97 protein-coding genes and 3 tRNA genes are annotated in these 113,529 nt (G+C 33.9%); 58 read left to right on the top strand and 42 right to left on the bottom strand.

Features of this window, described 5'->3' with window-relative positions; genetic code table 11:
* From QZ659_RS02925 to QZ659_RS02915, 3 genes are all read right to left on the bottom strand, one after another.
* The coding region (locus tag QZ659_RS02925) for a hypothetical protein (protein ID WP_291721605.1) at window positions 1-241 on the bottom strand (241 nt) is incomplete at its 3' end.
* Between the two features lie 61 nt (window positions 242-302).
* Window positions 303-1,796, bottom strand: a complete 1,494-nt coding sequence (locus tag QZ659_RS02920; protein WP_291721600.1) for a DASH family cryptochrome — start codon at window positions 1,794-1,796, stop codon at window positions 303-305.
* 81 nt (window positions 1,797-1,877) lie between these two features.
* The gene (locus QZ659_RS02915; RefSeq protein WP_291721597.1) at window positions 1,878-2,543 is read right to left on the bottom strand and encodes a hypothetical protein; all 666 of its coding nucleotides are present in this window, start codon (window positions 2,541-2,543) and stop codon (window positions 1,878-1,880) included.
* A 249-nt stretch (window positions 2,544-2,792) separates the two neighbouring features.
* Here QZ659_RS02915 and QZ659_RS02910 point away from each other — a divergent pair, with 249 nt between their 5' ends.
* Window positions 2,793-3,068 (top strand): YiaA/YiaB family inner membrane protein, encoded by a 276-nt coding sequence (locus QZ659_RS02910; protein WP_291721594.1) that lies wholly within the window; start codon window positions 2,793-2,795, stop codon window positions 3,066-3,068.
* 113 nt (window positions 3,069-3,181) lie between these two features.
* A complete protein-coding gene (locus QZ659_RS02905; RefSeq protein ID WP_291721591.1) occupies window positions 3,182-3,961 on the top strand; it encodes a hypothetical protein in 780 nt (259 codons plus the stop codon).
* A 153-nt stretch (window positions 3,962-4,114) separates the two neighbouring features.
* On the opposite strand, the gene QZ659_RS02900 is transcribed toward QZ659_RS02905, so the two are convergent.
* A complete protein-coding gene (locus QZ659_RS02900; RefSeq protein WP_291721589.1) occupies window positions 4,115-5,938 on the bottom strand; it encodes an acyl-CoA dehydrogenase family protein in 1,824 nt (607 codons plus the stop codon).
* 739 nt (window positions 5,939-6,677) lie between these two features.
* On the opposite strand from QZ659_RS02900, the gene QZ659_RS02895 reads away from it, so the two are divergent.
* Window positions 6,678-8,132 carry an NADP-dependent isocitrate dehydrogenase gene (locus QZ659_RS02895; RefSeq protein WP_291721586.1) on the top strand — a complete coding sequence of 485 codons (1,455 nt, stop codon included), beginning with the start codon at window positions 6,678-6,680 and terminating at the stop codon, window positions 8,130-8,132.
* An 85-nt stretch (window positions 8,133-8,217) separates the two neighbouring features.
* On the opposite strand, the gene QZ659_RS02890 is transcribed toward QZ659_RS02895, so the two are convergent.
* The 3 genes from QZ659_RS02890 to purL form a co-directional block, all read right to left on the bottom strand.
* Window positions 8,218-8,868: a hypothetical protein gene (locus tag QZ659_RS02890; protein ID WP_291721582.1), complete on the bottom strand. Its 651-nt coding sequence runs from the start codon at window positions 8,866-8,868 to the stop codon at window positions 8,218-8,220.
* Window positions 8,861-9,466 carry a DUF6940 family protein gene (locus tag QZ659_RS02885; RefSeq protein WP_291721579.1) on the bottom strand — a complete coding sequence of 202 codons (606 nt, stop codon included), beginning with the start codon at window positions 9,464-9,466 and terminating at the stop codon, window positions 8,861-8,863. The genes QZ659_RS02890 and QZ659_RS02885 overlap by 8 nt, the downstream gene beginning before the upstream one ends.
* Before the next feature lie 101 nt (window positions 9,467-9,567).
* Window positions 9,568-11,796 (bottom strand): phosphoribosylformylglycinamidine synthase subunit PurL, encoded by a 2,229-nt coding sequence (purL, locus tag QZ659_RS02880; RefSeq protein WP_291721576.1) that lies wholly within the window; start codon window positions 11,794-11,796, stop codon window positions 9,568-9,570.
* Between the two features lie 373 nt (window positions 11,797-12,169).
* Between purL and QZ659_RS02875 the strand changes: the two genes are divergently transcribed.
* From QZ659_RS02875 to QZ659_RS02865, 3 genes are all read left to right on the top strand, one after another.
* Window positions 12,170-14,011, top strand: a complete 1,842-nt coding sequence (locus QZ659_RS02875; protein ID WP_291721573.1) for an ATP-binding protein — start codon at window positions 12,170-12,172, stop codon at window positions 14,009-14,011.
* A gap of 151 nt (window positions 14,012-14,162) precedes the next feature.
* Window positions 14,163-14,675: an Lrp/AsnC family transcriptional regulator gene (locus QZ659_RS02870; protein ID WP_291721571.1), complete on the top strand. Its 513-nt coding sequence runs from the start codon at window positions 14,163-14,165 to the stop codon at window positions 14,673-14,675.
* 192 nt (window positions 14,676-14,867) lie between these two features.
* The gene (locus QZ659_RS02865) at window positions 14,868-15,422 is read left to right on the top strand and encodes a hypothetical protein (protein WP_291721568.1); all 555 of its coding nucleotides are present in this window, start codon (window positions 14,868-14,870) and stop codon (window positions 15,420-15,422) included.
* 25 nt (window positions 15,423-15,447) lie between these two features.
* Here the strand turns inward: QZ659_RS02865 and QZ659_RS02860 are convergent, their stop codons facing one another.
* Complete coding sequence (locus tag QZ659_RS02860) at window positions 15,448-15,966, bottom strand: GNAT family N-acetyltransferase (protein ID WP_291721565.1); 519 nt, start codon at window positions 15,964-15,966, stop codon at window positions 15,448-15,450.
* Window positions 15,967-16,057: 91 nt separating this feature from the next.
* On the opposite strand from QZ659_RS02860, the gene QZ659_RS02855 reads away from it, so the two are divergent.
* Window positions 16,058-17,011, top strand: coding sequence for a glycosyltransferase family 2 protein (locus tag QZ659_RS02855; protein ID WP_291721561.1), 954 nt, complete (start codon window positions 16,058-16,060; stop codon window positions 17,009-17,011).
* Here QZ659_RS02855 and QZ659_RS02850 read toward each other — a convergent pair.
* Both QZ659_RS02850 and QZ659_RS02845 read right to left on the bottom strand, forming a co-directional pair.
* Window positions 17,006-17,476 (bottom strand): hypothetical protein, encoded by a 471-nt coding sequence (locus QZ659_RS02850; RefSeq protein ID WP_291721557.1) that lies wholly within the window; start codon window positions 17,474-17,476, stop codon window positions 17,006-17,008. The genes QZ659_RS02855 and QZ659_RS02850 overlap by 6 nt on opposite strands.
* A gap of 56 nt (window positions 17,477-17,532) precedes the next feature.
* Window positions 17,533-18,114 (bottom strand): phage holin family protein, encoded by a 582-nt coding sequence (locus QZ659_RS02845; protein WP_291721554.1) that lies wholly within the window; start codon window positions 18,112-18,114, stop codon window positions 17,533-17,535.
* Window positions 18,115-18,365: 251 nt separating this feature from the next.
* Between QZ659_RS02845 and QZ659_RS02840 the strand changes: the two genes are divergently transcribed.
* The 9 genes from QZ659_RS02840 to QZ659_RS02800 all read left to right on the top strand — a co-directional run bounded on the left by QZ659_RS02840 (window position 18,366) and on the right by QZ659_RS02800 (window position 26,755).
* Window positions 18,366-19,565, top strand: coding sequence for a DUF1343 domain-containing protein (locus QZ659_RS02840; RefSeq protein WP_291721552.1), 1,200 nt, complete (start codon window positions 18,366-18,368; stop codon window positions 19,563-19,565).
* Window positions 19,566-19,800: 235 nt separating this feature from the next.
* On the top strand, window positions 19,801-20,172 hold the full coding sequence (secG, locus tag QZ659_RS02835) for a preprotein translocase subunit SecG (RefSeq protein WP_291721549.1): 372 nt from the start codon (window positions 19,801-19,803) through the stop codon (window positions 20,170-20,172).
* Between the two features lie 258 nt (window positions 20,173-20,430).
* Window positions 20,431-20,513 (top strand) — tRNA-Tyr (locus tag QZ659_RS02830).
* Window positions 20,514-20,621: 108 nt separating this feature from the next.
* Window positions 20,622-20,694 (top strand) — tRNA-Gly (locus tag QZ659_RS02825).
* 152 nt (window positions 20,695-20,846) lie between these two features.
* Window positions 20,847-20,918, top strand: a tRNA-Thr gene (locus tag QZ659_RS02820).
* An 89-nt stretch (window positions 20,919-21,007) separates the two neighbouring features.
* The gene (gene tuf / locus QZ659_RS02815) at window positions 21,008-22,192 is read left to right on the top strand and encodes an elongation factor Tu (RefSeq protein WP_291721545.1); all 1,185 of its coding nucleotides are present in this window, start codon (window positions 21,008-21,010) and stop codon (window positions 22,190-22,192) included.
* A gap of 161 nt (window positions 22,193-22,353) precedes the next feature.
* Window positions 22,354-23,775 (top strand): M28 family metallopeptidase, encoded by a 1,422-nt coding sequence (locus QZ659_RS02810; protein ID WP_291721543.1) that lies wholly within the window; start codon window positions 22,354-22,356, stop codon window positions 23,773-23,775.
* Between the two features lie 49 nt (window positions 23,776-23,824).
* Window positions 23,825-24,211: a hypothetical protein gene (locus tag QZ659_RS02805; RefSeq protein ID WP_291721540.1), complete on the top strand. Its 387-nt coding sequence runs from the start codon at window positions 23,825-23,827 to the stop codon at window positions 24,209-24,211.
* A gap of 132 nt (window positions 24,212-24,343) precedes the next feature.
* The gene (locus QZ659_RS02800; protein ID WP_291721537.1) at window positions 24,344-26,755 is read left to right on the top strand and encodes a BamA/TamA family outer membrane protein; all 2,412 of its coding nucleotides are present in this window, start codon (window positions 24,344-24,346) and stop codon (window positions 26,753-26,755) included.
* Window positions 26,756-26,852: 97 nt separating this feature from the next.
* Here QZ659_RS02800 and recA read toward each other — a convergent pair whose 3' ends face one another.
* Window positions 26,853-28,004 carry a recombinase RecA gene (recA, locus tag QZ659_RS02795; protein WP_291721534.1) on the bottom strand — a complete coding sequence of 384 codons (1,152 nt, stop codon included), beginning with the start codon at window positions 28,002-28,004 and terminating at the stop codon, window positions 26,853-26,855.
* Window positions 28,005-28,395: 391 nt separating this feature from the next.
* On the opposite strand from recA, the gene QZ659_RS02790 reads away from it, so the two are divergent.
* From QZ659_RS02790 to QZ659_RS02760, 7 genes are all read left to right on the top strand, one after another.
* Window positions 28,396-29,103, top strand: coding sequence for a hypothetical protein (locus tag QZ659_RS02790; RefSeq protein ID WP_291721531.1), 708 nt, complete (start codon window positions 28,396-28,398; stop codon window positions 29,101-29,103).
* Between the two features lie 343 nt (window positions 29,104-29,446).
* Window positions 29,447-30,079, top strand: coding sequence for a TetR/AcrR family transcriptional regulator (locus tag QZ659_RS02785; RefSeq protein ID WP_291721528.1), 633 nt, complete (start codon window positions 29,447-29,449; stop codon window positions 30,077-30,079).
* A gap of 137 nt (window positions 30,080-30,216) precedes the next feature.
* Window positions 30,217-31,113 carry an SDR family NAD(P)-dependent oxidoreductase gene (locus QZ659_RS02780; RefSeq protein WP_291721525.1) on the top strand — a complete coding sequence of 299 codons (897 nt, stop codon included), beginning with the start codon at window positions 30,217-30,219 and terminating at the stop codon, window positions 31,111-31,113.
* A 232-nt stretch (window positions 31,114-31,345) separates the two neighbouring features.
* On the top strand, window positions 31,346-33,154 hold the full coding sequence (locus tag QZ659_RS02775) for a PP2C family protein-serine/threonine phosphatase (protein ID WP_291721522.1): 1,809 nt from the start codon (window positions 31,346-31,348) through the stop codon (window positions 33,152-33,154).
* A 38-nt stretch (window positions 33,155-33,192) separates the two neighbouring features.
* Window positions 33,193-34,314 (top strand): endonuclease/exonuclease/phosphatase family protein, encoded by a 1,122-nt coding sequence (locus QZ659_RS02770; RefSeq protein WP_291721519.1) that lies wholly within the window; start codon window positions 33,193-33,195, stop codon window positions 34,312-34,314.
* Between the two features lie 284 nt (window positions 34,315-34,598).
* Entirely contained in the window at window positions 34,599-35,528 is a 930-nt protein-coding gene (locus QZ659_RS02765) for a class I SAM-dependent methyltransferase (RefSeq protein WP_291721517.1), read from the top strand.
* Between the two features lie 73 nt (window positions 35,529-35,601).
* Entirely contained in the window at window positions 35,602-36,111 is a 510-nt protein-coding gene (locus QZ659_RS02760; RefSeq protein ID WP_291721514.1) for a hypothetical protein, read from the top strand.
* Here the strand turns inward: QZ659_RS02760 and uvrC are convergent.
* From uvrC to QZ659_RS02720, 8 genes are all read right to left on the bottom strand, one after another.
* Window positions 36,083-37,927, bottom strand: a complete 1,845-nt coding sequence (gene uvrC / locus QZ659_RS02755) for an excinuclease ABC subunit UvrC (RefSeq protein WP_291721511.1) — start codon at window positions 37,925-37,927, stop codon at window positions 36,083-36,085. The two genes, QZ659_RS02760 and uvrC, sit on opposite strands and share 29 nt — an antisense overlap.
* 140 nt (window positions 37,928-38,067) lie before the next feature.
* Entirely contained in the window at window positions 38,068-39,303 is a 1,236-nt protein-coding gene (hflX, locus tag QZ659_RS02750; RefSeq protein ID WP_291721509.1) for a GTPase HflX, read from the bottom strand.
* A gap of 114 nt (window positions 39,304-39,417) precedes the next feature.
* Window positions 39,418-39,783, bottom strand: a complete 366-nt coding sequence (locus QZ659_RS02745) for a hypothetical protein (RefSeq protein WP_291721506.1) — start codon at window positions 39,781-39,783, stop codon at window positions 39,418-39,420.
* Entirely contained in the window at window positions 39,758-40,033 is a 276-nt protein-coding gene (locus tag QZ659_RS02740) for a hypothetical protein (protein WP_291721502.1), read from the bottom strand. The genes QZ659_RS02745 and QZ659_RS02740 overlap by 26 nt, the downstream gene beginning before the upstream one ends.
* 43 nt (window positions 40,034-40,076) lie before the next feature.
* On the bottom strand, window positions 40,077-41,351 hold the full coding sequence (locus tag QZ659_RS02735; protein WP_291721499.1) for a DUF1015 domain-containing protein: 1,275 nt from the start codon (window positions 41,349-41,351) through the stop codon (window positions 40,077-40,079).
* Window positions 41,352-41,519: 168 nt separating this feature from the next.
* Complete coding sequence (locus QZ659_RS02730) at window positions 41,520-41,825, bottom strand: DUF4286 family protein (RefSeq protein ID WP_291721496.1); 306 nt, start codon at window positions 41,823-41,825, stop codon at window positions 41,520-41,522.
* A gap of 145 nt (window positions 41,826-41,970) precedes the next feature.
* Window positions 41,971-42,762 (bottom strand): hypothetical protein, encoded by a 792-nt coding sequence (locus QZ659_RS02725; protein WP_291721493.1) that lies wholly within the window; start codon window positions 42,760-42,762, stop codon window positions 41,971-41,973.
* A gap of 195 nt (window positions 42,763-42,957) precedes the next feature.
* On the bottom strand, window positions 42,958-43,383 hold the full coding sequence (locus tag QZ659_RS02720; RefSeq protein WP_291721490.1) for a Fur family transcriptional regulator: 426 nt from the start codon (window positions 43,381-43,383) through the stop codon (window positions 42,958-42,960).
* Window positions 43,384-43,591: 208 nt separating this feature from the next.
* On the opposite strand from QZ659_RS02720, the gene fsa reads away from it, so the two are divergent.
* Both fsa and QZ659_RS02710 read left to right on the top strand, forming a co-directional pair.
* Window positions 43,592-44,248: a fructose-6-phosphate aldolase gene (fsa, locus tag QZ659_RS02715; protein WP_291721487.1), complete on the top strand. Its 657-nt coding sequence runs from the start codon at window positions 43,592-43,594 to the stop codon at window positions 44,246-44,248.
* An 82-nt stretch (window positions 44,249-44,330) separates the two neighbouring features.
* Complete coding sequence (locus tag QZ659_RS02710) at window positions 44,331-45,110, top strand: shikimate dehydrogenase family protein (RefSeq protein ID WP_291721484.1); 780 nt, start codon at window positions 44,331-44,333, stop codon at window positions 45,108-45,110.
* On the opposite strand, the gene murQ is transcribed toward QZ659_RS02710, so the two are convergent.
* The gene (gene murQ, locus QZ659_RS02705; RefSeq protein ID WP_291721481.1) at window positions 45,101-45,898 is read right to left on the bottom strand and encodes an N-acetylmuramic acid 6-phosphate etherase; all 798 of its coding nucleotides are present in this window, start codon (window positions 45,896-45,898) and stop codon (window positions 45,101-45,103) included. The genes QZ659_RS02710 and murQ overlap by 10 nt on opposite strands.
* A 498-nt stretch (window positions 45,899-46,396) precedes the next feature.
* Here murQ and QZ659_RS02700 point away from each other — a divergent pair, with 498 nt between their 5' ends.
* Window positions 46,397-49,708, top strand: a complete 3,312-nt coding sequence (locus QZ659_RS02700; protein ID WP_291721477.1) for a T9SS type A sorting domain-containing protein — start codon at window positions 46,397-46,399, stop codon at window positions 49,706-49,708.
* Between the two features lie 696 nt (window positions 49,709-50,404).
* Window positions 50,405-54,100, top strand: a complete 3,696-nt coding sequence (locus QZ659_RS02695) for a proprotein convertase P-domain-containing protein (protein WP_291721473.1) — start codon at window positions 50,405-50,407, stop codon at window positions 54,098-54,100.
* A 38-nt stretch (window positions 54,101-54,138) separates the two neighbouring features.
* On the opposite strand, the gene QZ659_RS02690 is transcribed toward QZ659_RS02695, so the two are convergent.
* Entirely contained in the window at window positions 54,139-55,746 is a 1,608-nt protein-coding gene (locus QZ659_RS02690) for an ABC transporter permease (RefSeq protein WP_291721471.1), read from the bottom strand.
* Window positions 55,747-56,023: 277 nt separating this feature from the next.
* On the opposite strand from QZ659_RS02690, the gene recN reads away from it, so the two are divergent.
* Together recN and QZ659_RS02680 are read left to right on the top strand one after the other, a co-directional pair.
* Window positions 56,024-57,679, top strand: a complete 1,656-nt coding sequence (gene recN / locus QZ659_RS02685; RefSeq protein ID WP_291721468.1) for a DNA repair protein RecN — start codon at window positions 56,024-56,026, stop codon at window positions 57,677-57,679.
* A gap of 22 nt (window positions 57,680-57,701) precedes the next feature.
* Window positions 57,702-58,565, top strand: coding sequence for a restriction endonuclease (locus QZ659_RS02680; protein ID WP_291721465.1), 864 nt, complete (start codon window positions 57,702-57,704; stop codon window positions 58,563-58,565).
* 26 nt (window positions 58,566-58,591) lie between these two features.
* Here the strand turns inward: QZ659_RS02680 and QZ659_RS02675 are convergent, their stop codons facing one another.
* Both QZ659_RS02675 and QZ659_RS02670 read right to left on the bottom strand, forming a co-directional pair.
* Window positions 58,592-59,170, bottom strand: coding sequence for a TetR/AcrR family transcriptional regulator (locus QZ659_RS02675; protein WP_291721463.1), 579 nt, complete (start codon window positions 59,168-59,170; stop codon window positions 58,592-58,594).
* Window positions 59,171-59,268: 98 nt separating this feature from the next.
* Entirely contained in the window at window positions 59,269-60,033 is a 765-nt protein-coding gene (locus QZ659_RS02670; protein WP_291721462.1) for a glucose 1-dehydrogenase, read from the bottom strand.
* Window positions 60,034-60,252: 219 nt separating this feature from the next.
* On the opposite strand from QZ659_RS02670, the gene nspC reads away from it, so the two are divergent.
* Window positions 60,253-61,422, top strand: a complete 1,170-nt coding sequence (nspC, locus tag QZ659_RS02665) for a carboxynorspermidine decarboxylase (protein WP_291721460.1) — start codon at window positions 60,253-60,255, stop codon at window positions 61,420-61,422.
* A gap of 64 nt (window positions 61,423-61,486) precedes the next feature.
* Here the strand turns inward: nspC and QZ659_RS02660 are convergent, their stop codons facing one another.
* Entirely contained in the window at window positions 61,487-61,762 is a 276-nt protein-coding gene (locus QZ659_RS02660) for a hypothetical protein (protein WP_291721458.1), read from the bottom strand.
* A 408-nt stretch (window positions 61,763-62,170) separates the two neighbouring features.
* Between QZ659_RS02660 and QZ659_RS02655 the strand changes: the two genes are divergently transcribed.
* From QZ659_RS02655 to QZ659_RS02625, 7 genes are all read left to right on the top strand, one after another.
* A complete protein-coding gene (locus QZ659_RS02655) occupies window positions 62,171-64,855 on the top strand; it encodes a M1 family metallopeptidase (RefSeq protein WP_291721456.1) in 2,685 nt (894 codons plus the stop codon).
* A 57-nt stretch (window positions 64,856-64,912) separates the two neighbouring features.
* A complete protein-coding gene (locus QZ659_RS02650; protein WP_291721453.1) occupies window positions 64,913-65,404 on the top strand; it encodes a COG3650 family protein in 492 nt (163 codons plus the stop codon).
* A 120-nt stretch (window positions 65,405-65,524) separates the two neighbouring features.
* Window positions 65,525-65,905, top strand: a complete 381-nt coding sequence (locus QZ659_RS02645; protein WP_291721451.1) for an FtsL-like putative cell division protein — start codon at window positions 65,525-65,527, stop codon at window positions 65,903-65,905.
* A 95-nt stretch (window positions 65,906-66,000) separates the two neighbouring features.
* Entirely contained in the window at window positions 66,001-68,127 is a 2,127-nt protein-coding gene (locus QZ659_RS02640; RefSeq protein WP_291721449.1) for a penicillin-binding protein, read from the top strand.
* Window positions 68,128-69,408 (top strand): hypothetical protein, encoded by a 1,281-nt coding sequence (locus QZ659_RS02635; RefSeq protein ID WP_291721447.1) that lies wholly within the window; start codon window positions 68,128-68,130, stop codon window positions 69,406-69,408.
* A 122-nt stretch (window positions 69,409-69,530) separates the two neighbouring features.
* The gene (locus QZ659_RS02630) at window positions 69,531-69,743 is read left to right on the top strand and encodes a hypothetical protein (protein WP_291721445.1); all 213 of its coding nucleotides are present in this window, start codon (window positions 69,531-69,533) and stop codon (window positions 69,741-69,743) included.
* A 3-nt stretch (window positions 69,744-69,746) separates the two neighbouring features.
* The gene (locus QZ659_RS02625) at window positions 69,747-70,097 is read left to right on the top strand and encodes a hypothetical protein (protein WP_291721443.1); all 351 of its coding nucleotides are present in this window, start codon (window positions 69,747-69,749) and stop codon (window positions 70,095-70,097) included.
* 62 nt (window positions 70,098-70,159) lie between these two features.
* On the opposite strand, the gene QZ659_RS02620 is transcribed toward QZ659_RS02625, so the two are convergent.
* Window positions 70,160-71,746 (bottom strand): S8 family peptidase, encoded by a 1,587-nt coding sequence (locus QZ659_RS02620; protein WP_291721441.1) that lies wholly within the window; start codon window positions 71,744-71,746, stop codon window positions 70,160-70,162.
* Between the two features lie 322 nt (window positions 71,747-72,068).
* On the opposite strand from QZ659_RS02620, the gene QZ659_RS02615 reads away from it, so the two are divergent.
* Complete coding sequence (locus tag QZ659_RS02615) at window positions 72,069-73,220, top strand: DNA topoisomerase IB (RefSeq protein WP_291721439.1); 1,152 nt, start codon at window positions 72,069-72,071, stop codon at window positions 73,218-73,220.
* Between the two features lie 118 nt (window positions 73,221-73,338).
* Here the strand turns inward: QZ659_RS02615 and QZ659_RS02610 are convergent, their stop codons facing one another.
* Entirely contained in the window at window positions 73,339-74,451 is a 1,113-nt protein-coding gene (locus QZ659_RS02610; protein ID WP_291721437.1) for an acyl transferase, read from the bottom strand.
* A gap of 259 nt (window positions 74,452-74,710) precedes the next feature.
* On the opposite strand from QZ659_RS02610, the gene hslU reads away from it, so the two are divergent.
* From hslU to QZ659_RS02595, 3 genes are all read left to right on the top strand, one after another.
* Window positions 74,711-76,108, top strand: coding sequence for an ATP-dependent protease ATPase subunit HslU (gene hslU / locus QZ659_RS02605; RefSeq protein WP_291721435.1), 1,398 nt, complete (start codon window positions 74,711-74,713; stop codon window positions 76,106-76,108).
* Window positions 76,109-76,202: 94 nt separating this feature from the next.
* Entirely contained in the window at window positions 76,203-77,216 is a 1,014-nt protein-coding gene (gene floA / locus QZ659_RS02600; protein ID WP_291721434.1) for a flotillin-like protein FloA, read from the top strand.
* Between the two features lie 76 nt (window positions 77,217-77,292).
* Window positions 77,293-77,859 carry a hypothetical protein gene (locus QZ659_RS02595; RefSeq protein ID WP_291721432.1) on the top strand — a complete coding sequence of 189 codons (567 nt, stop codon included), beginning with the start codon at window positions 77,293-77,295 and terminating at the stop codon, window positions 77,857-77,859.
* A gap of 98 nt (window positions 77,860-77,957) precedes the next feature.
* Here the strand turns inward: QZ659_RS02595 and QZ659_RS02590 are convergent, their stop codons facing one another.
* Together QZ659_RS02590 and QZ659_RS02585 are read right to left on the bottom strand one after the other, a co-directional pair.
* The gene (locus tag QZ659_RS02590; protein WP_291721430.1) at window positions 77,958-78,482 is read right to left on the bottom strand and encodes a transposase; all 525 of its coding nucleotides are present in this window, start codon (window positions 78,480-78,482) and stop codon (window positions 77,958-77,960) included.
* A 105-nt stretch (window positions 78,483-78,587) separates the two neighbouring features.
* On the bottom strand, window positions 78,588-79,646 hold the full coding sequence (locus QZ659_RS02585; protein ID WP_291721428.1) for a glycosyl hydrolase 53 family protein: 1,059 nt from the start codon (window positions 79,644-79,646) through the stop codon (window positions 78,588-78,590).
* 130 nt (window positions 79,647-79,776) lie between these two features.
* Between QZ659_RS02585 and QZ659_RS02580 the strand changes: the two genes are divergently transcribed.
* A complete protein-coding gene (locus QZ659_RS02580) occupies window positions 79,777-80,910 on the top strand; it encodes a serine hydrolase domain-containing protein (RefSeq protein ID WP_291721426.1) in 1,134 nt (377 codons plus the stop codon).
* Window positions 80,911-80,912: 2 nt separating this feature from the next.
* Here QZ659_RS02580 and QZ659_RS02575 read toward each other — a convergent pair whose 3' ends face one another.
* Both QZ659_RS02575 and QZ659_RS02570 read right to left on the bottom strand, forming a co-directional pair.
* On the bottom strand, window positions 80,913-82,169 hold the full coding sequence (locus QZ659_RS02575) for an S-adenosylmethionine:tRNA ribosyltransferase-isomerase (RefSeq protein WP_291721424.1): 1,257 nt from the start codon (window positions 82,167-82,169) through the stop codon (window positions 80,913-80,915).
* Window positions 82,170-82,286: 117 nt separating this feature from the next.
* Window positions 82,287-82,706, bottom strand: coding sequence for an ATP-binding protein (locus tag QZ659_RS02570; protein WP_291721421.1), 420 nt, complete (start codon window positions 82,704-82,706; stop codon window positions 82,287-82,289).
* Between the two features lie 312 nt (window positions 82,707-83,018).
* Here QZ659_RS02570 and yidD point away from each other — a divergent pair, with 312 nt between their 5' ends.
* The gene (gene yidD, locus QZ659_RS02565) at window positions 83,019-83,240 is read left to right on the top strand and encodes a membrane protein insertion efficiency factor YidD (RefSeq protein ID WP_412728037.1); all 222 of its coding nucleotides are present in this window, start codon (window positions 83,019-83,021) and stop codon (window positions 83,238-83,240) included.
* 283 nt (window positions 83,241-83,523) lie between these two features.
* Window positions 83,524-86,007, top strand: a complete 2,484-nt coding sequence (locus tag QZ659_RS02560) for a hypothetical protein (protein WP_291721417.1) — start codon at window positions 83,524-83,526, stop codon at window positions 86,005-86,007.
* A 356-nt stretch (window positions 86,008-86,363) separates the two neighbouring features.
* Here the strand turns inward: QZ659_RS02560 and QZ659_RS02555 are convergent, their stop codons facing one another.
* Complete coding sequence (locus QZ659_RS02555; RefSeq protein WP_291721414.1) at window positions 86,364-86,933, bottom strand: pentapeptide repeat-containing protein; 570 nt, start codon at window positions 86,931-86,933, stop codon at window positions 86,364-86,366.
* A gap of 517 nt (window positions 86,934-87,450) precedes the next feature.
* Here QZ659_RS02555 and QZ659_RS02550 point away from each other — a divergent pair.
* Window positions 87,451-88,449: a helix-turn-helix domain-containing protein gene (locus tag QZ659_RS02550; protein ID WP_291721412.1), complete on the top strand. Its 999-nt coding sequence runs from the start codon at window positions 87,451-87,453 to the stop codon at window positions 88,447-88,449.
* A gap of 44 nt (window positions 88,450-88,493) precedes the next feature.
* Here the strand turns inward: QZ659_RS02550 and QZ659_RS02545 are convergent, their stop codons facing one another.
* Complete coding sequence (locus QZ659_RS02545) at window positions 88,494-89,264, bottom strand: class I SAM-dependent methyltransferase (RefSeq protein WP_291721411.1); 771 nt, start codon at window positions 89,262-89,264, stop codon at window positions 88,494-88,496.
* A gap of 258 nt (window positions 89,265-89,522) precedes the next feature.
* Between QZ659_RS02545 and QZ659_RS02540 the strand changes: the two genes are divergently transcribed.
* On the top strand, window positions 89,523-90,398 hold the full coding sequence (locus QZ659_RS02540; protein ID WP_291721409.1) for a DUF4349 domain-containing protein: 876 nt from the start codon (window positions 89,523-89,525) through the stop codon (window positions 90,396-90,398).
* Between the two features lie 63 nt (window positions 90,399-90,461).
* Here QZ659_RS02540 and QZ659_RS02535 read toward each other — a convergent pair whose 3' ends face one another.
* The gene (locus QZ659_RS02535) at window positions 90,462-91,715 is read right to left on the bottom strand and encodes a nucleotide sugar dehydrogenase (RefSeq protein WP_291721408.1); all 1,254 of its coding nucleotides are present in this window, start codon (window positions 91,713-91,715) and stop codon (window positions 90,462-90,464) included.
* 135 nt (window positions 91,716-91,850) lie between these two features.
* Window positions 91,851-92,033, bottom strand: a complete 183-nt coding sequence (locus tag QZ659_RS02530) for a Lacal_2735 family protein (RefSeq protein WP_291721406.1) — start codon at window positions 92,031-92,033, stop codon at window positions 91,851-91,853.
* A gap of 101 nt (window positions 92,034-92,134) precedes the next feature.
* Between QZ659_RS02530 and QZ659_RS02525 the strand changes: the two genes are divergently transcribed.
* Complete coding sequence (locus QZ659_RS02525) at window positions 92,135-92,722, top strand: YceI family protein (protein WP_291721404.1); 588 nt, start codon at window positions 92,135-92,137, stop codon at window positions 92,720-92,722.
* 66 nt (window positions 92,723-92,788) lie between these two features.
* On the opposite strand, the gene QZ659_RS02520 is transcribed toward QZ659_RS02525, so the two are convergent.
* Window positions 92,789-94,108 carry a hypothetical protein gene (locus tag QZ659_RS02520; RefSeq protein WP_291721402.1) on the bottom strand — a complete coding sequence of 440 codons (1,320 nt, stop codon included), beginning with the start codon at window positions 94,106-94,108 and terminating at the stop codon, window positions 92,789-92,791.
* Window positions 94,109-94,416: 308 nt separating this feature from the next.
* On the opposite strand from QZ659_RS02520, the gene QZ659_RS02515 reads away from it, so the two are divergent.
* Window positions 94,417-94,758 (top strand): 2Fe-2S iron-sulfur cluster-binding protein, encoded by a 342-nt coding sequence (locus QZ659_RS02515; protein WP_291721400.1) that lies wholly within the window; start codon window positions 94,417-94,419, stop codon window positions 94,756-94,758.
* On the opposite strand, the gene QZ659_RS02510 is transcribed toward QZ659_RS02515, so the two are convergent.
* From QZ659_RS02510 to rplU, 3 genes are all read right to left on the bottom strand, one after another.
* On the bottom strand, window positions 94,755-95,531 hold the full coding sequence (locus QZ659_RS02510) for a M15 family metallopeptidase (protein ID WP_291721398.1): 777 nt from the start codon (window positions 95,529-95,531) through the stop codon (window positions 94,755-94,757). The genes QZ659_RS02515 and QZ659_RS02510 overlap by 4 nt on opposite strands.
* A gap of 156 nt (window positions 95,532-95,687) precedes the next feature.
* Window positions 95,688-95,954 (bottom strand): 50S ribosomal protein L27, encoded by a 267-nt coding sequence (gene rpmA / locus QZ659_RS02505; RefSeq protein ID WP_291721396.1) that lies wholly within the window; start codon window positions 95,952-95,954, stop codon window positions 95,688-95,690.
* Window positions 95,955-96,046: 92 nt separating this feature from the next.
* Window positions 96,047-96,358 (bottom strand): 50S ribosomal protein L21, encoded by a 312-nt coding sequence (gene rplU / locus QZ659_RS02500; protein WP_291721394.1) that lies wholly within the window; start codon window positions 96,356-96,358, stop codon window positions 96,047-96,049.
* Window positions 96,359-97,165: 807 nt separating this feature from the next.
* Between rplU and QZ659_RS02495 the strand changes: the two genes are divergently transcribed.
* The 9 genes from QZ659_RS02495 (at window position 97,166) to QZ659_RS02455 (ending at window position 108,880) form a co-directional block, all read left to right on the top strand.
* Window positions 97,166-98,497 carry a citrate synthase gene (locus QZ659_RS02495; RefSeq protein WP_291721392.1) on the top strand — a complete coding sequence of 444 codons (1,332 nt, stop codon included), beginning with the start codon at window positions 97,166-97,168 and terminating at the stop codon, window positions 98,495-98,497.
* Between the two features lie 462 nt (window positions 98,498-98,959).
* Window positions 98,960-100,561, top strand: a complete 1,602-nt coding sequence (ftsZ, locus tag QZ659_RS02490) for a cell division protein FtsZ (protein ID WP_291721609.1) — start codon at window positions 98,960-98,962, stop codon at window positions 100,559-100,561.
* 112 nt (window positions 100,562-100,673) lie between these two features.
* A complete protein-coding gene (gene cysC / locus QZ659_RS02485; RefSeq protein WP_291721390.1) occupies window positions 100,674-101,225 on the top strand; it encodes an adenylyl-sulfate kinase in 552 nt (183 codons plus the stop codon).
* 121 nt (window positions 101,226-101,346) lie between these two features.
* The gene (locus QZ659_RS02480) at window positions 101,347-101,988 is read left to right on the top strand and encodes a hypothetical protein (protein WP_291721388.1); all 642 of its coding nucleotides are present in this window, start codon (window positions 101,347-101,349) and stop codon (window positions 101,986-101,988) included.
* A gap of 116 nt (window positions 101,989-102,104) precedes the next feature.
* Window positions 102,105-103,616: an ATP-binding protein gene (locus tag QZ659_RS02475; protein ID WP_291721386.1), complete on the top strand. Its 1,512-nt coding sequence runs from the start codon at window positions 102,105-102,107 to the stop codon at window positions 103,614-103,616.
* A 173-nt stretch (window positions 103,617-103,789) separates the two neighbouring features.
* Window positions 103,790-104,203: a response regulator gene (locus tag QZ659_RS02470; RefSeq protein ID WP_291721384.1), complete on the top strand. Its 414-nt coding sequence runs from the start codon at window positions 103,790-103,792 to the stop codon at window positions 104,201-104,203.
* Between the two features lie 208 nt (window positions 104,204-104,411).
* Window positions 104,412-106,904, top strand: a complete 2,493-nt coding sequence (thrA, locus tag QZ659_RS02465) for a bifunctional aspartate kinase/homoserine dehydrogenase I (RefSeq protein ID WP_291721382.1) — start codon at window positions 104,412-104,414, stop codon at window positions 106,902-106,904.
* 100 nt (window positions 106,905-107,004) lie between these two features.
* Window positions 107,005-107,931, top strand: coding sequence for a homoserine kinase (locus QZ659_RS02460; protein ID WP_291721379.1), 927 nt, complete (start codon window positions 107,005-107,007; stop codon window positions 107,929-107,931).
* 94 nt (window positions 107,932-108,025) lie between these two features.
* The gene (locus QZ659_RS02455) at window positions 108,026-108,880 is read left to right on the top strand and encodes a hypothetical protein (RefSeq protein WP_291721377.1); all 855 of its coding nucleotides are present in this window, start codon (window positions 108,026-108,028) and stop codon (window positions 108,878-108,880) included.
* Here QZ659_RS02455 and QZ659_RS02450 read toward each other — a convergent pair.
* The gene (locus QZ659_RS02450; protein ID WP_291721375.1) at window positions 108,870-110,132 is read right to left on the bottom strand and encodes a serine hydrolase; all 1,263 of its coding nucleotides are present in this window, start codon (window positions 110,130-110,132) and stop codon (window positions 108,870-108,872) included. The two genes, QZ659_RS02455 and QZ659_RS02450, sit on opposite strands and share 11 nt — an antisense overlap.
* Window positions 110,133-110,341: 209 nt before the next feature.
* On the opposite strand from QZ659_RS02450, the gene mgtE reads away from it, so the two are divergent.
* Window positions 110,342-111,694, top strand: coding sequence for a magnesium transporter (gene mgtE / locus QZ659_RS02445; protein ID WP_291721373.1), 1,353 nt, complete (start codon window positions 110,342-110,344; stop codon window positions 111,692-111,694).
* A gap of 74 nt (window positions 111,695-111,768) precedes the next feature.
* On the opposite strand, the gene QZ659_RS20515 is transcribed toward mgtE, so the two are convergent.
* The 3 genes from QZ659_RS20515 to QZ659_RS02435 all read right to left on the bottom strand — a co-directional run.
* The gene (locus tag QZ659_RS20515; RefSeq protein WP_366935839.1) at window positions 111,769-111,948 is read right to left on the bottom strand and encodes a T9SS type A sorting domain-containing protein; all 180 of its coding nucleotides are present in this window, start codon (window positions 111,946-111,948) and stop codon (window positions 111,769-111,771) included.
* Window positions 111,949-112,004: 56 nt separating this feature from the next.
* Entirely contained in the window at window positions 112,005-112,991 is a 987-nt protein-coding gene (locus tag QZ659_RS02440; protein WP_291721372.1) for a tetratricopeptide repeat protein, read from the bottom strand.
* A gap of 324 nt (window positions 112,992-113,315) precedes the next feature.
* On the bottom strand, window positions 113,316-113,529 hold a 214-nt coding region (locus QZ659_RS02435; RefSeq protein ID WP_291721370.1), incomplete at its 5' end, for a T9SS type A sorting domain-containing protein.

Raw genomic sequence — 113,529 nt, 5'->3', positions numbered from 1 at the left:
TTGTGCTGCCTCCTTCTTTATCTACTTGTAATAATTTTCCTTCTTCAAAAATTAAATATAAACCTTTCTGTTGTAAATAAAGCGTGTCGCTTCCACTTTCTAAAAGCAAAGAATAAGGATAATACCCTCCATACATCACCATTTTAGATTTCTCACTAGCTGTTATTTTGGTGTAGTCTTGAGAGAAAGTATTTTGGGATGAGAAGATTAGCAAGAAAAGTAGTAGGTAGATATTTTTCATAGTTGTTTTACTTGTGTATAACTGTCTGACACTTTAGAAGTGCCTTGACAGTTTTTGGTAATTAAAGTTTCACAATCGGATAAGGGTAATTTCCACCTAACGAAACCTCGTACTTTTCCAGTTCTTTGGGCGTAAGTCGGTAGAGTGTATGCACTAAATTAATTGGAACATCTGAAAGCTGTGGCAACCAATGTTTGACAAAATCAGCATTTTCGTCATAGTCTTTTGCCTGTTTGATGATATTAAAATAACGGTTTTCTCTTGGGTCGTTGCCTACGCCAGCCACATACGCCCAGTTTGCCCAGTTACTCGTAACGTCGTAGTCTATCAGCTTAGTTTCAAAATACGAAGCTCCCCATCGCCAGTCTAGTTTTAGGTCTTTTACCAAAAAAGAAGCTACATTTTGCCTTCCTCTGTTCGACATAAAACCTGTTTCGTTTAGCTCTTTCATATTGGCATCTATGAACGGGATGCCTGTTTTGGCAGTTTTCCATTTTTCAAATAGCTTCTTGTTTTGGTCGTTTTGAAAGTGTTTTTTCAGATTTTCTCTGTCTTTTCCATAGATTTTCTCTAAGTTTTCATCATCTTTCATTCCTTCCAACAAGAAAATTTTATTGCCATATTTTTTGGCTATCCACTTAAAATATTCTCTCCAAAGCAGTTCAAACTTCAGCCAGTAGGTAGATTTATTGCTCTTTACTTCGTTTTCATAACGCTCTACTTCGTTCCAAATCGTTTTGGCAGAAATACAGCCATTTGCCAACCACGCTGAAAATTTAGACGAATAATCACCTCCTAAAAGTCCGTTGCGTGTTTCTTTATAGGTTTGAAGCAAATCTGATTTAAAAAGATAATAGTTCAGACGCTCTAATGCTGCCGTTTCTCCTCCTTCGTATTTCAAAACAGCTTTTGGATTGTGTAATGAATTAATTTCTGATGCTGAAAAGTCAAAATCTTTGAGAGTAGGAACTTCAGTTGTTTCTAATTGATTTAAAAAGTCATTTTCTTCCGTTTCCTTTAATTTCTCTAATTCTTTTGGAATAGGAATCAGTTTTGAAACTGCCAATTCTTTCTCTACTTTCTTTCTAAAATTTGTAAACACGTTTGGCAAATCGCTAAGAGTAAATGGCAATTCTTCTTCCTCAAAAAGAGTTTGTTGAAACGTTACATCTAGCTTTACATCTACTTTTTCTAAAACACCTTTAACTTTGTTTTTCAAATTTATTTCTTCAAAAGTTATTTCCTTTGAGCTAAAGACGGTTTCTACTTCCAGTTTTTTTGCCAGTTTGGGTAAAATTTCCTCTGTTTTTCCTTTGTAAATAAAAAGGTCAGAATTATATTCTTGTAGTCTTTTTTTGAGGTCTTGTATAGACTCTAATAAAAAATTGGCTCTAAAAATGCCTGTTTTGGGTAAATTGAGTTCAGTTTTTTGAAAATAATGGTCGTCAAAAATATAGACAACAAAAACGTTATTTCCAGTCTGAAATGCTTTCTTTAAAGCAGGATTATCATTGAGACGTAAATCGTTGCGAAGCCAAATGAGCGTATTTTTCATAGGATTTGGGTTTAGTAACCGTCATTGAGGATATGTTTTTACACAAACCAAAAGCATCGAAAAACTGTTTGAGAAAATCATTTAAAAAACTACTCCCAATGCAAAACCAGCTCTTGGTAAAACTCCTTTATAACCTCTATCAAAAATTCCGTTATGCCAACGCATAATTTCTTGATGTTGTGCTTGTTCTGTATTCTGAAATTCTGTTTGTGTTTCTATATTTGTGCCTCTGTATCCTCCACCGACGTACAAGTCAAAGAAGAAATATTTTGCAAATGTCTGCTGAAAACCAAACTGAATACCTCCACTCAATGCCTCTATATCTTGTGTGCCTGTATAGCTGACAAAGCGTTCTCTTCCTGCATGGTCGAAATAAGAAATATTTTCGTAGTCATATTTTTGCTCAAACTGCTCTCCTCTTGCCCAAACTCCCACATAAATTCCTTGTTGATATGACTTTTCATTCAGATTTGTACGCACTTTAAAACGCTTGACATAAAATCGATATTGTGCCTCTGCTGCATATCCTGTTTCCTCCAAAAAATCATTATTTAATCCTGTAATTGCACCATACAAATTAAAACTTCGGTCTTGATATTTATTAAAACGCTGCACTCCAACTTGTAAAGTAGAGCGAAAAATATAATTTGGAGTAAATGAAATAGCTGTTTTTTTGGGTGGCAAGGCTTGATTTTGACTATTTTGCTGTTCTGTTTGTTGTGCCTTAGCTACTCCAAATATGAACATAAAGCTCATAGACAAAAAAGTCAGCAGTATTATTTTTAGAAAAAAAATCAATTTCATAACATCGGTTTTTACATTTAAAATCTGAATAATTTTATTTTAATAACAATTTATATCCATTATCAAAAGTCAGTTTTTTAATTTTATAGTTCAACAGACTACTTAATTACTCGTTAAGCATAATAAAACTATTATACTTCATTTTATCATTTACTCAATAAAGTGTGTGCTACACAAAAATAAACTTTTATTATGGACAACACAGAATTACATCAAAAAAATACAGCAGCTTGGAGAATCCAAACGTGGATTTCATTTTTATTTGCTTTCGTAGGAACAGGCGCAGGAATAGCCTATCTTCCAGCGGATTGGTGGATAAAAGGCTTTTTGCTTATGGGAATGGTCTTTACAGTAGGTTCAGCCTTCACACTTGCCAAAACCATCAGAGACGACCACGAAAGCGACAAAGTTATTAATCGCATCAAAAATGCTAAGACCGAAAGAGTTTTGAAAGATTACGAAAGTTAATTGTAAAATATTTATTCAGCGAAGCTAATTGTAAGTGGTAAATGAATGAAAATATGATTTACTTGTTCACTACTTACAAATAATTTATCACTAACCATTTATCACTAATTTTTATGAAAAAATCATCCTCAGACATTAGCGCATCTTTAGTGGGCATTACCTTTTTAGTTTTGATTGTTTTTGCTGTTTTGAAATGGCTTAATATTCCAACAGGTGATTTTATGGATTGGGCAATCGGAGTAGGTTGTTTTTGGTGGCTACTGCTCATCACCACAGTTCCTTGGAATATGCACTTTAAGGCAAAAGAAATTTTATCAGATGTAAAAGAATCTCAAAATACAGGAATTAGTGTCGAAAATATTGATGTTGAGTACGCTAATAAAATATCCAAAACGTATCTTTTTGTTGCTATTTTTCTACATATTTTGTCAGCTATTGGCTTGTACTTTTTAGCCAAAACAGGTGTTAGTGTAGTAGGTTATGTGGGAGCAGCTTTTGCACTTGCCCTCACAGCTCTTCGCCCTTCAGTAAGAATGTATGAATACATTTCGTATCGCCTTTCAAACATGAGCCAACGTATAAAATATCCTAGAGAAGACATCAATAAAGTTACGATGGATTTGGAAGATTTGAAATATAAGGTAGATATGATTGCTGAAAAACTAAACCACGAAAATCCAACTTCTTGGATAAGTAAAAAAGATAATGAAATACAAGAACTTAGAGAATCGATGCGACAAATTCGTCAGAATTTTGAAACTTTGAATGTTCAGATGAACACTAATCATCAAGCACTTGTCAAACAAACTGAAAATAAAATAGCCTCTCTTTCAGAAGATGCTCAATTTCTCAACCAAGCAAGACAACTTGTTAGGTTTATTAAAGAGGCGTAATTCAGTTATCAAAGAATTACATTTTGAATTATATTGTTTTGATTAATTGTATAAAAAAGCCTTACAAAAATTCCAAAAAGGAAAATCTGTAAGGCTTTTGTATTGTATATGAACTATCAATTCGTAATTTATAATTGATAATTCGTAATTAAATTACGCCCAAAGTTTATACGCATAATCATTTTTCTCAATCATGTGGTCTGCAATTTCGTGGCGAAGTTCACGCTGATTGATTGGCTCGTGCTTAGTAAAACGCTTCAAGCCCATCAAAAGAACACGCATCTCATCGCCTTTAGAGAAACAAGAAATCGCTTCACGTCCTTTTTGCTCTAACTTGTTTACAGCTAATTGAAGATAAAGTTTCGCCAATTTAGCTTTGATTCCATCTACACTTTCTCCATGCTGACGAACTAATTTTTCAGCACGCATAATAGACGTTTCTGCTGCATATACTTCAATAATCATATCAGCAACAGCCATCAAAAGAATTTGCTCATCATTAAGTTTTGGACCAAATGTTTGAGCAGCTTTTCCTGCTACCATCAAAACAGCTTTCTTCATACGAGAAATAAGTTCTTTTTCTGCTGCAAATGGTTGTGTACGGTCAATATTTGCTGGTGCAGGCATTTGAAGAAGTTCTTTTCCTACTGCTTTTGCATGTGAAAGAACATCCAAATCGCCTTTCATAGCACGACGTAAAATCATTCCTACCAAAAGCATACGGTTAATTTCGTTCGTACCTTCATAAATACGTGCAATACGTGCATCACGATACGCACGAGCCATAGGAGCATCTTCAGAGAATCCCATACCACCATAAATCTGTACGCCTTCATCTACACAGTAATCTAATGTTTCAGAACCGTGTACTTTAGCAATCGCACACTCAATGGCAAATTCTTCTACACCTTTGAGCTTAGATTCTGCTGCATCCATACCTGACTTACGCAAATATGTAATACGGTCGTCAATATCTTGACCTGCTGCATAACACAACGATTCTGTCGCATAGTTACGAGCAGTCATTTCAGCTAATTTATACTTGATTGCTCCAAAAGAAGAAATTGGAGTATTAAACTGCTTACGCTCATTTCCATAACGAACAGAATAACGAATCACTTGGCGACAACCATTCAATACGCCAGCACCCAATTTGATACGACCGATGTTAAGAATATTTACAGCGATTTTGAAACCATTACCACGCTCTGAAAGCATATTCTCAACAGGAACTTTTGTATCGTTGAAGAATATCTGACGAGTAGAAGAACCTTTGATGCCTAGTTTTTGCTCTTCTTCGTTCATTGTAATTCCGTTATAATTACGCTCTACGATGAATGCTGTAAGGTTTTTATCGTCTTCAATACGAGCAAATACAATAAATACATCAGCAAAACCACCGTTTGTTATCCACATTTTCTGTCCAGTGATAGAATAATATTTTCCATCTTCTGACAAAACTGCCTTAGTTTTTCCAGAGTTTGCATCCGAGCCTGCATCTGGCTCTGTCAAACAGTAACACGCTTTCCACTCACCAGTAGCTAGTTTAGGAATATATTTTTTCTTTTGCTCTTCGTTGCCATAATACAAAATTGGAAGTGTTCCGATTCCTGTGTGCGCTCCGTAAGCTGTTGAGAAAGAGCCTGCTGAACCTACAACATCTGCAATAAGCATAGTTGTGTTGAAGCTCATTCCAAGTCCGTCTAAATCTTCTGGTACACCAATCCCCAAAAGACCAAGTTCGCCAGCCTTAGTAAGAAGTGAAGGCATAAGCTCTGGGTCTTGCATTTTATCAATTTTCTCTGCAATAGGAGTAATTTCCATATTTACAAAGTCATCAGTGGCTTTTGCCATCATCTGCTGCTCTTCAGAAAATTCTTCAGGGATAAAAATATCATCTGCTGAAGATTCTTTAATTAAAAATTCGCCTCCTCTTAGGGCTTCTTTCAACGCTTCTTGTTCTGCTACGTTTGACATATATTTTTTATTTAGATGTTTTGATTTGATTTTCTTACCACAACTAACTGTATTTCAAATAGTTAGTTATTATTGGAAATATTTTTTTGTATGCTTGCATACCATTCTGACAAATTTAGTAAAATAAACGTATGCACGACGAATAATGTTGGAAAAAAATCGATATTTTTTTAAAAAATTATGAATTAATTTTGTCAGCCTTCTTTCTAAGCAAATAAAAACTAGGTAGAAATTATTTTTTTGATAGAATCAAATGATATTTTTAAAAATCATTGCAATGACTTTAGGTCAGTTGAAAGTGGGATGGTTTTGAAGCAGTAAGAAATTGGGGGTGTACGACAAAAATCTCTTTTTGTTGTATAGCAAAAAAATATCCTTTACATTTCGTTGCGCTGCAACTCCCAAAGAAATTATGATAATCCATTCTACAAATATGAGGTTGCGCTGCAACTTTTTCTATGCTTTTTTTTACAAAAAACACTTTTTTATTAGCTTTCTGCTTAAAGTAGCTGGCGTTTCTACCCTTACTACAACACAAGTTGCAGAGCAACGTTCTGTTGGTAGAATAAAACAAAGTACAGAAAAAAGTAGAGTTGCAGAGCAACGAAATATTGAATGTTTTATAAACAGGAAAATTTGTCATACACCCAGAAATCGGAATAAATATCAAAAAATACTATCTTTACGATTGCATAAAAAAATATCATTTTTTTTACTAACCAATAAACCCTAACTACACATGAGCGTAAAAACTCCAATTACCGTAGCACACGGCGATGGCATCGGTCCTGAAATTATGGACGCAACTATCAAAATTATTGAAGCTGCTGGCGCACAACTTGACATTGAAGAAATTGAAATCGGAGAGAAAGTATATATGAAAGGAAACTCAGCTGGTATTGCACCAGAAGCGTGGGATTCTCTTCGTCGTACGAAAGTTTTCTTAAAAGCACCTATCACTACTCCTCAAGGTGGAGGTTTTAAGAGTTTGAACGTAACTACTCGCAAAACTTTAGGTTTATACGCAAATGTGCGTCCTTGTATCTCTTACCACCCTTATGTTTCTACAAAACATCCTAAAATGGACGTGGTAATTATTCGTGAGAACGAGGAAGATTTGTATGCAGGAATCGAACACCGTCAGACAGACGAAGTAACACAATGTTTGAAACTTATCTCTCGCCCTGGTTGTGAGAAAATTGTTCGTTATGCTTTCGAATATGCAGTAGCATATGGTCGTAAGAAAGTAACTTGTTTTACAAAAGACAACATCATGAAACTTACTGATGGCTTGTTCCACAAAGTTTTTGATGAAATTGCAGCAGAATATCCTCAAATTGAAAACGAACATTGGATTATTGATATAGGAGCAGCAAAAATGGCTGATACTCCAGAAAACTTCGACGTTATCGTAATGCCTAACCTTTATGGTGATGTTCTTTCTGATGTAGCTGCACAAATCACAGGTTCTGTTGGTTTGGCTGGCTCGGCAAATATCGGAGACGGAATTGCTATGTTTGAGGCAATTCACGGTTCTGCGCCACGTCGTGCAGGTCAGAATATGGCTAACCCTTCTGGATTATTATTAGGAGCAATCCAAATGCTTGTTTATATCGGTCAGCCAGAAGCAGCAGAGAAAGCACACAATGCTTGGCTCAAAACAATGGAAGACGGCGTTCATACGTATGATATTTTCAAAGAAGGAACAAGTACTAAAAAAGTAGGTACAAAAGAATTTGCAGATGCAGTAGTGGAGAGAATGGGACAAAAGCCTACTCAACTTAATGCTGTAACGTATGACACAGGAAAGCAAATTGCTACCAAACCAGTTTCTACGAAGAAAGCTAAGAAAGAAGTAGTGGGGGTAGATGTTTTCTTACAATGGACAGAAGCAAATGGCAATAAAAATGCAAATGTTTTAGGTGATGCGCTTGTAAAATGTGAGTATGAAGGTTTGAAACTCAAAATGGTTACTAATCGTGGTTTGAAAGTGTATCCTAATGGTTTTGAAGAAACATTCTGTACAGACCACTGGCGTTGTCGTTTCCAAAAAGATGGCGAAGCTCCTGTCAAAAATTCAGATATTATTTCTCTGATGAATGTAGTAGATAAAGCAGGTTTTGACATCATCAAAACAGAAAATCTTTGTACTTTCGACGGAGAACGTGGTTACTCTCTAGGGCAAGGACAATAAAAATATTAGTCTTTTCATTTTGTAAGTATAAAAAAAGCTATCCAGTTTGGATGGCTTTTTTTGTTTTTTAGAAGATTAATACGTTTTATCTCAATATATCATTTAGTTTTTCTAATAAATTTCCTTCAAACAATTGCCATTGCTCTTCATTTGTGTTAAATAAACGTTTTACCTGTGACTTAGCTTGTTGCAAGTTCTTAAAACGTTCCCTCCAATCATAGCCCATTAGTCTGTTTTGATGAGTAACAAAGATAGAATAACCAAAGTCATGAGAATGCTCTATTATTAATATCTCATCAGCCTCTTCATATACTGGCAGATGAATTTTTGAGCTAAAATTATATCTTTTTGTTTTACACAAGTCTGAATAATGAAATTTCAGATTTCTTTCATTTAACTCTACATACTCACAAGAAATAGGACGAAGTTTTTTAAAGTCGTCTATCATTTCAAAAAATACAGTTAAAGCCTTTGCTTCATCGTATTCATTTCCTTGTAGTATTATATTTTTCCAACCTGCAACCGAACTTGTCCAGCCATATTTTTCCATAGCCCACTCATGAAAATACCAAAAAAGAGGATAAGTTTCTTGTTGTGTTATGTCATTAGAATAACAAGCAAAATTATATCCCGTCAAGAAAACATCCATTAGCGTAATGCTATTTTTTCCAAGATACATTGCAGGTCTTAATTCAATTAGGTCAAATATAGTATTGACTTTAGGTGTATTATTCAATTGTATTCAAAAAATTAGGGTCTTTATATTTTCTTGTTTTATAATACTTAGGCTTTGTATCTAGTCTAATGTGCAGCCAAATTACTCCTAGACCTGCCGTATTGAGCCAAATTTTTCCATTTTCTTTAATTTCTTTTGTTACTAGCTTTCCAGTTCTTTTGAACACTTCCATAATTTGTTCTTTTGGAGCTGCCCTAATGAATTTTCCTAAGTGATTATACACTTCTTTATCAGTTTTTTTAGAGGGAATAATAAGTCTTGCATTCTTGCCCAAATTCATAAAATCAATGACACATTCGTTTGTATAAATGTGTTCTTTGAATGCTTCTTCATTGACAGAAGCTGCTTCTAGTCTTTTACTTTTTGTTATTGTACATTCATATTTTTTATCCAAAAAAGGTTCTTCCAAACAGGGATGCTCCCAATGAAAAGCCTTGTAATCAAAGTTTATTAGAGTATTTATATAGAAAGTAATAAAATTGTCATCTGCTTGCCATAATTCAAACACTTCATTAAAAGTTAGATAACTTTCATTCTTTAAAAGATAAAACCTTTTTATTTGTTCGCTCTGCTCTACCATTTCCACTTTGTAATTCATAGTCAGTAAATTTGTTTTAGCAAAAAAGGACACAGAATTCTAAAAAACTGTATCCTTTTCAGTAAGTTATTAAATCAGCAGGCTAAAGCCTATTCTATATTTTAATTCAAATACTTTGGCAAAGTAGCCTCAAACTCTTCTCTTGCGTCTTCTACTGAGAGCCAAATCGTTCCATCTACTTGACAAACTTTTTCAGAAACTACACTTCCAAGCTCTGAAAAATCTACATTTTTTACTCTTAGCATCGCTTCAAATTCTTCTTTTTTGTCTTTAGCAACCGAAACGACTACTCTACTTTGGCTTTCTCCGAACCAAAAAGCATCTTTACGAACTTTATGAGAGGTAGTTTTGACAGAGAAACCTAAATCTTTACTTGCAGCCATTGCAGATTCAGTTAGTGTTACGAAAAGTCCACCATCCGAAACATCGTGAGCAGACACAATAAGTTTGTTTTTGATAAGCTCTAAAACAGTTTGTTGTAGATTAGACTCTTCTTCCAAATCGATATATGGAGCAGGAGAAGCCTTGTATTTATGGTACGAATAAAGATATTCTGATGAAGAAATATCGTTTCTTGAAGTTCCTAGTTGATAAATAATATCGCCTTCGGTTTTAAAATCAAGTGTCATTTTAAGGTCAATGTTATCTAAAAGTCCTAACATTCCGATAGTTGGAGTTGGAAAAACAGGACCTTCATCAGAAGACTGATTATAAAAACTCACGTTTCCTCCTGTTACTGGCGTACCTAGTTTTTCACACGCTGCTTTCATTCCTTTTATCGCTCCCACAAAATGCCAATATACTTCTGGAATATACGGATTTCCAAAATTCAAACAGTTGGTAATTGCGACAGGCTCGCCACCACTACAAACAATGTTCCTTGCAGCCTCTGAAACGGCAATCATTGTACCTTGTTCTGGGTCAGCATTGACATAACGAGAATTACAATCTACCGAAATAACAATATTTTTATCTGTTCCTTTTACATTTACAATCGCTGCATCAGACGGCTGATTGGTAGAAGTATTTGCTGTTCCGACCATAGAATCATACTGTTCTGCAATCCAACGACGAGAGGCAATATTTGGATGTCCGATGAGGAATTTAGCAATTTCTGGTAATTTATCTTCGTCTGGTTCTTCTATTTCATCTATATGAAACTGCTGAAATTCTTGATAATAGGCTGGTTCTGTATATTCTCTGTGATAAACTGGCGCACCACCTCCCAATACTAAGTCATTGGCTGGAACGTCTGCTACAAGCTCATCGCCTACATAAAATTCTAATCGTTTCGTATCTGTAACCACTCCAATTTTCTCACAGTTCAAATCCCATTTTTTGAAGATGGCTTCTAATTCAGCTTCTTTTCCTTTCTTAATAACAATGAGCATACGTTCTTGTGATTCAGAAAGCAAAATTTCAAAAGGCTGCATATTTTTTTGGCGTGTCGGAACTTTATCCAAATAGATTTTCATTCCATGTTCGCCTTTTGCGCTCATTTCAGAAGTTGAGCAGGTAATTCCTGCTGCTCCCATATCTTGAATACCTATTAAATGTCCTGTGGCGATGGCTTCTAAAGTGGCTTCTAAAAGTAGCTTTTCTTGGAAAGGGTCACCTACCTGTACGGCAGGAAGGTCTTTGATAGAATCATCAGAAATATCTTTTGAAGCAAATGAAGCTCCATGAATACCATCTTTTCCAGTAGCCGAACCAACGATATAGACTGGGTTTCCTACGCCATGAGAAGTAGCCGAAGCAATTTTGTCTGTTTCTACGATTCCAGCCGAAAAAGCATTTACGAGTGGATTTACATTATAACACTCATCAAAAAACACTTCTCCACCTACTGTCGGAATACCAAACGCATTTCCATAATCTCCGATTCCTTTTACTACACCACGAACGAGCCACTGTGTTTTGGGAGAGCTAATTTTTCCAAAACGAAGAGAGTTTAGCTGTGCAATCGGTCTTGCACCCATTGTAAAAATATCACGGTTTATTCCTCCTACGCCTGTTGCAGCACCTTGATAAGGCTCTAGTGCTGAAGGGTGATTATGAGATTCTATTTTGAAGCTACATGCCAAACCATCTCCAATATCTACCAAGCCAGCATTTTCTTCTCCTGCCTCTACGAGCATTCTGTCCGATTTTTTGGGAAGTGTTTTGAGCCAAACAATAGAGTTTTTATAAGAACAGTGTTCTGACCACATCACAGAAAAAATACTTAGTTCAGTAAAATTTGGATTTCTGCCCAATATTTCTTCAATTTTTGTAAATTCTTCTGCTGTAAGACCTAATTTTTGTGCTGTTTCGGTTGTCGTGATTTCCATAGTTTAGATAATGCGAATTGAAAAACGATTTAGAATTTGATTACACAAAAGTAGCAATTTTTAGAGAGTTTGAATAAACTAATTTCAACTGTGAGCAAGTCAGATAAAAATGTTTAATTCAAATGGACATAGAAAAAATCAATAACTTTCAGTCAAAATTATTTTTAAAAACAAAAACATCATTATAGTACTTCAAGTTAGTATTACTAGCATATTGTAAAATTGATAATAGGAGAGTTTTGAAAATCTCCATTAAACTAAATCTATTTTTTTATTGTATATTTGATGGTATTTAAAGCTATCAGTCATTTTTATAAAACTAAAATAGCAAAAACTAACATCAGATACATTTTTTGTTTATCTGTTCTTCAACATGGGATTTAAGTCATCTTTACGTACACGCATAACAACAGGGTTACTATTTCTATTAGGAATTATTATTCTTATTAGTGGTGTGTCTGTTTTTTATTTGACTAGTCTTTCTACTTCATCTAATAAGATTCTGAAAGAAAATTACCAAACACTATTTTTTATTCGTCATCTCACAGAATCATTTCAAGGAGTATCTTCATCTCAACTTCGATATGTGGCGCAACAAGGTTTTAATTACGGAGATTATAAAAAATCTGATATTCTAACAGTTGCTTATATTGATTCTTTATATCTAACAGTGCAGAGTGAGGAAGAAAAAATATATTTAGATTCTTTATCAAGAGGATATGATAAGTTGGTAAAAGACTTCGATGAGACAAGACAAGATGCCACAGTCACACTACCCAATATGAGTCTTTATTATTCCAAACTAAGACTTAATTTTTTACCTGTAAGAGAGTATTTAGATAAACTTAGAGAAATTAATCAGAATAAAGTCATAGAAAAAAACGATTCTATCCAAAAAGACACAGAAGAAGCATTGCTTTATATGGCTATCATAGGAGGTTTTTGTGTACTAATTACGGTTGGTTTTATTTTTTATTTTCCTGTATATCTAACCAAACCTTTAAATGACCTTCGTTTAGCAATAGAGCAGATGAGTAAGAAAGATTATTCTGCTCGCTTACACGTAGGCTCTACAAATGAATTTGCCAAACTTGCTACCTCCTTCAATAAAATGTCTAAAAAAATAGCTGAATTTGAAAGCATAAATTTGGGTAATCTCTTAATTGAAAAAAGACGGACTGAAGCTATTATAGAACATCTTCAAGATGGAATCATCGGAATAAGCGCACAAAATAAAATTATTTTTATGAATCAAGTAGCTGAAATTTTACTTGATATGTCGGAAGAGGAGGCAGTTGATGTATATATTCCAGACCTATTGGTAAATAATGATATTTTGTATCATATTATGGTAGATTTAATGGAAGTGAGCAAAGGAAAACTATTTGCAGAAAAGACTGTAAAAATTCCTTCTTCTGATAGAGATTTATTTTTTTCTAGGCAAGTGATTAGCCTTCCCGAAACCGAAGACCTCTCTGGGTTTATCATCATTCTAAAAAATGTTACGAAATTCACAGAAATGGATGCAGCCAAAACTCATTTTATAGCGACCATTTCTCACGAGCTAAAAACTCCTTTAGCTGCCACACGATTAAGTATAGACCTACTAAGAGACAAGAGAATAGGTGAGCTAAATGAAGACCAAGACGACTTAGTCGGAGATATAGAACAAGCTACTGAACGACTTTTTGCCCTTACAGGCGAGATACTCCAACTATCTCAAATAGAAGCAGGAAAAATAAAAATAAATCTGCAACCTGTCGAACTGGAAAGCGTATTGAGTTATGTGATGCAAGCTGTAAAAGTAGCAGCAGAACAAAAACGAGTAACAATAGAAGCGGATATTGCAACCAATTTATCTATATTTTTTGCAGATATTGACAAATTGAAATGGGTTATTATCAATTTCTTGACAAATGCAATTCGTTATGCTCCAACAAAGTCAAAGGTAAAATTAAGTATATTTTCAGATGAAGGAGGAATTACTTTTTCTGTAAGCGACAAAGGAAAAGGAATTGCTGAAATGTATCACCTAAAAGTATTTGAAAAATATTTTCAAGTTCCTGAACCAGAGTTAGAAGGCGATAAAAAAGGTTCTGGGCTAGGACTTGCTATTTGTAGAGAGTTTATAGAAGCTCATAAAGGAGAAATTTGGGTAGAAAGTCAGCCAGAACAGGGAGCTACTTTCTCCTTTTGGTTGCCCTCAGACACATAATTTCCAAAGATTATAATGCTATATAGTCCAAAAACTTCATTTATTTGGTTAGTATCTAATTAAAGTTTTATATAATTTTGTGTCTTAATTAAAACGTTTACTGGTTGGTATGCGTTATTTACATATAAAAACTAACTTGAAATTTTGACTTATGGCATTGCACTATAGAATAGACCACATAGATAAACAGATTTTGGAAATCCTACAAGAAAACGCCAAAATTACAAATGCTCAACTTTCTAAAGACATCAACCTTTCTCCAGCTCCTACACTTGAGCGAGTAAAGAAATTAGAAAATGCTGGCTATATACAAAGTTATCATGCTCGTTTGGATGCTCAAAAACTAGGCTTGGGAGTAGCCACTTTTGTAAGTGTGAAACTAAACAAGCACAACAAAGCAAGTAATGAGAGTTTTGTGAAGCAAGTACAGGAAATTGACGAAATTGTAGAATGTCATTATGTTACAGGTTCTAGCGATTATGTTTTGAAAGTAGTTTCTAAAGATATTGACTCTTACCAAAGCCTTATTATGAATAAGATTAGCGAAATTGCTGAAGTGGATAATATGCAAACTCTTGTTATTCTCAATACAATTAAAGATAGCGATTCGCTTCCTATTCCAGAAGTAACACCAGCACTAGTAAAGAATGCTGATAACAGCTAGACTTATATGTCTTGAAAAATAACTGACAGAATAGAAATAAAAATGACTATGTCATGATTTATTCTGATATAACTTATGAGGTTCTAAACGCTTTATTAGTAGGTATTTGCTCACATCTACTACTTATTTTAGTCGCAATTTTGTACTTTTGTAATTGAAAAACATCCTCACTAAAATTATTCCTATTCTGTCATGCATATAGACCTTACCAATTCCGATAAAAAAGTAAAACTCTGCCGTCAGGGCTTCTTATTTCTACGAAAAAAAGGAATCCACGAAGGTTGGCGTTTACATTCTGCTGGCTATGCTGTACTTCAACAAATGAAGTTTGGCAAAATTCAGACGCTTTATATGCACAAAATATTGGCTGATAACTTTGTAAAGAAACAAGATACAGACAAGAGGCTATTTGTTCGTATGTTGGATTCTAACAAACTAAACTGCCAAATAGATAACCTAGAGTGGGCTACTATGTCTGAGCTTCGTCGCCACCAAACCAACCATACTCCTAATAATTATAGAGGTGTTTCGAAAGATGGAAAAAAATACAGAGCCATCATCTACGACCAAGGCGAACGCATTTATTTAGGTGTTTATGATACGCCCGAACTGGCAGCTGTTGCTTACAATAAAGAATCGATGAAGCGATTTGGCGTTACAGAAAGTCTCAATGATATTCCTAGTCCTTTGGATATGAGTCCTCCTCCTACACGAAATGAAACACCCAATGCAAGAGGAAGAAAATAATTTTTTTCTAAATCAGAAAAGCAATTTAATCTAAAAAAACCTTGCTTTTATCCAATTTATCTAAAAATCTTACTTTGTAGTTATCCAAGTAGTCTTGGTAGAATTTACAGTTTATCCATTCTCCGTCAAGAGTAGCATCCCAACGTTCATAAAACTTAATGGCTGGTGTATTCCAATCCAATACTTGCCACGTCATCATGTTAGTCTTCTGTTTTTTGGCTTCTAAAATAGTAGCTTCAAAAAGTAGCTTTCCTATGCCCTCTCCTCTATATTCTTCATTTACCAAAAAATCTTCTAAATATAAGCAGCGTCCTTTCCATGTCGAATAACGAATATAAAACAATGAGAAACCTATAATTTTCCCTTCTTGCTCTGCCACGATTGCTCCGTAGGAGGGAGTCGAACTAAAGCCATCAAGAAGCATCTGCTCTGGTGTTGTAGTTACCTCATGTTCAGCTTTTTCATAAATTGCCAACTCTACAATCAGTTCAAAAATTTGAGGAACATCTTTTTCTGTGGCTCTACGAATGGTTGTTTTTTTCATAATTTAGAATAAAAATCAGCGTTTATCTATTTTAGTATGTAAATTTGTCTTGACAAAAATACACGAATTATTTTATCTTTTCTCTCAAAGTATGTCTGACCTTACTCCTTTACAAATTTCTATTGTTATACCTCTCTTCAATGAAGACGAATCGCTTCCTCCTCTGCACGAATGGATTGTAAAAGTAATGGAGAAAAATAATTTTTCGTATGAAATTATTTTTATAAACGATGGAAGTACAGATAAATCTTGGAAAGTTATTGAAGAAATTTCATCTCAAAATGCTAATGTTAGAGGAATCTGTTTTTCAAGAAATTATGGAAAATCGGCAGCCTTAGATGCAGGTTTTAGAGTAGCAAAAGGCGAAGTCGTAATTACAATGGATGCAGACTTACAAGACAGTCCAGATGAAATTCCAGAACTCTACGACCTAATTAAAAATCAAAACTATGATTTAATTTCGGGTTGGAAGAAAAAACGCCACGACCCACTTTCCAAAACGCTTCCTACCAAACTTTTCAATGCAGCCACTCGTGCCTTTTCTGGAATAAAGCTCAATGATTTTAACTGTGGACTAAAAGCCTACAAAATTGATGTTGTTCGAACATTAAATGTCTATGGCGAAATGCATCGTTATATTCCTGTGTTGGCAAAATGGAATGGCTTTACAAAAATAGGTGAAAAAGTAGTCGAACACCGTGCAAGACAGTTTGGAAGTACAAAATTTGGATTAGAACGCTTCACAAACGGACTTTTAGACCTTCTTTCTGTTACCTTTATCACACGTTTCAAGAAAAAACCAATGCACTTTTTTGGTACATTGGGTTTGCTTTCTTTCTTTATCGGATTTGGAATTGCTTTTTGGCTCTTGCTAGAAAAATTCTTGGGAATACACGTTCGTGAGCCTGTCGATATGCCTATTTTTTATATTTCTCTCTTAGCTATTGGTGTCGGAACACAGCTTTTCCTAGCAGGTTTTATTGCAGAAATGATTGTTATTCATTCTACTGAAAGAAATGATTACATTATTTCAAAAGAATTATGATTTGAAAAACTTATCCAAACCTAGTTTTTCTAGTTTTTCCATAGGAATTTGGTTTTTATATTTTTCTAATAACTTTTGAAGCTGTTTTTCTGCTACCTTAGATCCTTCTTTTTTTGCATACGCAGTCGCTAAAGGCAATAAAGTTGCCCAAGCAGAGGCTGCAATACCTTTCCAAAAGGATTTTTTTGCTTTTTCCTTCTTATAACTTTTATTTGAGGAAGTACTTTCTGGTGCTTGTAGATAAATGACTTGTGGTTCATTGTTTTTCTTTTTTCCAAATACTTTCCCCAAAACAAACCCAGTTAGTTTAATACCTACATAAGCCGAAGCTCCACCTATTAAAGCTAGTTTGGCAACATTGACTGTTACATTTTTTGTATCTCCTAATTGCTCTTTTAGTTCGTTTGTGTGAGCAGCTTGCAAGTTTTGTAATTCTTGTTTATGTGCTTCTAATGATTTGTTCATCGTTAAAAAAATAGTGTAAGGTAAAAAATATAAAAAAGGTTATATAATTGTAGCTATTATTCGCCTTTTATATCCTTCTTTATTTGTTCATTTAGCATTTCAGTTTCTTCGTTTACTTGTTCTATAAGAGCTTTTTTTGCTTCTTCCTCAGTCAGAGAAGGAGATACTTTTTCATGACGCACATCCTCCTTCATTATTCCTTTCTCTATATTTTTACGAGTTTCAGAGTTAGGATATAATATTTGAGGAATGGTCTTGAGTTCTAAAGGAGTTCCTTTTATGCCCTTTTCTATACCATCTTCCACTTTTCTTTTAATCATAGATTGCAAGGCTGCAAAAATAATAGCCAGCAAAACATAAAAACCCGTCAGAATAGAAAAACCTGTCCAATATTTCCCTCTAAAAAACCATTCACTAATACCAAAGCCCAACATTAAGTTTAAAAACAGAAAAATACAAAGTCCTAGAAACAAAAAACCAATTCCCTTAATTGCTCCATGAATAGCCTTTGCAGAACCATCAACTACCGATGTTTTGACAATTTCTCTTTTTAAATCAATATAAATCTGTACTTCTTTTGTTAGAGCATTTATTCCAAAATAGCTCTTAATTTGTTCTATAATTTTTTGTTTGTTCACGAGGGATAAAAGTTTCAGTTGAAAAAATGGAATATTGAAAATTATTTTCTGTTAGACGATAAAAATAGTAATTTTAAATAGTAGTAACTACTTCCCAACCATTTTTTTTTTAAAATGTTTGTTGAAGCAAAATTTAGTTCTAACATTTTTTTCAAAATATTTCCTTACCTAGACTATACAAAATGAAACTGCCCTTTATCTATATATTTCCAATACTATTGTTATTTTTTTCTTGTAGCTCTAATAATAAAATGGCGATATCAAAAGAAAATGACACTACTCAAATTCAGAAAAAAGAAGTTATTGATAAAGATATTGAACCAAAATTAGTAGTCATAGGTGCAGAACAAACAGAAAAATATTTCGATAAAATAAAAAATAAACGTGTCGGAATGATTGTCAATCATACTTCTGTGATTGATAATAAGCAAGACTCAATACATTTAGTAGATTTCCTAATAGAAAATCAAATTAATATTCAAACTATTTTTGCTCCAGAACATGGTTTTCGTGGAACTGCTAGTGCAGGGGAAACTATAAAAAATGGAAAAGACACCAAAACAGGAATTGATATAATTTCACTTTATGGGAAAAATAAAAAACCAACAAAAGAGCAACTAGAAAATATTGATGTTCTAGTCTTCGATATTCAAGATGTAGGCGCAAGATTTTATACTTATATCAGTACGATGGACTATTGTATGGAAGCTGCTGCTGAAAATGATAAGCAAATAATTATCTTAGACCGTCCAAATCCTAATGGTTTTTATATAGATGGCTGCATCAGAGAAGAAAAATTCAAATCTTTTGTTGGAATGCACCCAATTCCCATCGTTCATGGACTAACAGTAGGCGAACTTGCCAAAATGATTGAAGGAGAAAAATGGCTCAAAAATCAAAACCAATTAGGAGAAAATTTAATCGTCATTCCTTGCCAAAACTATTCTCATAAAGACAGATATACATTGAAAATTGCTCCGTCGCCCAACCTCCCAACTCAAAGTTCAATATTGCTTTATCCTTCTTTGTGTTTATTTGAAGGAACAACTATGAGTGTAGGACGTGGAACAGATTTTCCTTTTGAAGTAACAGGACATCCAAAATTCCCAAAGGAAAATTCTAACATCTCATTTACCCCCATCCCCAATGAAGGTGCAAAATATCCACCTTTTCAAGATAAGTTGTGTTATGGAATAAAATACACTCCAAATGAATTAGAAGGTAATTTCTCCTTGAAGCCTATTCTAAATTTCTATGAAATAATGAAAAAAAATGAATTAGAAAGTAATTTCTTCAACTCTTACTTCAATACGTTAGCAGGAAATGAAAAATTGCAAGCTCAAATAAAAGAAGGAAAATCAGAGCAAGAAATTAAAGCTACTTGGCAAGAAAATTTGGAAAACTATAAAAAAATGAGAAAAAAATATTTGCTCTATCAAGATTTTGAATAAATAAAAAAATACCTCAAAATGACTTGCCTTTAATTAAATTTTGACTAAATAAGGACACAAAAAACTATTGTTAATCAACAATTTAAGAATTCGTAATTCGTAATTCGTAATTTTTCTTTGATTTTACATAAAAAAGTAGTTCCTTTGCAACCTCAAATAATTTCTAAAAGCAGAAACATATACGTTTGAGAAAATCAAAATTTGAAATCCGAGATATAAAGTAAAAGCAAAATATATGTTATACGTTTTAATAAGCATAGTACTTTTTGTTGCTATTCTTCTGATGGTAGTCGTACTAGCTCAAGAACCAAAAGGTAGTGGAATCTCTAAAGAATTTGGAGGTGCAGGAGCAAACCAAATTATGGGAGCAAAAAACACTACTAACATAATGGAAAAAATTACTTGGACACTTATAGCTATTGTTTTTGTTGGAAGTATTGGAGCAACTCTCCTTACAGATGCAAAAGCACCAACTTATATCAGTCCAAACATTGAGAAAGCCAAAGAACAAGTTGTTCCAAATCAACTTGATGGAGGAACTCAATTAGAACAAAATGAAGTAACTAATCCTTCTGATCCAAATGAAGACGGAAAAGCAGGAAACTAAAAAGACTCTAACAAAAGGTTAGGTGTTGTAAAATATTTTAATTTTTCGTTCTGTTTTTAAAAAAAATGGAACGAAAAATTATCAAAACGAATTATACAAACAAAGACTACAAAATGTGCTTTGCAGCTTCTTTAAACGAGGTAACAAAAAAATAATTCATTTTTTTTACTCAAAAATTTGGATTGTAAAAATAAAGTCTATACTTTTGCACTCGCTTTAACACACAAACTAAGTGTTAAAAACAAAGCAAATTCAGTTGGGGGGATACCAAAGCGGCCAACTGGGACGGACTGTAAATCCGTTGATTAATTTCTTCGCAGGTTCGAATCCTGCTCCCCCCACAAATAGTTTTCATTAAACTATCATTTATTCATTAGGAATAAATATTTGATTCATATCAAACAAAACCAAATTTTGAAATTAATTTTAATTTCAATCTAAATTAATAAGCGAGAGTAGCTCAGTTGGTAGAGCGACAGCCTTCCAAGCTGTAGGTCGCGGGTTCGAGCCTCGTCTCTCGCTCAAATATAATCTGATACGTAACTATTGGTATTTTTTATAGCAGCATTAGATAACACTAATTGAATACAAACTTTTCACTATGTTCTGATTTTAAAATTTTCAAAATTTTAAATAAAGATAATAGAGTATGGAAAGTTTGTATAGTGCTATAAGCCGATGTAGCTCAGGGGTAGAGCGCTTCCTTGGTAAGGAAGAGGTCGTGGGTTCAATTCCCATCGTTGGCTCTATGAAAGCTCTAGTGTATCAAGACTATATTTTATTTTAAGAATTATCTTTTCATACTATTCTCATACTATTTTAAATCTTTGTTAAGATGGCTAAGGAAACCTTCAACCGAGCGAAACCTCACGTAAACATCGGAACTATTGGTCACGTTGACCACGGTAAAACTACTTTAACTGCAGCAATTACAAAAGTATTAGCAGACGCAGGTCACTCTGCTGCTCGTAGTTTTGATTCAATTGACAACGCTCCTGAAGAAAAAGAGCGTGGTATCACTATCAACACTTCTCACGTAGAGTACGAAACTGAAAATCGTCACTACGCTCACGTAGACTGTCCAGGTCACGCCGATTATGTTAAAAACATGGTTACAGGTGCTGCTCAAATGGACGGTGCTATCCTAGTAGTAGCTGCTACTGATGGTCCTATGCCTCAAACTCGTGAACACATCCTTTTAGCTCGCCAAGTTGGTGTACCTGCTATCGTTGTTTTCATGAACAAAGTAGATATGGTAGATGACGAAGAACTTTTAGAGCTTGTAGAAATGGAAATTCGTGAGCTTTTGAGCTTCTACGAATTTGACGGTGACAACATCCCTGTTGTTCAAGGTTCTGCACTTGGTGCATTGAACGGCGAAGGCAAGTGGGTTGATACTGTTCTTTCTCTTATGTCTTCTGTTGATGAAGGTATTCCATTGCCTCCTCGTATTACTGACAAGCCTTTCTTGATGCCAGTTGAGGACGTATTCTCTATCACAGGTCGTGGTACTGTTGCTACTGGTCGTGTAGAGCGTGGTGCTATCAAAGTAGGTGAGCCAGTTGAAATCTTAGGATTAGGCGAAGCTCCTATCAAATCTACTGTTACTGGTGTAGAGATGTTCCGTAAATTATTAGATGCTGCAGAAGCTGGTGATAACGCTGGTATCCTTTTACGTGGTGTTGATAAAGAGCAAATCAAGCGTGGAATGGTAATCGCTAAACCAGGTACAGTAACTACTCACACTAAATTCAAAGCTGAGGTTTACGTATTGAAGAAAGAAGAAGGTGGTCGTCACACTCCATTCTTTAAAGGATATAACCCACAGTTCTACTTCCGTACAACTGACGTAACTGGTGCTATTGAACTTCCAGAAAACGTAGAAATGGTAATGCCAGGTGATAACATCACTATCACAGTTGAGCTTATCAAGCCTATCGCAATGGAAAAAGGTCTTCGTTTCGCTATCCGTGAAGGTGGACGTACAGTAGGTGCTGGTCAGGTAACTGAAATTCTTTAATCTAACTTCTTACTTTAGGTAAGAAATACGATTAATACATCATATATAAAATGACATTATTTTCTTTTGAAAGTAATGTCATTTTTTTTATTATATTTCTACTATGAAACGACTATTTTATCTCCGTTTGGCTCTTTATGCTTAAAAAATACTAACCCAAAATGAAACTCTACCAATTCCCTTTATTATCTATACTATTTTTTTGTACATTCATTTCTACTTCATTATTTGCTCAAAATACCACTTCAAGCCCAGAATATGACTCAAAAGTCTATGATATCATAGAAAATATCTCTACTGAAAATGTAGAAAGCCACGTCAGAAAATTAGCCGATTTTGGCACTCGTCATACGCTTTCAGATACGATTTCTGAAACTCGTGGAATTGGAGCAGCTAGAAGATGGATAAAAGCAGAGTTTGATAAAATATCAAAAGACTGTGATGGCTGTTTAGAAGTCTATTATCAAAGAAATTTATTAGAAAAAGGAGCAAACCAACGCATTATAAAAGATGTTTGGGTAGTCAATGTAATTGCTGTATTGAAGGGAACTCAAAATCCAAATAGTTATGCTATTATGTCTGGAGATATAGATTCTCGTGCTTCAGATGTTACTAATTTTACGATTGATGCCCCTGGAGCGAATGATAATGCCACAGGTGTAGCAGGAATTTTAGAGGCTGCAAGAGTTCTTTCAAAATCTCATTCTAAAAATAAATTTAAAAACAGCATTGCCTTTGCTGCACTTTCAGGCGAAGAACAAGGACTTTTTGGAGGAAAGTTTATGGCAGAACAAGCAAAAAAAGATGGTTGGGATATTATTGGAGTGATAAATAATGATATGATTGGAAACATTGAAGGAATTGATGGCGTGATTGATAACAGAAGTTTCCGTATTTTCTCAGAGCCTACGCCTGTTACAGAAACCGAAAAAGAAAGAAATAGAAGACGCTATTACGGAGGCGAAATTGATGGTATTTCTCGCCAGCTCGCCCGTTATATTCACTCTACTACAAAAAAATATATGCCAGAGATGAATCCAACAATGATTTATCGTTTGGATAGATTTGGACGTGGAGGACACCACCGACCTTTTAACGATGCAGGTTTTGCTGGTGTCAGAATTATGGAAAGCCACGAAAATTATAACCGTCAGCACCAAGATATTAGAGAAGAAAATGGAATAAAATATGGCGATGTAGTAGAAGGAGTCAATTTTGAGTATCTCAATAAACTTACGGCTGTCAATGCAATTGTGTTGGCAAACTTAGGCTGGTCGCCACTTTCTCCTCAAAATGTAAAAATTGGTGGTGCTGTGCAGCCTTCCACAACACTTTCTTGGGATAAACTAAAAGACGAAGATTCTACTATCGTTGGCTATAAAATCTACTGGAGAGAAACAACTGCTCCACAGTGGCAATATGCTCGTTTTGTTCCTAAAGAATTTTATGAGGAAAAGACAGAAGAACAAATTACCTTTGTACTTGAAAATATTGTTATTGATAATTATCTCTTTGGAGTAGCTGCCGTAGATGAAAACGGACACGAAAGTATTGTGAGCTTTCCAAGAGAAGTTATTCGCTAAAAAAATATAAACTGGTTACTGATTACTGGTAACTGCTAACTGATTAGAAATGGAAATAGAAGACTACAACGACGCAGAACTAGATTTTAAATATTTAGGAAAACTAACTACCAACTTTGTCAAGATTGCAGATAACTTAAAAGAAGCTGCCTATCAAATCAAGAAAAGAGGTTTTTCAGATTATCCAGTATTTCCTATCTGTAAAGCCCCACAGCCCATCGGACAAATTTTATTTTCTAAAGCAGATATGCCACAGCTTGAATGGGATTATTATGCTTCGTTTTTAGAAGAGTTTGAACAGAGAAATATCTTAGATGAAGAAGGAAGCCAACGTTTTAAGGCTGCTTACAAAAACCCAGAGGAGTTTTGCTGTCTTTTTGTGATAGATGAGCAGTTTACTCGTTTTGTTTTTGTGCCTTATCCAAATGAAGAATAGAATTAATAAAAGAGAGTTTAGATATTCTGAACTCTCTTTTTTTATTCGCCAAACAAAATCATTTCATAGATGTTGAAACAAGAGCAACGTTATTTTTTGCTTTTCTATTTTTCATCATTCTCAAACTTACTAATGCGAAACATTTTTAACTCTTTCGTAAATCATTTTTCTGTCTCAATTTTCACTACTTTATGCTTGCTTATTTTTTTTAGTGGTTGTACAGGTCTTAGCAAAATCACAAAGGAGAATCCTCTTTACACTGGAGGTGAAATCAAATGGGATAAAAAGGAAGGAGATATTCCAGAAGAAAAAAGAGTAAAAACTGAAGCAGAAGAAGTTTTAGCTCCAGAACCCAATAGCAAATTTTTGTGGATGCGTCCCCAACTTGCCTTTTATAACACTTTCTATACAGAAAAAGAAAAAGGTTTTAAACATTGGGTTATGACAAAAATTGGGAAACCTCCTGTTTTGTTGGCTGATATCAATGAAGAACGTGTCAGCAAACTTGTTCTGAATAGACTTTATGTAAACGGACATTTTCAAGCAGAAACTTCTAGCGAAGTAAAACAAAAGGGAAAAAAAGCAGAGATAGTTTATACAGCTACCGTTTATCAACCTTATAGATTAGATTCTATTAATTTTCCAAAAGAACCAGACCCTTTAGGCAATGTGCTGAATAATGCACAGAAAGAAACACTGTTGAAAACAAATCAGCCTTATAATTTCTCTCTCTTAGAACAAGAAAGAGAAAGAATGAACGACTATGCAAAAGAAAGAGGTTATTTTTATTTTAGCAATAAATTTTTGATTTATAAAGTAGATTCAACCGTAGGAGACAGGCAAATGAATGTGTATATGCAAGTAAAAGATAAAATGCCTGACATTGCACGCAAACCGTATCGAATTAGAAATGTATTTTTATTTCCTAATTATGAAATGGGAATGGAATCACTTGCCAACCCTCAAAAATTAACTAGAGTAGGCAAACTAGAAGGAGATTCTACTTTTTATTGTATGATGGATGGTTGTCAGTTTCGTCCAGAAATACTAGCTCGTTCCATTTTCCTAGAACCAGATTCGCTCTATTCAGCACAAAGACATGAGCAAACTCTCAAACAACTGATGGGATTAGGAGCTTTAAAATTTGCTGATATTCGTTACAAACCTGTGGATTCTGTGGGTAATGAAGGTTACTTAGATGCCTATATACAAATGGTGCCTGCAAAAAGAAAATCATTTAGAGCAGAATTAGATGTAGTGTCTAAATCCAATAACTTTGTAGGACCGGGATTAAATCTAAGTTACAGAAACAAAAATGCTTTTCGTGGTGCAGAGCTTTTAGTAGTCAGATTGGATGGACGTTTTGAAACACAAATTAGTGGACGGACAGCAAATGAAAACATTGAACAACCCAACCAACAAAACGGATTATATTCCTATGAAATTGGGGCAGGATTAGAAGTTTATGTTCCTCGTTTTATCACTCCTATCAAAATTCCTCGCTTGGCACAAGAGTATGTTCCCAAAACAGTCTATCAAGGAGATATACGACTGCTCAATAGGGTAAATTATTTTCGTTTGCTTTCTTCAACAGCTCAATTTGGCTATCAATGGCAAGAAACAGCAACCAAAACACATCGTTTCAATCCTATTTCTATCAACTATGTTCGTTTAATGGATACGACAAGTCTTTTTAATGAAGCTATTGGAGACAACCCATTATTACAAAGAAGTTTTCAAAATCAGTTTATTTTAGGAGGAAATTACTCATTTACTTATCAAAGTGCAGCAGGAGTAGATGAAAATACTAGAAAAAATAAAAACCATATTTTCTTTAATGGAAACATTGACATAGGAGGAAATATAGCGTATGGAATCCAAAGTTTGTTAAGTTCAAGAAAAGCAACTGGCGAAAATCCATACACTATTTTAAGCGAACCTTATGCTCAATATGCTCGTGCAGATATAGATTTTAGATATTATTTCAATTTCAATGAAGAAACACATCACAAAATAGCTACTCGTTTTATTGCTGGTGTAGGACTTCCTTATGCAAATGCAAGTGTTTTGCCCTATACAAAGCAGTTTTTTGCAGGAGGAGCAAACAGTATTCGTGCCTTTCAAGCTCGTTCTATCGGACCAGGTTCGTACATTACCAAAGACAGTACGAGTGGGCTTTTCTACGACCAAACAGGAGATATGCGTTTGGAAGCAAATATAGAATATCGTTTTCCGATTTATAGTGTTTTCAAAGGTGCTGTTTTTGCTGATGCTGGTAATGTTTGGCTCGTTAAAGAAGACCCTAACCGTGAAGGAGGTTTATTTAAGCCTAACGACTTGTTGGATGATATTGCTGTGGGTGTGGGTGCTGGACTTCGTCTTGATGTTACTTTTTTTGTACTTCGTTTTGATGTTGCTTTTCCTCTTAGTAAGCCGTGGCTTCCAGAAAACGAACGTTGGGTAAGAAAGCAAATCAATGTTAGAGATAGGAATTGGCGTAGAGATAATTTAGTATTGAATATTGCGATTGGCTATCCTTTCTAAGAAAAAGCCTTCCCACAGTGCAGGAAGGCTTTTGATATATCAAACAAATAGATGAAGTAAATCCATAATTAAAATTGAGCGAATTAGAGATAGATGATTATTTTCCATCTTCTAATTCTTCGTCTTCAAAGACAAAATCTTCGTCGCTGTCTTCGTCTTCATTCTGAACTTCAGCAGTAGCTTTGATAGCTTTTTCTGCTTTATTATCTTTTTTAGAAGACTTTGAGTCTTTTCCAGCCGTATTGTTGGCTTTATCTAGCTCACGAAGTTGTTCTTCAAGTTCTGCCATTAATGCCTCATCTTCTTCGATAAGAGCTTTTACAGAATCACGTCCTTGTCCGAGTTTGTTGTCTCCGTAAGAGTACCAAGAACCCGATTTTTTCACTACGTCAAGTTCTACTGCCAAATCTAAGACTTCACCTGCCTTAGAGATACCTTTTCCGTACATAATATCAAACTCAACTTGTTTGAATGGAGGAGCAAGTTTGTTTTTCTTCACACTCACACGAGTACGGTTACCAGTAATTTTGTCGCCATCTTTGATTGCACCAATACGACGAATATCCAAACGTACAGAAGAGTAAAATTTGAGAGCATTACCACCTGTTGTAGTCTCTGGGCTTCCAAACATTACCCCAATCTTATCACGAAGTTGGTTAATGAAGATACAAGTACACTGTGTTTTGCTGATTACACCAGTCAGTTTACGAAGTGCTTGTGACATTAGACGTGCTTGCAGACCCATTTTAGAATCTCCCATATCGCCTTCTAATTCTGCTTTTGGAACAAGTGCAGCTACCGAGTCAATAACTACAATATCAATCGCTGTTGAACGAATAAGCTGCTCTGCAATTTCTAAGGCTTGTTCACCACTATCAGGCTGTGAGATAAGAAGATTATCCAAATCTACGCCTAAGTTTTGAGCATACACTCTATCAAAAGCATGTTCTGCATCGATAAATGCAGCTAATCCTCCTTGGCGTTGTGCTTCTGCAATGGCGTGTAGTGTAAGTGTTGTTTTACCAGAAGATTCAGGTCCATAAATTTCTACTACTCTACCACGAGGAAGTCCTCCAATGCCGAGTGCAATATCAAGTCCTAATGAACCTGTTGAGATACTTGGAACATCTACTACATTGTCGTCAGTTAGTTTCATAACTGTTCCTTTGCCGTAGGTTTTGTCTAGTTTTGCTAGAGTTACTTTCAAAGCCTCTAGTTTTTTCTTGTTGTCGTCAGCTCCTTTTGCCATAATTGAAATGTATATATATAAGTATGATAAATAATTTACAAAATTGAATTTTCCTTTTGTCTTCTAAGGATACTACAAAATAAATAGAGCAGAACGTAAGTGATGTACGTTGTAAAATATTTTTTCTAAAAAAACATTAATTTTTTGTTTTCTCTCAAAAACTGTTTCAACTGCTATACTTGTCATTTGATTACCTCTTCTTATAAGGATACTACAAAATAAATAGAGCAGAACGTAAATGATGTACGTTGTAAAAAATAATTTGAAATTTATTTTGAGCGACTCTCTTTTGCTTTCATTGAAGCTGTATCGCTATTATTTTTCGTATTTTTGCAAGCCTATTAGGTTTTGACAATTTTTATTAAAAACAAATTTTTATAGATATAGAACTATGGAAGACTACACGCTAAGTTATTACAAGACATTTGGACAAGATATGACGAAAAGCCTTCAAGCTGTTTTTGATGCTTATAATGGATATTTTATACAAGAAGCTGTGCCAGCATTTGGTAGTGTTTTAGGAAATGATAATGCTACAAAAATACAATTTGCTACCAACGAGCATCAAAAATGTTTTATAGATTATGTTCTTTTAGAACAACAAGTAAATAAATACAAGTCGTATGAAATTTTCTTAGAAGAACAAAAAGAAGCAGAAGAGATTTCTTTACTTAACAAGTTTGTGCCTTCATTTGAAAAATCGTACACCTCTCTTTTCAGAATTGTTGATATAGATGTAGAGGAAGGCATTATTTATTTTGATGATATTTTGGGAGTAAATAAAGGACAAGAAATTGCTATTGTAGATAAAACATTAGCTCAAACGATAGACAAAAACCCTGTCAATATGAACTTCTTGATGTTTTTCCGTTTTATTCCTTTTTTAGGAGATTTTATTGACCTCAATGACGAAGAAGATACGATGAAGGGAATGACAGCGGGTTATATTTACTTCTTTGAACCACAAGAAGAGAAAAATCTTATTAAAGAATACAAAAAAATGGCTGATAAAGTAAGAGTTTCGAAGACTTCTTCTAAAAGACAAATTGCTTTTACAGAATTAGATAAAAAATACGGAAAAAAATTGCTTTTACAGTAAATGGGAATTTCTAACCTATAAATCTACTGAAATTGGCTATATGATTTGATATGGAGTACAAACGCAATAATTACCTCTAAAAAAACTCTTAGTCATTTTCAGTTGATCATTACTTTATTTCCAATAAAATCTAATAGTTTATAGCTTCACAACACCAAAACGCCTAATTTACTGATAAAAAGAGAGTTACAAACTTTATTTTTAAAAAATAATTCAGTTTTTTTCACAAAAAGTTATTGTAATTCAAAACCTTTATATTATATTTGTGTTCATATAATGACCGTCAGTCATTTTCAAAATCATTACAATAAACACACAAATTAGCTAGAATTTAAAATTTTCAATGGGAATAGCAGAACGAAAGGCACGAGAAAGGGTGCATAGAAGAAATGCGATCGTTGATGCAGCCGAAGACGTAATTTTCAAACACGGTTTTTCAGTGGCTACTATGGCACAAGTCGCCAAAGCAGCAGAGTTGAGTAAAGGAACATTATACCTTTATTTCAAAAGTAAAGAAGAATTGTATAGAGCCATTATTTTAAGAGGTTTCATTATCCTTAAAAAAATGCTGCGTGAAGCTATCAAAGAAGGAAATTCTGGCTATGAGAAAGTGATTATTGTAGGAAAGACGTATGTTGAGTTTTCAGAAAAATATCCGAATTACTTTACAACTATTTTAGATTATGAAAACGATACATTTAATCTAGCTTCTGCTGAAACCGAGTCGTTGCAAGCTTTAGAAGAAGGAAATGCTGTGATTTCTATTTTGGTAAGAGCCATCAAAGAAGGTATAAAAGATGGCAGTATTACTGAACAAGGCAATCCATTTGAGACAGCTTTTGTACTTTGGAGTCAGTTTACGGGTGTTTTGCAGGTCATGAAGCGAAAAATAAATATTATAGAACATTATTTTTCACTTACAAAAGAGGATTTACTCATAACGCATTGGAAAATGATTGAGAGAATGCTTAAATAAAAGGTGTAAAAATTCAAATTAGAAAAAATTTTTTATTTTTTATAACTTATTCTTACGAAAATCGTTTAATATAAATTCTTTGCACACTGAGTATTTTACTTAACAAAGAAATTCTAAATCAAAACTATTATATCATCATGTCAAGAATATCAAATAAAATTGTACTCATTACAGGAGGAGCAAGTGGAATTGGGAAGATTATGGGACGCAAGTGCATGGAAGAAGGTGCTTCTGAATTAGTAATTTGGGACATCAATCAAAAAGGACTTGATGAGGTAGCTTTAGAATTTGGAAACAAAGGATATAAGGTTCATACTTACAAAGTAGATGTTTCTAGCTTAGAAAGCATTCAAGCTGCTGCTGCAAAAGTAGCCTTAGAAGTAGGAACAATAGATATTTTATTTAATAATGCTGGTATTGTAGTAGGTAAACATTTTGAAGACCATTCTTACGATGATATTGAAAAAACTGTTCGTATCAATGTTTTGGGAGTGATGCACATTGCTAGAGCATTTGTAGCTGGAATGATAAAAAAAGGAGCAGGTCATATCGTAAATATTTCTTCTGCTTCTGCATTTACGCCTAACCCACGTATGTCTGTCTATGCAGGTAGTAAATGGGCAGTTTTGGGTTGGTCTGAATCGTTGCGTTTAGAATTAGAACAGATTAATGAGCGTCAGAAAACTGATTTACACGTAACGACGGTAATGCCAGGTTATATTGATACAGGTATGTTTAGTGGAGCATCTGCCCCACTTCTTACACCTCTTTTGCAGCCAGAAGAAATCTCATCTGAGATAATTAAAGCTGTAAAAACAAATGAAATTTTAGTTCAAGAGCCATTTATGGTAAAATTAGTACCATTCTTGCGTGGTGTATTACCAGCACGAGTATATGATTTCTTAGCAGGAAATATTTTTAACGTATATAGCTCAATGAGTAAATTTACTGGGAGAAATGAAATTGCTCAAAAAGGAAATTCAAAAGACTTGGGAAGCGCAACCCAAGAGCAGGAGATTCCTGCTATCAAATAGCGTAACACATAGAGAATCTAATTCTCTATTGTTTGTGTTTGTGTGTTAGGTCGAAAACTCTTTCTTTCTGAGAAAGAGTTTTTTTTGTTTTTTAGATTCAATAAATTATAGTAAATTTCTGATTAACTTGAATATAAAACTATTTATATTCTATAAAACAACTTACAACTACTACTATATTTTGAATAGAAATTCTTATTTTTCTAATCAGAGCATACTGAAACTGAATTAAATGAGTTTTATTAGAAAATATTGGCAAAAAATATCTGCTTTTGGGATAGACTCTTCCATTGAAAGAGTAGAGCGTCAGCGTATTCGTCTGCTAAACCAAATCAATTTTTTGGTGCTATTTTTTGTCCCTCCTTTTCTTATTATTCATTTTTTTACAGATTGGAGAGTAACACTGCTTATTTTTCTAATTGGGTGTGGTTTTGTAGTGAGCCTTTATCTCAATAAAAAAAAGCTATATTCTGTTGCTCGCACATTTACTTTTATGCTTTTTTGGGGAACTTCATTTTCTTTTAGTATTCTTTTAGGCAAAGAATCTACAGTAAATGATTTATTTTATGGAGTAGCTGTATCTCCATTTATTCTATATCCTGTTAAAAATAGAATTCGGATTACTCTTTTATTAATTTTCTCTCTTATTTCGGCTATTGCTTTGTTTTGGTTACAAGAAACCGAATTACTCCCTCCACTTTTATCTCTGCCTACAACTATACATTACCTTCTCTCTACGCTGATTATCATCATGGTGATTCTCGTAATTGCATTACTTGTTGGCTCGCTTTCTAAACATCACCAAGAATCAGAAAAAGAGCTTTTAGAAAAGCTGCAAGAAACAGAAAGTCTCAATGCTATTACCCAAAAACAAAATGCAAAATTAGCTCTTACAGAAAAATCGCTGCAAGATGCTCTTAGGCAAGTAGAGAGCGATAAAAAAGAAATTATAGCTAAGAATAATGAGTTACAAGCACAAGAGGAAAAATTACGCAAACAAGTAGATGAAAATAAAATCCAACTTCGCCAAATAGAAGAGCAAGAAGAAGTAATGAGAATGTCTTTTGAAGAATTACAGGAAAAAACTGAGCAGATGGCTGTACAAGAAGAAATTATGCAACAAGCAATGGAAGAACTTTATCATATCAATAAAAAACTACAAGATTCTGAACAACGATTAGAAAAAGAAGTAAGACGCCGAACCGAACAAATTGCCTCCCAAAACAAGGCTTTAGAACATTCGTATCTTGCCTTAGAAAGTAAAACAAGAACCTTGCATGAGAGTATCAACTACGCAAAGCATATTCAGAATGCTATTCTTCCTCCAAAAACAGTTGTAAAAGCTCTATTTTCAGATTCATTTATTTTTTATAAACCTAGAGATGTAGTTTCAGGGGATTTTTATTGGCTAGATAGAAAAGTTGATATAGATGGAAATATGAGAATTGCGATTGCTGCTGTGGATTGTACTGGACATGGTGTACCAGGGGCAATTATGTCTATGATTGGATACAATCTGCTCAATCAATTTTCTAACAAGGCAACACTTGCTGAGCCTCATTTATTAACTCAAAAACTACATGAGGGGGTTATTAATTCATTACAACAAAAAGTTACAGCAAATCGTGATGGAATGGATTTATCATTATGTGTTTATGATACAGAAAATCAGACCATTGACTTTGTGGGAGCAAAAAATCCACTTATTTATATTCAAAACAATCAGTTACACGAAATAAAAGGAACAAATGCTAGTATAGGAGGAGCTTTCTACGAAAACAGAAAAGTATGTTTTAAAAAACACACTATAGATGTAAGTCAGCCTACCACCATTTATCTTTATTCTGATGGCTATCAAGACCAGTTTGGTGGAAAAAAAGGGAGAAAGTTTATGAAATCTAAGTTCAAAAAAATGCTCTTCGAAAATCATCACAAACCTATGGAAGAGCAATACAAAATATTTCGCACTACATTCAATAAATGGAGAGCAAATGAAGACCAAGTAGATGATGTCTTACTTATTGGTCTGAAGGTCAATTAATTTATCTCAATTCATTTTTCAATCATTTAAAATATACTATGAAAAAGTTTTTTTTACTTTCTCTAATTAGCTGTTTTTGTTTATTTTCTTGTTCGCCGTCTAAAAATGTAGCAGAAAACGAAAATAATGATGGAGCAAACACAGCTATGCCCAAAACAGAAGCTGATTTAGCTAAGGAAGCAATAGAAAATACGTCTCCTTACAACGATAACCCCTCTGTTCATACCGTTGCATTCTATAATGTAGAAAATTTATTTGACACAGAAGACGACCCAAACACTTTTGATGACGATTTTACACCAAGTGGAAAACAAAAGTGGACAAAAGAACGATATGAGCAAAAGATTCAGAAAATTGCAAAAGTTATCAGTATGATTGGTGATGAAGATGGAGCAGAAATTATGGGTATTTGTGAAATAGAAAACGAAAAAGTATTGAAAGATTTAATCAATGACCCACAATTAAAAAAATATGGCTACAATTATGTGCATTACGACTCACCAGACGAGCGAGGCATTGATGTAGCCCTTCTCTATAAAGAAACTGTTTTTAAGGTTACTTCTTCAAAAAACTATGAGACAAAACTAGCAGATGGCGACAAGACAAGAGATGTATTGTTAGTTTCAGGAAAATTAGAGGGAGAAGAAATACACGTTTTGGTAAATCATTGGTCGTCAAGAGGAGGAGGAGAAGAAAAAAGTCGTCCGAAACGTATGGCTTCTGCTTTGTTAGCTCGTCAGATTATAGATGACTTAGAGGCAAAAGACCCTAATGCAAAAATTCTTTTTATGGGAGATTTGAACGATGAGCCTTTCAACGAAAGCGTAACAAAAGGTTTACAAGCTGTCGATTCGCCAGACCTCACAGACAAACAGCTCTTCAATGTTCTTGCTTCTTTAGAAAAAGAAGGCAAGGGAACATACAATTATAGAGGCGACTGGAACATGCTTGACCAAATTATCATCAACAAAGGATTTTTTGTAGCAAATAATGGAGGAAAAGGCTGGCGTTATGTAGATGGAAATATCTATGACCAAGAGTTTTTGAAAGAACAAGAAGGGAAATACAAAGGAAATCCGTTCAGAATGTATGTAGGACCGAAATATTTGGGAGGATATAGCGACCATTTCCCTGTCTATGTACACTTGGAGAGGCAATAAATTTTATATAAAAAATTTAACTAGAAAATATTATTTTTAGAGTACTGGACATCCATAGATATTTACTGTTCTGTGAGTCACAGAACAGGGAAAAAGTACCATTCGTTGGTGTTTTAGCATAGCGACACCAACAATTTTTTATCTCATGTCCAGCACTCTATATTATTTTATCCATAGAATAGTTTCTTGAAACTGCTCTATGGATAAATACAAATCATTGGCAAAGTAAAATTTGATAATGATTCTGATTTGTAAAAAAATCCTAATCAAATAAAAAAATTAAGATGATAGAATATCATAAAAAATGTCTTTTGTGTGAAAGTGAAAAAATAGAACCCATTGAAGGCTATGAACGTCATTATTTGGTAAAATGTAAAAACTGTGACTTTGTATTTATCAGACGCATTCCAACATTACAAGAACTAAATGATTATTATGAACACTATGCCAGCGCACATTACCTTTCTCCGATTACCGTAATGCGTTATCATGAACTTTTAGATGAGTTTGAAAAGTACAGAAAAACAGGAAAAATATTAGATGTAGGGTGTGGAATTGGTCTATTTTTGAATATAGCTAAAGAAAGAGGTTGGGAAGTTTATGGAACAGAGTTTTCTGCCGATGCCATCAAAATCTGTAAAGAAAAAGGAATTACAATGCATGGGGGAATTTTGGATTCAGATAATTATGAAGAAGAAATGTTTGATGTAATCACTTCCTTTGAAGTAATTGAACACATCAACAATCCATTAGAAGAAACAGCACACATTCAAAAAATTCTTAGAAAAGGGGGCTTATTTTACTGTACGACTCCAAACTTCAATTCTTTGATGCGCTATTATCTCAAAGCTGATTATAATGTCATTGAATACCCAGAACATTTATCTTACTACACATCCAAAACACTTACTTTTTTGATGAATAAGTTTGGTTTCAAAAAACAAAAAGTATTGACAACAGGAATAAGTATTACTCGTTTTAAGGGTAGTCAAGATTCTAAAAAGGAAAAAGAATCCAAAGAAGAGCCTAAAAAACAAGAAGAAAACGAAAAAGTGGTTGGAGAAGCTCTTGTAAAAGCCGATTCTGCTGACGAAATATTGAGAAATAAAATAGAAAGTAATCCTGTTTTGCAACTTGGAAAAAAAGTAGCCAATGGAATGCTTAATATTACCAACACAGGACTCACTCTGAAAGGATATTACACTAAAAAATAATTAGAGAAAGGTAATCATTTATAGAAAAGTCTATTCTAACTAACATTTGTTGGAGAAATACGTATGTACAAACATGACGGCACTACAACAAACATTAGAAAATTTTAGGAAGGGTATAAAAAATGAACGTAAAGACAATATTTTAAATCACGTTTGGACTATACTTAGTAAAAACACAAGTTTTGTAGGAGAAGTAACTAAAAGTGGTTTTAAGATTTGGAAATATAATGGGTTGTATGATTTTTTTCACCCTATAATTATTGGACAAATTATAAAAGAAAACAATATTGAAAAGCTATCTATAACTACAAAATACAATAGTTTCGGCAGATTAGTTATGTTACTTATTGTGGTAGGATATTTATATGGAGTTTTTATTGGCATAGAGTATCGCCAGTGTTTTAGTGGTAATCGTTATTTATGGGATATTGACTGGTCACATATAGCTTCTATTTCTGTTTTTCCAATCATAATGACACCCATATTTAGATATTTGTACAACATTGGTAAAAAAGAAGATATGCAGCAGTTAAGAAATGAACTTAGGTTGTACTCTAACTCAACAAATCAGGATTATTTTTGATGTAGTCTTTAATCAAGCGAGTACGATTTGCACCGATGAGTTCCTTTAGCTCTGCATCTGGTGTTTTTGCAATTTTCTTAATAGACTTATATTCTAAAAGCAGTTTCTCAATAGTTGCCTTTCCTACTCCTTTTACGTTTTCTAGTGGGTTTCGAAGGGCATTTTTACTTCTAACATCTCTGTGGAAGGTAATGGCAAAACGGTGGGCTTCATTGCGAAGATGCTGAATAAGCTTCAAGGAAGGCGATTTTTTATTGATATAAATAGGATGTTGGTCTTCTGGATAAAAGACTTCTTCCAAACGCTTGGCAATACCGACAATCGGCACTTTTCCATAAATATCTAAATCTTTGAGTGCCTGCGCTCCAAAACTTAGCTGCCCTTTTCCTCCATCAACAATGACTAGATTTGGCAATGGCTGTTTTTCTTCTAAAAGCCTTCTATAACGACGATACACCACCTCATACATTGTGGCAAAATCATTCGCTCCCTCCACCGTCTTGACGTGATATTTTCTATAATTTCGTTTAGATGGTTTTCCATTCATAAAACAAACCATCGAAGAAACTGGATTTGTACCCTGCAAGTTAGAATTATCAAAACACTCTACGTGCAGAGGTAATTCTTTCAAACCTAAATCTTTTTGCAGTGCTTCTACGGCTGCTAGTCCTTTTTCTTGTTTGCGTTCTGCAAAATCTAACTTTTTGCGTAATCTTTCCTTTTTGAAATAGGTTACATTTTTGATGGATAGGTCTAATAATTTTCTCAAATCTCCTATTTTTGGATTGACAATTTCTACTTTCGGCAATGGCACTTCTGCCTCTACATTACTCACAATTCGCTGCGCCTCACTTCCAAAACGCTGCCTAAACTCTACGGCAACCATTGGCAAAATATCTTCTAACGTTTCTTCAAGACGTTTTTTATACGATTCATTGGCTGTATAAACAATACTTCCATCTTCAATTTTGAGATAATTTACATATACATTCGCATCGTCTTCCAAAAGCGCAATCACTTCCGTATCTGAAATATTTGGATTCGTGATGAGTGATTTACTTTGATACGTGTGCAGAGCTTCCCATTTTTCTTTTGCCTTTTGAGCCTCTTCAAATTCCATTTTTTCGGCTGCCGTTTTCATTTTTTCTTTGAAATACTCTTTTGCTTTGCTTGTTTTTCCTGCTAAAATATTTCGAATCTGCTCAATGTCTTTTAAATAATCTTCCTCGCTTTGCAAGCCCTCACAAGGACCTTTACAGTTTTTGATATGATATTCTAAACAAACCTTATACTTTCCAGATTTTATATTCTCTTCACTCAAATTATAGTAGCACGTTCGAATAGTATAGAGTTTTTTGATAAGTTCGTTGAGTGCATAAAGCGTTTTTCCATTCGTATAAGGTCCATAATTCGTCCCTTGATTTCTATTCGGATTTCTTGTAGAAAAAACTCTAGGGAAAGGTTCGTCTGTTATGCAGATATAAGGATATGACTTTCCATCTTTTAATAAGATATTGTATTTGGGTTGATGTGCTTTTATCAAATTATTTTCCAATAGTAGTGCATCGGCCTCGCTATCTACAATCGTAATTTCAATATTTCTAATCTCACGCACCAACTGGCGAGTTTTTCGGTCGTATTGATGCGACTTAGTAAAATAACTAGACACACGTTTACGCAGTTCCTTTGCCTTCCCTACATAAATGACTTCTCCATTTTCGTCTTTGTACTTATAAATTCCAGGTTGGCGAGGAATATTTCTAATAATATCTTTTAAATGTTCTCTTAGTTCTTCTTTAGATTTGGGCTGACTCATGTGTATTAAAAAAATTACTATCTCAATTAAAATAAGGCAAGCCTTATCTCTACATATTTCATTGCATACAAAAAAGGATAAGGGAAACCCTATCCTTAATGTAAATTACTAAAAATCTAATTTTATTGTTTCAAAATAATCTATTCCTCCTCCTCATTTATACCATAATCTTTTGGGTTATATTCTTCGGCATAATAATTTGGACGCACATAATTTGGATAAATCTGAAAATGACGAGCTGCAATTAGTTCTAAGAGTTTGTCTTTGAGTTCGTCGATGTTTTCCTTGTTGTGAGCAGAAACAAAAACTGTATTTTTCTTATCAGAAGCCAAGTAAGAATCTTTGAGTTCTTCAAGTGTTGGAGGACAAACCAAATAATTCTGACCTACATTTACATCGTGCGTATAAGCATCAATTTTATTGAATACTAAAAGCGTCGGTTTGTCAGTTGCTCCTAGCTCTTGGAGTGTTTCCTGTACTACTTTAATATGCTCTTCGAAAGCAGGATGTGAAATATCCACTACATGAATCAAAACATCAGCCTCTACAATTTCCTGCAACGTAGATTTAAAACTCTCAATCAGCATCGTCGGAAGTTTACGGATAAAACCTACTGTATCGGAAAGTAGAAATGGAATACCATCCCAAAAAACTTTACGTACCGTAGAATCGACAGTAGCAAAGAGTTTGTTTTCTGCAAAGACATCCGAACCTGTCAAGAGACGCATCAGTGTAGATTTCCCAACATTGGTATAACCCACAAGAGAAACACGCACCACTTTATTACGCTGTTTGCGACGGGTTTCAGCTTGTTTTTCTATCTTTTGAAGTTTTTCTCTCAAAAGCGTAATCCTGTCTCTAACAATACGACGGTCGGTTTCAATTTCCTTCTCCCCTGCACCACGCTGTCCGATACCACCACGCTGACGAGAAAGGTGTGTCCACATATTGGTAAGGCGAGGCAAAAGATACTGATAACGAGCCAATTCCACTTGCGTTTTGGCTTGTGAAGTTTGCGCCCTGTGCCTAAAGATTTCTAAGATGAGTGTTGCCCTATCAAAAACTTGTTTTCCTTCAAATTCCTTTTCAATATTTCGGACGTGGCGAGCAGAAAGTTCATCATCAAAGATGACGGTATCTACTTCTTTAGTTTCCATAAACTCCCTAATCTCCTCTATTTTTCCTGTTCGTACAAAGGTTCTTGTGTCAGGCGTATCAAGCGTTTGAGTAAACCTTTTTATGGTTTTGATGCCTAAGGTCTCGGCTAAAAATTCTAATTCATCTAAATATTCTTGTGATTTTTGTAATGTTTGTGTTTGATTGACAATTCCTACCAAAACGGCAGTTTCTACTTTTGTATTTTGAGTTTCTAGCATAAAATCAATTACGAATTACGAATTACGAATGAATAAATTATAGACTCATAATTCTTTGACATTTAATAGTTTGTATTTTGAACACTACTTTTCTGCTTTTGTTAGTTGTTTACATCAACTTTTTAACTTTGAATGAATTTCTTTCAAAGCCTTTTGAAAAGCCATACGGTACTGACTTTCCTCAAATATAAATTGTAGTTCATTCTCTTCCTCTCCAAAAGTCCAGATATAAGAATCTTCTTTTTTTGTAATAATTGTCCCCAAACCACTACAACCTGAATCACCACACGTACAACCGTACAAAGTTTGCCATTTGTCCTTTTCACAGTTTTCTCTGTATTCCATAAAGCTCTCAACCTTATTTTTCTTTGTTGGAAATTGGCTCATTGCTTCTTCTCTTGTAATTTCCTCCAACAAAAAATCTTTCATCTCTGTCCAATCGGATATTTCGTTGTCAAATGCGCCTATCCAGCCTATCATAACTAAGGTTTTTATTAGAGATTTTCTGCTTCCAATAGTATTCGGATATATGCCTATATACGGATTTTCCATCCACATAATACTCATAAAAATTACGAATTACTTGATAACTACTCTCTTTACCAATTGATATTTTAGCTGTATTAAGACTTACATATTCTATATTTGCTCGTTCTTTGTCTTTAATTTTTGCAATATGAGCCTTTATATTATCATAAAACTTTAGCTCAAGTGTATTGATGTGTTTCATAGATTCTATTGGAACAACTATTTCATTTTTTTCGTTCCATTTTTTATTCTTCTACGCTTGCAAAACAAAATCCACAAATCACTTTTGGATAAAAATAGGTGGATTTTTGTGGCATCGTATAACCCGACTTACAAACTTCCTTCACTTCTGGCATCGTGACGGCATTAGTAATGAGAGCTAAATCAGCTTCTCCTTTTATAACTTTGGTTACACAGTCTGTAAAATTTCTTTCAAACTGAATGTTGGTACTCTTGCGCTGGTCTTTGCCTTTAATTCCAATTATTTTTTCAATAAAGAAGTAATGCAAAACAGTAAGGTCAAGATTTTTAACAGATTCTGGAAATTTCCATGCTAAGGTTTCCCATTTTTCTGGTTTTAAACTGATTTTATAAGCATTTTCAGAAAAAATAAGTCCGAAAGCCCACTTTTTTCCCCAAATCATTTCATTCAAATCCGATGAGTTTTCTACTGACTTTACAATAAAATCTTCCTCTAATTTTTCTACAATTTCTTCTTCGCTTATTTCTAAGTCTGTCAGTAGCCTATGAGTAGGCAAAATACGCAAATCATTGGAATAAGAATTTGTCAAATACATCAAATGAAAGTTGTAAAGTTCATTTCCTGTATGATTCGGATTTTCTTCTTTTTTCTTCTGACGATATACCATCGAACTCTCGTAACGGTGGTGTCCGTCTGCCAAGATTATTTCTTTATCCTTTACTTTCTCTACAAATTTTTCTACAATTTTAGGGTCATCTATCTTTGCAAAAACCTCTCTAACTCCTTGATAATCTTCGGTTTCATAAATAGGATTTTTGATAGCCTCATCCATATACTTTTCTAACTCAAATTTTTCATCTCCATACAAGCCGTGTGTTGGACTGACATTCAAGGCTGTTTTTTCCAAAAGCTCAATTCTATCATTTACGGCTGCAGGAATGGTATTTTCGTGCCTTAAAATTATGTTTTCCTCCCAGTCGTATGCTTTTATCATCGTGATAAATCCTTTCCTACAATACTCTTTTTTCTTTGAAATGCGTGCTGGCAAAACAAAATACTGATAATAAACATAAACGGCTGGCTTATCGTCTTGCGTAATTGTTCCTTCGGCTATCCACTTTTCTAATGTTTCTCTTGCATCATCGGCAGGACTCTGTCCTAATGGAACAGATAAATGAATACTGTTTAAAGGATTTTGATAGAGTTTATCTCGTTGCTTTTGCGAAATAACATCAAAAAGAGGAGACGTAAAATCTTGAATTTGAGAAGTAAGAGAAGCGTTGTAACGCCAAGCACGGAAAGGACGAATTTCTGCCATATCTTGAGTTTAGAGGGTAGAATTTAGATTTGTAGAATGGAAAAGACCAGTTGATTTATTTAATAATGTAGGTTAAAGGCTTGTCTTTGACTAGAATTTAAAATCCAATTTTAGAAGTTAGCATTCTGATTTTAGAATGAAAACATCAATTTTTAATTGTTCATTCATTTAAACTTCTTCTAAAATGGTACGAAAAGCTATCGCTTTGTTGCCATATCTTTTAACATGGTCTTCTTGAAGTTTGGGCGCAAAATTTTGTTGATAGTTTTCTAAATCTTCTAAGGAATTACAAAAATATTGAATGGCATACGTTGTTCCTTGCTCTTCGGGAAGTTTGGAAAGCAGTTTTAATATTTTATTTTCTTTAAACATCCCTGTTTTCATCACATCAGGAATATGTGTTTCTTTCATCCAGTTGAGCCAGTCTTTATGAATGCTATCTTCTACATTTACAGTAACGTTGTATAAAATCATTTTTGAAATAAAATTGCTGTTTGTGTTTGTTCTGACAGAAATTAGAATTATGAAGCAAAGGTACTCATTTCTAAACTTATATCATTACAAAAAAATACCCTTCCATTTTGTGAAATGAAAGGGTAAAAGCTTGCAAGTATCTGTTTTATTTTTCTATCTTGATTTCAACTTGATTTTCTTTGTCAGATACAGAGGAATCTAGTTTGATATTTTCTTTTTCTGCCCCAAGAGAAATTAAGTATTCTTTTGCCTTTTGAAGCTGCTTTTCATTACTACTTTTCAAGACAATAAGATACCCTAATCTTGAATATTTGGCTACTGTCTCTACTTCTTCTCTACTTCTCTGATTTTCTATTTCGTTTTTCTGATTGAAGAGAAAAGGGGGTACTTTTGGAGCATCTGGTGTTTCAGAAGAATACCAACCTTTTGGAGTGGACTCTTCTTTTTGTTCTGTCTTCTTAACTTTTTCGTGTTCCTTTTTTGCTACTTGGCTAATATCATTATCTGTTGAAGCTGTCAGAACTACTTCCTCCTTCTTTTCTGTTACTCTAGCTTGGCGTTGTTCTCTCAATCTCTCTTGCTCTGCCTTGACTAATCTTTCTTCTTCCCATCTACGAAGCTGTTTTTTAGATACTTTCAGTTGCTTTACTTTTTGCTTGCCCACTTCTGAACACTTGAAAGGTTTACGCTGAAAAGCTGTACTACTTTTAGATTTACGTTGAAACTTATTCTTTCTTTTAAATCTTCTCGTAAAAAAATTTCCTGTTTTTTTTGTTTGTGCTTCTGCTTGAGGCACGTCAATAGCTGGCATGGCTACCAATAGAATAAGTAGTAGTGTCAGAAATCGTATTATTTTTTTCGTAAAAAGTAGAGTAAAATAGTGTTTCATGGTAAGGTCTTTTAGAAATTCCTTTTCTTTTAGCTTAAGAATAGCCATTTACCTTACTAACGATAATAATATATCGCTAGTATATTAATCTATTTAAAGATAAGAAAAAATTTACATTTTATCGTAAAAAACAGATTGTTTGTCGAAAAATAACAACAACTTACCGAAAGAAACACCTTCTATCGAATCTTATATTTGAATGTATTGGAGCTAACTAATAGGTTATTTCTACCCTTTTTTAGATTAAAAATTACACTGTTCGCAAACTCCACTTAGCAAAAACTCAGCTTCTTTTACCTTATATCCTGATGGAAGATGCAGATTGGGGAGTTGTATCTGAGAAAGACAATATACATTTTGGCATTCTTGACACTTAAAATGAACATGGTTTTTCTTATGTTGATGCTCCTCGCAGTTACTCTCACAAAGGGCATATTTTGCCTGTCCTGTCATATCGGGTACTTTGTGTAAAATCCCTTTTTCTTCGAAAGCAGTGAGAGTTCTATAAATAGTAACTCTATCAAATTCTTCTCCCACAAGTTCTTCAATATTTTGATGTGAAAGGGCTGTTTTTGCACTCAAAAAAGATTCTAAAATAGCCATACGACAAGGTGTTTTGCGAAGGTCATGTTTTTTGAGAAACTCTGAAGGAACTGGAAAATTATGCATAGTATAATTTTTAAATGTAGAATTGTAGGTTAAGAGATTTTCAATATTTACAAAAATAAGAACAGATTTTTTGACAGAAAAAACGCATCTTTGTAAAACTTAAAAATATAGCAACTATGATTAGTAAAACGAAATGACTTGGATTTAAGTTTTATAATCATATATAGCTACCCACTATCAAAAAACATTCACTTTTAAGAAAACAACAATGAAATTTTTCGTAGATACAGCCAACCTTGAAGAAATAAAAGAATGTCAAGAATTAGGAGTTTTAGATGGAGTAACTACTAACCCATCACTTATGGCAAAAGTAGGAATTACTGGTAAAAATGCTATTTTCAGCCACTACAAAGCCATCTGTGATATTGTAGATGACAATGTAAGTGCAGAAGTTATCAGTACAGAATACAAAGATATTATCAGAGAAGGCGAAGAACTTGCTGAAATTGATAATAAAATTGTTGTGAAAGTTCCGATGATAAAAGATGGCATTCGTGCTATCAAATATTTTTCAGAAAAAGGCATTCGTACTAACTGTACACTTATTTTTTCTGCTGGGCAAGCAATTTTGGCAGCCAAAGCAGGTGCAACGTATGTTTCTCCTTTCATTGGTCGCCTAGATGATGTAGGAGCAGATGGAATGGAACTTATAGAACAAATGGTAGATATTTTTGGAAATTATGGTTTCCAAACAGAAATTTTAGCTGCTTCTATTCGTCATAATATGCACCTTTTGCAATGTGCAGAAGTAGGTGCTGATGTAGTTACTTGTCCTGCCAATGTAATTATGAGTCTTTTAGACCATCCACTTACAGACAAAGGACTTGCAAAATTCTTAGAAGATGCAAAATCATTAAACCTGTAAATCAGTTAGCAGTTATCAGTTACCAGTAAACAAGAAAATTAGCACTGGTAACTGATAACTGTTTACTGTAAACTGAAAAGCTATGTTCGGACTTATTGGAAAAACTCTCTCTCACTCGTTTTCTAAAAAATACTTTACAGAAAAATTTGAAAAAATTGGTCTTTTAAAAGAAGATGGATATGTCTATGAACTTTTTGAACTTGAAGAGATAGAAGATTTTGAAGAACTAATAAGAGAAAACGTAAGTCTTAGAGGAGTAAACGTAACTATTCCTTATAAAAAATCTGTCATTCCATTTTTGGACAAGCTAGACCCAATAGCCAAGCGCATTGGAGCAGTAAACACCATCAAAATAGAAGAAGATGGAACAACAACAGGCTATAACACAGATTATATTGGCTTCAAAAATAGTTTAGAGAATTTTTTATTTACTGGCTCTAAAACTGTTTTTGATAAGAAAGCTCTAGTTTTAGGAACAGGAGGCGCAGCACAAGCAGTAAAAATAGCCTTAGAAGATTTGAATATTTCTTTCGATTTTGCATCATCTTCTGTAAAAGAAATTCAAGACAACTCTGCTTATAAAACTTTTCCTTATTCAAAGATTGAAATTGAACAATATAGACTCATCATCAATACCACTCCTTTAGGAATGTACCCCAATATGGATAGTTTTCCTCCACTCTCCAGCGAAAATTATTCAAAAATTGATAAAAACTATTTTCTGTACGATTTGGTATATAATCCAGAAGAAACTGAGTTTCTAAAAAAAGGAAAAGAAAAAGGTGCAAAAACGATTCACGGCTTAGAAATGCTTCATGGACAAGCCGAAGCTGCTGCCAAAATTTGGAAGATTCAAAACTGATTCAAGACTTCTCTCACACTTCCATATTTTAGTAGTAGTTTTTTAGCTTCTTCTTCTGGAATGTTGAGTTCTTCTTTCAAAAAGCGTGTTCCTCTCTCAATGAGCTTTTGGTTAGAGAGTTGCATATCTACCATTTTGTTGCCTTTTACTCTGCCAAGTTGTATCATAACTGAAGTAGAAATCATATTCAAGACTAATTTTTGAGCCGTTCCTGCTTTCATTCGTGTGCTGCCTGTTACAAACTCTGCTCCTACAATTACTTCAATCGGAAACTGACTTGCTTGTGCTACTTCAGAACCTTCATTACAAACAATACAGCCTGTCAGAAGTCCGTTTTTGTTTGCTTCTTCTAATCCTCCTACCACATAAGGCGTTCTTCCAGAGGCTGCAATTCCGATGAGTGTATCATTTTTAGTGAGATGATATTCAGACAAATCTTTCCAAGCCTGTTCTTTGTCATCTTCAGCAAACTCTACAGCCTTGCGTATGGCTTTATCTCCTCCTGCCATAATGCCCACTACCAAACCATGCGAAACACCAAACGTTGGAGGGCATTCAGAAGCATCTACAATTCCTAATCTACCACTTGTTCCTGCACCTATATAAAAAAGTCTTCCTCCTGTATTCATTCGCTCTACTATTTCTATTACTAAAGATTCTATTTGAGGAATAACCTTTTCAACAGCAAGGGCTACTTTCTTATCTTCTGTATTAATGTTTGTGAGTAGTTCTTTGACAGACATTTTGTCTAAATCTGAATAAAAAGAATTGGATTCGGTGCTAAACATATCTTTATTTTTTATGAAAAATGTTCAAAAATATTTGGTTGTACAATGTTTTTTTTGTATTTTAGTATAAACCATACACAAGTTATTTTTACTTGTTAAACGACCTTCACTATTGTTATTGAAAACTAATTAATAAAATTATTTTTTTACTAAACCCATTATACTAATAATAAAGAAACAGAGTAATGTAATTATAGAATACTAGATGTTAATATACATTTACTATTCTGTGAGCCAAAAATTAGGAAAGAAATATCCTTCGTTGTTGTCTTAACATTGCGACACCAATAATTTTTGTTTCATGGTTAGTATTCTAGACCAATTCATCTATATTTTTTAGATGATGTTCTAACTCTATTTTCATAATTGATCGCCTACAACTTGAAGAAAGCTATTAGCTAAGACAGCTAAAATCTTATATTTTAAATGATTTTGTTCTTCTGAAATTTATTTGGATGAATGCTATTATTTATTATTTCAACTTAATACATCAAATTTATGAAAAAGAACACTATTTACCTTTCAATCTGTCTAATATTATTTTTTATATTTGGAGCAAACGCACAAGATGCTACAAATTATGCGTTTAGCACTACTACCTCTGGTAGCTTAACAGCAGGAGGAGGATGGACAACCCTCATTGGCACAGGTCTTAATCACACTAATTTTAATGATGGAGCAGGCAATGTTCCTGCTAGTGCTGTAGTCAATATCCCCTTCGAAGTTTGGTTTATGGGAGAACGCTTTACCTCCTTTAATGTAAACACAAATGGAGTACTTCGTTTTGGTTCTACGCCAATTTTCTCAGAAGGCAATACCTATAATATACCAGACCACGCTCGTCTATGCCCATTCTCGGCAAGTAGTACCACAGGAGGAACATTAGACGAAGGCGACTGGCAGACAGGCGAAATTAGGTACAAAATAATTGGGACTGCACCACAAAGAACACTAATCGTCCAATGCAATAATATGAGAGTCAGTCATAATAGTGGAAGTGCTGATGCGAGTTTTGAGATGAGAATACAAGAAACTTCTCGTCCAACAGTAGATATCAGTAGTGGGCAAATGACTTTTGTTTATGGCAGAATGACAAAAGGAACATCAGGTACAATTACAGCAGGGAATATTGGCATAGGCTATGTAGATGGGGTAGGAAATGACTTCTTATCTGTAAATATATCCAATCATACAGTCAGTACAACAGAGATAAGCAATACATATCCTTCTGGAGTTATAACAGCTTTGAATAGTAATAGTAACGGAAGTAGAAGAACATATGTCTTTAACCCAGAAGAAGTTATTGGGCAAGAAATAGATGTAACAGCAAATTGTATTGGCAATACATCTTTTGTGCTAGACTGGACAGATAATGCATCCAATGAAGTAGGCATAGTACTTTACAGTTCTACTGATGGAGTAAACTATACTTTTGATAGACAACTACCTGCCAATACGACCTCAGCTACAATTACAGGTTTAGCTCCCAATACCACATATTACTATAGAGTGTATGCTGTTACAGAAGGAAAATTGAGTGATTTAGCAGTGAGTGGTACAGTATCCTTTACTACTGTTCCAAATACTTTTAGTACGGTGTACTCTGCTACAAGTGGAAATTGGAATACAGCCTCTACTTGGATTACCAATGCTGTACCTACATTAGATGATAATGTTATCATTGGATGTATAAATCCTCATACTGTACCTGTGAATATACCTATATCTGCTAATGAATGTCGTACATTGCAAATAGAACCTAGTAGTATCCTTAATTTTAATTCTGGTCAGATACTAACAGTTTATGGAGATGTAACCAACAGAGGAACTATCAATCTTGATGGGGGAACACTTATCATTCAAGGTAATCTTATCAATGACACTGATGCTGTCATAAATGTAGGGAATGGAACTCTCATAGTAGAAGGAGATTTTCAGAATTATAATACAGCAGTGCTCAATGGAAATACTGGATTATTTAGATTAGAAGGCAACTTTACCAATCAAGGAGCATATAACCCTAATACTTCTACTATTCGCTTTGATGGTAATTCTTTGCAACTCATCAATCATACAGGTTCTAGTTCGTATATACTCCCTCCCACTGTAACTTTTCCTACGTCTGCTTCGCTGCCTCTTTCAATTCCTCCTGTTGGCAGTGGTGGTGGTGGTGGATTTGGTACATCAACAAATACTGATATAAGTGATTTAAATGGTTATAATTCAAATTATGTGCGTGTTGTTAATTTTGATGTTCCAGCAGGCAATTATACAGGAATTAATAATTTATTTATTGATTTAGACCACTCTTATAATGATGATATAGAAATTTACTTAGCTTCTCCAGATGGAACTGTTTTTACAGTGGCTGCAGATATGGGTAGTTTCGGTCAAGATTATCAGAATGTTACTTTTACGATGAGTGCAGCTACTACACCTCCCAACGGATATGCCGACCCAATAACAGGCAGTTTTAGACCTATTGAAGATTGGAGTGGGTATGCAGGAACATATGTAGGTACTTGGTCTTTATATATTATTGATGATGATTTTTTACTAACAGGACAACTAAATTCTACCTCATTAACTTTAAATCAAGATAATACTCCACCTCCAACAGGGTTACAGTTCTATGATTTAGTGATACTCAACACAGGTGCAGGAGTAAGAACACAAAATACAGATATTGTAATAAACAATTCTGCTACTTGGACAAATGGAGTTTTTAGAGCTGACAATGACCATCTTATTATTTTTCCAGATAATGCTATTTCAACAATATCTACTAATGAAAGCCATGCAGATATGTGGGTACGTAAAATAGGAAATGATGCTTTTGATTTTCCAGTTGGAAATGATGGATGGGGCGCACCTATCGGAATTTCTGCGCCTGCTAATACCACTGACCATTTCACAGCCAACTACATTCATCAAGTAACACCTTATGACCCATTTTCTAAAGAGGTAACAATTCATCACGTAGGACAGTGTGAGTATTGGAACTTAGATAGGACGAATGGTCTTTCTAATGTTGTGGTTACTCTTAGTTATGAAGATACTCGTAGCTGTACCGTTGGTGAAGAGAATGATTTAAAAGTTGTACGTTGGGATGGAAGTATTTGGAGAGACCATTTCAATGGTGGACTTATCAACACACCTTACGATGGTGTACTGAGTGCAGGCACAGTAAATGAATTTAGTCCTTTTACTCTTGGAGCTGACGATGAATTTACTATTCTGCCTATTACCTTTACATCTTTTAAAGTCAGTCCGTTTGAAGAAGATGCGATTTTGAACTGGACAACAACTAAGGGAAAAAATCATAGTCGCTTTGAAGTAGAATGCTCTATTAATGAAAAGGATTTTAAAGTTATCGGACAAGTGCATGAGTCTATCTCAGCAAGTGAAGCAAAGGCATCTTATTCCTTTATTGATAAAGGGATTGGACTAAAGAGTAACCAAGCATACTACCGTCTAAAACAAATCGATAAAGATGGAAGTTTTTCTTATTCTAATATTCAAAAGGTAAATTGGAACATCAATAATGTAGAAAACAATTCTGTTTTTGTGGCCTACCCAAATCCATTTACAGATGTTTTGACGCTAGATTTTACGTTAGAGAAAGAAGAAATAGTAGAAATTACTCTTTTAGATATGACTGGCAGGAGCATTAAAACGATTTCGCAGTCCTTTTCTGATAAAAGTCATAGAGTAGAAATGAGAGGACTAAGCAATCTTAAAAGTGGAAGTTACATGGTAAGATTAAGTACAAGTACATTACAAAGAACTTATAAAGTAGTGAAAATGTAAATATCTGAAACTATTTGGTAAAACGCTTTATTATTTTTCATAATAAAGCGTTTTTTTTTGGAAAATAGCTTCTACCTCATTCAATAATAAAGCATTATTTGGATGAGATAGAATCATCAAAAGACAACTTTCAAAATTATTAATATTTTGACTTTTTTTTGTATATTATTTCAAATCAATCAACTTTTCCAGTAAAAAACACACTCCATTACAAAGAATTTAAAAAATTGCTATACAACTGACTATTAGATACTTGCGTCAATTATTGCAATAATAATGGAATATATTTTGCTCTGATAATTGAGATTAGATATATACTATAATTCATGATAATATTTTACATAATAGGTATTATTTAGATATTTTGGTAGTATTTTAATACAAATTCCAAATCATATTAGTATTTTTGTCAAAATTTAACTTCCCCTATAACTTACTAATGGTCGTCACAGTTTTTTACGTAGGTCAGGCTTCTAGTCTGATGGGAAAATTTATAAGGCTTTATTTAAAAAATTAAGTTTTTTATTTTACAAATCAGTCAAGCAGACTGATGTACAACATTAACTGTGATAACATTTACTTAATAGTATCACTGTTTTTTATTAAATAGTATATCTATTGCGTATAGTTAAGTTAATTAATTGTCAAGATTTCATGCAGTAATGTATCTACTACCCATTTATTAACTACAATATTATGAAAAAAATAATTACTTTATATTTTCTTGTTTTTCTATTTCCTTTAGCTTTACACGCACAAGAAGCTAATAATTATGCTTTCAGCACCAATAATACAAGCAGCCTTTCCACAGGAGGAGGATGGACTACTATTATTGGAGCAAATGAAAATCATCAGACTTTTAATGATGGAGGAGGAAACGTTCCTGCTGCCTCAGTAGTAAATATTCCCTTTGAAGTATGGTTTATGGGAGAACGTTTTACTTCTTTTAATATAAATACAAATGGTGTACTTCGTTTTGGCTCTATACCTATTTTTTCTGAAGGAAATACATATAATATCAATGGACATGCACGTTTGAGTCCATTTGCTGCAAGTAGTACAGTAGGAGGCGTCTTAGACGATGGAGATTGGGAAACAGGGGAAGTACGATATAGAATAACAGGTACAGCTCCTAACAGAATACTAGCAGTGCAATGTAGAAACATGCAGGTAAGTTACAATAGTGGAAGTAGTGATGCTACATTTGAAATGCGTATATACGAAACAGCAAGAGTAAACACAGTAGTTCCTACAAGTAGTGGGCAGATAGAATTTATATATGGCTCAATGAGAAATAGTGGGGGAGCAATTACGGCAGGAAATGTTGGAATTGGATACGAAGGAGCACCAGGAACAAATGATTTCTTATCTGTAAATATATCAAGCCATACAGCTAGTACAACAGCTACAAATAACACTTATCCAAACGGTACGATTACTCAACTCAATAGCAATAGCAATGGTAGCCGTAGAAGATACTTATTTAACCCTGTTCAAGTATCTGGACAAGAAGTAGATGCAAGTGCTAGCTGTGCTACTTCTTCATCTTTTATTCTAAGCTGGACTGACAATGCTACTAATGAAGTGGGTATTGTTCTTTATCGCTCAACCGATGGAGTTAATTATACCTTTGATCAGCAATTACCTGCTAACACAACAAGTGCTAGTATCACTGGGCTAAACCCTAATACTACATATCACTATCAGATTTATGCCGTAACAGAAGGAAAACTCAGTCAGTTAGCCACCACAGGTACAGTTACACTTACAACACTTCCTGCTACATCAAATGTGTGGTATGCAGATGCTTCTTCTAATTGGAATTTAAATGCCACATGGATTAATAATTCTGTGCCTACTGCAACTAGCGATGTCATTCTTAGTTGTGGAACACCAAGAACTGTAACACTTGATGCAACTAATGAGTGCAGAACACTTACTATCTTAGAAAATAATGTTCTGAATATAACTACAGGACAAACACTCACAGTAAGAGGCGATGTGAGTAATAGTGGTACTATAAATCTCAATGGAGGAACACTTATCATTGAAGGAAACCTTGACAATACAGGGACAGGAACTATAAACGCAGGTAGAGGACTTTTAAGAGTAGCTGGTAATTTTACTAATGCAGGGGCATACAACGCAGGGTTATCTACTATTCGCTTTGATGGAAATGCTCAACAATTTATCAATCACACAGGAATAAGTACAGGACAGACAGCGACTACATCTTCTAACTCTTATGATAATGATGCTGCTTTAGTGACTCCAGCAGGCACAACTACATATAATAATTCAACAGATGTAAATATTCCAGACAATAATGCAGCAGGAGTTAGCCGAACGATTACAGTTCCGAATACTACTGCTACTATTACCGACATAACAGTAGATTTAGATATTGACCATTCTTATGTAGGAGATTTGATTGTAACACTCACTAGCCCTGCAGGAACAACTGTGACTCTTATCAATAGAGTTTTGAGTGGTTTAGGAAATTGCTCTAGGAATAACATTAATACAACACTTTCAGACGCTGCTGGTGCTAGTGTTCAATTACAATGTAACGGAGGTAATCCAACTATTAATGGTACATATCGTCCTTCACAAGCTCTATCTGCTTTTGATGGAGAAAACCCTTCTGGAGTTTGGACGCTTAATATTTCAGATAGAGTTAATGTAGATACAGGTACGTTTCGTGATTGGGATTTGAATATATCAACAACTGCAAGTGCTGGACTTGATATCCCAGATAACTTCTTTTCTACTAGCCTTTTCCTTGACCATACAATAAATGTACCTGCTACAGTAGAAACTATCTCTGATATTGATTTAGATATAGAAATTAATCATACACGTGTTGGAGATTTATATATAAGAATAATAAGTCCATTGGGTACGTTTAAAGATGTACTTGCTAGTCCTGTAAATGGTACAGGTAATTGTAGTGGAGATAATATTGTTGTTACACTTGATGATGAAGCCATACAGCCTGTACAAGCCCAGTGTGGAGGTGGAACACCAAGCATTAATGGAACATTTACACCAAATCAACCTCTTAGTGATTTTGATGGAGAAAACCCTTCTGGAAACTGGACTATTAGAGTATTTGATTTAGCAGCAGGAGAGTTTGGTAGGCTTATGTCAGCTACTCTACATATTGATACAGAGCAAATTAATACGTTTCCTCTAAGTACAGATTTGTATTTTCATAATTTAGAAATAATTAATACGGGGGCAGGTGTCAGAACTCAAAACACAGACATACAAGTCTTGAACTCTGCTACTTGGACAGATGGAGTTTTTGCAGCTGATAACAACCATAAATTTATTTTTGTAGATAATGCAACTTCAACAGTTGCAACAAATGCAAGTCATGCAGACATGCAAGTACGTAAGATTGGAGATGATGCTTTCGATTTTCCTGTAGGAAATGCTGGTTGGGGAGCACCTATCGGAATCTCTGCTCCTGCTAATGTAACAGACCATTTTACAGCACAGTATTTTAAACAAATAACACCAAACGACCCATTCTCTAAAGAGGCTTCTATTCATCATGTAGGACAGTGTGAATATTGGATTTTAGACAGAACAAGTGGCTCTTCAAATGTAGTGGTTACGCTTAGCTTTGATGATATTCGTAGTTGTACAGTAGGACCGACAACAGGCTTAAAAGTTGTTCGTTGGGATGGTAGTGTTTGGCGAGATCATTTTAATGGAGGAATTATCAATACCCCTTATGATGGTGTTTTGAGCAACGGAGCAATAACTAATTTCAGTCCTTTTACTCTAGGAGCTCTAACTAATGATAATATTTTACCTCTTACCTTCCTTTCTTTTGATGCCAAACCGTTTGAAAGTGATGCCATATTAGACTGGACAACTACTGGAGAAAAAAACCATGATTATTTCGAAGTAGAACGTTCTATAAATGGAGAAGACTTTAAAGCTATTGGAGAAACAAGAAATGCGATTTCAAGAAGTGAGACAAAAAATATGTATTCTTTTATTGATAAAAACGTTGGTATAGAAAATAGAGAAGCTTATTATCGTTTGAAGCAAATAGACAAAGATGGTACGTTCTCTTATTCTAATATTAAGAAAGTAAATTGGAGCATTGATAATACTAAAAATAGTTCTGCTTTTGTAGCTTATCCAAATCCATTTACAAATACTCTAAAACTTGATTTTGCTTTAGATAAGCAAGAAATAGTAGAAATTAATCTGTTAGATATGACAGGAAGAAGTATAAAAACTATTTCTCAGTCTTTCTCTAAAGGAACTCATAAAGTAGAAATGCATGACCTTCAAAATTTAGCTAGGGGAAGTTATATGATACAACTAAAAACCAGTACAATTCAGAAAACTTTTAAAGTTGTGAAAATGTAACTCTCTAAACCCTAAGGATTTTCAAAAATCTTTAGGGTTTATTTCTTTCTACCAATTTTAGAAAGCAAAATAGCAGGTAAAAGACTTATCAGTATAATCAGAAGAGCAGGTAAAGCAGACTGTGCCACAAACTCTTGGTCAGCAAGTTCATAAGCCTTTGTCGCTAACGTATCATAGTTGAAAGGACGCAAAATAAGTGTAAGAGGAAGTTCTTTACTCACATCCACAAACACCAAAAGTAAGGCTGTCAGCATAGCAGGACGAAGCAGAGGCAACGTAATTTTGAAAAACGTTTGGATAGCATTTTTTCCTAGCATTCTTGAAGCAGCCTCCAATGAATTTCCAATCTTCAAAAGCTGGCTTTCAATAGGTTGAGCTCCCACAGCTAAAAAACGAACAGAATAGGCATAAATTAGAGAAATGACTGTACCAGAAATCAGCAAGCCTACTTTTATGTCAAAACTATTCAACAAAAAAGAATACAGTTTCTTATCAATCCACAAAAATACCCCCAACACTCCCACAGCTATCACAGCCCCCGGAACGGCATAACCCATAGTAGCAATTCGGCTGATAAATTTTGTTGTATTTGCTTGAAGTCTTGAAACTGTTCTATTTTTGACTTCCCCACCAACGATATAGTTCTTATTTTTTTTCTGAAAAAGACCTAATAAAATAGCTACTACCAAAACCACAAAAGCACTCAAAAAGGAAAGTGTAATAGTATGAGAAATCAAATTATAGATTTCTTCATTCAAAACTTTATCTATTCCCTTATCTTGAAATTCTTTGATTGTCCAAAAAATAAGCTGCAAAACAGGAAAACCAAAAGCCAAACAAAATACCAAAAGACAAAAACTAAAAGCTAAAATTTGCCAAACAAAACCTAACTTTTTTCGTGGCATAGGTGTCGTATTTTTATCATCTGAAAAAGCCATTCTACCACGCTGATTTCTTTCCAAAGCCACCAATAAAATAATCCCCCCAAAAAGACACAATGCTAGACGAAGAGCAGCTTTTACGTCTCCAAATTTTGCCCATGCACTGAAAATTCCTGTCGTAAAAGTCTGAATGCCATAATACTTGAATGTTCCGTATTCATTCAAAACTTCCATCATCACAAGCAGAAGTCCTCCAAAGATAAACGGACGAGCAAGTGGCAAAACGACTTTAAAAAATGTATAAAAAGAAGATTTCCCAAGCATTTTGGAAGCCTCCCAAACACTGCCTAACTGATTGGAAAAAGCCGTTCTACTAACTGCATAGACATAAGGATAAAGTGCCAAAGAGAGAATAAAAATACCTCCAAAATCAGACATGATTGGTATAGAAGGCAGACCGTTTTCTCTTAGAAATATTCCTACTGCACCTGTATAAGACAAACTAGCAGCGTACGTATAAGCCAAAATATAAGCTGGAATTGCAAGTGGCAACACCAAAGACCACTGAAAAAATCTACGTCCAAAAAAATCAGTAGTAGAAACCAGCCAAGCCGTCGGAACACCCAGCAAAAGTACGCCTATACTTACTCCCAAAAGCATTTTCAAAGAACCTAATGTATAATCTAGCAAAAGATTTTTAGCAATATGATTCCAAGCTGTACTACTTTCTCCGTCAAATGCCGTAAAAAGATACAAAATGGGCATACTCCACACTAAAAGCAACAGGATTGCTAAAAAAGAAGACAAAAAAGAAGAAAAAAAGGATTTTAAGCTAGGCATTTGTAAAAATATAAATACTTTTTGCTAATTTTGTAAGCATATCAATTTATCTTGCAAAGATAAAGAACTGTTTTTCGAAACCCTAAGGGTTTTGAAAACCCTCAGGGTTTAAATTGTAGAATTTTGTATTTTCGTACTCAAACATATTCTTCCATATTGCCATTGCTTGTGTCTCCACAAGCAAGCACAACAACTAAATACTATGCTCAAACATTTGCTTATCGATAATTATGCGCTCATAGAGCATTTAGAAATTCAGCCTGACACTAACCTAAATGTCATTACAGGTGAGACAGGAGCGGGAAAATCTATCTTGCGTGGTGCGCTTGGGCTGTTGGCTGGAAACCGAGCAGATACAAAGGTACTTCTCAATCCAGATGGAAAATGTGTCATTGAAGGAACATTTGATATTACAAATTATAACCTTCAAAAAATATTTGAGAAAGAAGATGTAGAATATGACACTACCTGCATTATTCGTAGGCAAATTGCGCCTAATGGGCGTTCAAGAGCTTTCATTAATGATATGCCTGTTTCCTTAGATTCTTTAAAGAGAATTTCTGTTCGTCTGATGGACATTCACGCACAGCACGACACGATGCAGCTTTTTTCAAATGATTATCAAAGAGACGTTTTAGATTTGTATGCCAATACCAAAACACTTTTAGAAATCTATGGACAAGAATATCGTCAGTACAGAAAAGTTATAAAAAAATATGAAGAGCTAAAAAATGAGGAAATTAGGCTTCGAAAAGAGTACGATTACAATATGCACCTTTTAGAAGAACTAGAAAAGGCAGATTTAGAAAAGATAAATAAAGAGGAACTAGAACAAGAATTAGAACGCCTAGAGAATGTAGATTTCATACGAACGCAAATGTCGATTGCCTACAACTCACTCGCAGACGAGGAATATTCAGCCGAAAATATTTTGAGAGAAGCCGTACATGCGCTTTCCAAAACAAGTTCGTTTTCGCCAGCTTTTGAAGCCTTGTATGAGCGTTTGAATAGTGCCATGATAGAAATTCAAGATATTTCAAAGTCTATTGAATCAGAATCGGAAGAGTTGGTAGTAGATGATGAAACAGCAGGTGTTGTAAAACAGATTTTGAGTGCTTTATATCATTTGGAAACTAAACACAACGTTCAAAGTCCAGAAGAACTGATTGCTATTCGTGATGAAATAGCTGAAAAAGTGAAGAAAGTAGAGAATTTTGATGATGACTTAAAAGACCTCAAAGAAGAAATAGCAAGAAGCAAAGCCTACTTGACAGACCTTGCAGCACAGCTTACCGAACAAAGAAAATCCGTTGTAGAAGATACGCAAAACCAAATCAATTATCTTTTGGGCGAACTTGGAATGCCAAATGCTCGTTTTCAAATTGAAATCACACCTATTCCACTTAGTCCGTCGGGGGCAGATTTAGTAGAATTTTGGTTCTCGGCAAACAAAGGAATTTCTCCACAGCCGTTGAAAGATGTCGCTTCTGGGGGAGAGTTTTCTCGTTTGATGCTTTGTATAAAATATCGTTTGGCAAAACATATTTCATTGCCTACTCTTGTTTTTGATGAGATTGACACAGGTATTTCTGGAGAAATTGCCCTTAAAATGGGTAAAATTATTCAAGATATGTCCAAAACACATCAAATCTTAATTATCAGCCACTTGCCACAAGTCGCTTCACAGGGAAGTTCACATTATTTTATTTATAAAGATAATTCAGCAGAACGCACTGTTTCAAAAATCAAAAAACTTTCAGCCGATGAGCGTGTCAGAGAAATTGCTCAAATGATTGGAGGCTCTACGCCAAGTACGAGTACGTATAATAGTGCTAAGGAGCTTTTGCAGGAAAAATAAGTGTGCAAATTATCATAATAACATGAAAAAGAATAATACAAAAGTACCTAATTATGATAAGTTCATAATACCAACCTTAAAAGCATTGAAAAATCTTGGAGGTTCTGGTTCTATTGACGAAATCAATGAAGCTGTGTATTTAGTTGCCAACTTATCAGAAGATATATTGGAAGTTCAGCACGATGAAAATGGTGTACAAAGTGAAGTGGATTATCGTCTTGCTTGGGCAAGAACCTATTTAAAGAAATATGGCATCATCGAAAATTCCTCTCGTGGTGTATGGTCTTTGATAGATAATGAACTAAATCCAAAGGACTTTAACTCTGATGAAATTGTAAAAAAAGTAAGGGAAATAACTTATCAAGAGAGAAAAAAGAAAAATACAGAAATTAAAGATGAAGCTAAAGAAGAAGTTGAGGATAACATAGACTGGAAAGAAACTCTCATAGCAACTATTTTAAGAATTGAGCCTGCTGCTTTTGAAAGGCTTTGCCAAAGAGTGCTTAGAGAAAGTGGTTTTGTCCAAGTTGAGGTTACTGGCAAAAGTGGTGATGGAGGTATTGATGGAAAGGGAATTGTCAGAATCAGTGGCTTTTTGAGTTTTCATGTATTTTTCCAATCTAAAAGATATAAAGGGTCTGTTAGTTCTAGTGAAATTAGGGACTTTAGAGGTGCAATGCAGGGAAGAGCAGACAAAGGATTATTTATTACCACAGGAAATTTTACTAGAGAAGCTGTAAAAGAAGCTACCCGAGATGGCGCACCTCCTATTGACTTGATTGATGGAGATTTATTATGTGATAAATTGAAAGAATTATCATTAGGCGTAAAAACTGAATTGATAGAAGAAGTTTCAGTAAATACGGAATGGTTTAGTAAAATATAAATTAAAACCTTGAAATATATAATCACTCAATCCAACAAAGAAACTATCTCCTCCACACTTTTCTCCAAATTAGAAATATTCGGATTTGTCTTGCCTATTACCTTTATTCCACTATAAAAGATATAAAAAAGTGAGGCTATGGCTTCAAGGTTTTTAGAATCAGAAATTTCTCCTGTTTCTACTCCTTTTCTTAGCAATCCTAAGAAAAAGGCTTCAAATTCTTCTCGGTTTTGGATAGCTACTTCTAAGATATTTTGGTTGTTGGGAACAAGCTCAGTTGTGCAGTTTACCACAAAACAACCTTTTTGAGCTTCTTCTGTTTTTGTGTGTATAGCTTGCAAAAAAAGCATTTTTATACCTTCTTTTACAGACTTTTGCTTAGAAAAAAAATCTCTAATAATTGCTTTATTCTTATTTCTATATTCTTGTAATGCTTTTTGAAATAGCTCTTCTTTTCCTCCAAACGTATCGTAAAGACTAGCTCTATTTATTTTGAGTTCGTTTACCAAATCTTGAATAGAAGTCGCATGAAAACCCTTTTTCCAAAACAAATGGGTTGCCTTTTCTAGTATTTCATCTTCATCAAATTGCTTTTTCCTTGCCATAACGTAATTATTTTTATCTAAAACTATCTAATAAAACAACGATGCACCCCAAAACATTGTTTGGAGTGCATCAAAATATCCTGCAAGTTACCTAAAATTTAGTTTTGATTTGCTAAAATAGGATTTACATTGATACCTCCATCAATATTGTATTCTGCGCCTGTAATAAACCAAGCATCATCAGAAGCTAAGAAACTAACCAGTTTGGCAATGGCTTCTGGAGAACCAAATTGCTTGAGTGGAATACGTTGCTGCATCGCTCCTGCAAAGCCATTCAAATCTTCTTCCGACATTCCTGTTTTTCCAAAAATAGGTGTACTTACAGGCCCTGGGTTTACAGCATTTACACGGATTTTTTGTGGTGCAAGTTCGCTCGCAGCCGTTCTTGTGAAAGAGTTGAGTGCAGCCTTTGATGCTGCATAAATGGCTGTACTAGGCATTCCAGTATAAGCGTTTACTGAAGAAAGATTAATTACAGAAGCATTTTTATTCAAAATAGGTAAGAATTTTTGTAGTGTAAATACAGCTCCTTTGAAATTAATATCCATCATAGAAGTATAAGCCTCTTCTGAAATATGTCCGAGTGGTGTAGGAAGAAAAATACCTGCATTAATGAAAAGCACATCTACTTTCCCAAACTGATTTTTCACTGTTTCTACCAAATAGTCAATATCTGAAAGTTTTGATTGGTCAGCCACAATACCTGTTGTACCTAGCTTTTCAGAGGCTTCTTTTATACGGTCTTTGTTTCTCCCTGTAATAATAACTGTTGCGCCTTGCGCTACAAATTCTTCGGCAGTAGCATAACCGATTCCACTATTTCCACCTGTTACGACTGCGATTTTTCCTGCTAAATTTGACATTTGAATAAGATTTAAGAATAAATTGAATTGAAAAATTTCATTTTGGAACAATTGTTCCTTTATTGATTTTTTTAGAACGTTCATTCCAAAACAAAGTTTTGTTGTTTCTAATTATTAACATTTGATAACACTTTACCCTAAATCCTAAACAAATTGTATCAAAACTTCCTCAAATAAAATTATCTTTACAAATTAATACATCATCAACATTTTTTTCTAATGATAGATATTTCTCAAATTCCTTCGCCTTGTTTTGTTTTGGAAGAGCGACTCCTTCGCCGAAACTTAGAAATTTTAGATAGCGTTCAGAAACGCACAGGAGTGCATATTATTTGTGCCTTAAAAGGTTTTTCAATGTTCAGTACTTTTCCTTTGGTACGTCAATATTTACACGGCTGTACGGCAAGTTCACTTTATGAGGCTCGTTTGGCTTTTGAAGAATTTGGGGAAGAAGTTCACGCCTACGCACCAGCCTACACAGAAAAAGAATTTGATGAATTGATGACCTATGTCAATCATATTACCTTCAATTCACTTTCTCAGTATGAGCGTTTTAAGGATAAGTTAGTTCAAAACGAAGCTAAAACGGGTAAAAAAATATCGGCAGGTTTGCGTATCAATCCAGAGTACTCAGAGGTGGAAACAGACTTGTACAATCCTTGTGTGCCAGGTTCTCGTTTCGGACTTACATTTGATAAACTAGGAGAAAACTTGCCAGAGGGAATTGAAGGCTTGCATTTTCATACGCTTTGCGAACAAGGTTCGGACACGCTAGAACGTACACTGATACATGTAGAGGAAAAGTTTGGACACCTTTTGCATCAATGTAAATGGCTCAATATGGGTGGAGGGCATCACATTACAAGAAAAGATTATGATGTAGAGCTTTTAGTAAAACTTTTGAACAGAATTAAAGACAAATATAATGTTCAAATTATCTTAGAACCAGGGGAAGCTGTCGGTTGGCAAACAGGATACTTAGTTTCTTCTGTGCAAGACATTATTGATAGCAGAGGAATTGACGTAGCTATTTTAGATGTTTCTTTTACAGCACACATGCCAGACTGCTTAGAAATGCCATACAAACCAAAAATTTGGGAGGCAGAAGATGCTTCACCAAGTTCGAAGAGTGAAGGAAAACATGTGTATCGTTTTGGAGGTTCTACCTGCCTAGCTGGAGATTTTATTGGAATGGGAGACTATGCTTTTGAAAAGGAATTAAAAATTAATGACAAAATTATCTTTGATGATATGATTCATTACACGATGGTCAAAACTTCTACTTTCAATGGAGTTCCTCATCCAAGTATTGGCATTTGGAAGGAAGATAATACTTTTCAGCTCATTAGAGAAATTGGCTATGAGATGTTTAAGAATAAACTTTCATAGAGCATAAAAAAACACTCTGTAAAAATAATACAGAGTGTTTTTTTATAATTCATAAGAATTATGATTAGTCACAAGTCAAAAACTCAAGTGCAGTTTCGAATGAAGCAAGGTCAGTACCTTCACCACAACCTGAAATATAAGCTTGTAGAGCAGCCTTGTAAGCATTACACTTCTCAACATTAGAAGGATCTGATGCGTACGCTTGACTTGTTGTTTGTACTTTACTTGCCAATGCTCCACAATCAGTTTCTTCTTCGTCTTTCTTACAAGAAGTGAAGACAAATGTACAAGCTAATGCAGCTACTAATGCAATTCTAGAGAAATCTTTAACTAATTTCATTTTGAAATATATTTTAATTTAGTAAGTTAAACTGCTTACAATTAAGCAATTATGTTTAGTATAGCGAAAAAACAACACTATGTTTTTTGCTTTTTTTAAAAGAAAAAATCTTTATTTATGCAAAAATACTACATTTATTCTTACAAACAAATTTTAATGTATTTTTTTCTTATATCGCCTTACTTACAATATTTTTTTTAACCTGCAAAGTTATTAAATACAGTCTTTAGTTGATAAAAAATGATCCATTTTATTCTATGGCATCACAGAGACACGTATTCATATCATCTATTTTTAGCACAAAAGGAATATTTAAACACAACAAACTCAAATTTCACACTTTTTTTATTCGTAAAAATTGAGTTTTTTTGTAAGTTGTAGAAAACTTCACAAAACTTCTTTTTTAGTATGAATAAATCGCTACATTTTTCTTCACTGTCTCTATTTTTTGCAGTTCTATTTTTCATTTCGTCTTCACTTTTTATTTCTTGTAAATCTTCACAACAGGCTACAAATAACAATACACAAGATTCTACTCATACAAACAATGAATTTCTTGTACCAATAGAAGAATCTGAAAATCAGTTTAAAAAAGACCTTCCAGAACCTCTGTGGAAACCCAAAAAAGGAGAATATCATGCTACCCAAACCAAGATATTTGATTTAATTCATACAAAATTAAATATCACACCAGACTGGGAAAATCAATGGATTTACTCAACAGCAACCCTAACTGTTCAGCCTTATTTTTATTCTCAAAATAAAATTGATTTAGATGCAAAAGGATTGGCTATCGAATCTATCAAACTTTTGGCTGGAAGTTCAAAAAACGAGACTACAAAACCTCTACGATGGGATTATGATGGAACTTTATTAACTGTTCGTTTGGATAGAGAATACACAAAAGAAGAAAAAATTACGATAGAGATAAGCTACATTGCCAAACCCAACGAGGCTATTTGGACAAACAGCGTTCTTTCAAACATTGAAGAAGAAGGCTTCTTTTTTATCAATCCAGAAGGCAAAACCAAAGGAAAACCAAGACAAATTTGGACACAAGGCGAGACTTCAAACAATGCTATGTGGTTTCCTACCTTTGATGCTCCTAATTTTAGAGGTACACAAGAAGTTTATATCACAATAGCTGATTCCTTACAAACACTTTCTAATGGAAGGTTAGTTTCTTCTCAAAAAAATGGAGATGGAACTCGTACTGATTATTGGAAAATGGAAAAACCTCACTCGCCATATCTTACAATGGTTGCAGTAGGAGAGTTTGCTGTTGTTGAAGACAAATGGAAGGATATTCCTCTATATTATTATACTGAAAAATGGCATGCTCCGTATGCAAAAGATGTTTTTGGCAAAACGCCTGAAATGCTAGAGTTTTATTCTAATTATTTAGATTACAAATATCCTTGGAGCAAATACGCTCAAGTGATTGTCCGTGATTATACGTCTGGAGCAATGGAAAATACGAGTGCTTCTGTTTTTATGGAAGGACTTTTAGTAGATAAACGTTCTATTGAAGACCACAACTGGGAAGGAATTATTTCACATGAGCTTTTTCATCAGTGGTTTGGTGATCTTATGACAGCCGAATCGTGGGCAAACTTAGCCATGAACGAATCTTTTGCTAACTACGGAGAGTATCTTTGGTTAGAACACAGCAAAGGAAAAAAAGAAGCCGACCAAAGCCTTGCCAATGATAAAACAAGTTATTTTAGAGAATCGCAGGCAAAGAGAGAGCCTATCATTCGTTATTTCTACACAAGCGAAAACGATATGTTTGATTCTCATTCATATTCAAAAGGTTCAGTTATTTTGAATATGTTGCGCCAAGAGATTGGAGATGAAGCCTTTAAGGTTACTCTTCAAAAATATGTCAAAGCAAATGCGTTTAAGTCTGTTGAACTTGATAACTTTAGACTTATTGCAGAAGAAGTTACAGGAAGAGATTTAAAATGGTTTTTCAATCAATGGTTTTTGGAAGCAGGACATCCAGAATTAACTATTTTACAAGATTATCAAGACGGGACACTTAAACTAACCATTACCCAAACTCAAGATTTACGCTACTCACCTACCTATCTCTTACCTTTAGAAATTGATATTTGGGAAAATGGAAAATCTACAAGACACAAATTCATTTTGGAAAAAACTGAACAAAGTTTTGAATTTAAAACAGAATCAAATCCAGAACTCGTTGTTTTTGACCCAACAGGTTATCTCTTAGCTCAAATAAGTCAGGATGAAAAATCGGCAGCAGAATGGCGTTTGCAAGCAAAATATTACGATAATTATATTCCAAAAAGGAAAGCGTTATATAATTTAGCAGCTTCTGTGGGCAATGACACAACATTTAATTTATTAATGGAGGTAGCAAAAAACAATGATTTTGGAGCATACAGAACACAAGCCATTCGCTCACTAGGAGAATATAACCTTGAAAATATTGAAAATCCGACGTCTGATGAAGTAACTCAAAAACTGACAGAGCTTGTCAAACTTCTGAAAGACATGGCAAAAAATGATAAGGACAACCTTACACGTGCTTCAGCCATTGATGTTATTTCTCAATACGGAGCTTTTCCAGAACTTTGGGAAGAAACATTAAAAGACTCTTCTTACTTTGTAATTAGCAATACTATGTATTCTCTGATGAATGCCTATGGAGCAAATGCACTTTCAAAAGTAGAGCCTTTGGAAAGCATCGAAGAGCGTCATGTTGTTTATGGATTGGGAGAATATTATTCGCTTATTGGTGTAGAAGGAAAATATGATTGGTATGTCAAGAATTTAGACCGAATTTCGGGTACAGAAATGAGTTACTTTCTAAATCACTTTACACAATATCTTATCAATCAGCCTAAAGAAGTTCAGAAAAAAGGGATTGAATATCTGACCTATCAATCCAAAACTAATTCAAATGTCCAAACTCGTAAAGATACATATCAAGCTCTAAGCGTTTTGAGCAATGCTTTGGAAGAAGAAGCTAAATTAGAACTAGAAATTGAGCAAAAGATGGCAGATATTAGAAATGAAGAAAAAGACCGAAGAGTAGCAGAGTTTCAAGAGGCTTTAGGCTTTTAATTTTACCCTTAATGATGGCTTTAGTCCTTAATTGAATTTTACAAACCATAAAAAATTATGAAATATATTATTCTTATATTTATAGTATTATTTTGCTTTGCTTGTGATGCACCTTCAAAAAGTCATGCAAGTACAGATGATTCTGTCTCTACAAATACAGAAGTAGAAAAAACAGAAACTAAAATCATTGAAAAACAAACTATAAAAGTAAGTACAGACGAAGTAGTTTTTAAAGCCTTCGGTACAGAACCGTTTTGGAATGCAGAAATTCGTAAGAGTGGAATTTTATTTTCTAAATTTGGATTAGATTCTATAACTTTTAGTTATGTAGAGCCAAAAGCAGCCGAAGGCAGATTGATAGAATCTCATTATACTTATTTCTTAGAAGATGAGTATGGAAAACCAGCTCAATTAGTAGTAAAGAATGGCTATGAATGTGCTTGTTCGGATGGAATGTCAGACAAAGATTATAAGTATCACGCTTTTTTCTTATACGACAATCAGATGTTTGAAGGCTGTGGCGAAAGTTCACTTAACAGTAATGAGTAGGCAGTTTAATTTCACTTGGAAATTATATGTCTTAAAATCGTTTCAGCTACTGATATTAAAATCAACTATTTATAGATTCTACTGGTAACTAATAACTGTTTACTGGTAACTGAAAAAAATATGTCAAAAATTCAAAATACATTTAAGCACGTAGAAGAAGAACAGGAAATCAAAATTCCTACAAAACGAGGTTTTTGGCGAAACTTAGCTGAATGGGATTTTACTATCGACCAAGATTTTTTGTTTCGTATAATGCCTTATGTCTTGTATGTTTCTTTCTTTGGAATCATCTACATTGCAAATCGTCATTATACAGAAAGAGTAGTAAGGGAAGTTACTCGTCTGCGCCAAGAAGTAGAAGAACTACAAATTGATTATCACGCCCTACAAACTCGTTATGTCTATGATAGTAGAAGACAAGTAGTAGCAAAAAAAGCACAGCGTTTGGGCTTGAAAGAAAGAGAAAAACCACTTATCAGAATTGAAGAAAATAGTAAGTGATAAAATATTTATTCAAACAAGGCTAAACGATAGCTCGGTGTAGCCAATTATAAATTTTACTGGTAACTGATAACTGTTTACTGATAACTGAAAAAATGGCAAAAACAGGAATAAGAAGATATATACTCGCTCGTGTCAGAATTGCTTTTTTAGTCGTCTCACTTATTGCTTTAGTGATTGTCTATAAAATGATGAGCATTCAGATAGTGGAGGGCGAAAAATGGAGTAGCAAAGCTAGGGGCGTAGAGATGCGAGACGTACAACCCACTAGAGGAAGTATTTTGGCAGATGATGGAAGCCTTTTGGCTACTTCTTTGCCTTTTTATCGTGTGGCAATTGACCCTACTGTGGCTGATAGTGCTGTTTTTGAAAGTGGGATAGATTCTTTAGGAATACTTTTATCTGATTTCTTTAAAGAACACGAACCAAGCTATTATGTCAATCTTTTAAGAGAAGACCGAAAAAACGACAAAAAATATCATATTCTAAGCCGAGAACTTATTAGCCACGAAGAATATAAAAAACTCTCCCAATTTCCCATTTTTAGAGAAGGAAGAAATAAGGGAGGTGTAATTTATGAGCAAACAGACAAACGTTTTCTGCCTTTCAATGACCTTGCAAGACGTACTATAGGTTTTGTAACCGACGAAGATTCTACACAATCTTTGAATGGTAGAGGATTGGAATATAGTTTCAATAGTGAGTTACAAGGCGTTGCAGGAGAAGCTCTTTATGAACTCATTGCAGGTGGTTTTTGGAAACCAGTTGATGACATGTCGCAAGTCAGACCCAAACCGGGGATTGATATTCAAACAACGATTGATATAAACTTACAAGATACAGTTCATCAGATTCTGCAAAATGCGCTTCGCCAATACAAAGCTGAATATGGCTCTATTATTTTAATGGAAGTAGAGACTGGAAAAATAAAAGCTCTTGTCAATTTAGGAATTAACTCTAACGGTTCGTATGTAGAAAACAATAATTATGCTGTTGGAGATATGGGACTTGCCGAACCTGGGTCGACATTTAAGCTTATGTCTATGGCTGCTCTTTTTGAAAATGAGGACATTCCTATTTCATTGAAAGATAGCGTACAAACAGGTGACGGCGTTCATAAATATTATGATGATGCCATTATGCGTGATGTTTCTGCACTAGGAAAACTAAGTGTACAAGAGGTTTTTGAAAAATCTTCCAATGTAGGCATGTCACTTTTGGTATGGAAATATTTTCGTAAAGACGAGCAAAAATATGTGGATTATCTCAAAAAATTTGGTCTTAATCGTCCTTTAGGTTTTCAGATGGCTGGAGAAGCACAACCTTATCTAAAATCCCCTTCCGATTCTTCGTGGAGTGGAAGTACACTGCCTTGGATGTCTATTGGATATGAGCTAAAACTCTCTCCTCTGCAAACATTATCTTTTTACAATGCGATTGCAAACAATGGCGTAACTGTTCAGCCAATTATTGTCAGTCAGACTCGCCAAGCAGGAAAAGTCTTGAAAAGTTTTGAAAATACAACAACAAAAAAAGAAATTATTTCAGACAAAACAGTCAAGATTTTACAAACGATGTTGCGTGGTGCAGTAGAAAATGGAACAGCTAAAAAAATTAATACAAAAACCTATCAGATTGCAGGAAAAACAGGAACAGCCGAAAAAGTTAGAAACGGAGAATATACCGAAGACCACTACACTTCCTTTGCTGGATATTTCCCTGCCGATAATCCAAAATATTCTTGTATCGTTGTGATTGATGACCCAAAAACAGACAAGCGTTATGCAGCCGAAGTAGCTGCTCCTGTTTTTCGTCAAGTTTCAGATGTGGTATATCAACGTTATTTGCACAAACCTCTTTCAGAGGTTGAAGCGACAGCAATGGATAGTTTGCACATGCGTTTGCCATTTATTCGTGCTGGCTACCGTCCAGATTTGGATTTGGTATGTTCGCAGTTAGGCATCAAAACGCAGAACCAAACAGCTCAACAATGGGTAAAAACCAAAGTAGCTACTGATACAGTTATGTGGATAGACAATCAAGCTGCTGCAAGTCTGATTCCAGATGTGCGTGGAATGCGTTTGCGTGATGCGCTGTATTTATTGGAAAACTTAGGAATGCAAGTCGCCTTTGAAGGCAAAGGGAGAATTGTCTCACAATCTCTCAACCCAGGAGGAGCAATTCAAAAAGGAAAAACAATTTATTTGAAGTTGAAGGAGTAGATGAAAAGAATAACTATCTTATTTTTATTTTCTGTTTGTCTATTTTCATGTAAAGATAAACCACAGCCTGTCCAAAAATGGCTTTCTGAAATAGAAAGTAAAGACATGCAAGAAAGAGCAACAGATGTATTAGAGAAAATTTACAACTCAACAGCTTATACAGTTACAGAAAAGGATAGTTTATCACAAATTCATGTAGAATTAGCAAATTGCAAATTACCTGATTCTATGAATGACATAACAGCTTTGTTTTATGGATTATATGATTTGAGTAGAGTAAATAATAACCCAAAGTTTAAAACGATAGCTTTTCTATCACGTAATTACCAAAAAGATTCAGTAGTAGGAAGAGCTGCTGTACGAATGATTATAGACACTTCAAAAATAGATTTTGGTCGCTATTTTCCTGCTCACTATAAAGATATTTCAAAAAATAATTTCAAAAGTGAAATTGAACCGTCTGCAAAACTTAAAGAACTTGAAACCAAGTTGCTCTCTTATTTGGATGTTTATCCAATTATGATTGATGATAAGCGTGCTGATTCTATTGGAATGATAAGTAAACTATTAAAACAAGCCTTGAAAGAGCCAAATGGCTTTAAATATGGTTTACCCCGTTATGTTGAAAAAGAAGGGATTATTATTTCTGATGATGGAAATTTTCGTATTTATACGTTTAGTTATAATCAAGGTTGGAACAATCGGTCTGCAATAGCTTATGGAGTTTATCGCTTTTCAGAAGATGTTATTATTACAGAAGACATATCTACTTTCAAATTTGAACATGAATATCAAAACGAAAAAGGAGAGTTAGAAACAAGCGAAGAAAATTTTTGGGCTTTACCTATTACAATTTTCAAAGTTGAAAGAGAAGGAAACCCTTTGTATGTAGTAGTGTATGATTATATTGGAGGAGGAATGGATAGTTGGTTTGTAGTTGTTCAAGGTTTTGAAATAAAGAAGGGAAAAATAGTGCGTTGTAAGGATTGTATTGCAGGGAAATCTTCAAGGAGTTTTGCAAAATACAGTAGAATTTATTGGATATTACCTGCTTATGACAAACAAAAAAAAGAACTTAGTTTTAACACTAGACCTTTTTACCCCAATCGTTATCCTTACTTTGATTTGCCGAATGGAAAATTAAATCCTATTTCATCAGCAGAAGAGAGAGAGTTAAATAAAACTAGAAAAGGTGGAGGAAAATTTATGGAAAGAACAACGTTAAAATGGAATGGCACACAGTTCGAAATTATTCCTTTTGATATTCGTTATTGTAAATAGAAAACGCACAATCATCTACTAACCTTCAAACCATAATGAGTTTGCTCAAATTGAAGAATAAGGAAGAGTAAACTTAGATAAGTTTTTTGCGTTAAGTTAGAAGAACTTTAAAATTATAATTTATGAACACGACTTATTTAGTTGATACAGAAGGAAATAAAATAGCTGTACAAATTCCGATAGCCGAATGGAATTTGATGGAAGAAGAAATACAAAAATTGCGTAAAAAACTAGAAGTTTTGCAAGGAATAAAAGACGCTGTTGCAGAAGTAAAAACTGCTCGTCAAGAAGATAAAAAACTCCAATCTTTAGATGATTTCTTAAACGAATTTTAAACTATGCCTAATGAAGTTGTAATTAGTGAAAACTTTAAGAGAGAAGCTAAGAAGTTTTTGAAGAAATATGCCTCACTAAAATCTGAACTTGCAGAGTTGGCGCAAGAATTAAAAGATAATCCCAAGTTAGGAACTCAAATCCTAGAAAATGCTTACAAAATTAGACTTGCTTGCAAAAGTAAAGGAAAAGGCAAAAGTGGAGGGTTTCGTATTATTACCTATTTAGAAGAAATAGAAGAAGACGAAGTAGATATATTGATTACACTTCTTTCTATATATGATAAATCTGAAACAGATACTATCTCAAACTCACAAATAAAAGCCATCATTGAGTCTTTAGATGATGAAAAATAAAAAACTCCTTCAAAATCAAGAAGATTTCAAAGGAGTTTTCTATATATAAATTTCACTAAATCTTAGTTAGACGAAGCTGTTAAAGCCTTTGCTAAGTCAATTTTTCCCCAACCAAAGTTTGAATTACGACTTGGGTAATAACTTGCCGAAACTTTAAGTTTATTCAACACTTGATTTCTTGAAAGATTTGGGTTTGCCGACCAAACCAACGTTGCCATTCCAGCAGTCTGTGCTGTGGCTACCGACGAACCTCCTACTGTTGCAGGAACATCTCCAGACATCGCTAAAGTAAGTGGATTACGACCATTCGAAGCCTTTTCCATTACTACTACAAAATCAACTTTTGAGCCGTCGTGGCAATTACCACAACGCTGCATATTGTCTTTTACACCTGTTACAGCTACTGTTTCGTTCATTGTTGCAGGGAAAATAACACCAAACCAACCCGAAGACCAGCCAAATGAAGTTCCTGCTGCACAGAACATCAAAACACCTCTGTTATAAGCATAACGAATAGCATCAGCGATTTGAGAACTACTTGTAACTCGTCCTAAAGACATACTTGTAACACGAATATCTGAACGATTACCAGCAATTACATACGCATCTGAAACGCCTTTTGATTCTCTTGAACCTTCAATCACTACATCTTCTGCTGCACGAACTGAAACCAAATTTGCATTGTAAGCAATTCCTGCTGCATTTCCATCTGTACCACGAGGCGCACCCAAAGCACCCGTCATTGCTGTTCCGTGTCCACATCCATCATCTGGAGTTTCTGGACTACCAATAGGAATACCCCAAAATGTATCTCTTGGAAGTGTTACTAATTTTTCTATACTTCTGCCTTGCGAAAGCCCTTGGTTAAACCCACTTCCATAATTATTTTGCCCAAAACTTACTCCTGTGTCAATAATCATGGCTGTTATGCCACTTCCAGAAGCTGTATTCCACGCTTGTGATATATTATGAAAATTGTGATTCCAAGAACCTTTTGCATTTGGAGATAAATTAGTATAATCTACTCCATTAATTAATCCATTCTCTGGATTGCTTCCATCACATCCACTACTAGAAAGTTCTTTGTTGAGTTGGTTAGCTCTACTTACATTTGGCTCATATCCCATCGGTTCTGCATAACGCACAAAATCCGAGTTGCGAAGCATCGCTAATGTATTTGGGTTTTTAATAACTACATCTAAAACAGGAAGAGTATTTTCTTCAAAGGCAATCAATTCTTCACGCTTTATATCTGGATTGAGTTTGCGTTCTGATTCGAAAATCATATCCAAAACATAGTTTTTTGCATCATTCCACTCACCTTCATTAATATTTATCTTGTCAATAATGGTACGAATATCTTTATCTTGCCCTTTAGGTTTAAAACCTACTGACAAAACGCCGTCTGACATAGAAAGAGCATTCCAAATAATTTGCTCTGACTGTTTGTTCCAATCAAAAGAACCATCTTTCTTAACAGTTTTCCAAATATGACTATCTAAGTCAGAACGATTGATAGCAGCGTGTTCGATGACTTGTTCTGTAATCATTTCAGATTCATTCTGACAAGAAAACATCATAAAAGCTGCAATCGCCAAAGGAGAATAGCGTCGGACAAGTGACTTCGAATTGAAAAAATAAGTTTTCATTTGTAAAAGGTATTTATGTTTGTGTGTTAGGTCAATAAAAATTAATTGACTGATTCTAAGGGCAAATATAAAAATATATCTTAAAAAAAGTGATGCAAGCCGAATATTTTTTCAAAAAAATTAATTTTACCCAAATTTAATATTTGATTAACTCAAGTGTAATTATTGGTTTTGTACAAAAAAGCTCGTTTTTTCACTTCCCAATACAGTATTAGAAAAGTAATTCCAAAATTTGCTATTTATTCTGTTCTAACATTCTATACAAAATTCAAGTTATCAAGGCACTAGATTTTTTAATAAATCCATTTTTTAGACTTACATTATGATACATCCGACAGAAAATAAAATTCCGATTATGGTGGTAGGAAAATCGGTTTACCCAAAACATCCTCCTCATTTATATTCTTCTTCTGATACAGAAAAAGGTTATACACGCAAAAAAAAAGGTGAGAAATTTGTCTATTTGAGTACAAAAGGAAAGCCTATTAAAAGCAAACAAAAACTACTACGTATAGAAAATTTAGGTATCCCTCCAGCGTGGCGCAGTGTATGGATATGCAAAGATAAAAACGGACATTTGCAAGCTGTAGGTAGAGATGAGCGTAACCGAAAACAGTCTATTTATCACCCAGATTGGAACGAGTATAGGAACAAAACAAAATTTTTGAAACTTCAAGAGTTTGGATATTCACTTGCTAGTCTTCGAAGAGCTATAAAAAAAGACCTTCGCAAAAGAACGTGGAACAAAGAAAAGGTAGTTGCTCTAGCCATTGAACTTATGCAAGAAGGACTTTTGAGAATAGGTAGCGACCGTTATCTCAAATCTAATAAAACCTACGGACTTACAACACTTCGTAGAAAACATATCAAAATTGATGAAGAAACAAAACACAAGATTTCACTTTGCTACAAAGCAAAAAGTAACAAAGTCAGAACAGTAAGTATTGCTAACAAATCTCTTATCAAAAAACTAAAAGAATGTGCTGCTCTTTCTGGGCAAGAACTTTTTAGATATAAAGATGAAGATAACAAGTGGCAACGCATCAACTCACATGATGTAAACGAATATTTGGAAGAAAAAATGAAACATCATTTCACAGCCAAAACGTTCAGAACGTGGGGAGCAAGTATTCTTACTTTGGAACTTATCAGTGAAGCAAGAGAAGAAGTAGAAAAAAGTCCACGCAAAAAACTAGAGACTGTTTTGGTTAGAAAAGTAGCTAATAAATTAGGCAATACGGTTACCATTTGTAGAAATTACTACATTCATCCAGAAGTATTGAATGAAACGTTAAATAAATCAGAAAAAGAGATAGAAAAACAGACAGAGAAATTTTTGAAAGCAAAATCAAAGGATAAAACAGAGCTTTCAAAAGACTTTATAGAAAACTTAGACCAGTATTCGAAATACGAATTACAGCTTTTAGCGATTTTAGAAAAATCAGCAGAAAAACTGCATGAGGAATTATTTTGAGCTATTTTTTATCCGTGTTGAATCTGTTAAATCCGTGATATCTGTGTTCCATTTGATAGAACACGGATGCAACCGATGATACAGATAAGCACAGATATTAATTTTATCATTTTTCTAACTACAAAACCAACAAATTACACCCTCTCACATCCGAATAGTCGAAACGTCCCAAAACTTGAAATTCTCCTTTGTGATTGATTTTACCTAAGTCTTGTGTTTCTATGAAAGCACAGCTTTCGACATTGGCAAGGTCTATTACATTTATTGCTCCACTTTGAATTTCAAAATTATTTTCATTTACTTGTTTTAATTCGAAAGGGTCATTTGTATCACGAATCAGAATTTTCAGATAAGCAGGCGTTTGAAACCAAATTTCATCGTTGTTGGTCTTGTTTATTTTTTTTGTTGCGTATCCTTGTGAAAGAAGTTCTGTCATTCCATATTCAGAATCAATAGACGATACGCCAAAAGCATTTTTCAAAACGCTATGAACTTCTTCTCTTACCATTTCTTTTTTTCGTCCCTTCATTCCTCCTGTTTCCATTACAATAATTTCATTTCTACTACCATGTTCTACAAACTGTTTTGTCTTGGGTAATTTATAGCTTGGATAATTTTCTTTTAAAAAATCAGCAAAATCTAGCAGCGCAAACGTAACTCCTAAAAGCAAAATGGGTGTTGAAGGAGTTGTTAAAACAGCTTTATCTATTTCATTTTTTAGTTTTTCATAGTCATAGAGAAAATAATTAGAGTTTGGTTGTGCATTTTTCAAAAAATAATCTACCATATAAATCAGCGAAGAGCCGTCACGTTCTAAATAAGAAGGCAAAAGCGCAAAAATTTGAAAATCAGATAGTTTCCCATATTCTACATACAATTCCTCAAAGATAAATTGACTAGACTTTTCATAAAAACTCAAATCAGAAATAGCATGTTTGCTTCTCTGTGTAATGTCTGTCGTACCACTACTTGTAAAAATTTGCTTCGTCTCTACACTTTCTACTTGAACGTTATGGGATTTAAAAAAGCGAATTGGCAAAAATGGAATTTTATAAATAGAATCTATTTGAGAAATATCAACTCCTAACTTTTCTATATATGATTTATAAATAGGATTGTATTTGGATTGAAAACGAAATAATGATAAGGCTTTTTCTTCAAAGGCTTGTTCATCATTTTTAGGAAGGGAAAAAATCTCTTTTTTAAAACTATTTATAAAATCTTGGTGCATAAATGAATGTAAATGAGCAAATGAAAAACTGCGATAAAGTCTGAGAATCTTAATACAAAACCAAAAATATTCTTTTTCGTTATAAAAAAATACGATTAGAAATGCGCATAAAAATTAAAATTACAATTTTTATTCTCACAAAAAATCACGATACTTGTTAAATTAAGACTTGACCCAAAAGTTTAAGTAAAAATATAATTTAAGAACTACAAAATAACTAGCTAAAAAACTTAGTAATTATAAATAGGACACATTTTTTATGATTGACAATAACATCTATTATACGCCCAAACAAATTGTTGCAGAGTTAGACAAGTACATTATAGGACAACACGAAGCAAAAAGAAATGTAGCTATCGCATTGCGTAACCGTTGGCGACGTATGCATGTTAAATCTGACATGCAGCGTGAAATTATGCCCAACAATATCTTGATGATAGGCTCAACAGGTGTTGGTAAAACTGAAATTGCTCGTCGTTTGGCAAAGGTAGCCAATGCTCCTTTTGTTAAAGTAGAGGCTTCAAAGTTTACGGAAGTGGGTTATGTAGGGCGTGATGTAGAAAGTATGGTCAGAGACTTGGTGGAGCAAGCTGTCAAACTTGTACAGACAGAAAAGCGTGACGCTGTAAAGCAAAAAGCAGAAAAAGCTGTTGAAGATATTATTTTAGATGCACTTATTCCACCTCTCAAAAACAGAAAGCCAACCACTACACCGTCTGCTGTTGGGTTTTCTAATGATGAGATGCCAACTTCAGATGCCGAACTCAATGAAAGAACAAGAGAACGTTTTAGAGAAAAATTACGTGCTGGCGAATTAGAAGATAGAAAAATAGAAATTACCTTAGAATCAAGTAATAACCCTGGTGTGGGTGTTGTAGGTGGAGCAATTGATGAAGTTTCGATGATGAATCTTCAAGAAATGCTTAGTGGCATGCTTCCTAGCCGTTCTAAAAAGCGCAAAGTTACGATAGAAGAAGCTAGAAAATTACTTTTAGAAGAAGAGGCTTACAAACTTATTGATATGGACGAAGTAAAAGCTGAAGCCATCAAGAAAGCTGAAAATTCTGGAATTATTTTTATTGATGAGATTGATAAAGTGGCTTCGTCTAGCAATAAAGGTGGTGGAGTCGATGTAAGCCGTGAAGGTGTACAGCGTGATTTGCTACCAATTGTAGAAGGAAGTGCCGTAACTACCAAACACGGAATTGTCAATACAGACCATATTTTGTTTGTAGCAGCAGGAGCGTTTCACGTTTCGAAACCTTCTGACCTCATTCCAGAACTGCAAGGACGTTTTCCAATTCGTGTAGAACTCAACTCCCTAACTAAAGAAGACTTCTACAAAATCTTGAAAGACCCAAAAAATGCCCTTAGCAAGCAATATGTTGCTCTTTTGGATGCTGAGAATGTAAAACTCACTTATCAGGAAGAGGCATTAGAAGAAATTGCAGATATTGCTTTTCATATTAATACAGAAGTAGAAAATATTGGTGCAAGACGTTTGCATACTGTTATGAGTCATCTTCTGAACGAAATTTTATTTGATGTACCAGATACCATTCCAGCAAATGCTCATGTAGTCATTACAAAAGAAATGGTACAAGAAAAACTTGCAACTCTTGTTAAAAACAAAGATTTAAGTCAGTATATTCTGTAAGTTTATATTCGTAGAGGCTAAGGCATGCCTTAGCCTTACTGTTAATGTAAAGTTATTAGTTAATAATTTCTAGTCATCCATTATCTATCTATCTATGTCGTTAGAACAAACTGTTTTATTTGCTATTTTTGGTGTAATTATAGTGGTGCTTGCCCTTCTCATACGCACCTACATTCCAATTAACTTATGGATTACAGCTATATTTTCTGGTGTTCGTTTAGGGCTTTTGGAACTTGTAGCCATGCGAATCCGAAATGTTCGCCCACGCAAAATTGTTTTGCCTCTCATTAATGCTAGTAAAGCAGGTTTGAAAGAAATAACAGCATCAGATTTGGAGACGCACTTTTTGGCAGGTGGTAGTGTAGAGGAAGTGGTAAAAGCACTCATTGCAGCCGATAAAGCCAACATTGACCTAAGTTTCAAACAAGCTGCAGCCATCGACCTAGCAGGTAGAGACGTTTCAGAAGCCGTACAAATTTCTGTAAATCCAAAAGTAATTACTACAAATGCTGTTACTTCAGTAGCACAAGATGGTATTCAACTTATCACAAAAGCTCGTGTTACGCTTCGTGCTAACATTGCTCAACTTGTCGGTGGTGCTGGTGAGGAAACTATTTTGGCTCGTGTGGGTGAGGGTATCGTAACGGCAGTAGGTTCGTCGCACTCTCACAAAGACGTATTGGAAAATCCAGACCGAATTTCTAAACTCGTTTTGGAAAAAGGATTAGACGCAGGAACAGCCTTTGAAATCCTCTCTATTGATATTGCAGATATTGATGTTGGGGAAAATATTGGTGCAAAACTCCAAATCGAACAAGCTAATGCCGACTTAAGAGTAGCCGAAGCAAAAGCCGAAGAACGTCGTGCAATGGCAATCGCCGTAGAGCAAGAAATGAAAGCCAAAGCACAGGCATCAAGAGCAAAAGTTATCGAAGCAGAGGCAGAAGTTCCAAAAGCTCTTTCAGAAGCCTTACGCACAGGAAACTTCGGAATTATGGACTACCAGCGCTTAAGAAACTTACAAGCTGATACGCAAATGCGTGAATCGATAGCTAATCCAGAAGAAAGAGGTACTCAGCGCAGAAATGATGATGATGATGAGTATTGATTCTCAAAAAAAACTTATTAGTTAAAACAGAAAGGAAAAGGCTTTAGCTTTTTCCTTTTTTAGTAAAAAATGAATTATGTGCCAATCAAAAGAAGGAATAATTTTCTGTACGTGTAAAAATGAAGAGATTGCTTCAAGTTTATATCCAAATATTACTTGGAAATTGTATCGTAGTACAGAACGAATATTAAATTTAGAAAAAAAAGTTATTCTTGGTTTGGCTCTAATGTCTGAGGATATGCTTGAGGAAGATTTAAAAGCAGATACAGTACTTGAATATCTTAACAATGAAGAAGCACAAGTCTTTGATTTTAACTACCAACCAAACAAGGGCGATATATTCTGTTTAGACAAAAAAGAAGAAAAACACACAAAATCTATGCGTTTCTTATATGAAGGTTCTCTTTGGAAAGTGTATGAGGGTATACTTCATGATTATGTGAGTATAGCTGATGGATATATTAGACCTAAAAAATCAGATGAAAAATTAATTACAAAAGATTCGCTATGGACTGATGAGGAATTGGTAGAAAAAGCGAAAAAACATATAGATGAAACTGAACAGTTTTGGAAAAGAATCGAAGAATCTGCCAATAAAAAATCTAAATTTAGAAGATTTCTTGAGTTTTTGGGAATAAAATGAAAAAAGTGTAGGGCAAAGGCTTGCCTTTGACAAATAATAATGTAAATACAGTTAAAGGCGAGCCTTTAACCTACAATAAATACGATTTCATATTCAATTTATGGCGTATAAAATCTATCATCTTCCCAGTTTTCTACATTGGTTTGAATATAATTTGCGATTCTTTGATATGATTTTTCATTTCGGATAATGTGGTCATGAAATCTTTCTTGCCAAGCAGATTCTAATCCTAACCGATTTATGTGTTTTGTAACTCCAGATTTAAAACCTCCAATGATAGAAGAAATAGTATCTTTTCCTTGATTCTGAAATCGTGTTGTTGTGAAATCATCTGTTGTATCTGATTCTATTTCTTGAGGTTTATCTATTGTGATGATGGCGTGTAAATGATTTGGCATAATTACGAATTCCTCTAATTCTAAATATGGTCTGTACATTGGAATTTGATGCCAAAGCACATCTACAATTACTCCAACGTGAGAAAGATACATTTTTTTATCTTTTATTTCTCCGAAAAAATGTTCTTTATTTTTAGTACAAATAGTAATGAAATACGCACCATTCCAACCATAATCCCACCAACTGGCTCTGATAATTGGTCTTCGGTAATTTTTGTCTTTCATTTTTCAAAATCATATTTTACAATTCAGAATGTAGGGCAAAGACTTGCCTTTGATACAAAATAAATATAAGTTGAAGACAAGCCTTTAACCTACAAGATAACAATATTACCTATCAAAATTTTCCTTCCAAACAGAAAAAGCAAGTCGCTGATTTCCATCTTCATCTAAAAGACCTGTGTCTCTCCAAATCAATCCTATATCTTTAGCTTCTTCTGGAAAGAATGGCAATAATCTATCATAATCTCGGTGCGCCCACCAAATAACAAATTCATACTTTTGTTTTTGAGCATTTTTTAAAAGTGTTTCTAAATAGACTTTTTGTTCTGCTTGAGAAGAAGGAATAAAAACATCTAAATTTGGGATAGATAAATTTTGTGCTATGGTGTTGGTTTCAACAAAAGCAATCGGCTTTGAAGTTTGTGAATGGAGAAAATCAAAAGCTGCCTGAAATTCCTCTTCTGTGTGTTTATTCATAATGAATGGATAAAAACTAATGGCTAAAAAGTCAGATTTGCTACTGTATTCTCTTATCTCATTCACAAAATCTGTGGGCTTTTCATACCAGTTATGTAACGTGAATGATTCAGCTATTTTCAAAGATGGATATTTTGTTTTTAAACGACTTCTGATGTTATCTCCAAGCTGCTTGTACTCTTCCCATTTTGTAGGATTATTTTTTTTGAGTTCGTTTACTTCCATAGCCATTACCAAGTAGTTTGGAGAAAGCCTATCTATCAAATATTCTAAATACCTAAAATACCCATTTTCTATATGTTCATCAGAAAGAGAAGTGTAGGTTGGAACTTGTCCATCAAAGTCATTTTCTAGGTCGGTACGCAAGGTGTTCAAAATGCTGACAGAAAGTAGAAGTGGATGAGAATTGATTTTACGATTGACTTTTGAATTTATCTCGTCTGTAAAAGCTGTGGGTAATTCCGTTTGGTTGATAAGAGCATCCCAAGGAATAGTATTGTCTATGTGTTCTGAATAAATATCAGCATTTTGCTCAATAAAATTATATGTATCGTTTACTGATTCTATGCTGAACTCATAAGGAAAGGTGGTAAAACCCATTTTATAATTTTGCTTTTCAGCTTCCGTATCTTCTTTACTACACGAAACTAAAAACAAAAGAGAAAAAAATAACGCTATGTAAGTTTTCATAAGCGAATAAATTTGAAGTAAATATTTTTATTTACCTTTTTCTCACTCAAATTTAATGCAAACATAAAGCAACGATTAAATGTAATTTAGCATCTATTTTGAAAAATATATCTAACCCTTCAAATTACCTATGAGAATCTTTTTTCTAATTGCTCTGCTTTTTTTCCATTCAAACTGTTTTGGTCAATCTATCTCGTCTCAAACAGAAAATTCTATTGATAGTATTTTTAAGTCTTATGATGAAGGAAATTCACCTGGATTTGCCATTGGAGTTATTAAAGAAAACAAAATTCTTTATAATAAAGGATTTGGATTAGCCAATCTTGACTATAAGATTCCTATCAGCTCTGAATCTGCTTTTAGTATTGCTTCTGTTTCCAAACAGTTTACAGCAGCTTGTATTGCCCTACTTATTATAGAAGGCAAATTAAGCCTTGAAACACCTGTAAGTGATTTTGTTCCCTCACTAAAAAAATATAGAGACACTATCAAAGTAAAACATTTAATATACAATACAAGTGGAATTACGGACTGTTATAAGTTAAAAAGACCCAATGGAATTTCTTGGATTACCTTCAATTATTTTGATATAGATTACTGCATTGATGTATCATTACAATCTGATACCTTAGCTTTTATTCCTGAAACTAAATGGGATTATACTAATGTAAATTATATGCTACTCACAAAAATTGTTGAGAAAGTAAGTGGACTGCCTTTTAGAGAATTTGCAAAGAAAAAATTATTTGACCCACTAGGAATGAATTCAACTTTTATTCACGACGATATTACCAAAGTCATTGAAAATAGAGTTACACCATACAATCCTAGAAGTAAACCATATGTAGAAGCGTATAGAAATGAAGGAATTTTTGTGAGCAATGAAGGACAATGGATTCAACACCACAGAAATACTCCTCACTATGGAGGAAGTGGGGTTGTAACTACAATGAATGACTTACTAAAATGGAGTCAGAACTTCTTTACTAAAGAATTTGGAGGAGATGCTTTTTATAATCTCATGCATACTACAGGAATTTTTAAACATGGTAAAAATAATCAAGCCTTTGGATTGCATTTAGATAAATACAAAGGTAGAGACGTATTTTCTTGGGATGGAGGAGATTATGGCATCAGTACTCAAATTATTCGCTTTCCAAAACAGAAGGTAGCTATAATCATTTTATCTAATATGGGAAATGGTAGAGCTTTTGAAAAGGCAAATAAAGTGGCAGAGATAATGATAGAAAATGGCGAATTATAAATTTATTTTAAAAACAACAACGAAGAATCTCCATAACTTAAAAAACGATACTCATTTTCTAAAGCCGATTGGTAGATTTTTCTCCAATCTTTGCCTACAAAAGCTGCCACTAGCAAAATAAGGGTGGTCTCTGGCATATGAAAATTAGTAATCAGAACATTACAGACTTTGAAGTTATAAGAAGGAAGTATAAAGATTTCTGTTTCACCAGTAAGTTGTTTTTGGTTTGAAACATGCATATAATTTAAAATTGCTTCAAAACTCTCCTTTTTAGACGGCAATTTTATAGTTTCGTCATAACTATAAGGCTCTAATTTTTCTACAAAAAAAGTAGTATTATTTTTAAGTAAAATCTTTGCTCCATACCAATACAGACTTTCTAAGGTTCGCATCGAAGTCGTTCCAACAGAAGCTACTTTTTTAGAGTTTATAATGCTTTCAATATTTTCTTTCGTTATGACAATCTGCTCACAGTGCATTGTGTGAGTAGCTACATCTTCAGCATTTTCTTTTTTGACAGGTTGAAATGTTCCTGCACCTACGTGCAGCGTAAGTTCGTTGGTTTTGATGTTTTTTTCTGCAAGATTTTGCAAGACATTTTCTGTAAAATGCAAACCTGCTGTGGGAGCTGCTACTGCTCCTGAAGCCTTGCTATAAATCGTCTGATATGTGTCTGCGTCTTTTTCTTCTGCTTTTCTTTTGATGTAGGGAGGAAGTGGCATTACACCCAACTTTTCAACAATATCTACGAATGGAATATTTGTAGTCTGATGATTTTTATCCTTCCAGTCTAGTTCTATCAGAAGCTCCTTTCTATCAGCAATTTTGGCTTGAATATGTACTTTCTGACCATCAATTTCTGATTCTCTTTCTAACGTTTGCCCTTCTTTCCATCTCCTAAGATTTCCTACTACACATTTCCACGTACAATTTTCTTTACTCAGCATTGCTTCACTTACATCAGCAGTAGGTAAAATAGGATGTAGCAAGAAAATTTCGATGGTTGCACCTTTTCCATTTTGTCCTTTCTGAGTAGCTTTTTTTTCAAACAACAGACGTGCAGGAATAACTTTCGTATTATTAAAATACAAAGTATAATCCTCTGTCAGAAAATTAGTAATTTCTCTAAAACGATGGTGTGAAATAGAACCTTCTTTATAAACTAAGAGTTTCGAACTATCTCTTTCTTTCAAAGGTTCTTGTGCAATTCGCTCACTTGGCAAATTATAGGTATAATCTTCTAAATTTATCTTTTCCACTTCTATCAGTAATCAGTAAACAGTTACCAGTAATCAGTATAAAAACTGTATTTTCTTTAGATAGTATTGTTTAATCAAAAAAAATTAGCTTCGCTAACTTTCAATTTGTAATTGGTTCTAGTTCAAAATAGAATTGGTTACATTAAAAGTCATCTTGACAGTTCTGCCTTCATCTAAAAAATCTACTTTATCAGCTAGGTTCTTGATAAGGAAAATTCCTCTTCCTCCGATAGTTAGAAGGTTTTCTGGTGCAGTAGGGTCTGGAAGTGAGTTGGGGTCAAAGCCTTTTCCTTGGTCTTTGATAGTAAAATAAAGCTCTTTTTTTCCTACTTCTAAGCTAAGTTCTACTTCCTTTTCTTTATCTTTTCCATTTCCGTGAATAATAGCATTGTTTACCGATTCAGTAACAGCAACCATTATATTTCCGTATATATCATCATTCAAATTGAATTTATCACGAGCATTATCAATAAAACTCTCTACAATACGTATGTTTTCTAAAAGGGAAGGTATTTTGATGTGCAAAACAGATTTCATAATAATTGATGTACAATATATAAAAAGATAAAAGGGAATAAATATAAGACTTTGTTGAGTCTATTCTCAAAATTACTAAATTTATAACTGTCGTAATTTATAAAAACCTTATAATTTTCAAATATAAGAATGTTACAAAGACAAATTCATAATTAAGGGCGTATTTTCTAATTTATTTTAGATTTTCTTCCTATAAAGCAAGAATAAACTAAAACTTTGTTCTAACCCGTTTATAACGCAATTTATATAAAAATCGTTGTAGTTTAATTATTTATAAAAATAATACTAATTTCAATAGTGGTACTAAAATACATTTCTCAGTTCTTCTCATTCATTTTTCTGGCTATTGTACGTTTCTATCAATACTTCATCTCACCTATATTGCCTCCTCGTTGTAGGTACACTCCTACCTGTTCAGCATATATGGTAGAAGCTATTAAAAAGTATGGTCCTTTCAAAGGAGGATGGAAAGGCATAAAGCGTATAGGACGATGCCATCCGTGGGGAGGAAGTGGATATGACCCTGTTGATTAAACGAATAATTTAAAAATGGATAACTAGAATAAAAACGGATTACTACTACATTGTAGTTTGGATTAGTATTGAGATATAACGAATTAAAAAATCACAAAAGCAACTTAGTGTAAAAAAAACACATTTATTCTAAAATAATGAAACCTTTACATGTAGAGTAGCGTTAATAAAAACAAAACAACTTATTGTATATTTTACACTAAGATTAAGGAATTAAAATCTACCAGCAAAAAAATTCTATCATCAAGTTTAGCTTATCATTTTAACTTAATCACAAACACTTATGTCTGATAGTAACCGAGAAAGAGATTTAGTTTTAGCTCCTAATGAGTACGCATTTATTTCTGACCAAACTAAAGGAAATATCAATGTTTATGTAGGTCCTTACAAAACTAGCCTTGCCAATACTGACCGTCCTGTGATGTTCGACGACGAAACCAAACGTTTCGAAAAATGTACTTTAGAAGATTCGATGCGTTCTTTTGTCATTGCACCAGAAGGATGGTATATAGTTTTGAAAAACCCTTCAAAAGATAATAACCCACCAAAAGTAGGAACAAGTAACAATTTAGCCGAACTCAATGTAGGAAGAAAAGTAAATATTTCAGGTCCTATTTCTTTTGCACTTTGGGCTGGACAAATGGCAAGAGTAGTCAGAGGACATAATTTGAGTTCGAATCAATATTTATTGGTTCGTGTGTATGATGAACAACAAGCACGAGAAAATTGGGGTAAATCCGTCATCAAAACAAAAGAAGGAGAGGATAAAGAAGTAAAAGAACTCAAAAAAGTAGCTGAAAGTCTTACAATGGGTCAGCTTCTGATTATTCGTGGCGATGCTGTTTCGTTTTATATTCCACCCACAGGAATTGAAGTGGTCAGAACAGACTCATACGGTTACGAAACAGATGAATATGTGCGAGAGGCTGTAACTTTAGAACGTTTGGAATACTGTATTTTGCTCAACGAAGATGGAAACAAACGCTATATTCAAGGTCCAAAAGTAGTCTTTCCAGAACCAACAGAAGAGTTTATTGAGAAAAATGGACAACGAAAATTTAAAGCCATCGAACTCAATGAAATGAGTGGACTCTATATAAAAGTCATTGCTCCTTATAAAGAAGGAAAAAACGAGTATAAAGAAGGCGACGAGCTTTTCATTACTGGAAAAGACCAAATGATTTATTATCCTCGCCCAGAACACGCCATTATTCGTTATGGAAAAAAAGAACGTCATTATGCCATTGCTATTCCAGCAGGAGAAGGACGTTATTACCTCAATCGTAAAACAGGAACAGTCGCTCTCAAAAAAGGTGCAGCGATGTTTTTGCCAGACCCAAGAGAATTTGTTTTGGTACGAAGAGTTTTGACAAAAAAGCAAACATCACTTTGGTTTCCAAATAACAATGAAGCAATGGAGTACAATATGGCGATGCAAAGTATTGCTAAAAACGATAATTTCGTTACTGATTTTGAATTACAAGAACAAAATCAAGCACCAGAAGCTCCACAACAACAATTACGAAAAAAAGCTAAGATTGCAGACGAAGTAGTAAGCGACGAATTTAATCGTGATAGTTCGTTTACGCCACCTCGTATGGTGACATTAGATACAAAATTTGAAGGAGCTGTTACGATTGCGCCTTGGACAGGATATGCTGTTTTAGTGGTTAGCAAGACAGGAAAACGAAAAGTCATTGAAGGTCCTCAATCGTATCTTTTGGAATACGATGAAGAATTAGAAGGTATAGAGCTTTCAACAGGAACACCAAAAACAACAGCAAATTCTATCAAAACGGTTTATTTGAGAGTGTTGTATAATAAAGTTTCGGATGAGATAATGGCAGAATCGGCAGATTACACGCAAGTTAGAATACATCTTTCGTATCGTGTCAATTTTGAAGGAGATTCTGAAAAGTGGTTTAATGTGGAAAACTATGTCAAATTTTTAACAGACCACATGCGTTCGTATATCCGAAATACTGTCAGAAGATATCCAATTATGGAATTTTATGCCAATGGAATTACGATTTTGAGAGATGCTATTTTAGGAGAGTCTGACAAGAAAACAGGGAAACGCACAGGACGACTTTTTGAAGAAAATGGAATGCGTATCTACGACGTTGAGATTTTGGATATAAGTTTGGGTGATGCAAATATTGAAAATCTACTTATTTCTTCACAGCAAGATACAGTTATGCAAACACTTCGCATAAATGCTGAAAAACGAAAATTAGAATTTACACAAGAAAGCGAAGCCATTACAAGACAAATCGCAGCTACACAATCTGAAACTAAGCAGAAAATCTACGAACTTCAAAAAGAAGAAGTCAAAAAACTCTTAGAAGTTACTTTATCTAAAATTGAAAGTGAAATAATGAGTAAGGAGCGTCATTTACAAGCTAATTTAGACGAACAAAAAACGCTCAATCAAATCAATGAAGACGAACTTACTAGACAAAGAGCTAAAGATGCCGTTGAGATAGAAAAAGCTCAAAAACAGCTAGAGCAGTACATTTTGGAAGAACAAACAGAAGTAGAGGCAGTAGTAGCCAAAGCAAAAGCTGTTTCTCCAGACCTTATTGCAGCCTTGCAATCGTTTTCTGATAAAGCACTTGCTCAAAAAATGGCAGATTCGATGGCTCCACTCGCAATTTTGGGAGGAAACTCTGTGGCAGACGTGTTTGCAAATCTTCTGAAAGGCACACAACTCAGCAGCGTTTTGGATAGCTTGAAATTGCCTGAAAATACAGAAAGTAAAGAGTAAAATCATTTAGTCTCTAATTCTTTTAGAACCTTTTCATCTAACCCAACGTGAACTTAGGATTTACATTTTAGGTCAGTCTCATTAGAGCAGACCAAAAACTATGAAGTTGTTTAAGAATGAAAAAAAGTACCTTTAATGAGGTATAGAGTAAATTTTAATTATTGTTTCTCGTTCAAGCATTCTGCTTGGACGTACTTTTTCGTCAGCATATGCTGACAAAACGGTAAACACAAGATGGAATCTTGCGCTAGAAAAACCATTCTTAAACAAGTTCTATATCTAATCTACTTGAAACAAGTAATTAGCTTATTTGTAATTCCGAGTTCACGTTAACTTACAATTTGAACTGTGTTTTTTCATTCAATCAAAATATCATAACTATCCAAGAGTCCTTTTACTTCTTGACTAGAAAATTTTGCTTTTTTGATTTTATTTTTTGCAGGATTGATAGAATAATTTGTTGCACTTCGAAAATCTGCACTTTCTAAAACGGTATTCTCAAAAGTAGCTCCTATCAAATTGCAGTCTTCAAAAGCTACTTTTTTAAGATTTGCTTCTGTAAAATCGACATCTTTAAGGCTACAATTCTTGAATTTAAAATCTTTAAGATTTAGCTGATAGAAAGATGAAAAGTCAAGTAAGCAATGAATAAAGTGTATAGATAGCAAAAAATTAGTACAGTCTGAAAATACCACCCCAAGCAACTTAGAATTTTTGATAGTAATTTCTTGCAATGAAGTCTCACCTAATTTTATGCTAGATAAATCGCAACTTTCAAAATCGCAGTTGATAAATTTAGAATGTGATAAATTACTATTTCTAAAAATACAGTTTTGAAAACTACATTCTTCATACTCTCCTGTGGGAAATTCTTGCTCTGAAAAATTTATATTCTTAAATACTTTTGAAAATGTATAATCTGACATTTTAATTTAAAATATGTTTTCTGATAAAAGCTAAAAGCAAAGTTATCAAAAACGAATTATACTTTACTAGTAAAACAACAAAAGGCTCATTCTACAAGTAGAACAAGCCTTTTGATTGGTGTGTGTGTTTGTGGTATTGTGTGTAAGGTCAAAAAAGCGTTCCAAATAAATGAAAACAAAATCTCATTAAAACCTTTATGTTGGATTGAAAATAGTTTTCAGTAAATATGAGTGTGTGTTGTATATTCCTGTGTGTGTAAAACTATTTTCTGTGTTTTATTCCAAATTTGTAGTAGAAAAATTGTATCTTGTTTAGTCTGTATGTTAAACAATACTTTTCTTCTCTAGTACATAACAAAATTACGGTAAAGTAATTAGTAAAAATTATACGAAATTCTCTATTTTCTAAAGTAATGTTACAAAGTGTTCAAAAAGTAATACTATTGTTTCGTTTTGGAAAAAAACATAATTTTGTAGCTAAGATTTTAAGCCATTTCACTGATTTATAACTCCTTCTATGTCTGCTTCTCCTCTCCATTTAGTAACTTATCAATCGGGTAGAACGTCGTTATCTCTAATTCAGAACGACGAAAATGCAAAAGCATCAGCTTCTATCAAACCCAAAACTATACAAACCAACAAAGTTACACTCATAACTATTTTGGAAGGAAAGATAAATTTTGAAGCGAAAGAATATTCTCAAACCTGCACCGTAGGCGAATCTTTAATAATTCCACCTCACAAGGCTGTTCGTTTGGAAGCCTCAAAAAATACGGATGAAAAATCTACTAAAAAAAGTAAGTCTAAACCTAGTATTTCGTGGTTAGAACTTCAAGTGCCAATAGAAACTATCAACCTAACTATTTCACAGTACAACAAAACAGGAGCAATACTAGAAGGCTGCAAACTAAAAGTAGAAAACAATTCGCATTGGCAATTTGGAGAAACACCAATCAATGTTACGCACGACACGAGCATTAAAAAATCTATCACAAGACTTATAGATTTATTTGTAGAAGAGCATTACAATCAAGAGGTATTCATAGAATTTGCTATCAAAGAACTCATTCTGAGATTTGTCCGAACACCAGCACGAGATAAAATAGATATTGAAAAAAGCGAGGAAGAACAAAGCGAAACCAACCCAAGTATTGAGGCTGTGCTAGATTACATCAAAGACCACATCGACGAGCCTATTTCTATCGATACGCTTACTGATATTGCCAGTATGAGTAAGGCTGCATTTTTTAGAACCTTCAAAGAAACCTTAGATATTTCTCCGATAGACTACATCAATAGAGAGCGTGTAGAAATTGCAAAAAACCGTCTGGTAGATATTTCAAAGTCAGTTACAGATATTTGCTACGAGCTAGGCTATAATCACATGACCTATTTTATTCGTGTCTTTAAAAAGTACGAAGGCATTACGCCAAAGCAATTCCAAATCAAACAAAAGCAGGAAAACGAAAAGAATGAGCAGGGAGGAAAAGGAGAGAATAAGAATGAAGAAGAATAAAAAAACCTATTCCAATCAAAAAATCAGAATAGGCTTATAAAACTTTACTTTTCCACCACAGCAAAGAAATCAAAACATTTGTCTGCATCATCAGAAATGAAATAATCATCCATCGTAACTGAGCTTACCAAAGAATTATCTTGCTCTTGTAGTTTTTTACGATTCATTCTATTCAAAATATCATACGGAATTTGAAGAATTTGTCTAGGTAGATTTTGCTCCAAATTAAAAACATCTAGCTTTTTGTATTTGGCAACTGAGGCTTTATTCTGCTCATAATATTCCCAAATTTTTTCATTGCCTGTAATGCCTTTTAAATCTACTTTTGAGAAATATTTTTCTAAAAGCGTTTGCAATTCCTGCGCTGTGTATTCTCTTACGTGCCACGGATTGCGTGTGAGTGAGAGCTTGATGTTTGGTGTGGTAAGTATCATTTTCCCACCTTTCTTCAACACTCTCTGAATTTCTTTGAGGTAGAAATTATCGTCTTCAATATGCTCAATGACCTGCTGCGTAACCACCGTATCAAAACTCTCATCAGCTTGATTAGCAAACGGAGGAATATTCTGATTTAGAAATGTAAATTCTGGATGCTGTTTTTGAAGGTGATTGATAAGTTCTTGATTTTTATCAAGAGCTGTATAATGTGTACAATGAGGCTTAAAGAGTTCTGCTCCTTTTCCCACTCCACAGCCTGTCTCCAAAATACTTCCACTCACATGTTTTACAGTTTGGTAATACGCAAAAAGCAAACGCTGATGGATTACATTATCACTAGGAATTGTATAGGCTGTTATTTCAGTTGTTTTGAACATATTTTTTTCGATGTGTCATTTGCTAAAGCACAAACAACGGCAAGAAACTTCTACATAAATTTATAAGATACAAAGGTCTTAATTTTTTGTCTAAAAATGTAATTGAGTAGGTTTTACAGTCCTTAAATTCACGTTTTATAGATTTTTTTGAGTAAATTTTGATAAAAATTAATCAGATTTTATGCAATCTGATAGCTTAGTGCATCTACTTAGCAAAACAAAATCAATAACTATTCAGAAAACTAAAAACCTTTCATTATGAAAACGACCTTAAAATTTTCGCTTTACTTTTGGATTCTTTTCCTTCCATTTTTTGCTTCTTGTCAAGGAGATTCTTCTTACCAAGCTAAAACAGAAAGTGCTGATTATTTTACAGAAGAGGCTATTCCTGTAACAAAATCACCAGTTGCTACTTTTGCTAATTATCAAGACGGAACAGAAGGAGGAGGAACAAGCACAGAACCCATCGTACAGGGACTTCATATCATCAAAACAGGAAATATGAGTTTGCGAGTGCAGGATTTAGACAAAGCTAAAGAAGAAGTCTTGCAAAAAGTAAAAGCAAATAAAGGCTTTACTTCGGCTGCAAATTATAATGATTATAGCTATCAAAAAACACAAACTGTAACGATTCGTGTAGCTTCTAGTAATTTTGAAAACTTGATGAAAGAGCTTACTACTATCGGGTTTGTTGAAAATCAATCGCAAGACGCACAAGATGTTAGTGAAGAGTTTGTAGATATTGAGGCACGCCTAAAAACAAAAAGAGAAGTAGAAAAACGCTATACAGAACTTTTAAAAAATGCCAAAACCATTTCAGAAATTTTAGAAATTGAAGACAAACTGCGTGTCATTCGTGAGGAAATTGAGGCGAAAGAAGGACGTTTGCGCTACTTGAAAGACCAAATTTCACTTAGTACAATTCATTTAACACTCACTCAAAAATTAGATAATTACTCTAAGCCACCAGAGCGTTCATTTTTTAGCCGTTTGTCGGAAAATATGGGAGAGGGTTGGGACGATTTCTTGATGTTTGTTGTGGGAGTAATGCGTTTGTGGGTATTTTGGCTTCTTTTGGCTGGAGTTATTTTTGGAATTGTGAGATGGAGAAAAGCAAGAAATAGAAATAAGTAAATCCATCCAGTGGACAATGGATAATTAAATTAATTATCCATTGTTCATTTTAATTTTTTCACTTTAAAGTCTCGCTGTTACTTTAGATTTGTCAAATTTTCCTTTAATATCATAGATAACTGTATTCTGATGTTTTATTTTTTCAAAATCTAAGCTATCAAACTGATTATGAGAAACAGCCAAAACAATCGCATCGTAGGCATCAGTAGGTTTTTCTATCAAATCAAGATTGTACTCGTGTTTTACTTCAGCTTTATCTGCCCAAGGGTCATAAACTTCTACATCTGCACCAAAGTCTTGAAACTCTCTTATTACATCAATTACTTTCGAATTACGAATATCAGGACAGTTTTCTTTAAATGTAATTCCCAACACTAAAATTTTTGCATCTTTTACGCTACTGCTTCGCTGAATCATCAGTTTTACTACTTTTGAAGCTACAAAAGCTCCCATCGTGTCATTGATTCTTCTCCCAGCCAAAATTACATCTGGATGGTAGCCCAAACTTTCAGCTTTATACGTCAGATAATAAGGGTCAACTCCTATACAATGTCCTCCAACAAGCCCTGGTTTGAAAGGAAGGAAGTTCCATTTTGTTCCTGCTGCTTCCAAAACTTCTAAAGTATCTATATTCATTTTTTCAAAAATGAGGGCAAGTTCATTAACAAAAGCAATATTCAAATCTCGTTGTGCATTTTCAATGACTTTTGAGGCTTCGGCTACTTTGATAGAAGAGGCAAGATGTGTTCCTGCCGTAATGATTGAGCCATAAAGTTCATCAAGTTGTTTAGCAACTTTTGGAGTACTACCACTTACCACTTTCTTAATTTTGGCAATAGTATGTTCTTTGTCCCCTGGATTTATGCGCTCTGGAGAATAACCACAGAAAAAATCTTGATTATATTTAAGCCCACTATATTTTTCCAATACAGGAACACACTCTTCTTCTGTACAACCTGGAAAAACAGTAGATTCATACACTACAATATCATCTTTTTTAAGTACTTTTCCGACGGTTTGGGATGCTGATAAGATAGGCTTCAAATCTGGTTTTTTGTATAAATCCACAGGGGTAGGAACAGTAATAATATAAATTGTAGCTTCTTTAATCTCTTCTATATTAGACGTAAAGCTAATCTTATCTGCTTCTGCTAACTGTTCTGTATTTACCTCAAGAGTTCGGTCATACCCTTTATCAAGTTCCTCAATACGGCTTGCGTTGATATCGAAACCAATAGTAGTATATTTTTTTCCAAACTCAACGGCAAGTGGCAAACCTACATACCCCAAACCAATAACTGCTATCTTATATGTCATAAAAAAGGACTTTGTTAAATCAAATAAAAACAAACAAATTTACAGTAAAGAATTTCTCAGCTTGCAAAGTACCTAATTTTTATCTGCATAAAAAAACGATTCTTACCTATTACGTATTTTCTGAAAAAATCAGCTTTATGAAGTACGTAACTCTTCTATTTCTTTTAATATTTCTTCTGCTTCAGCTGTCTTTAGGTCGCTTGCTTTTCTATCAGAACGAGAAAGATTGAACGCTTCTTCTGTTATTTTTTTATATTTTGCTGTTAGTTTATCAATTTTGTCTTGAATAGGGTCTTTCTTTTTAAATAAACCAAACATAATTTTGATAATTTAAGGATAAAATACTTTATTTGATTGTGCAACAGTTTGTACAGTCTTTTGTTATCTTTAATTTTTCTCATTTCATTTCCAAATCTTCTATGAAAAAATATTCTTTGCTCTTGCTTATTGTTTCATTTATATGCTTTTCATTTTCTACTCTTTCAAACTATAATATCAGTCCGAATGATTCTAGTATCACTTGGGAAGGCTCAAAATTAGGAGGAAGTCATACAGGGCTAATTATGGTTAAAGAAGGAATTATCCTTACAGAAAATCAAAAAGTTACTGGAGGAAAAATACATATAGATATGAATTCTATCTTTTGTACCGATATTGAAGAAAGAGAAACAGCTCAAAAATTAGAAGCGCATCTAAAATCAGCAGACTTTTTTGATGTAGAGAAATTTCCTCTAGCTAGATTAGAAATTTTGAACGTAGAAGCAAAAGGAGAAGAAAATTACGAAGTCAAAGCTAATTTGACCATAAAGAATGTTACCAAACAAATTAGTTTTCCAGCCAAAATCAAGATGCAAAACAATCAAGTTATTGCAGACCTAGAGCTCACCATTGACAGAACAGAATATGACGTAACGTATATGGCAGAGTCTGTAACAGGACAAATCAAAGATAAATTTATCTATAACAATTTTGACCTTACCATTCATTTGGTAGCTCTCAAAAAATAAAAAAAAGTCATTGACAAATTAATTTTGTCAATGACCTTTTTTGTTTTATAAGTTTTTTTATTGAAACTAAAAACGAAGCTCTACAAGCTCCCAAAACTCTTTTACTTCATCGTTTTGAAAGTTCCAATCATATTTCATAATATAATTGTTTTTCAAGAACATTATCGCCTCTTTGTGCGTAGAACAACGATCGATTCCTGTAAGAGCATCTTCTAGTTCATCTTGGTTATTACCGAAGAGTTTTTTTGTAAAAAGAAATTTCTGATTGAGTGTAATGAGTTCTTTTATAGTCTTTCCCGAAGGTTTGAAACGCTCGGCAAATGTGGGTCTCTCATCATCTGCTCCAGTTGTATATCTTTCAGCAAATGTAGGATTTTCATTTTTTTCAGCTTGTTTTGGAACTACACTTGTTGCCATTACAGGGGTAGCATTTTTCTTTTCATCTTCTGTAAAAGTAGGAGAAGAATAGGTACTTACCTCTTCACGTTTATAAGAAGTAAACAAGGGTGATTTTTCTTGCTTTGGCTCTTTTTCTTCTTGTTTTGGTTCTGCTTTTACCTCTTTTATTTGTTTTGGTTCTTTTTCTTTTAAACTTGTAGAAGGTGCTACTTTTGCTGTTTGGTTTGGCTCTTCTTCAAAAGAAGTATCAAAAAAACTTTTGGCTTCTTCTTTTTGTGGAACTTCTTCAACAACAGGAGTTGGAGCTTCCTCTACTTTTTTAGTTTCTTGTGTTTGGTCTGTGAAGGTTACAAACTCTTGAATTTTGAGAGGAACAATATCACCCAATTGACGTAAAATTGTCTTTGGGTCATCGTATTCTACATTGTTATCTACAATATCTCCAATAATTTCTATTGCTTGTGTTGCTGAAATCATCCCTGCATTGCTATTTTCTTCTAGCCCTTTGATAATCTGCTCAAACAAAACTTTGTGTGTCTTGACATATTTTAAAGCTGGTTTAAACTCTTCATTTATTCGGATGGTATTATTTCCATTTTGAGTGAGTTTTTGAATTTCTTGCTCATAGAATACATAAGGAGCTAATAAAAGCTGAATTGTATCTGCTACCGATTGGGTTACTAACTTTTGGAAAGTAGCCTCATCAATAGAAATATTCCTAGAAAGCATATTCATCAACTTTTCTAAAAGTGCTTTTATTTCTGGATTTTCATAGTCAAAAAACGGACTTTTTATTTTAGCATTGTCTTCTTGCCATTTTTCAAAAAGAATTTTAATGATAAATAAGTTGATTTGCTTTATTCCACAAAAATCTGTGAGTTGAGAACCTGTTATACGCTCGTGTTTTGCAAAAAAATCCGAACAAACAGCCTTAGCGAATGATTCGGCATAAGCAAGAACAGCATTGTTATTTAATTTGCTTGCCATAATTGTATTAGTAATTGGGTTTGGATACTATATTTTGATGTTATGAGTTCTTATTCATTGAAATTGCAAGTTCGTAAATAATGATAAATACTACCTTGTTTCAATACCAACTTTTTATGAAAAGTTTTTTTACCGAAATCTATGTTTCTCCATAAAATCTTAAAAGTTGGCTTAAAAATACAAAAACAATTTTAACTCTATTTTGCTTTCAATATTCTACACTATTCCAATCAAGAATATTTTATAGTAAAATTGAATTATTTTCATTTTCTTAATTTATTACTTCATTTTCCAAAACACTGCCAACAATGCCAAAAATCATAATTCAGAACATGAACGCCGTAGAATTTTCGGCAGACACAAAAAAAAATTTATTACAAAATATTTTAAATGAGCCAATAGACTGGTTACACTCTTGTGGAGGCAAAGGAAAATGTACTACTTGTAAGATGATTGTTAGGGAAGGAATCGAAAACCTAACTCCTAAAGGCAGTGTAGAAAAGAGCTTTTCAGAACAAGGAAAACTATCAGAAAATGAACGTTTGGCTTGTCAGTGTAGCTTCAAACAAAAAATAGAAGAGGACAAAACATTGGTCATCTGTACAGCAGAAGAGAACAAACTTCCTCACATAGATTATTCTGATTGCTAATCACAAGGAAGTGGTGTATCCGAAACTGGATATTTGATTTTGAAATTGTAGTGCCACCATTCATTCGAAATAGAAGAAAAGCCAACGCTTGCCATTATGTTTTTCAAAAGTTTGCGATTCTTCAAAATTTCATCTTTAGTTTTTGTTGGAAAATTAGTGAATGTATGATGTGCTTCTTTTCCAAAAAAATCGTACTCTGTCCCCATATTTAATTCCTTACCATTTTCATCTACCAAAGTCATATCCACAGCACAGCCTTTATTATGATTTGACCCTCGTCTTGGGTTGGCAACATAATTTTTATTGGTTGTTGTATTCCATAAAATCCATTGCACAGACAAAGGACGATATCCGTCATAAACTTTTATTCTGTATCCTTTTTCTTTAAACTTTTCGTTTGCTTCAAAAAGAGCCTCTGCAGCTACTTTCCTCAAAAGAGCTTTTGCACAAGGGTACACTTTCTGTTTCATAAAATTATTTTCAGTAGCATAACGAATATCCAATACCAAGCTAGAATCATATTTTATCAGTTCTACCATCGCTGAATCTTCCAAACTTTCAAAATAAACTTTCTTTTCATCTTCTTTTTTTGCTTGTAACTCTACTTTTTCTAGTGAATCTTCTATAAACTTTAATTTTTCTTCTTCTATTTTTTTGATAGAATCTTGAACTGTTTTTTCTATTTCTTCACTGGCTTGTAAATTTTTAGAACTTTGGTTAGTACAGTTAGAAAAAATAAAAACGCAGAAAATGAGTAGAATAGAATAACGCATAAGTAAATAAACAGGAAAAAATTAAATTAGACTTTCTCACTCTTTAGAGCGAGTTACATATTTTTTATAAAGTTACAAAAACAAAAAAACCTATACCATTTTCTAGTATAGGTTTTCTATAAGTAAGTCAGAATTAATAATTTGACTATTTATTGCTTATGCCTCGGCAGTCTTAGGAACTACTGAAACGAAAGAACGTTTTTTATATCCTTTGTTGAACTGTACTTCGCCATCAATAAGAGAAAATATAGTATGGTCTTTACCAATTCCTACATTATCACCTGGGTGAAATTTTGTTCCACGCTGACGAATGATGATACTACCTGGTTTGGCAACTTGTCCACCCCAAATCTTAACACCAAGACGTTTACTTTCCGAATCACGTCCGTTTTTCGAACTACCGACACCTTTCTTGTGAGCCATATCTGTATTGTTTTAAAGTTTTATTCTTCTTAAAAAACCTATTCTAAAAAGCTATTTAGAAGAAATAAAAAAGAGTGAGTAATAAATTAAAACTAAATTAGAATGTCTTTAATCAAGACTTTAGTGAATTGCTGACGGTGTCCGTTTTTCTTTTTGTAGCCTTTACGACGTTTTTTCTTGAAAACGATTACTTTGTCGCCTTTTACTTGAGCAAGCACTTCGCCACTCACTGAAGCCCCAGCAACTTGAGGCTCGCCAATACTAACAGTGCCGTCGTTATCTACCAAAAGAACTTTATCAAAAGTTACTTCATCACCTTCATTTCCTTGAAGACGGTGTGTATAGATATAACGGTCTTTTTCTACCTTGAACTGTTGTCCGGCTATTTCTACGATTGCGTACATGAGATATACATGGTTTAAATTACAAATAGAATGCAAAAGTAGTGGTTTTGAAACTCAAATCCAAAAAAAGACGCTGTATTATTACGACTTTTTTCTAAATATAATTTAGATTTTTAGTAAGGTATAATAAGATTTAGAGTACTGGATACAAGATAAAAAGTGGTTGGTGTCGCTATACTAAAACACCAACTAACCGTATTTTTCCCCTGTTCTGTGACTCACAGAGCAGCAAATATTTATTAATGTCTAGCACTCTATAATGGTTATCACGTTTTTACAGATATGATTGTCAGTAATTTATTAAAAATCAAATCGTATTAGAGTACTGGATATGAGATAAAAAGTTGTTGGTGTCGCTACGCTAAAACACCAACGAACGATATTTTTTCCCTGTTCTGTGGCTCACAGAACAGCAAATATCTGTTCATGTCCAGTACTCTAAAATCGTATCTATTTCTCCATGGCTTTTGGCTTACTATGAAGAAAGAAACTTTACTAAATTTAACCTTGATAACATTTATTATTATAATTTTTACATCAAAAGACTAGAAATGTGTTTCATTTCATTGTATATTTATTTCTCAATAGTATTTTCTTTTCTGATTTAATTCTTTCAAATTATTAGAAGCAAAGGGAAACAAACTTGTTTTTATGCTTTTTTTTTGGTTAAATTGTGGACTTATTGACAGAACTGCAAAATTAAAGTCATTTGTATCCTAACTTTTAAGACTCTTTTTGCTTTATACTTTATCAAATAAAGAAATATTTTTACAGAACACAACTTTCAGTACAAACCCTAATATACGTATGTCACAAAATGGAAAGACTGCCACTATCACTTATGAAGGCAAAAGCTATGAATTACCACTTGTAGAAGGAACAGAAGGAGAAGTAGGCATCGACATTGGCTCATTACGTGCCACAACAGGACTTATTACTCTTGACCCCGGCTTTAAAAATACGGGTTCGACAGAAAGCGCCATCACATTTTTGAATGGTGAAAAAGGAATTTTGCGTTATCGTGGCTACAACATAGAAGAGCTTGCTGAAAAAGCATCTTTCTTAGAGGTGGCTTATCTTATTATCTTTGGAGAGCTTCCAGACCAAGCCTCTCTCACTAAATTCCAAAACGATATTACCAACCATACACTCATTCACGAAGACATGCGTAAGCTATTTGATGGCTTCCCTACAGCTTCTCATCCTATGGTTGTACTTTCTTCTTTGATTTCGGTACTCAGCACATTTTATCCTGAATCTATGGAGCAAAACCGTTCTCCAGAAGAAGTATATATGTCTATTGTCCGTCTTATTGCAAAAGTTCCTACAATAGCAGCTTGGTCATATAAAAATGAAATGGGTCATCCAGTAAATTACCCTGACAACAGCCTTAACTATGGCGCACGTTTCCTCAAAATGATGTTCTCTTTACCAACAGAGCAATATGAAGTTGACCCTGTAATGGTAAGTGCTTTAAACAAAATTTTGATTCTTCATGCAGACCACGAACAAAACTGTTCTACTTCAACAGTTCGTATTGTTGGTTCTTCATTGGCTAATATTTATGCTTCTATTGCTTCTGCTACGAATGCCTTGAGCGGTCCTCTTCATGGTGGTGCAAATCAGCAAGTAATTGAGATGTTAGAAGAAATCCATGAGAGTGGAATGGCATTAGAAGACTTTATCAAAAAGGTAAAAAATCGTGAGATGCGCTTAATGGGATTCGGACACCGTGTTTATAAAAATTTCGACCCAAGAGCGAAGATTTTGAAGAAGGCGTGTGATGAAGTTTTAGGCAAACTAGGTATCGAAGACCCATTATTAGGTATTGCTAAACAGCTTGAACAAGTAGCTTTAGAAGATGAGTTCTTTATCGAAAGAAAACTTTACCCTAACGTAGATTTCTATTCTGGAATTATCTACCGTGCAATGAACTTGCCAACAGATATGTTTACAGTAATGTTTGCAATGGGACGTTTGCCAGGTTGGATTGCACAGTGGAAAGAAATGTTGGAACAAAAACACCCTATCGGTCGTCCTCGTCAGATTTATACTGGAGAAAACGAAAGAGCATTTGTTCCTATGTCGGAGCGTAAGAAAGTAGATCACGCAGACGTTATTCAAGAAGATTTCAACTAATCTGTAAATGTTGAATAATAGCTATATTAAATCCATTCTTCTAATCAGTTAGAGGAATGGATTTTTTGATGGATTTTTATAAAAAACTGACATTTCAAAATTAAACACAAAAAAACTTAGATTTTTTATTTTTTTTTTGCATATTTGAAATAATTTAGCTTAACTTATCGTAGCTTAATCAAACTATTTTTGTTTCTTTGTGATTAAATAGCTTTCTAACTAAACAAAGTAAAGCCCATTGAAGTAAACCAAAGGTTTGAAAGTGGTTGAGATAATAACAAAATAATAAACTAAAATAGAACTTAGTAGTTTGGTACTAAAAATATAGCTATAATTAAAAGTTCATTCAGATTAATTTTTTATACCGTATTTAAAGTAAGTACACATTTTTTGACGTAAAATTAGTATGAATGAAAATAAAATATACAAACAAGCCCAAAACCTTGAAATAAGCATTCAATGATGTCAGACGTTACAAATTATAATTTCGGAACAGAACCTTCAATTATCAAAGTAATTGGTGTTGGTGGAGGTGGTGGCAACGCTGTTGCACATATGTATTTGCACGGAATAAAAGGGGTGGATTTTTATATCTGTAATACTGATATTCAAGCCCTTGATTTAAGTCCTGTTCCAAATAAAGTTCAGATAGGAAAAACACTCACACAAGGCTTAGGCGCAGGAGCAAATCCTGAACGTGGAAGAAGTGCTGCTATTGAGAGTAAAGACGATTTAAAGAAAATATTAGGAAACAATACCAAAATGCTTTTCATCACTGCTGGAATGGGTGGTGGAACAGGTACAGGTGCTGCTCCAGTCATTGCTGAAATTGCACAAGAATTAGGCATCTTGACAGTAGGAATTGTAACTGCTCCGTTTAGTTTTGAAGGCAGACCAAAACGAGTACGAGCGCAAGAAGGTGTAAATGCTCTTCGTGAGCATTGTGATACAGTATTGGTCATCTTAAACGACCGTTTGAGAGATGTGTATGGAAAAGCCTCTATGCGTGAAGCCTTTCGTCAAGCAGATAACGTCCTTTTGAAAGGGGCAAAATCTATTGCTGAAATTATTACTGTTTCTGGAACTATCAACGTCGATTTTGAAGATGTTCGTACAGTTATGCAGGGCGCAGGTGCTGCTGTAATGGGTTCATCTACAGCTGAAGGCGAAAACAGAGCCAGACGTGCTGCTGAAGGAGCTATTTCTTCACCTCTTCTCAACAATACTAATATTTTTGGAGCAAAATATATCTTGCTTTCTATTGTTATTGGTAATGAAGAAGAGTTCCAAATGGATGAGCTTGAAGAAGTTACAGATTACGTACAAGAGCAAGCAGGCGATGAGGCTGAAATTATCTTCGGACAAGCTACTGACGAAACGCTTGGAGACAGTATCAGTGTAACTATTATTGCTACTGGTTTTGAGCATTCAGAAGATTTGCCACCAGAAAGACCAGAACGCAAAGTGTATGACCTAACGAGCAATAAAAGAATCAAAAATAGAATCGAAGTAAAAGATTACGAAAAAAAAGATTTCTTTGAAAGTTCATCAAGTCAAGAAAACACTTCGAATAATAACGTAACACCTCAAATAGAAAAGCAAGAGCCTGTAAAAGAAGAACCTTCTTATACAGAGCCTAAAAAAACTGATAAAATAATTTTCAGTTTGGAGGATGATTATTTTAATGAAGACGACTCAAAAAAAAAAATAACTAATCAAGCTCCACAAAATACGCCAGCTGTTGGTGGATATGGTTACATAAATCAGCATTCACAAAACACTCGTAGTCAAGAAAATAGAACTAGAGAAGTTGAGAATGTATCTATACAAAATCAAGTAATAGAGAAAAAAACAGAATCACAACGACCTGTTTCTATGCAAAGTTTGTCAGATTTGAGTGATGAAGAACTGCAAGAGCGTAGAGATGTTCCTGCTTATCTTCGTAGAAATGTAAAGCTAAAAGAAATGCCTCACTCATCAGAATCTTCTACTTCTCGTTATAAAGTAGATGATGACAATGAGCTTTTAGGAGGAAATCGTTTCTTACACGACAATGTAGATTAAATTTCAAAAATTAATAAAGAATGAAACGCCTTTTTTATATAAATTAAGGCGTTTTTTTATGAATACTATACTCAAAAAATATTTCATTCTTTATCAAACAGACTTATATTTTATGAATCCCTGTGTTATTTGGTTTTTAGGTCTTTCTGGGTCTGGAAAAACCACTCTTGCTAATGCTCTTTTTGAGGATTTAAAACAAAAATCTCCATCTTCCCTACTAAAAAAATTAGATGGAGATTTGCTTCGAAATGGCTTAAATAATAATCTTGGGTTTTCTTTAGAAGGCCGAACAGAGAATATTCGCCGTTCGGCAGAAGTAGCAAAACTTTTTTATGAAAGTGGTTTTGTCGTTCTATCCTCTTTTATCACGCCCACACATCAGCATCAAAATTTAGTAACTGATATTTTTGAAAGAGACAATCAGCATCAAAATTTATTCAAAATATTTGTCGATTGTCCTTTAGAAATTTGCGAACAAAGAGATGTAAAAGGTTTGTACAAAAAAGCTAGAGCAGGGGAAATAAAAGAGTTTACAGGTATCAGTAGTCCTTTTGAAAAACCAATGTCTAATACTGTAGATTTGATTATTGATAGTAGTCAGTTTACAATTTTGGAAAGTATAGAACTTATCAATATTAAATTAGCAGAAAAATTCTTTTTATAAAAAGTAGTGTCCAATAAAAATTTCTAAATACTAGAAATGTTAAAAAAAAATGCTACTTTGTGATAGGATAACAACTTATCTGTATTGAAATTTCTATTTCTCTATAAAAATACTTTCCATTATGAGCATACTCAAAGACCTTATTAACAAATTTCAGCAACTTTTTAGTGGTTCGGCTGCCCCTACTCCAGATTCTGCTAGGGCTACACAAGCCCGACAACAGCTTTTTGTAGCTATTTTGGAAGCCTGCGACGATGGAGTAATTACCACAGAAGAGATGTCAGATGTGAGAGCATTACAATCTAGGTTGGGCATGTCAGATTCCGAATTAAATAGTATCAAAATACAAGTCTTGCAAAACCTCATTGATAGAGTAATGGAAGACAACATTGTTACAGAAGAGGAAATGGATTTTATCGAACAAATAGAAATAGACTTACAATTAGGCGTTGCTGATTCTCTGAAAGTAAAGGCGGATATTGAGAGAGTGAGGAGAATGTATAAGCGTTCGAAATCAGCTGGAGGAGAGTATTACGATACTGATGATGATTTTTTTGATGACGATTATGAAGATGACGATTATGAAGATGACGAAGACTACGATGATACCGAATATGATGACAATGAAATAGGAGTAGAGGAAGCTGTTGCAGTAGGAGTAGCTGGTACAATTTTAGCAGATGCACTCAATGATGAAGAAGATAGTGAAGCTGAAGATAGTAATGTTTTTAGTGAAGAAGAAGACCTTTCAGATGAGTCTTAATTTTTAAAATATTACATTACAATAATAAAAAAAAACAAATCCATCCATTTTATAGTTGAACACATCTATTATTTAGTATATATACTTACTTATTATATAATTTTTTAAACTAGCTTATGATTTCTGCACCTTTACCTCATGATGAAAGTGAGCGCTTGCAAGCTCTTCTAAGCTATGAAGTATTAGATACGGATGCTGAAAAGGAGTTTGATGATTTGGTACAACTTGCTTCTCAAATCTGTGAAGCTGAAATTTCTTTAGTTTCTCTCATAGATTCCGAACGTCAATGGTTCAAAGCAAAGGTGGGTTTGGATGCTGATGAAACTCATAGAGATTTAGCTTTCTGCGCTCATGCCATTTTACAAGATGATGTCTTTGAAGTGGAAAATGCTTTGGAGGATGAACGTTTTCATGATAATCCCTTAGTGGCTGATGAAGATGGATTACAAATTCGCTTTTACGCAGGGATGCCTCTCAAAAACCCTAACGGATTGAAGTTAGGAACACTTTGTGTTATAGATAACACACCTAAAAAACTTACAGAAGCTCAGAAATTTGCCCTAAAAACTCTTGGCAATCAGGTAGTAACACAATTAGAGTTGCGTTTGAAATTCAAAGACTTACAAGAGCAAATGCGTAAGGTGCAAGAAGCTCAAAACCAACTTATCGAAAAAGAAAAACTGGCAACTTTAGGACAACTAACAGCCAATATCGCACATGAGATAAATACTCCACTAGGCGCAATTCGTTCTTCGGCTGATAGCTCTATTGTTGCGATGGACGAACTTCTTCCTCGTCTTTCTAGCTTCTTATACGGATTATCTAAAGAAGATTCTGCTGTTTTCAACAGATTAATAGAATATTCAGTAGCATCAAAGGTTAGCTTGTCTTCAAGAGAAACACGAAATGCAAAGTATGCACTGATAGAAGACTTAGAGGAAAGAGACATAGATAATGCAGAAACAATTGCTAATTTGATAGTTGAGTTAGGCTTACACTCAAGTCCAGAAATTTATCTTCCATTGCTTGAAATAAAAGACCCTTCTTATACCTTCAAAGTAGCTTTTCAGCTTGCTAGTATTGCCAAAAGCAGTAAAATGATACGCCTAGCTACTGATAAGGCATCAAAAATAATCTTTGCACTCAAAAATTTTTCTCGTCAAGACCAATTAGGAGAAAAGCAGTCTGTCAATATAAAGCGAAGTATAGAAGATACACTAATACTCTATGAAAATCAGCTTCGAAATAGAATAGACCTACACCTCAACATGGAAGCTATTCCGATATTTATGGGGTATCCAGACGAACTCGTACAGGTTTGGACAAACCTCATACACAATGCTATGCAAGCAATAAAAAAGAAAGGTCAGATAACTATCTCTGTTAAACAAACTGGAAAAACCGATAACAAAAAAGCACTTGTTTCCGTAGAAGATACAGGAACAGGCATTCCAAAAAATGTACAAGGCAAAATTTTTGATGCTTTCTTTACAACAAAAAAAGAAGGAGAGGGAAGTGGTTTGGGTTTAGATATTACAAAAAAAATTGTAGAAAAGCACAATGGTAAAATTTGGTTTGAAACCAAAGAAAATGAAGGAACTACGTTTTTTGTAGAGTTGCCGTTGTAAGCAAAGTGTTTCATCATATTTTTTCAGCTATTTTTTTTACTTAATATATTAGAAATATATAATACTTACTTTTTTATTGCACCATCGTATATTTCTAAATCAGAATAGCATAATTTTACTATCTTTAAATTACTATTACTCAATTATACCCACACCTCCAAAATACTTATCTTATGGCTAAATCAAAAAAAACGAAAGCAATTCTTTGTGTAGATGATGACCATATCATATTAGGAAGTCTTAAAATTCAACTGATGCAAGAGTTTAATGAGGATTTTATCATTGAAACAGCAGAAAGTGGAGATGAAGCTTTAGAAATCCTAGACTTTCTTACAGAACGAAGCATCAATACACTTGTAGTAATTACAGACTGGCTCATGCCCGAAATGAAAGGGGACGAACTATTGGTGGAGATAAACAAACAGTTTCCGAAAGTTGCCAAAATAATGCTTTCTGGACAAGCTGAAGAAGAAGCCATTCAACATGCTTTTGATAAAGGAAATATGCAATTCTTCTTGTCCAAACCTTGGGATAAGAAAGAACTCATTGATAAAATCTACAAATCTGTAGAAATGACAGAAAATTAATCTATTCTAATCAAGTAAGATAAAAATCTGATAAAGAAAGACTCTGATGACATTCTTTATCGGTTTTTTTGTGCATTTTATTGCTAAGAAGTATTTTTTGCTTTTAGATTGTGCTATCAAAAAATTATACTGTAAATTTGAATTTCTTTATCAAATTGTATTAAATAGCCGTTACTCATATCTTTATGAGTGATATAAATGTCAAAAAATGCTCGTCTTAAAATTCGGAGGAACAAGCGTTTCCTCAACTTCCAATCTTGAAAGAATTGCAGCTATTCTTGTTTCAAAAACTGAAAATTTTATTGTCGTAGTTTCTGCTTTTTCTGGAATCACCAATAAACTAGAACAAATTGCCAGTCTTTCTTTAGAAGGAAAACATACTGTTTTGTTGGAAGAATTTAGAAGTTTTCATTTTGATTTTATCAAACAACTTGTTTCAGAATCGCATCAGATAGACCTTTTTGTAGAAGTTCAACAAAAATGCAATCAACTAGAAGCCATCTGTGAAAGCGTTGGAACACTTGGAGAACTCTCTGACCGAACACGAGCTACTATTTTAAGTTTCGGTGAGCAACTCTCTTCCATTATCGTTCAGAAATATCTCTCTGTCAATACAAAAAATCCAATAAAAGTAGATTTACTAGAAAGTAGAAAATTAATTTCGACCAACACTTTCGAATCTAAAGACTATCTAAATGCTCATCTAAATTTAGATAAAACTACAACAAATATTCTTACTAAAGTTGATAAAAGTAAAAGCTATATTGCAGCAGGTTTTGTTGCACATAATCAGAACGGTGAAACAGTTACGCTTGGGCGTGGAGGTTCAGACTTTTCAGCTTCTATTTATGCAAATGCTGTTGATGCAAGCAGTTTAGAAATTTGGAGTGATGTCAATGGAATGCAAACTGCCAACCCAAGAAAAGTACAGGCAACACATTCATTACAGAAGTTGAGTTATGAAGAAGCCTTCGAAATGGCATATTTTGGAGCAAAGGTGTTATATCCACCTTCTATTTTGCCTGTCATGAACAAAAATATTCCTCTTTATCTTAAAAACACATTTTTTCCAGAGCAAGAAGGGACATTTATCAGTAATGAAAACAAAGTTACAGACAACAAAATTCAAGGTATTTGTTCCTTAGACGATATTGCTATCTTGACAGTTTCAGGCATCGGACTTGCTAAACAGAAGGGCAGCGCAAGACGAGTATTTCAGATTTTAGAAGAGGCAAATATCAATATTATCTTGATTACACAAAGCTGTTCTGAGCAAAGTATCGGAATAGGAATCAAACAATCTGAACTACAAACTGCCAAGGATTCACTCAATTCAGCTTTTGCAAAAGAGATTGAAAAAGGATGGATGAATGAAGTAAAGGCTACTGAAAATCAGTGCATTGTAGCACTTGTAGGCGATAACATGAAAAATGCGATTGGCTTGGCTGGAAAAGTTTTTGGAGCAATTGGAGAAAATGGCATCAACGTAACAGCAGTAGCACAGGGAGCATCGGAGCGAAATATTTCTATTGTTATCGATAAAAAAGACGAAGATAAGGCTCTCAATGTAATTCATGAAAAGTTCTTTGCTTCGGCTGTCAAAAATGTACACGTTTTTATTGCAGGAATTGGCAATGTAGGAACAGAATTTATAAATATTCTCTTTGCTCAAAAGCAAAAACTCATCGAAGAATATCAAATCAACCTTAAAATAATAGGTATTGCTAACAGTCAAAAAATGCTTTTAAAAGAAGCATCAGAAACTTTTGAAGGTGTGGAAGAACTAACCAAAGAAGAGGTTTTGAATTTCAAGAAAAAGGTAAAAAACAAGAATGTCAAAACATATTCTTCATTAACTGAATATTTTGAAAAAATCAAAGAATTGAACCTTCGCAATAGTGTTTTTATTGATAACACAGCTTCTGATATTGTAAGTGAAGGATATGAGTTTTTACTCAAAAATAGCATTTCGGTAGTTACTTGTAATAAAATTGCGTGTAGTAGTGAATACTCAAAGTATTTGAAACTCAACAAACTCGCCAAAGAAAGAAATATCTATTTCAAATACGAAACTTCGGTAGGAGCTGCCTTGCCTATCTTGAAAACAATTTATGACCTTCGAATTAGTGGCGACAAGATAAACAAAATAGAAGCCGTTATTTCTGGGAGTTTGAACTTTATTTTCAACAATTATAATGCAGAAAATCAGTTTACTGATGTTGTCTTGCAAGCAAAAGAAGAAGGTTATACCGAACCCAATCCACTCATAGACCTTTCTGGACTGGATGTAATGCGAAAAATCCTTATTCTTTCAAGAGAATCTGGACTAAACAGAGAAATGTCAGATATTACGTTCAATAGCTTCTTGCCAGATGAATGTACCAATTCTAAATCGGTAGAAGAACTCTTTGAAAACCTCAAAAAGCACGAAAATCATTTCAAAACGCTTTATCAAAATGCAAACGAAAAAGGAAATAAACTCAAAGTAGTTGCTAAGATGGAAAAAGGAGATTTATCGGTTGCTCTGCAAGAAATTCCTTCGGATAGTCCATTTTATAACTTGGAGGGAAAAGACAATGTAGTTGCCATCAACACAAATCGTTATGTAGATGAACCATTGGTTATCAAAGGCGCAGGAGCTGGAGCAGCAGTAACAGCAAGTGGCGTTTTTGCTGATTTGATGTTTATTATGAATAACTAAAACCTTTCAATCCTCAACGATGGCTTTACTTCTTATTGAGGGTTATTGTTCTATTATTAGGTCAAAGGCAAGCCATTTGACCTACTTTTTTAATGTAAAAATGAAAAAAATAACAGCCTTCGCACCAGCCACTATTGCCAACTTCAATGTCGGTTTTGATATTCTAGGGCTTTCTTTGGGAAATATGGGTGATGAAATTACACTTACTCCTAATGGCACTACCGAAAACAAAATTTTAGAAATCATAAATGGAGAAAATCTTCCCAAAGAAGTTGATAAAAACTGTTCGTCTGTCGTGATTCGAAAGATGCAGGAAGCCCACAATGAATTTATGGGTGTTGATATTGTCTTGAAAAAAGGCTTCTCTTCAGGTAGTGGTTTGGGTTCTAGCAGTGCCAGCAGTGCAGTAGCAGCTTTTGGATATAATGAACTTATCGGAAAACCATATTCTACAAAAGAATTGGTTGCTTTTGCAGCCGAAGGCGAACGTGTGGCGTGTGGAAGTGCACACGTAGATAATGTTGCCCCTTCTCTTTTGGGTGGAATTATTCTCTCCAAAGGAAACAAACAAAGCGATATTTTACAGCTTCCAGTTTTGGAAGATTTATATGCTGTTACACTCTATCCACACGTAAAACTTAATACTTCTGATTCAAGAAAAATCTTAAAATCTACGCTTTCAGTAGCTACTTTTAGCAAGCAAATGGGACTGATGGGAACGTTTGTTGTCAGTTTGTATGAAAAAAATTATGATTTATTTTCAGAATCATTACAAGATTTGGTTATTGAGCCGATGCGAAGTCTGCTGATTCCTAAATTTAAAGAAATGAAACAAGCAGCACTAGAAAACGACGCACTTGCTTTTGGAATTTCTGGGTCTGGTCCTTCTATTTTCGCAATGGCAAAAGGTAAAGAACAAGCTGAAATAATTAAAAATGCCTTAGAAAAAGTTTATCAAGAAGTAGATATTCCTATTCAAACCTATATCAATCCTGTCTGTGAAGGCAATGGAGCTAGAATAATTTAAACCTTTTTTTAGAGTACATATTTGCTGCTCTGTGAGTCACAGAACAGGGAAAAGGTGAAGGCAATGGAGCTAGAATTGTGAAATAAAATGAACTATGAAAAATATATCTATTCGAAAAGCTATTGGGCTTTTGTATTTGGGACTGACTGTGTTATTTATTAGTTCTATTTACTCTGTTTATTCTCAATATCCAATTCAATTGGAAGATTTTTTAGAGTGGAATATAAAGACAGCACTATTCGTAATTGCTCCTCTTTGTTTACTATCTTGTTTTTCCTCGTCTATATTTTGGCTATTTACACAGTCAATTTTGTCAAGGTTTTTAGGTTATGCTACCTCAATTATGATTTTACTTATATGTATTGTGGGCTTTACCATTGAAGATTATGTTTCTATACTATCAGGCATTGCTTTAGGAATAGTTATCTTTTTATTTCTCATTTCTTATTCAAGAATAGGATTTCCGAATCAAAAAGAAAAATCTACAAATAACAAAATACTGGATTCTGACCTATTCAAAGATGATAATTCATCAACAAATATCTCTCCTTACTTTTGGTTTCTTCACCGTATCTATGCTATTACAATTTTCAGTTGCGTATTGCCACTTCTATTACAGATTTTTGATGATTTAGATAATCTAGGAGATATTTTAGGTTTAAACTGGGTATTTGGCGTAATATTGCTGTTACACATGTTTGCTGTATTCCTTTGGCTAAAACCTGTTTGGGGAAGATGGATAGCAGTAATAATGATGAGTATTATTTTTGCAGGTAGCTTATTTTTCTTTTTCTCACGTACTTTTGGTACTTTCCAATCAACAGTAATAGCCATATTTGGAGGAATTGGTTTGTGTATCTTACCTCTTAGCTTCTTGCTTATCTTGATTAGCAAAGAAGCCAAAGCAGAGTTAGAAGCCTTTGAACAACAGAAAAAATCTATTCCATAACTTTCATAATGGTATTTCCTTCTAAGAAACCGTCCATCAAAATAGCTTTTGTAACTTTTCCATTTTCATCTCTCTCAAAACGAGTAGAGGCATCACTCTCTAGCATAAAAAATTGATTTTCAGATTGTGGAATAAGTCGGATTTTATTTTCTCCCATCAAAAAAAACAAACTATCTTTTTCTGCTACAAAAGTAAGGCTCATATTTTCATTTAAAGAGTACGTCCCTTCATATTCTTTCAACAAATTTACATCAATAGCAATTTCCCTGCGAGGCAAAGGAAGTTCATACTCTTCTTCGTCTAGTATTTTCTCTATGCTTTCCGACATTTCTCTAGCTACTGGGTGCTTTCTGTTGCTCAAAATAAGGACAGTTCTATCTTTTGAATCATCTTTTTTGAGCGAATAGCTAAAGCCATCATTCATCAAATATCCTTCTGTATCAAAATTTTTATTTGGAAACTGCTTTGTAAATTTCAAAATATCTAATGCTGTCGATTTTATTCCTCTACTGCTAAATGCTGTACTGTTTTGGTATTTTGGAGCAGGGGAAAGTTTTAACCCTTGATTACCATAATTGAAAAATAAATAACCAATAGCAAGGTGTGTGGTATCTGTTTTATGAAAATAAGTGCTTTCTAAATTCCACTTTTGAGCATAATCTTCCAACACTTCATCAAAACTCTTTTCAGTAACTTTTTCAATCAGAAGTCCTAAAATATTGTAATCTAGTTCTGATGCTACGTTTTGATTTTCTGAATTTGACAAAGCAACATATTCTAAGGTAGAATATGGCATATTTTCGTTGGCTTCTTGAATTTGTGAAATAGTTTGTAAACCAGAGGTATGATTTAATAATTCTTCTACTGTAAATTCCTTTTCTATTTGAGGAATATAATTTTTTATTTGTTCCTCAGCTTTTATTTTGTTTTTGCTTATCAAATCTTCAACAATGGCTTTTGTAAATAGCTCTGAAAGATGTCCTATTTTGAAAGCTGTGCTGTCCGTAAAGTTTTTTACGTTGGAATAGTCTGCCAACCCATAGCTTTTATTAAACACAACTGCTCCGTTTTCAGACACTACTATTGTCCCACTAAAACGCCCTACGTCAAGATAGCGATTTGCCAAACTATCTATCTGATTTTCGTGCATAGTAGTTGTCTTATTTTCTAATATAGTGGCTTCTTGTTGATTTATTTTTGGCGTACAAGCAATTATAAATGAAAGTAAAGCGTATATTATTTTTTTCAGCATCAGAAATGAACGATTAATGAACTAAAGGGATTGAAGTAAATGTAAATAAAATATGCAAAAAACCAGTATTTTTAACTGTCTTTGATAATTTTATGTATCCCCATCAAAATAAAATTGTAAAAACCTTGTAGGTAATTGCAAGTTGTATAAAGGAACTATAATTTTGAAAGACATTTTTTATTTCTTATCACTCTCAATCATTTACTCGTGTGAATTTTACACTTACTCAAGAATATTTAGACCAGTTTTCAGAAGCTGTTCAAAATAAAGACAACAATTTTATTACTACTCAAACAACTGCTTTACATCCAGCCGATATATCAGCCATATTGGATGAGCTAGAGACAGATGACTGTCATTATATCTTAGGACTGCTGCCAGAACAGGTTAGAGCCGATATTATCAGTGATTTGGATACTGATGTAAGAGCAGATTTTTTAAAGACCTATCAGCCTATTGAAGTAGCAGAAATATTGGATTATACCGATTCTGACGATGCTGCTGATATTCTCAACGAGCTTCCTATCAAAATGAGGGAAGAAGTGATTGCTCATGTGGAAGCTCCCCAAAATGTAATGGAACTCTTGCACTACGACGAAGACTGTGCTGGTGGTCTGATGGCAAAAGAATTTGTAAAGGCAAACATCAACTGGACAGTTGTAGAGTGTATTGAGGAAATAAGAAGGCAAACTGAAAATGTAGAAAAAATCTATTCTATTTATGTCGTGGATGATAATGATAAATTATTAGGTAGAGTCGGAATAAAAAAATTAGTACTAAATCCTCGCAATACGAAAATAGCTGATATTTATGAACCTGATATTATTTTTGTGTATTCGTATCAAGATGAAGAAGAGGTTGCAAGCATGATGCAAAAATATGACTTAGAAGCCATTCCAGTTGTGAATGTAAATAAAAAACTTCTCGGACGCATTACAGTAGATGATATTTTAGATGTTATTACCGAACAAGCTGAACAAAATCTTCAGACCATTTCTGGTATTTCGGAAGATGTAGAAGAAGATGATAGTGTTTGGTTACTTTCTCGTGCTAGGCTGCCGTGGCTTCTGATTGGAATGGTTGGAGGAATGTTGGGGGCAAAATTTATTGGTCTTTTTGAAGGACAGCTCATTGCCGTTCCTGCTATGGCATTTTTTATTCCTCTCATTACAGCAACAGGAGGAAATGTAGGTATTCAATCTTCTACTTTGGTTGTCCAAGCACTTGCAGACACAGGAGGTTTACAAGAAAGTTTTTGGCGACGACTTTTAAAATCTTTTTTGGTAGCTCTCATCAATGGCTTTGTAATTGGAGTGTGCGTTTTGGGAGCAAATATTCTCTTGACAGGTGGAGAGATTACACTTTCCTTGGTAGTGGCATTTGCGCTCTTTTGTGTTGTAATTATTGCTTCTATTATGGGAACGGTTACACCACTTATTTTGAATCAATTTAAGGTAAATCCAGCTGTTGCTTCAGGACCTTTTATTACCACAGCAAATGACCTCTTGGGATTGGCAATTTACTTTTCGGTGGCAAAACTGCTTTTCTCTTTAGCTGCATAGTAAAAAACCCTTTCCAAAAATCAGAAAGGGTTTAGTAGATTGTATATTATCAATCAAGGTTTATCAACTCACTCTTAGTCCTTTACAATACGCTTGGTCTGAATTCCTTTGTCTGTCGTTATTTTTAAGAGATACATTCCCTTAGCTATATTGCTTAGTTTAATGGTATTATAATTTTTAACAGTGCTAATTATCTGCCCTTGGATATTTAAGATTTTAATAATCAATACTTTATCATTAGATTTGATTGTAATAAATACTTTAGCTTTGAAAGTTGAGTTGTAAATTATTTTGATTTTGTTGTTGTAAGCTACAACTCATGATTAGAGTTTCTCTTATGAATTTTTGATAGTTGATACGATATATAGTCTTTATATTCTTGATTAGGTGAACATAAAAATAAATCTGAGAATATATTTTCAGATTCATTATATTTTTTGAGTTCTAGTAAAGCATTGGCTTTCAGAATAAGAGCTTGCTCGTATTCTATCTCATATTTTGAAGAATAAGTCAATATACTGTCTGCATTCAACAGAGTTTGTTCATACTCTTCAAGTTCATAGTAGCTAATTGCTCTATACAAAAACGCACTTCTTTGTCCTTTATTCATTGCTTTTGCTAAGTAGGAAACAGAATCTGCAAATAATAGAGCTTCCTTATACGCTCCTACTTCATAATAAAGCTCTGCCAACTTTGAATAGCTATAAAGAGAGGTTGCTTCTGGAAAATCATAGTAAAGAGAAAGAGCTTTTTGGAAATATTCTTTTGCTGACTCATAATCCTGTTTTTTCTTGTAAGCTACTCCTATTTCAATATATAGAGTAACATACCATAAACTTTTTCCTTTTGCTTCCAACTCCAAAGCTAACAAATAGTGTTCTAACGCTTTATCTATGTGATTTTTTTTGAAGTAATATTTTCCTAAATCTCTAATAATATTTGTTTTGACTTGAGTTAGTCCTCTTTGGGTTTTATCTGTCAATAATTCATTTCTAACTATGGGACTATCCAAATAACTATATTCTGATTTTGTTGTATCATGTTCTTTTTTATTTATACTAAACTCAACCACTCCTATCTGATTAGAATTAAGAAATGAAGTATTGTAGAGATATTCTCTTACCATTTCTATATCTATATCGTCATAGTTTGGCTTTGCATCTTCTTTTATAGTCTCTACAAGGCTAAATGTATGGGTAGAGAAAATATTTGATTCTAGTAAATATGTAGAAACATATAATACACTAAAAAAGAATAATACAAGAAAAAGTGCAAATCTCTGTTTATGAGTTGTCATACATAAAACGAATCAAATAACAAGATAAATTAACTTAGTTAAGTAATAAACCTTATTACAGTTAATTTTGTAAAGTTCGTTTCTCCATAGTATTGGACTTGTAAACCCAGCACTATGGAGAAACGAAACAATATTTTGTCAAAAAATAACTTTGCGAAAGTGCTACTATAATAGTCTGTTATTTTTCTCCCACTCTAATATCAAAAAGTTGGTTCAATGCTTCTACATTGGAAAATTTAATAGGTGCAATTCTTACATCAGCAGTAAGATTACCACCAACAATGTCATAGATATTAGATTTTACTTCTATGTCGCTAATAATATTTACTCCTTTACAATACGCTTGGTCTGAATTCCTTTGTCTGTTGTTACTTTCAAAAGATACATTCCCTTAGCTACATTGTTTAGCTTAATGGTATTAGAATTCTGAACAGAACTAACAACTTGCCCTTGTACATTCAAAATATCAATGGCTAAAATTTTATCCTTAGATTTTACTTTGACTACATCCTGTATTGGATTAGGATAGACTAATAAA

Origin of the sequence: Bernardetia sp. (genome assembly GCF_020630935.1) — a bacterium.
In the GTDB taxonomy this organism is placed as follows: domain Bacteria; phylum Bacteroidota; class Bacteroidia; order Cytophagales; family Bernardetiaceae; genus Bernardetia.
The sequence above is the reverse complement of the archived record's forward strand: the minus strand, read 5'-3'. Positions and strand labels throughout refer to the sequence as shown.

Excerpts from the sequence above, each read along its gene's own strand:
- QZ659_RS02920 (WP_291721600.1), bottom strand. The coding sequence starts at position 1,796 with ATGAAAAATACGCTCATTTGGCTTCGCAACGATTTACGTCTCAATGAT.
- QZ659_RS02915 (WP_291721597.1), bottom strand. The coding sequence starts at position 2,543 with ATGTTCATATTTGGAGTAGCTAAGGCACAACAAACAGAACAGCAAAAT.
- QZ659_RS02910 (WP_291721594.1), top strand. The coding sequence starts at position 2,793 with ATGGACAACACAGAATTACATCAAAAAAATACAGCAGCTTGGAGAATC.
- QZ659_RS02905 (WP_291721591.1), top strand. The coding sequence starts at position 3,182 with ATGAAAAAATCATCCTCAGACATTAGCGCATCTTTAGTGGGCATTACC.
- QZ659_RS02900 (WP_291721589.1), bottom strand. The coding sequence starts at position 5,938 with ATGTCAAACGTAGCAGAACAAGAAGCGTTGAAAGAAGCCCTAAGAGGA.
- QZ659_RS02895 (WP_291721586.1), top strand. The coding sequence starts at position 6,678 with ATGAGCGTAAAAACTCCAATTACCGTAGCACACGGCGATGGCATCGGT.
- QZ659_RS02885 (WP_291721579.1), bottom strand. The coding sequence starts at position 9,466 with ATGAATTACAAAGTGGAAATGGTAGAGCAGAGCGAACAAATAAAAAGG.
- purL (WP_291721576.1), bottom strand. The coding sequence starts at position 11,796 with ATGGAAATCACGACAACCGAAACAGCACAAAAATTAGGTCTTACAGCA.
- QZ659_RS02875 (WP_291721573.1), top strand. The coding sequence starts at position 12,170 with ATGGGATTTAAGTCATCTTTACGTACACGCATAACAACAGGGTTACTA.
- QZ659_RS02870 (WP_291721571.1), top strand. The coding sequence starts at position 14,163 with ATGGCATTGCACTATAGAATAGACCACATAGATAAACAGATTTTGGAA.
- QZ659_RS02865 (WP_291721568.1), top strand. The coding sequence starts at position 14,868 with ATGCATATAGACCTTACCAATTCCGATAAAAAAGTAAAACTCTGCCGT.
- QZ659_RS02860 (WP_291721565.1), bottom strand. The coding sequence starts at position 15,966 with ATGAAAAAAACAACCATTCGTAGAGCCACAGAAAAAGATGTTCCTCAA.
- QZ659_RS02855 (WP_291721561.1), top strand. The coding sequence starts at position 16,058 with ATGTCTGACCTTACTCCTTTACAAATTTCTATTGTTATACCTCTCTTC.
- QZ659_RS02850 (WP_291721557.1), bottom strand. The coding sequence starts at position 17,476 with ATGAACAAATCATTAGAAGCACATAAACAAGAATTACAAAACTTGCAA.
- QZ659_RS02840 (WP_291721552.1), top strand. The coding sequence starts at position 18,366 with ATGGCGATATCAAAAGAAAATGACACTACTCAAATTCAGAAAAAAGAA.
- secG (WP_291721549.1), top strand. The coding sequence starts at position 19,801 with ATGTTATACGTTTTAATAAGCATAGTACTTTTTGTTGCTATTCTTCTG.
- tuf (WP_291721545.1), top strand. The coding sequence starts at position 21,008 with ATGGCTAAGGAAACCTTCAACCGAGCGAAACCTCACGTAAACATCGGA.
- QZ659_RS02810 (WP_291721543.1), top strand. The coding sequence starts at position 22,354 with ATGAAACTCTACCAATTCCCTTTATTATCTATACTATTTTTTTGTACA.
- QZ659_RS02805 (WP_291721540.1), top strand. The coding sequence starts at position 23,825 with ATGGAAATAGAAGACTACAACGACGCAGAACTAGATTTTAAATATTTA.
- QZ659_RS02800 (WP_291721537.1), top strand. The coding sequence starts at position 24,344 with ATGCGAAACATTTTTAACTCTTTCGTAAATCATTTTTCTGTCTCAATT.
- recA (WP_291721534.1), bottom strand. The coding sequence starts at position 28,004 with ATGGCAAAAGGAGCTGACGACAACAAGAAAAAACTAGAGGCTTTGAAA.
- QZ659_RS02790 (WP_291721531.1), top strand. The coding sequence starts at position 28,396 with ATGGAAGACTACACGCTAAGTTATTACAAGACATTTGGACAAGATATG.
- QZ659_RS02785 (WP_291721528.1), top strand. The coding sequence starts at position 29,447 with ATGGGAATAGCAGAACGAAAGGCACGAGAAAGGGTGCATAGAAGAAAT.
- QZ659_RS02780 (WP_291721525.1), top strand. The coding sequence starts at position 30,217 with ATGTCAAGAATATCAAATAAAATTGTACTCATTACAGGAGGAGCAAGT.
- QZ659_RS02775 (WP_291721522.1), top strand. The coding sequence starts at position 31,346 with ATGAGTTTTATTAGAAAATATTGGCAAAAAATATCTGCTTTTGGGATA.
- QZ659_RS02770 (WP_291721519.1), top strand. The coding sequence starts at position 33,193 with ATGAAAAAGTTTTTTTTACTTTCTCTAATTAGCTGTTTTTGTTTATTT.
- QZ659_RS02765 (WP_291721517.1), top strand. The coding sequence starts at position 34,599 with ATGATAGAATATCATAAAAAATGTCTTTTGTGTGAAAGTGAAAAAATA.
- QZ659_RS02760 (WP_291721514.1), top strand. The coding sequence starts at position 35,602 with ATGACGGCACTACAACAAACATTAGAAAATTTTAGGAAGGGTATAAAA.
- uvrC (WP_291721511.1), bottom strand. The coding sequence starts at position 37,927 with ATGAGTCAGCCCAAATCTAAAGAAGAACTAAGAGAACATTTAAAAGAT.
- hflX (WP_291721509.1), bottom strand. The coding sequence starts at position 39,303 with ATGCTAGAAACTCAAAATACAAAAGTAGAAACTGCCGTTTTGGTAGGA.
- QZ659_RS02745 (WP_291721506.1), bottom strand. The coding sequence starts at position 39,783 with ATGATAGGCTGGATAGGCGCATTTGACAACGAAATATCCGATTGGACA.
- QZ659_RS02740 (WP_291721502.1), bottom strand. The coding sequence starts at position 40,033 with ATGAAACACATCAATACACTTGAGCTAAAGTTTTATGATAATATAAAG.
- QZ659_RS02735 (WP_291721499.1), bottom strand. The coding sequence starts at position 41,351 with ATGGCAGAAATTCGTCCTTTCCGTGCTTGGCGTTACAACGCTTCTCTT.
- QZ659_RS02730 (WP_291721496.1), bottom strand. The coding sequence starts at position 41,825 with ATGATTTTATACAACGTTACTGTAAATGTAGAAGATAGCATTCATAAA.
- QZ659_RS02725 (WP_291721493.1), bottom strand. The coding sequence starts at position 42,762 with ATGGCTATTCTTAAGCTAAAAGAAAAGGAATTTCTAAAAGACCTTACC.
- QZ659_RS02720 (WP_291721490.1), bottom strand. The coding sequence starts at position 43,383 with ATGCATAATTTTCCAGTTCCTTCAGAGTTTCTCAAAAAACATGACCTT.
- fsa (WP_291721487.1), top strand. The coding sequence starts at position 43,592 with ATGAAATTTTTCGTAGATACAGCCAACCTTGAAGAAATAAAAGAATGT.
- QZ659_RS02710 (WP_291721484.1), top strand. The coding sequence starts at position 44,331 with ATGTTCGGACTTATTGGAAAAACTCTCTCTCACTCGTTTTCTAAAAAA.
- murQ (WP_291721481.1), bottom strand. The coding sequence starts at position 45,898 with ATGTTTAGCACCGAATCCAATTCTTTTTATTCAGATTTAGACAAAATG.
- QZ659_RS02700 (WP_291721477.1), top strand. The coding sequence starts at position 46,397 with ATGAAAAAGAACACTATTTACCTTTCAATCTGTCTAATATTATTTTTT.
- QZ659_RS02695 (WP_291721473.1), top strand. The coding sequence starts at position 50,405 with ATGAAAAAAATAATTACTTTATATTTTCTTGTTTTTCTATTTCCTTTA.
- QZ659_RS02690 (WP_291721471.1), bottom strand. The coding sequence starts at position 55,746 with ATGCCCATTTTGTATCTTTTTACGGCATTTGACGGAGAAAGTAGTACA.
- recN (WP_291721468.1), top strand. The coding sequence starts at position 56,024 with ATGCTCAAACATTTGCTTATCGATAATTATGCGCTCATAGAGCATTTA.
- QZ659_RS02680 (WP_291721465.1), top strand. The coding sequence starts at position 57,702 with ATGAAAAAGAATAATACAAAAGTACCTAATTATGATAAGTTCATAATA.
- QZ659_RS02675 (WP_291721463.1), bottom strand. The coding sequence starts at position 59,170 with ATGGCAAGGAAAAAGCAATTTGATGAAGATGAAATACTAGAAAAGGCA.
- QZ659_RS02670 (WP_291721462.1), bottom strand. The coding sequence starts at position 60,033 with ATGTCAAATTTAGCAGGAAAAATCGCAGTCGTAACAGGTGGAAATAGT.
- nspC (WP_291721460.1), top strand. The coding sequence starts at position 60,253 with ATGATAGATATTTCTCAAATTCCTTCGCCTTGTTTTGTTTTGGAAGAG.
- QZ659_RS02660 (WP_291721458.1), bottom strand. The coding sequence starts at position 61,762 with ATGAAATTAGTTAAAGATTTCTCTAGAATTGCATTAGTAGCTGCATTA.
- QZ659_RS02655 (WP_291721456.1), top strand. The coding sequence starts at position 62,171 with ATGAATAAATCGCTACATTTTTCTTCACTGTCTCTATTTTTTGCAGTT.
- QZ659_RS02650 (WP_291721453.1), top strand. The coding sequence starts at position 64,913 with ATGAAATATATTATTCTTATATTTATAGTATTATTTTGCTTTGCTTGT.
- QZ659_RS02645 (WP_291721451.1), top strand. The coding sequence starts at position 65,525 with ATGTCAAAAATTCAAAATACATTTAAGCACGTAGAAGAAGAACAGGAA.
- QZ659_RS02640 (WP_291721449.1), top strand. The coding sequence starts at position 66,001 with ATGGCAAAAACAGGAATAAGAAGATATATACTCGCTCGTGTCAGAATT.
- QZ659_RS02635 (WP_291721447.1), top strand. The coding sequence starts at position 68,128 with ATGAAAAGAATAACTATCTTATTTTTATTTTCTGTTTGTCTATTTTCA.
- QZ659_RS02630 (WP_291721445.1), top strand. The coding sequence starts at position 69,531 with ATGAACACGACTTATTTAGTTGATACAGAAGGAAATAAAATAGCTGTA.
- QZ659_RS02625 (WP_291721443.1), top strand. The coding sequence starts at position 69,747 with ATGCCTAATGAAGTTGTAATTAGTGAAAACTTTAAGAGAGAAGCTAAG.
- QZ659_RS02620 (WP_291721441.1), bottom strand. The coding sequence starts at position 71,746 with ATGAAAACTTATTTTTTCAATTCGAAGTCACTTGTCCGACGCTATTCT.
- QZ659_RS02615 (WP_291721439.1), top strand. The coding sequence starts at position 72,069 with ATGATACATCCGACAGAAAATAAAATTCCGATTATGGTGGTAGGAAAA.
- QZ659_RS02610 (WP_291721437.1), bottom strand. The coding sequence starts at position 74,451 with ATGCACCAAGATTTTATAAATAGTTTTAAAAAAGAGATTTTTTCCCTT.
- hslU (WP_291721435.1), top strand. The coding sequence starts at position 74,711 with ATGATTGACAATAACATCTATTATACGCCCAAACAAATTGTTGCAGAG.
- floA (WP_291721434.1), top strand. The coding sequence starts at position 76,203 with ATGTCGTTAGAACAAACTGTTTTATTTGCTATTTTTGGTGTAATTATA.
- QZ659_RS02595 (WP_291721432.1), top strand. The coding sequence starts at position 77,293 with ATGTGCCAATCAAAAGAAGGAATAATTTTCTGTACGTGTAAAAATGAA.
- QZ659_RS02590 (WP_291721430.1), bottom strand. The coding sequence starts at position 78,482 with ATGAAAGACAAAAATTACCGAAGACCAATTATCAGAGCCAGTTGGTGG.
- QZ659_RS02585 (WP_291721428.1), bottom strand. The coding sequence starts at position 79,646 with ATGAAAACTTACATAGCGTTATTTTTTTCTCTTTTGTTTTTAGTTTCG.
- QZ659_RS02580 (WP_291721426.1), top strand. The coding sequence starts at position 79,777 with ATGAGAATCTTTTTTCTAATTGCTCTGCTTTTTTTCCATTCAAACTGT.
- QZ659_RS02570 (WP_291721421.1), bottom strand. The coding sequence starts at position 82,706 with ATGAAATCTGTTTTGCACATCAAAATACCTTCCCTTTTAGAAAACATA.
- QZ659_RS02560 (WP_291721417.1), top strand. The coding sequence starts at position 83,524 with ATGTCTGATAGTAACCGAGAAAGAGATTTAGTTTTAGCTCCTAATGAG.
- QZ659_RS02555 (WP_291721414.1), bottom strand. The coding sequence starts at position 86,933 with ATGTCAGATTATACATTTTCAAAAGTATTTAAGAATATAAATTTTTCA.
- QZ659_RS02550 (WP_291721412.1), top strand. The coding sequence starts at position 87,451 with ATGTCTGCTTCTCCTCTCCATTTAGTAACTTATCAATCGGGTAGAACG.
- QZ659_RS02545 (WP_291721411.1), bottom strand. The coding sequence starts at position 89,264 with ATGTTCAAAACAACTGAAATAACAGCCTATACAATTCCTAGTGATAAT.
- QZ659_RS02540 (WP_291721409.1), top strand. The coding sequence starts at position 89,523 with ATGAAAACGACCTTAAAATTTTCGCTTTACTTTTGGATTCTTTTCCTT.
- QZ659_RS02535 (WP_291721408.1), bottom strand. The coding sequence starts at position 91,715 with ATGACATATAAGATAGCAGTTATTGGTTTGGGGTATGTAGGTTTGCCA.
- QZ659_RS02530 (WP_291721406.1), bottom strand. The coding sequence starts at position 92,033 with ATGTTTGGTTTATTTAAAAAGAAAGACCCTATTCAAGACAAAATTGAT.
- QZ659_RS02525 (WP_291721404.1), top strand. The coding sequence starts at position 92,135 with ATGAAAAAATATTCTTTGCTCTTGCTTATTGTTTCATTTATATGCTTT.
- QZ659_RS02520 (WP_291721402.1), bottom strand. The coding sequence starts at position 94,108 with ATGGCAAGCAAATTAAATAACAATGCTGTTCTTGCTTATGCCGAATCA.
- QZ659_RS02515 (WP_291721400.1), top strand. The coding sequence starts at position 94,417 with ATGCCAAAAATCATAATTCAGAACATGAACGCCGTAGAATTTTCGGCA.
- QZ659_RS02510 (WP_291721398.1), bottom strand. The coding sequence starts at position 95,531 with ATGCGTTATTCTATTCTACTCATTTTCTGCGTTTTTATTTTTTCTAAC.
- rpmA (WP_291721396.1), bottom strand. The coding sequence starts at position 95,954 with ATGGCTCACAAGAAAGGTGTCGGTAGTTCGAAAAACGGACGTGATTCG.
- rplU (WP_291721394.1), bottom strand. The coding sequence starts at position 96,358 with ATGTACGCAATCGTAGAAATAGCCGGACAACAGTTCAAGGTAGAAAAA.
- QZ659_RS02495 (WP_291721392.1), top strand. The coding sequence starts at position 97,166 with ATGTCACAAAATGGAAAGACTGCCACTATCACTTATGAAGGCAAAAGC.
- ftsZ (WP_291721609.1), top strand. The coding sequence starts at position 98,960 with ATGTCAGACGTTACAAATTATAATTTCGGAACAGAACCTTCAATTATC.
- cysC (WP_291721390.1), top strand. The coding sequence starts at position 100,674 with ATGAATCCCTGTGTTATTTGGTTTTTAGGTCTTTCTGGGTCTGGAAAA.
- QZ659_RS02480 (WP_291721388.1), top strand. The coding sequence starts at position 101,347 with ATGAGCATACTCAAAGACCTTATTAACAAATTTCAGCAACTTTTTAGT.
- QZ659_RS02475 (WP_291721386.1), top strand. The coding sequence starts at position 102,105 with ATGATTTCTGCACCTTTACCTCATGATGAAAGTGAGCGCTTGCAAGCT.
- QZ659_RS02470 (WP_291721384.1), top strand. The coding sequence starts at position 103,790 with ATGGCTAAATCAAAAAAAACGAAAGCAATTCTTTGTGTAGATGATGAC.
- thrA (WP_291721382.1), top strand. The coding sequence starts at position 104,412 with ATGCTCGTCTTAAAATTCGGAGGAACAAGCGTTTCCTCAACTTCCAAT.
- QZ659_RS02460 (WP_291721379.1), top strand. The coding sequence starts at position 107,005 with ATGAAAAAAATAACAGCCTTCGCACCAGCCACTATTGCCAACTTCAAT.
- QZ659_RS02455 (WP_291721377.1), top strand. The coding sequence starts at position 108,026 with ATGAAAAATATATCTATTCGAAAAGCTATTGGGCTTTTGTATTTGGGA.
- QZ659_RS02450 (WP_291721375.1), bottom strand. The coding sequence starts at position 110,132 with ATGCTGAAAAAAATAATATACGCTTTACTTTCATTTATAATTGCTTGT.
- QZ659_RS02440 (WP_291721372.1), bottom strand. The coding sequence starts at position 112,991 with ATGACAACTCATAAACAGAGATTTGCACTTTTTCTTGTATTATTCTTT.